This window comes from Pseudogulbenkiania sp. FW507-F1, from assembly GCF_058781125.1.
The window spans coordinates 1-109,996 of the sequence record NZ_JBYSWM010000008.1 but is presented as its reverse complement, the minus strand read 5'-3'; the positions used below and the strand labels follow the sequence as shown (position 1 = coordinate 109,996).

111 protein-coding genes, 2 other RNA genes and 2 pseudogenes (1 of these 115 cut by a window edge) are annotated in these 109,996 nt (G+C 67.2%); 30 read left to right on the top strand and 85 right to left on the bottom strand.

Going from position 1 to position 109,996, the window contains the following annotated elements:
- The 24 genes from AC3WG5_RS07325 to AC3WG5_RS07210 all read right to left on the bottom strand — a co-directional run.
- Positions 1-492 carry part of the coding region annotated (locus AC3WG5_RS07325) for a retention module-containing protein (protein ID WP_492568276.1) on the bottom strand (this coding region is incomplete at its 3' end). Its footprint begins 522 nt before the window's first position, so 492 of the 1,014 annotated nt are shown.
- An 89-nt stretch (positions 493-581) separates the two neighbouring features.
- Entirely contained in the window at positions 582-1,196 is a 615-nt protein-coding gene (locus tag AC3WG5_RS07320; RefSeq protein WP_492568274.1) for a helix-turn-helix transcriptional regulator, read from the bottom strand.
- A 4-nt stretch (positions 1,197-1,200) separates the two neighbouring features.
- A complete protein-coding gene (locus tag AC3WG5_RS07315) occupies positions 1,201-2,619 on the bottom strand; it encodes an HlyD family type I secretion periplasmic adaptor subunit (protein ID WP_492568273.1) in 1,419 nt (472 codons plus the stop codon).
- Positions 2,616-4,775: a type I secretion system permease/ATPase gene (locus tag AC3WG5_RS07310; RefSeq protein WP_008952129.1), complete on the bottom strand. Its 2,160-nt coding sequence runs from the start codon at positions 4,773-4,775 to the stop codon at positions 2,616-2,618. Before AC3WG5_RS07310 ends, AC3WG5_RS07315 begins: the two co-directional genes overlap by 4 nt.
- 91 nt (positions 4,776-4,866) lie before the next feature.
- A complete protein-coding gene (locus AC3WG5_RS07305; protein WP_008952128.1) occupies positions 4,867-5,217 on the bottom strand; it encodes a DUF2069 domain-containing protein in 351 nt (116 codons plus the stop codon).
- Positions 5,214-5,942, bottom strand: a complete 729-nt coding sequence (tatC, locus tag AC3WG5_RS07300) for a twin-arginine translocase subunit TatC (RefSeq protein WP_008952127.1) — start codon at positions 5,940-5,942, stop codon at positions 5,214-5,216. The genes AC3WG5_RS07305 and tatC overlap by 4 nt, the downstream gene beginning before the upstream one ends.
- A complete protein-coding gene (tatB, locus tag AC3WG5_RS07295; protein WP_492568272.1) occupies positions 5,939-6,457 on the bottom strand; it encodes a Sec-independent protein translocase protein TatB in 519 nt (172 codons plus the stop codon). The genes tatC and tatB overlap by 4 nt, the downstream gene beginning before the upstream one ends.
- Before the next feature lie 15 nt (positions 6,458-6,472).
- Positions 6,473-6,670 carry a Sec-independent protein translocase subunit TatA gene (gene tatA, locus AC3WG5_RS07290; protein ID WP_008952125.1) on the bottom strand — a complete coding sequence of 66 codons (198 nt, stop codon included), beginning with the start codon at positions 6,668-6,670 and terminating at the stop codon, positions 6,473-6,475.
- A 67-nt stretch (positions 6,671-6,737) separates the two neighbouring features.
- Positions 6,738-7,061, bottom strand: coding sequence for a histidine triad nucleotide-binding protein (locus AC3WG5_RS07285; RefSeq protein ID WP_008952124.1), 324 nt, complete (start codon positions 7,059-7,061; stop codon positions 6,738-6,740).
- A 19-nt stretch (positions 7,062-7,080) separates the two neighbouring features.
- Positions 7,081-7,407 carry a phosphoribosyl-ATP diphosphatase gene (locus AC3WG5_RS07280; RefSeq protein WP_008952123.1) on the bottom strand — a complete coding sequence of 109 codons (327 nt, stop codon included), beginning with the start codon at positions 7,405-7,407 and terminating at the stop codon, positions 7,081-7,083.
- A gap of 114 nt (positions 7,408-7,521) precedes the next feature.
- Positions 7,522-7,920, bottom strand: a complete 399-nt coding sequence (gene hisI / locus AC3WG5_RS07275) for a phosphoribosyl-AMP cyclohydrolase (protein WP_294865546.1) — start codon at positions 7,918-7,920, stop codon at positions 7,522-7,524.
- 14 nt (positions 7,921-7,934) lie between these two features.
- Complete coding sequence (gene hisF / locus AC3WG5_RS07270) at positions 7,935-8,702, bottom strand: imidazole glycerol phosphate synthase subunit HisF (RefSeq protein ID WP_008952121.1); 768 nt, start codon at positions 8,700-8,702, stop codon at positions 7,935-7,937.
- A 77-nt stretch (positions 8,703-8,779) separates the two neighbouring features.
- On the bottom strand, positions 8,780-9,520 hold the full coding sequence (gene hisA, locus AC3WG5_RS07265; protein ID WP_014088625.1) for a 1-(5-phosphoribosyl)-5-[(5-phosphoribosylamino)methylideneamino]imidazole-4-carboxamide isomerase: 741 nt from the start codon (positions 9,518-9,520) through the stop codon (positions 8,780-8,782).
- 24 nt (positions 9,521-9,544) lie between these two features.
- On the bottom strand, positions 9,545-10,186 hold the full coding sequence (hisH, locus tag AC3WG5_RS07260; protein ID WP_492568271.1) for an imidazole glycerol phosphate synthase subunit HisH: 642 nt from the start codon (positions 10,184-10,186) through the stop codon (positions 9,545-9,547).
- Complete coding sequence (hisB, locus tag AC3WG5_RS07255) at positions 10,183-10,776, bottom strand: imidazoleglycerol-phosphate dehydratase HisB (RefSeq protein WP_040652113.1); 594 nt, start codon at positions 10,774-10,776, stop codon at positions 10,183-10,185. The genes hisH and hisB overlap by 4 nt, the downstream gene beginning before the upstream one ends.
- 2 nt (positions 10,777-10,778) lie before the next feature.
- Entirely contained in the window at positions 10,779-11,849 is a 1,071-nt protein-coding gene (gene hisC / locus AC3WG5_RS07250; protein WP_492568270.1) for a histidinol-phosphate transaminase, read from the bottom strand.
- 131 nt (positions 11,850-11,980) lie between these two features.
- Complete coding sequence (hisD, locus tag AC3WG5_RS07245) at positions 11,981-13,273, bottom strand: histidinol dehydrogenase (protein WP_492568269.1); 1,293 nt, start codon at positions 13,271-13,273, stop codon at positions 11,981-11,983.
- Between the two features lie 18 nt (positions 13,274-13,291).
- Complete coding sequence (gene hisG / locus AC3WG5_RS07240; RefSeq protein WP_014088629.1) at positions 13,292-13,933, bottom strand: ATP phosphoribosyltransferase; 642 nt, start codon at positions 13,931-13,933, stop codon at positions 13,292-13,294.
- A gap of 39 nt (positions 13,934-13,972) precedes the next feature.
- A complete protein-coding gene (locus AC3WG5_RS07235; protein WP_232503502.1) occupies positions 13,973-14,743 on the bottom strand; it encodes a flagellar brake protein in 771 nt (256 codons plus the stop codon).
- Positions 14,744-14,780: 37 nt separating this feature from the next.
- Positions 14,781-15,368: an SCO family protein gene (locus AC3WG5_RS07230; protein WP_008952113.1), complete on the bottom strand. Its 588-nt coding sequence runs from the start codon at positions 15,366-15,368 to the stop codon at positions 14,781-14,783.
- Positions 15,368-16,267, bottom strand: coding sequence for a heme o synthase (gene cyoE, locus AC3WG5_RS07225; protein ID WP_014088632.1), 900 nt, complete (start codon positions 16,265-16,267; stop codon positions 15,368-15,370). The genes AC3WG5_RS07230 and cyoE overlap by 1 nt, the downstream gene beginning before the upstream one ends.
- Positions 16,264-17,280 (bottom strand): COX15/CtaA family protein, encoded by a 1,017-nt coding sequence (locus tag AC3WG5_RS07220; protein ID WP_492568268.1) that lies wholly within the window; start codon positions 17,278-17,280, stop codon positions 16,264-16,266. The genes cyoE and AC3WG5_RS07220 overlap by 4 nt, the downstream gene beginning before the upstream one ends.
- Positions 17,281-17,432: 152 nt before the next feature.
- Entirely contained in the window at positions 17,433-17,981 is a 549-nt protein-coding gene (locus AC3WG5_RS07215) for a hypothetical protein (RefSeq protein WP_492568267.1), read from the bottom strand.
- A complete protein-coding gene (locus tag AC3WG5_RS07210) occupies positions 17,978-18,709 on the bottom strand; it encodes an SURF1 family protein (protein WP_492568302.1) in 732 nt (243 codons plus the stop codon). Before AC3WG5_RS07210 ends, AC3WG5_RS07215 begins: the two co-directional genes overlap by 4 nt.
- On the opposite strand from AC3WG5_RS07210, the gene AC3WG5_RS07205 reads away from it, so the two are divergent.
- Complete coding sequence (locus tag AC3WG5_RS07205) at positions 18,675-18,872, top strand: DUF2909 domain-containing protein (RefSeq protein WP_008952108.1); 198 nt, start codon at positions 18,675-18,677, stop codon at positions 18,870-18,872. The genes AC3WG5_RS07210 and AC3WG5_RS07205 overlap by 35 nt on opposite strands.
- Before the next feature lie 61 nt (positions 18,873-18,933).
- Here the strand turns inward: AC3WG5_RS07205 and AC3WG5_RS07200 are convergent, their stop codons facing one another.
- The 8 genes from AC3WG5_RS07200 to pssA all read right to left on the bottom strand — a co-directional run bounded on the left by AC3WG5_RS07200 (position 18,934) and on the right by pssA (position 27,269).
- Complete coding sequence (locus AC3WG5_RS07200) at positions 18,934-19,791, bottom strand: cytochrome c oxidase subunit 3 (RefSeq protein WP_492568266.1); 858 nt, start codon at positions 19,789-19,791, stop codon at positions 18,934-18,936.
- A gap of 174 nt (positions 19,792-19,965) precedes the next feature.
- A complete protein-coding gene (locus AC3WG5_RS07195; protein WP_014088637.1) occupies positions 19,966-20,142 on the bottom strand; it encodes a DUF2970 domain-containing protein in 177 nt (58 codons plus the stop codon).
- Positions 20,139-20,690 (bottom strand): cytochrome c oxidase assembly protein, encoded by a 552-nt coding sequence (locus AC3WG5_RS07190; protein ID WP_492568265.1) that lies wholly within the window; start codon positions 20,688-20,690, stop codon positions 20,139-20,141. The genes AC3WG5_RS07195 and AC3WG5_RS07190 overlap by 4 nt, the downstream gene beginning before the upstream one ends.
- Before the next feature lie 9 nt (positions 20,691-20,699).
- Positions 20,700-22,328, bottom strand: a complete 1,629-nt coding sequence (gene ctaD, locus AC3WG5_RS07185; protein ID WP_492568264.1) for a cytochrome c oxidase subunit I — start codon at positions 22,326-22,328, stop codon at positions 20,700-20,702.
- A 43-nt stretch (positions 22,329-22,371) separates the two neighbouring features.
- On the bottom strand, positions 22,372-23,487 hold the full coding sequence (gene coxB / locus AC3WG5_RS07180) for a cytochrome c oxidase subunit II (protein ID WP_008952103.1): 1,116 nt from the start codon (positions 23,485-23,487) through the stop codon (positions 22,372-22,374).
- Positions 23,488-23,708: 221 nt separating this feature from the next.
- Positions 23,709-24,332: a dethiobiotin synthase gene (bioD, locus tag AC3WG5_RS07175; protein WP_492568263.1), complete on the bottom strand. Its 624-nt coding sequence runs from the start codon at positions 24,330-24,332 to the stop codon at positions 23,709-23,711.
- A 141-nt stretch (positions 24,333-24,473) separates the two neighbouring features.
- Positions 24,474-26,267 (bottom strand): 2-isopropylmalate synthase, encoded by a 1,794-nt coding sequence (locus tag AC3WG5_RS07170; protein WP_482583901.1) that lies wholly within the window; start codon positions 26,265-26,267, stop codon positions 24,474-24,476.
- A gap of 222 nt (positions 26,268-26,489) precedes the next feature.
- Positions 26,490-27,269: a CDP-diacylglycerol--serine O-phosphatidyltransferase gene (gene pssA / locus AC3WG5_RS07165; RefSeq protein WP_008952100.1), complete on the bottom strand. Its 780-nt coding sequence runs from the start codon at positions 27,267-27,269 to the stop codon at positions 26,490-26,492.
- A gap of 352 nt (positions 27,270-27,621) precedes the next feature.
- On the opposite strand from pssA, the gene asd reads away from it, so the two are divergent.
- Positions 27,622-28,461 carry an archaetidylserine decarboxylase gene (gene asd / locus AC3WG5_RS07160; protein ID WP_492568262.1) on the top strand — a complete coding sequence of 280 codons (840 nt, stop codon included), beginning with the start codon at positions 27,622-27,624 and terminating at the stop codon, positions 28,459-28,461.
- A 267-nt stretch (positions 28,462-28,728) separates the two neighbouring features.
- Here asd and ilvC read toward each other — a convergent pair whose 3' ends face one another.
- Genes ilvC through ilvB form a run of 3 tightly spaced genes read right to left on the bottom strand, consistent with a single transcriptional unit; the run spans position 28,729 to position 32,069 of the window.
- Positions 28,729-29,745, bottom strand: coding sequence for a ketol-acid reductoisomerase (gene ilvC / locus AC3WG5_RS07155; RefSeq protein WP_014088644.1), 1,017 nt, complete (start codon positions 29,743-29,745; stop codon positions 28,729-28,731).
- A 56-nt stretch (positions 29,746-29,801) separates the two neighbouring features.
- The gene (ilvN, locus tag AC3WG5_RS07150; RefSeq protein ID WP_008952097.1) at positions 29,802-30,293 is read right to left on the bottom strand and encodes an acetolactate synthase small subunit; all 492 of its coding nucleotides are present in this window, start codon (positions 30,291-30,293) and stop codon (positions 29,802-29,804) included.
- 15 nt (positions 30,294-30,308) lie between these two features.
- Positions 30,309-32,069 carry a biosynthetic-type acetolactate synthase large subunit gene (gene ilvB, locus AC3WG5_RS07145; protein ID WP_492568261.1) on the bottom strand — a complete coding sequence of 587 codons (1,761 nt, stop codon included), beginning with the start codon at positions 32,067-32,069 and terminating at the stop codon, positions 30,309-30,311.
- A 230-nt stretch (positions 32,070-32,299) separates the two neighbouring features.
- Between ilvB and AC3WG5_RS07140 the strand changes: the two genes are divergently transcribed.
- Positions 32,300-32,815 (top strand): RDD family protein, encoded by a 516-nt coding sequence (locus tag AC3WG5_RS07140; protein WP_492568260.1) that lies wholly within the window; start codon positions 32,300-32,302, stop codon positions 32,813-32,815.
- A gap of 104 nt (positions 32,816-32,919) precedes the next feature.
- Here AC3WG5_RS07140 and guaD read toward each other — a convergent pair whose 3' ends face one another.
- From guaD to AC3WG5_RS07125, 3 genes are all read right to left on the bottom strand, one after another.
- Entirely contained in the window at positions 32,920-34,236 is a 1,317-nt protein-coding gene (gene guaD, locus AC3WG5_RS07135) for a guanine deaminase (protein WP_482583898.1), read from the bottom strand.
- A 100-nt stretch (positions 34,237-34,336) separates the two neighbouring features.
- On the bottom strand, positions 34,337-35,080 hold the full coding sequence (locus AC3WG5_RS07130) for a lytic transglycosylase domain-containing protein (protein WP_492568259.1): 744 nt from the start codon (positions 35,078-35,080) through the stop codon (positions 34,337-34,339).
- A complete protein-coding gene (locus AC3WG5_RS07125) occupies positions 35,080-36,795 on the bottom strand; it encodes a proline--tRNA ligase (protein ID WP_492568258.1) in 1,716 nt (571 codons plus the stop codon). The genes AC3WG5_RS07130 and AC3WG5_RS07125 overlap by 1 nt, the downstream gene beginning before the upstream one ends.
- Positions 36,796-37,082: 287 nt before the next feature.
- Between AC3WG5_RS07125 and kup the strand changes: the two genes are divergently transcribed.
- Positions 37,083-38,948, top strand: a complete 1,866-nt coding sequence (gene kup / locus AC3WG5_RS07120) for a low affinity potassium transporter Kup (RefSeq protein ID WP_492568257.1) — start codon at positions 37,083-37,085, stop codon at positions 38,946-38,948.
- Positions 38,949-39,231: 283 nt separating this feature from the next.
- Here the strand turns inward: kup and ampD are convergent, their stop codons facing one another.
- Together ampD and AC3WG5_RS07110 are read right to left on the bottom strand one after the other, a co-directional pair.
- Positions 39,232-39,780, bottom strand: coding sequence for a 1,6-anhydro-N-acetylmuramyl-L-alanine amidase AmpD (gene ampD / locus AC3WG5_RS07115; RefSeq protein ID WP_492568301.1), 549 nt, complete (start codon positions 39,778-39,780; stop codon positions 39,232-39,234).
- Between the two features lie 96 nt (positions 39,781-39,876).
- Positions 39,877-40,266, bottom strand: a pseudogene (locus AC3WG5_RS07110) (GNAT family N-acetyltransferase); the annotation flags it as partial.
- Between the two features lie 176 nt (positions 40,267-40,442).
- Between AC3WG5_RS07110 and AC3WG5_RS07105 the strand changes: the two are divergent.
- Positions 40,443-40,973: a hemerythrin domain-containing protein gene (locus AC3WG5_RS07105; protein WP_492568256.1), complete on the top strand. Its 531-nt coding sequence runs from the start codon at positions 40,443-40,445 to the stop codon at positions 40,971-40,973.
- Positions 40,974-41,224: 251 nt separating this feature from the next.
- Here the strand turns inward: AC3WG5_RS07105 and tal are convergent, their stop codons facing one another.
- The 3 genes from tal to phoB form a co-directional block, all read right to left on the bottom strand.
- Positions 41,225-42,283, bottom strand: coding sequence for a transaldolase (gene tal, locus AC3WG5_RS07100; protein ID WP_492568255.1), 1,059 nt, complete (start codon positions 42,281-42,283; stop codon positions 41,225-41,227).
- Positions 42,284-42,378: 95 nt separating this feature from the next.
- A complete protein-coding gene (gene phoR, locus AC3WG5_RS07095; RefSeq protein ID WP_482583892.1) occupies positions 42,379-43,683 on the bottom strand; it encodes a phosphate regulon sensor histidine kinase PhoR in 1,305 nt (434 codons plus the stop codon).
- Positions 43,684-43,694: 11 nt separating this feature from the next.
- Positions 43,695-44,384, bottom strand: a complete 690-nt coding sequence (phoB, locus tag AC3WG5_RS07090; RefSeq protein ID WP_008952086.1) for a phosphate regulon transcriptional regulator PhoB — start codon at positions 44,382-44,384, stop codon at positions 43,695-43,697.
- 418 nt (positions 44,385-44,802) lie between these two features.
- Between phoB and AC3WG5_RS07085 the strand changes: the two genes are divergently transcribed.
- The gene (locus tag AC3WG5_RS07085; RefSeq protein ID WP_492568254.1) at positions 44,803-45,243 is read left to right on the top strand and encodes an Lrp/AsnC family transcriptional regulator; all 441 of its coding nucleotides are present in this window, start codon (positions 44,803-44,805) and stop codon (positions 45,241-45,243) included.
- Between the two features lie 9 nt (positions 45,244-45,252).
- Here the strand turns inward: AC3WG5_RS07085 and yedA are convergent, their stop codons facing one another.
- From yedA to rnpB, 10 genes and pseudogenes are all read right to left on the bottom strand, one after another.
- Positions 45,253-46,134, bottom strand: a complete 882-nt coding sequence (gene yedA, locus AC3WG5_RS07080; RefSeq protein ID WP_492568253.1) for a drug/metabolite exporter YedA — start codon at positions 46,132-46,134, stop codon at positions 45,253-45,255.
- A gap of 151 nt (positions 46,135-46,285) precedes the next feature.
- On the bottom strand, positions 46,286-46,936 hold the full coding sequence (gene tolQ / locus AC3WG5_RS07075) for a protein TolQ (RefSeq protein WP_008952083.1): 651 nt from the start codon (positions 46,934-46,936) through the stop codon (positions 46,286-46,288).
- A gap of 51 nt (positions 46,937-46,987) precedes the next feature.
- Positions 46,988-47,503, bottom strand: coding sequence for an L-threonylcarbamoyladenylate synthase type 1 TsaC (gene tsaC / locus AC3WG5_RS07070; protein WP_294865706.1), 516 nt, complete (start codon positions 47,501-47,503; stop codon positions 46,988-46,990).
- 175 nt (positions 47,504-47,678) lie between these two features.
- A complete protein-coding gene (locus AC3WG5_RS07065) occupies positions 47,679-48,407 on the bottom strand; it encodes a substrate-binding periplasmic protein (RefSeq protein ID WP_492568252.1) in 729 nt (242 codons plus the stop codon).
- 271 nt (positions 48,408-48,678) lie between these two features.
- Positions 48,679-49,959 (bottom strand): phosphoribosylamine--glycine ligase, encoded by a 1,281-nt coding sequence (gene purD, locus AC3WG5_RS07060; protein ID WP_482583888.1) that lies wholly within the window; start codon positions 49,957-49,959, stop codon positions 48,679-48,681.
- Positions 49,960-50,010: 51 nt separating this feature from the next.
- On the bottom strand, positions 50,011-50,553 hold the full coding sequence (gene pagP, locus AC3WG5_RS07055) for a lipid IV(A) palmitoyltransferase PagP (protein WP_492568251.1): 543 nt from the start codon (positions 50,551-50,553) through the stop codon (positions 50,011-50,013).
- 57 nt (positions 50,554-50,610) lie between these two features.
- Positions 50,611-52,188: a bifunctional phosphoribosylaminoimidazolecarboxamide formyltransferase/IMP cyclohydrolase gene (purH, locus tag AC3WG5_RS07050; RefSeq protein ID WP_040652105.1), complete on the bottom strand. Its 1,578-nt coding sequence runs from the start codon at positions 52,186-52,188 to the stop codon at positions 50,611-50,613.
- Between the two features lie 74 nt (positions 52,189-52,262).
- A pseudogene (fis, locus tag AC3WG5_RS07045) lies at positions 52,263-52,508 on the bottom strand (DNA-binding transcriptional regulator Fis); the annotation flags it as partial.
- A 27-nt stretch (positions 52,509-52,535) separates the two neighbouring features.
- Positions 52,536-53,564 carry a tRNA dihydrouridine synthase DusB gene (gene dusB, locus AC3WG5_RS07040; RefSeq protein WP_492568250.1) on the bottom strand — a complete coding sequence of 343 codons (1,029 nt, stop codon included), beginning with the start codon at positions 53,562-53,564 and terminating at the stop codon, positions 52,536-52,538.
- Positions 53,565-53,750: 186 nt separating this feature from the next.
- Positions 53,751-54,156, bottom strand: an RNA gene (rnpB, locus tag AC3WG5_RS07035) — RNase P RNA component class A.
- Between the two features lie 106 nt (positions 54,157-54,262).
- Between rnpB and AC3WG5_RS07030 the strand changes: the two genes are divergently transcribed.
- Positions 54,263-57,427 (top strand): bifunctional diguanylate cyclase/phosphodiesterase, encoded by a 3,165-nt coding sequence (locus AC3WG5_RS07030; RefSeq protein WP_482583884.1) that lies wholly within the window; start codon positions 54,263-54,265, stop codon positions 57,425-57,427.
- Here the strand turns inward: AC3WG5_RS07030 and AC3WG5_RS07025 are convergent.
- Both AC3WG5_RS07025 and AC3WG5_RS07020 read right to left on the bottom strand, forming a co-directional pair.
- Positions 57,413-61,237 carry a translocation/assembly module TamB domain-containing protein gene (locus AC3WG5_RS07025; RefSeq protein ID WP_492568249.1) on the bottom strand — a complete coding sequence of 1,275 codons (3,825 nt, stop codon included), beginning with the start codon at positions 61,235-61,237 and terminating at the stop codon, positions 57,413-57,415. The genes AC3WG5_RS07030 and AC3WG5_RS07025 overlap by 15 nt on opposite strands.
- A 9-nt stretch (positions 61,238-61,246) precedes the next feature.
- Entirely contained in the window at positions 61,247-63,016 is a 1,770-nt protein-coding gene (locus AC3WG5_RS07020; protein WP_492568248.1) for an autotransporter assembly complex protein TamA, read from the bottom strand.
- Positions 63,017-63,173: 157 nt separating this feature from the next.
- Here AC3WG5_RS07020 and AC3WG5_RS07015 point away from each other — a divergent pair, with 157 nt between their 5' ends.
- The gene (locus tag AC3WG5_RS07015; protein ID WP_008952072.1) at positions 63,174-63,377 is read left to right on the top strand and encodes a DUF3079 domain-containing protein; all 204 of its coding nucleotides are present in this window, start codon (positions 63,174-63,176) and stop codon (positions 63,375-63,377) included.
- Between the two features lie 429 nt (positions 63,378-63,806).
- On the opposite strand, the gene lpdA is transcribed toward AC3WG5_RS07015, so the two are convergent.
- The 8 genes from lpdA to AC3WG5_RS06975 all read right to left on the bottom strand — a co-directional run bounded on the left by lpdA (position 63,807) and on the right by AC3WG5_RS06975 (position 74,833).
- A complete protein-coding gene (lpdA, locus tag AC3WG5_RS07010) occupies positions 63,807-65,585 on the bottom strand; it encodes a dihydrolipoyl dehydrogenase (protein ID WP_492568247.1) in 1,779 nt (592 codons plus the stop codon).
- A 198-nt stretch (positions 65,586-65,783) separates the two neighbouring features.
- A complete protein-coding gene (gene aceF / locus AC3WG5_RS07005; protein ID WP_492568246.1) occupies positions 65,784-67,415 on the bottom strand; it encodes a dihydrolipoyllysine-residue acetyltransferase in 1,632 nt (543 codons plus the stop codon).
- 100 nt (positions 67,416-67,515) lie between these two features.
- Positions 67,516-70,182, bottom strand: a complete 2,667-nt coding sequence (gene aceE / locus AC3WG5_RS07000) for a pyruvate dehydrogenase (acetyl-transferring), homodimeric type (protein ID WP_014088669.1) — start codon at positions 70,180-70,182, stop codon at positions 67,516-67,518.
- A 295-nt stretch (positions 70,183-70,477) separates the two neighbouring features.
- Positions 70,478-71,917: a M48 family metallopeptidase gene (locus AC3WG5_RS06995; protein ID WP_492568245.1), complete on the bottom strand. Its 1,440-nt coding sequence runs from the start codon at positions 71,915-71,917 to the stop codon at positions 70,478-70,480.
- Positions 71,918-71,973: 56 nt separating this feature from the next.
- The gene (locus tag AC3WG5_RS06990) at positions 71,974-73,644 is read right to left on the bottom strand and encodes a SulP family inorganic anion transporter (protein ID WP_492568244.1); all 1,671 of its coding nucleotides are present in this window, start codon (positions 73,642-73,644) and stop codon (positions 71,974-71,976) included.
- Positions 73,641-74,057, bottom strand: a complete 417-nt coding sequence (locus AC3WG5_RS06985; protein ID WP_008952066.1) for a YeeE/YedE family protein — start codon at positions 74,055-74,057, stop codon at positions 73,641-73,643. The genes AC3WG5_RS06990 and AC3WG5_RS06985 overlap by 4 nt, the downstream gene beginning before the upstream one ends.
- A gap of 9 nt (positions 74,058-74,066) precedes the next feature.
- Positions 74,067-74,495 (bottom strand): YeeE/YedE family protein, encoded by a 429-nt coding sequence (locus AC3WG5_RS06980; protein WP_008952065.1) that lies wholly within the window; start codon positions 74,493-74,495, stop codon positions 74,067-74,069.
- Positions 74,492-74,833 (bottom strand): ArsR/SmtB family transcription factor, encoded by a 342-nt coding sequence (locus AC3WG5_RS06975; RefSeq protein ID WP_492568243.1) that lies wholly within the window; start codon positions 74,831-74,833, stop codon positions 74,492-74,494. The genes AC3WG5_RS06980 and AC3WG5_RS06975 overlap by 4 nt, the downstream gene beginning before the upstream one ends.
- 104 nt (positions 74,834-74,937) lie before the next feature.
- Here AC3WG5_RS06975 and AC3WG5_RS06970 point away from each other — a divergent pair, with 104 nt between their 5' ends.
- Positions 74,938-75,798 carry an MBL fold metallo-hydrolase gene (locus tag AC3WG5_RS06970; protein WP_492568242.1) on the top strand — a complete coding sequence of 287 codons (861 nt, stop codon included), beginning with the start codon at positions 74,938-74,940 and terminating at the stop codon, positions 75,796-75,798.
- A 199-nt stretch (positions 75,799-75,997) separates the two neighbouring features.
- Here the strand turns inward: AC3WG5_RS06970 and AC3WG5_RS06965 are convergent, their stop codons facing one another.
- Entirely contained in the window at positions 75,998-76,507 is a 510-nt protein-coding gene (locus tag AC3WG5_RS06965; protein WP_014088675.1) for a winged helix DNA-binding protein, read from the bottom strand.
- A 214-nt stretch (positions 76,508-76,721) separates the two neighbouring features.
- Between AC3WG5_RS06965 and pxpB the strand changes: the two genes are divergently transcribed.
- The 14 genes from pxpB (at position 76,722) to AC3WG5_RS06895 (ending at position 86,913) form a co-directional block, all read left to right on the top strand.
- Positions 76,722-77,396: a 5-oxoprolinase subunit PxpB gene (gene pxpB, locus AC3WG5_RS06960; RefSeq protein ID WP_492568241.1), complete on the top strand. Its 675-nt coding sequence runs from the start codon at positions 76,722-76,724 to the stop codon at positions 77,394-77,396.
- Positions 77,389-78,315: a 5-oxoprolinase subunit C family protein gene (locus AC3WG5_RS06955; RefSeq protein WP_492568240.1), complete on the top strand. Its 927-nt coding sequence runs from the start codon at positions 77,389-77,391 to the stop codon at positions 78,313-78,315. The genes pxpB and AC3WG5_RS06955 overlap by 8 nt, the downstream gene beginning before the upstream one ends.
- Entirely contained in the window at positions 78,305-79,045 is a 741-nt protein-coding gene (pxpA, locus tag AC3WG5_RS06950; protein WP_492568239.1) for a 5-oxoprolinase subunit PxpA, read from the top strand. The genes AC3WG5_RS06955 and pxpA overlap by 11 nt, the downstream gene beginning before the upstream one ends.
- 102 nt (positions 79,046-79,147) lie before the next feature.
- Positions 79,148-79,945 carry a putative hydro-lyase gene (locus AC3WG5_RS06945; RefSeq protein WP_492568238.1) on the top strand — a complete coding sequence of 266 codons (798 nt, stop codon included), beginning with the start codon at positions 79,148-79,150 and terminating at the stop codon, positions 79,943-79,945.
- Positions 79,946-79,979: 34 nt separating this feature from the next.
- Positions 79,980-81,206, top strand: coding sequence for an MFS transporter (locus AC3WG5_RS06940; protein ID WP_492568237.1), 1,227 nt, complete (start codon positions 79,980-79,982; stop codon positions 81,204-81,206).
- Between the two features lie 66 nt (positions 81,207-81,272).
- The gene (gene accB / locus AC3WG5_RS06935) at positions 81,273-81,722 is read left to right on the top strand and encodes an acetyl-CoA carboxylase biotin carboxyl carrier protein (RefSeq protein ID WP_492568236.1); all 450 of its coding nucleotides are present in this window, start codon (positions 81,273-81,275) and stop codon (positions 81,720-81,722) included.
- Positions 81,723-81,863: 141 nt separating this feature from the next.
- Complete coding sequence (locus tag AC3WG5_RS06930) at positions 81,864-81,995, top strand: hypothetical protein (RefSeq protein ID WP_008952055.1); 132 nt, start codon at positions 81,864-81,866, stop codon at positions 81,993-81,995.
- Positions 81,985-83,337, top strand: coding sequence for an acetyl-CoA carboxylase biotin carboxylase subunit (gene accC, locus AC3WG5_RS06925; protein ID WP_492568234.1), 1,353 nt, complete (start codon positions 81,985-81,987; stop codon positions 83,335-83,337). Before AC3WG5_RS06930 ends, accC begins: the two co-directional genes overlap by 11 nt.
- A gap of 20 nt (positions 83,338-83,357) precedes the next feature.
- Positions 83,358-83,804, top strand: a complete 447-nt coding sequence (locus AC3WG5_RS06920; RefSeq protein ID WP_492568233.1) for a GNAT family N-acetyltransferase — start codon at positions 83,358-83,360, stop codon at positions 83,802-83,804.
- 122 nt (positions 83,805-83,926) lie between these two features.
- Entirely contained in the window at positions 83,927-84,505 is a 579-nt protein-coding gene (locus tag AC3WG5_RS06915) for a beta-class carbonic anhydrase (protein WP_294865665.1), read from the top strand.
- The gene (gene nadD, locus AC3WG5_RS06910; protein ID WP_492568232.1) at positions 84,502-85,143 is read left to right on the top strand and encodes a nicotinate-nucleotide adenylyltransferase; all 642 of its coding nucleotides are present in this window, start codon (positions 84,502-84,504) and stop codon (positions 85,141-85,143) included. Before AC3WG5_RS06915 ends, nadD begins: the two co-directional genes overlap by 4 nt.
- Positions 85,144-85,221: 78 nt before the next feature.
- Positions 85,222-85,590 (top strand): ribosome silencing factor, encoded by a 369-nt coding sequence (gene rsfS, locus AC3WG5_RS06905; protein ID WP_008952050.1) that lies wholly within the window; start codon positions 85,222-85,224, stop codon positions 85,588-85,590.
- 90 nt (positions 85,591-85,680) lie between these two features.
- Positions 85,681-86,151 (top strand): 23S rRNA (pseudouridine(1915)-N(3))-methyltransferase RlmH, encoded by a 471-nt coding sequence (gene rlmH, locus AC3WG5_RS06900; RefSeq protein ID WP_008952049.1) that lies wholly within the window; start codon positions 85,681-85,683, stop codon positions 86,149-86,151.
- Between the two features lie 243 nt (positions 86,152-86,394).
- Positions 86,395-86,913, top strand: coding sequence for a YcnI family protein (locus tag AC3WG5_RS06895; protein WP_492568231.1), 519 nt, complete (start codon positions 86,395-86,397; stop codon positions 86,911-86,913).
- A gap of 215 nt (positions 86,914-87,128) precedes the next feature.
- Here AC3WG5_RS06895 and AC3WG5_RS06890 read toward each other — a convergent pair whose 3' ends face one another.
- Positions 87,129-87,521, bottom strand: a complete 393-nt coding sequence (locus AC3WG5_RS06890) for a YidB family protein (protein ID WP_014088688.1) — start codon at positions 87,519-87,521, stop codon at positions 87,129-87,131.
- Positions 87,522-87,626: 105 nt separating this feature from the next.
- On the opposite strand from AC3WG5_RS06890, the gene AC3WG5_RS06885 reads away from it, so the two are divergent.
- A complete protein-coding gene (locus AC3WG5_RS06885; RefSeq protein ID WP_492568230.1) occupies positions 87,627-88,364 on the top strand; it encodes a lytic transglycosylase domain-containing protein in 738 nt (245 codons plus the stop codon).
- Positions 88,365-88,393: 29 nt separating this feature from the next.
- Here the strand turns inward: AC3WG5_RS06885 and AC3WG5_RS06880 are convergent, their stop codons facing one another.
- The 7 genes from AC3WG5_RS06880 to AC3WG5_RS06850 form a co-directional block, all read right to left on the bottom strand.
- Positions 88,394-88,681 (bottom strand): hypothetical protein, encoded by a 288-nt coding sequence (locus AC3WG5_RS06880; RefSeq protein ID WP_014088690.1) that lies wholly within the window; start codon positions 88,679-88,681, stop codon positions 88,394-88,396.
- A 166-nt stretch (positions 88,682-88,847) separates the two neighbouring features.
- On the bottom strand, positions 88,848-89,852 hold the full coding sequence (gene holA / locus AC3WG5_RS06875) for a DNA polymerase III subunit delta (RefSeq protein ID WP_008952044.1): 1,005 nt from the start codon (positions 89,850-89,852) through the stop codon (positions 88,848-88,850).
- Positions 89,833-90,363, bottom strand: a complete 531-nt coding sequence (locus tag AC3WG5_RS06870; protein ID WP_008952043.1) for an LPS-assembly lipoprotein LptE — start codon at positions 90,361-90,363, stop codon at positions 89,833-89,835. The genes holA and AC3WG5_RS06870 overlap by 20 nt, the downstream gene beginning before the upstream one ends.
- A gap of 190 nt (positions 90,364-90,553) precedes the next feature.
- Positions 90,554-93,172 (bottom strand): leucine--tRNA ligase, encoded by a 2,619-nt coding sequence (gene leuS / locus AC3WG5_RS06865; RefSeq protein WP_492568229.1) that lies wholly within the window; start codon positions 93,170-93,172, stop codon positions 90,554-90,556.
- Positions 93,173-93,400: 228 nt separating this feature from the next.
- Complete coding sequence (gene pip, locus AC3WG5_RS06860) at positions 93,401-94,342, bottom strand: prolyl aminopeptidase (RefSeq protein ID WP_492568228.1); 942 nt, start codon at positions 94,340-94,342, stop codon at positions 93,401-93,403.
- Between the two features lie 83 nt (positions 94,343-94,425).
- The gene (locus tag AC3WG5_RS06855; protein ID WP_492568227.1) at positions 94,426-95,232 is read right to left on the bottom strand and encodes a sulfite exporter TauE/SafE family protein; all 807 of its coding nucleotides are present in this window, start codon (positions 95,230-95,232) and stop codon (positions 94,426-94,428) included.
- Positions 95,232-95,690: an EVE domain-containing protein gene (locus AC3WG5_RS06850; RefSeq protein WP_492568226.1), complete on the bottom strand. Its 459-nt coding sequence runs from the start codon at positions 95,688-95,690 to the stop codon at positions 95,232-95,234. Before AC3WG5_RS06850 ends, AC3WG5_RS06855 begins: the two co-directional genes overlap by 1 nt.
- Before the next feature lie 279 nt (positions 95,691-95,969).
- On the opposite strand from AC3WG5_RS06850, the gene AC3WG5_RS06845 reads away from it, so the two are divergent.
- The 3 genes from AC3WG5_RS06845 (at position 95,970) to AC3WG5_RS06835 (ending at position 96,761) form a co-directional block, all read left to right on the top strand.
- On the top strand, positions 95,970-96,110 hold the full coding sequence (locus AC3WG5_RS06845; protein WP_482583860.1) for a hypothetical protein: 141 nt from the start codon (positions 95,970-95,972) through the stop codon (positions 96,108-96,110).
- Between the two features lie 126 nt (positions 96,111-96,236).
- On the top strand, positions 96,237-96,434 hold the full coding sequence (locus tag AC3WG5_RS06840; protein WP_482583859.1) for a hypothetical protein: 198 nt from the start codon (positions 96,237-96,239) through the stop codon (positions 96,432-96,434).
- Positions 96,435-96,587: 153 nt separating this feature from the next.
- Positions 96,588-96,761, top strand: a complete 174-nt coding sequence (locus tag AC3WG5_RS06835) for a putative periplasmic lipoprotein (protein ID WP_014088698.1) — start codon at positions 96,588-96,590, stop codon at positions 96,759-96,761.
- 45 nt (positions 96,762-96,806) lie between these two features.
- On the opposite strand, the gene AC3WG5_RS06830 is transcribed toward AC3WG5_RS06835, so the two are convergent.
- The 5 genes from AC3WG5_RS06830 to cobU form a co-directional block, all read right to left on the bottom strand.
- Positions 96,807-97,409 carry a 5-formyltetrahydrofolate cyclo-ligase gene (locus AC3WG5_RS06830; RefSeq protein WP_492568300.1) on the bottom strand — a complete coding sequence of 201 codons (603 nt, stop codon included), beginning with the start codon at positions 97,407-97,409 and terminating at the stop codon, positions 96,807-96,809.
- Between the two features lie 34 nt (positions 97,410-97,443).
- Positions 97,444-97,627, bottom strand: a non-coding RNA gene (ssrS, locus tag AC3WG5_RS06825) — 6S RNA.
- 30 nt (positions 97,628-97,657) lie between these two features.
- Entirely contained in the window at positions 97,658-97,969 is a 312-nt protein-coding gene (locus AC3WG5_RS06820; protein WP_008952034.1) for a cell division protein ZapA, read from the bottom strand.
- Positions 97,966-98,175, bottom strand: coding sequence for a hypothetical protein (locus tag AC3WG5_RS06815; protein WP_008952033.1), 210 nt, complete (start codon positions 98,173-98,175; stop codon positions 97,966-97,968). Before AC3WG5_RS06815 ends, AC3WG5_RS06820 begins: the two co-directional genes overlap by 4 nt.
- A 32-nt stretch (positions 98,176-98,207) precedes the next feature.
- The gene (gene cobU, locus AC3WG5_RS06810) at positions 98,208-98,810 is read right to left on the bottom strand and encodes a bifunctional adenosylcobinamide kinase/adenosylcobinamide-phosphate guanylyltransferase (protein ID WP_492568225.1); all 603 of its coding nucleotides are present in this window, start codon (positions 98,808-98,810) and stop codon (positions 98,208-98,210) included.
- Positions 98,811-98,990: 180 nt separating this feature from the next.
- On the opposite strand from cobU, the gene cobT reads away from it, so the two are divergent.
- Genes cobT through cobS form a run of 3 tightly spaced genes read left to right on the top strand, consistent with a single transcriptional unit; the run spans position 98,991 to position 101,349 of the window.
- The gene (gene cobT / locus AC3WG5_RS06805; RefSeq protein ID WP_492568224.1) at positions 98,991-100,037 is read left to right on the top strand and encodes a nicotinate-nucleotide--dimethylbenzimidazole phosphoribosyltransferase; all 1,047 of its coding nucleotides are present in this window, start codon (positions 98,991-98,993) and stop codon (positions 100,035-100,037) included.
- Entirely contained in the window at positions 100,034-100,636 is a 603-nt protein-coding gene (locus tag AC3WG5_RS06800; protein ID WP_008952030.1) for a histidine phosphatase family protein, read from the top strand. Before cobT ends, AC3WG5_RS06800 begins: the two co-directional genes overlap by 4 nt.
- Positions 100,624-101,349, top strand: a complete 726-nt coding sequence (cobS, locus tag AC3WG5_RS06795; protein WP_492568223.1) for an adenosylcobinamide-GDP ribazoletransferase — start codon at positions 100,624-100,626, stop codon at positions 101,347-101,349. Before AC3WG5_RS06800 ends, cobS begins: the two co-directional genes overlap by 13 nt.
- A gap of 29 nt (positions 101,350-101,378) precedes the next feature.
- Here cobS and AC3WG5_RS06790 read toward each other — a convergent pair whose 3' ends face one another.
- The 8 genes from AC3WG5_RS06790 to rfaE2 all read right to left on the bottom strand — a co-directional run bounded on the left by AC3WG5_RS06790 (position 101,379) and on the right by rfaE2 (position 109,764).
- Complete coding sequence (locus AC3WG5_RS06790) at positions 101,379-102,518, bottom strand: hypothetical protein (protein WP_492568222.1); 1,140 nt, start codon at positions 102,516-102,518, stop codon at positions 101,379-101,381.
- A 91-nt stretch (positions 102,519-102,609) separates the two neighbouring features.
- Complete coding sequence (gene speB, locus AC3WG5_RS06785; protein WP_008952027.1) at positions 102,610-103,575, bottom strand: agmatinase; 966 nt, start codon at positions 103,573-103,575, stop codon at positions 102,610-102,612.
- A 229-nt stretch (positions 103,576-103,804) separates the two neighbouring features.
- A complete protein-coding gene (locus AC3WG5_RS06780) occupies positions 103,805-105,769 on the bottom strand; it encodes a PhoX family protein (RefSeq protein WP_492568221.1) in 1,965 nt (654 codons plus the stop codon).
- Between the two features lie 96 nt (positions 105,770-105,865).
- Entirely contained in the window at positions 105,866-106,657 is a 792-nt protein-coding gene (locus AC3WG5_RS06775) for a YoaK family protein (RefSeq protein ID WP_492568220.1), read from the bottom strand.
- Positions 106,658-106,743: 86 nt separating this feature from the next.
- Positions 106,744-107,589, bottom strand: a complete 846-nt coding sequence (locus AC3WG5_RS06770) for an SPOR domain-containing protein (protein WP_492568219.1) — start codon at positions 107,587-107,589, stop codon at positions 106,744-106,746.
- Positions 107,586-108,302: a type III pantothenate kinase gene (locus AC3WG5_RS06765; RefSeq protein ID WP_482583848.1), complete on the bottom strand. Its 717-nt coding sequence runs from the start codon at positions 108,300-108,302 to the stop codon at positions 107,586-107,588. Before AC3WG5_RS06765 ends, AC3WG5_RS06770 begins: the two co-directional genes overlap by 4 nt.
- The gene (locus AC3WG5_RS06760) at positions 108,299-109,267 is read right to left on the bottom strand and encodes a biotin--[acetyl-CoA-carboxylase] ligase (RefSeq protein ID WP_492568218.1); all 969 of its coding nucleotides are present in this window, start codon (positions 109,265-109,267) and stop codon (positions 108,299-108,301) included. Before AC3WG5_RS06760 ends, AC3WG5_RS06765 begins: the two co-directional genes overlap by 4 nt.
- Complete coding sequence (gene rfaE2, locus AC3WG5_RS06755; RefSeq protein ID WP_492568217.1) at positions 109,264-109,764, bottom strand: D-glycero-beta-D-manno-heptose 1-phosphate adenylyltransferase; 501 nt, start codon at positions 109,762-109,764, stop codon at positions 109,264-109,266. Before rfaE2 ends, AC3WG5_RS06760 begins: the two co-directional genes overlap by 4 nt.
- Positions 109,765-109,996 lie beyond the last annotated feature (232 nt).

Below are 109,996 nucleotides of genomic sequence, written 5' to 3'. Positions count from 1 at the left end.
GAAACTACCCACCAGTCCGATATCGGTCAGCCCCTCGGTGATGCGTGCCAGGCGGATGAAGGTGAGCCCGCCATCCTCGCCACCGGCCCCGCTCAAGCCGGCTGCGGCTGGCGCCAAGGCCGCGAAGGGGTCCTGGCCAGACTCGAGCGCCTGCAGAATGGCATTGGTATCCGCGGCGGCCTGCTGATCCACCGACGGCGCCTGCAGCGCCGCTTCATGGGTATCGGGAACGGCTTGGGGATTGAGGATGGACTCGTCCAGGCCGACCAGCCGCCCTCCTTCGATGACCAGAGAGTCGCCGCTGGCCGTGAGCAGAACGGCGGAACCATCGGCATCCGCCACGATCCGCTCGCCAACGTGGACGATGTCACCCGCCTTGAGCAGGCGTACTTCACCCTGGCCATTGATGACTCTGACGGAGCCGTGGACACTATCGACCTTGGCTTCGCCCGACACGGCGATTTCGCTGGAAACATGCGTCGTGATGGCCATGGTGCTTCTCCCTATACTCGATGAATGGATACCGTAAGCATAGGAGGCCGATCAACAAGTTCTTATTGTACTGAAGGGCAATCACCCGACTAACTTCGCACCTTCAGCAGCAATTGCAAACGGTCGGAAACCTCGAGCTTTTCAAACACCGCGCTCAGGTGCGCCTTGACGGTGCGCTCACTGATGCCCATTTCTCGGGCGATGAGCTTGTTGCTGGCACCGGTCAGCAGTTGCTCCACGACCTCCTGCTCCCGCACGCTGAGCGCATCGCGCCAGCCATCCACCGTCGGCTTCTCCGGGATGACACGGGACAGAGTGCCGATCATCTGCGCCATCAGCGCCGCGCCGACCCACACCCCGTCATTGAGGACGGTATCGACCATCAGCCGCAGCATGACCGCCGGCGACAGCGTATGCCCGTAGCCGCGCACGCCAAGTCCGAACAGGTGCAGGCCCTGTTGCTCCTGCGGGGCATCGGCCAGCACCAGCGGCCGGCACCGCCGGGCGAGCGCTTGCCAGTCCGCATCGCTACGCGGTGCATGCGGCCATGCCAGGTCCAGCAACAGGGGAACGGTCGGCGCCTCTCCGGCCAGTTGCCGGCCCAGGTGGTCGCCATCGTCCACTATCACCGGGTCGTCGTCGGCCAGTGCCTCCGTCCAGCGTTGGCACAAATACAGACTCGAGGTCGCGAGCAGGATCGTCACGGCCTTACCTCTCGGTCATGGCATAGCTATGGGCACGCAGCACCGGTTTGAGCAGATAGGACAGGATGCTCTTCTTGCCAGTCATGATGTCCACCTCGGCCACCATGCCCGGAATGATCGGGCGCGACGCACTCCCCAAATAAGACTTGCGCGTCCGCACCCGCACCAGATAGAAGGCGTTGCCCTTGTCGTCGGTGACGGTATCGGCACCGATCTGCTCCAGCGTGGCGTCGAGCCCGCCGTAGATCGCGAAATCATAGGCCGTGAAGCGGACGAAGGCTTTCTGCCCCGGGTGCAGGAAGGCGATGTCACGCGGCAGGATGCGCGCCTCCAGCAACAGCGTGTCTTCCGTCGGCACGATTTCGACGATGTCCTTGCCCGGCTGCACCACGCCGCCGATGGTGTTCACCAGCAGCTGTTTCACCGTGCCGTTGACCGGAGAGCGCAACTCGGCCAGCTTCACCCGGTCGTTCAGCGCCACCCGGGTTTCAGTCAGGCTGCTCAGCTTTCCCAGGGTCTCGGACAACTCGGCGCTGGCCTGGTTGCGGAACGACAGCTCCACCTCCTCGATCTTGCGCTGCGCCTCGGCGATGGCCGCCTGGATCTTGGGGATCTGTGCCGCCGCCATGTCGCGCTCACCGCGGAAGCGGCTGACATCACGCTCCAGCCGCAGCAGGTCGACATCGGACACGGCCCCGCTGTCCTTGAGCGGGCGGGTTACCTGAAGCTCCTTGGTGGTGTAGCCGAGCCCCTGCTCGGCCTGTTCCCGCCGCGCCCGCACTTCCACCAGCTCCTGGTTGCGCTGCGCCAGCTGCTCGCGGGCGATCGACACGTTGGCCTCGAGCTCGCGCCGTTTCGAGCCGTACAGCTCCAGCTCGTGCGCCCCGATGTCGGGTGCTTCGCGTTGTACCTCGGGCGGCACCACGAAGGCCCGTCCGTCGGTGATGGCGCGCAGCCGCGCCGCCTTGGCCAACAGTGACAGGTACTGTGCGCGGTTCTCGTTGAGCGATGATTCGAAACGGGTGCTGTCGATCTTCAACAACAGCTGGTTCTTCTGCACCCGATTCCCCTCGCGCACCAGGATCTCCGACACCACCCCGCCGTCCAGGCTCTGGATGCGCTGAATCTGGCTGGAGGGCACCACCTTGCCCTCGCCGCGCGCCACTTCGTCCACCTGGGCCAACGACGCCCACACCAAACCGGCAAACACGATCGCCAGCAGCAGCCAGACAAAGAAGCGCGGCCGCACCGGCTGCTGCTCCAGAATCGCCCAATCGGCATCGGCGGCAAAATCCTGCCGCTCCCGCAGATCACGCGCACTGATCCAGTCTAGCCAGCGCTCCAGCCAGGCCGGCCCCAGCCCCCCCTCCGCGCCCGACAGCCGCACCCGCAGCCAATGACGCCAACCGCGACCCTCGCTCATAGCCCTCTCCCCAGCCGCCCTTCCTTGAGCGCCTCCAGCACCTGCTGCTTCGGACCATCCGCCACCACCTGCCCCTGATCCAGCACGATGAGACGATCGACCAGATCGAGCAGCCCCGCGTGATGCGTTACCAGCACCATGGTCCGTCCCTGCGCCAGCTTGGCCAGCGACTGCTTCACCTTGGTCTCGCTGGCACTGTCCATATTGCTGGTCGGCTCATCCAGCAGCAGGATGCGCGGCGCGTTGACCAGTGCCCGCGCCAGGCACACTGCCTTGCGCTGTCCCCCGGACAGCGACTCGCCACGCTCGCCGATCAGCATGTCGTAGCCTTGCGGATGATGGTTGACGAAATCGCTCAGCCCGACCATCTCGGTGGCGGCAACCACGCTGGCATCGTGGACGAAGCTCGACCCCATGGTGATGTTCTGCCGCAGCGAGCCATAGAACAGGAGCGGATCCTGCGCCGCATAGCCGACGTGGCGCCGCAATTCGGCTGGGTCGAGCTGCTGGATATCGATGCCATCGACCCGTACCGCCCCCTCGGTCGGCGAGTACAGCCCCATCATCAACTTCTGCAGCGAACTCTTGCCCGAACCCACCCGGCCCAGCAAGGCCACCCGCTCGCCAGCCTTGATGCGGAACGACACATCCTTCAGCACCGCCTGCTGCGTGCCCGGGTAGACGAAACTGACGTTGTTGAACTCGATCTCACCGACAAACTGCACGCGATGGAAGAAAGGGGTGTCACTGTCGCGCTCCACCGGCATCTTCATCAAGCCCTCCAGCGACGTCAGGGCGTTGCGTGCGTTGTGGTATTGCGTCAAGAGCCCGGCCACCTGCCCCATCGGCGACAGCGCCCGGCTGCTGAGCATCATCGCCGCGATCAGTGCCCCCAGGCTGGCGTCCCCATTGATGATGGCGTACACCCCGACGATCAGGATGCCAACCACGATCACCTGCTGCTGAAACGAAGCAAAGTGACTCGCCAGCGACGACAGCACCTTGAGCCGGGTACCGATCTGAGCCAGGAACAACGTGGCCGCCTCCCAGCGCCGCTGCTGCTCGCCCTCGGCACACTGCGTCTTGATCGCCTCGAGCCCGACCAGAGCCTCCACCAGGTAGGCGTTGCGCTGCGCCGCCGCCTTGAAGCTGTCCTGCGTCAGCGACTGCATGCGCGGCTGAATCAACAGCGCCGCGCCGAGAATCAGCACCATCGCCAGAGACAGGGGCAGCAGGAACCACGGGGATATCCAGGCGATCACCGCCATGAACAGCAACACGAAAGGCAGATCGACGAAGGCCGTCACGGTGGCCGAAGCGATGAAATCGCGCACCTGCTCGAAGGCGCGCAGATTGGCGGCAAACGCGCCGACCGAAGCCGGCCGGGCATCGAAGCGCAGACCGACGACTTTTTCGAAGATCAGGGAAGACAGCATGACATCGACCCGCTTGCCGGCGATATCGATCAGGTAGCTGCGCGTCATGCGCAGCAGGAAGTCGAACAGCAGCACCAGCCCCAAGCCGAGCGCAAGCACCCACAGGGTATCGGTGGCCCGGTTCGGCACGACGCGGTCGTAGACGTTCATGGTCACCACCGGCGTCGCCAGCGCGAACAGATTCAGCAAGGTGGCCGCCACCAGGGCATCGCGGTACAGCGGACGGCACTCCAGCAGCGCCTGCCAGAACCAGTGGCGCGTGCGCACCCGGCCCAGTTCGGGAGCACGCGGTTCGAAGCGGAAACGGGGACGAACGAAGATGGCATAGCCGAGATACCGCCCATCGAGCTCTTCGCGCGCCATGGTCATCTCGCCGTCGCTCAAGGCACCCAGGCTGATACGGGCAGAGCCGTCATCGTTCCAGCCCCACAGCAGGCAGGCATCGTCATCCTTGAGCAGCAATACCGCTGGGAGCAGATGCTGGTCTATCGTGTCGAGCGGACGCCGGCTCACGCGCGAGGCGAGGCCGGTGCGCCGCGCGGCGCGACCGAACAAGGCCGGCGTCAGCCGATTGTTGGAGAGCGGGATGCCCGCCACCAACGCCTCGTGCGTGGTCGTCACGCCATGAATGCGCGTCAGCTGGAACAGGCATTCCAGCAGCGGATCCACATGCACGGACCTCGGGGATATCCCGATGTCCTTGATGGAAGCGCTATCCATCTCCTACCCCCTATTGGCCACATTACCTGACTGAATCGTTATTACTGTTTCAGTCAGTTATAGGACATTCCAGAAGGGTAAGGCAGGACAATTATGTATTTTTTTGGGATTGGCTGGAGCGAACGAAAAAGATGACGAAGCCGAAGAACAACACCGTCAGCATGACCTCCACGCCGGCCAGCTGTTGCGAGAGCCCGGCGTCGGCCCAGGCCCGCATCACGCCTTCGGCGAAGAAGGCGAGGATGAACATGCTCGACCACTGGTAAGTGTAGATGCGCCCCTTGAGCACCCCCATCAGCGGCGCCAGCAGCACCACGGCCTTCAAGGCCAGCAGCGAGCCGCCCGGACGCAAGGGAGCCAGCCACAGCTCCCAGCCCAGGGTCAGCAGGATCAGGGCGATCAGACTGACGATCGCCCCCCAATGAAAGAAACGTACACTCATGCGGTCTCGCGCTTGGGCTGACGCCCGAAGAAAATGGCCATGATAATGCCGAACTCGTACAGCAACCACAGAGGCAGCGCCAGCATGATCTGCGACAACACGTCGGGCGGCGTCACCACGGCGGCGACGACAAAAGCTCCGACGATGACGTAGGGGCGGCCGGCCCGCAGTTTCTCCACCGTCACGATGCCCATGCGCGTCAGGAGGATCACCACGATCGGCACCTCGAAGGTGACGCCGAAGGCGACGAACATGCCGAGTACGAAGGACAGGTACTTGTCGATGTCGGTCATCATCGCCACCCCTTGCGGGGTCACCGAAGACATGAAGCCGAACACCACCGGGAACACCAGGAAATAGGCAAAGGCCATGCCGGTGAAAAACAGCACCACGCTGGACACCACCAGCGGCAGAATCAGCCTTTTCTCGTGGGCGTACAGGCCCGGGGCGACGAAGGCCCAGATCTGATACAGGGTATTTGGCAACGAGATCAGGAACGCCACCAGCATGGTCACCTTGACCGGCACGAAGAACGGCGCAGTGACGTCGGTGGCGATCATGTTGCTGCCGCTGGGCAGCACGTCGAGCAAAGGCTTGGCCAGCAGGTGGTAAATGTCGCCGGACCAGTGGAACAGGGCCAGAAACACAATCAGCAGACCGGCGGCGGCACGCACCAGGCGCGTGCGCAGTTCGATCAGATGCGCCAGGAGAGGCTGTTCGTTCATTCGCGCGTTTCGGCAGGAGGGGTGGCGGGTTTCACCGGAGGACTGTCGAACAGATCCAGCTGGTTTTCATCGTGGACCACGGCAGGCGCGGCGCCCGGCTCAGTGCTGTCACCTTCGTGAGCGGCCGCAAACAGATCGGCTCCCAGCGCCGCATCCGGCTCGGGAGAGTGCGGAGCAATCGAGGAGTGGGCGGCATCGAGCACGGCGGTGGCCTCGTCACCGACTGCACGCACGGCCGCGACATTCTCCTGCATCACACCTTCGACCTCCTTCATCTCGGTCTCGATGCTCTGCCGGAACGAAGCAGCCGCGTTCTGTACCTCCTGCTGCAGCGAGGCGAGGCCGGTCAGGTCGGCCTGCTGGTGGATGTCGGCCTTGACGCTGGCGACGAAGCGCTGCGCCCGGCCGATCAGGGCACCCAGAGTGCGCGCCACCGTCGGCAGCTTTTCCGGCCCCAGGACGACCAGCGCTACCACGCCAATCAGCAGCAGCTCGCCAAAACTGATCTCAAACACCGCGCAGTCCGCCGCTTACTTCTTCTCGGACTCGCCGTCGATAACGCGGCCAGCCGGTTTGTCATCCTTCTCGGTCTCGCCCTTCATGCCTTCCTTGAAACCACGCACGGCGCCGCCGAGATCCTCGCCGACGTTACGCAGCTTCTTGGTGCCGAAGATCAGGACCACGACCACCAACACGATGAGCCAGTGCCAAATGCTGAAAGAACCCATGATGACTTCCCTTTACTTAATACGATCGTTCAGGCCGCGCGCCTGGACAGCGCCGCGGTCATGTTGCTCAGGCCTTGTGGCCGAACACATGAATATGCAGGTGAAACACTTCCTGACCGCCGGCGCGGCCAGTGTTGATGCCGGTCTTGAAACCGGCGGCCAGCCCCTGCTCGCGCGCCAGCTTGGGAACGTGCGCCAGCAGACGGCCCAGCATGGCCTCGTGCTCCGGGCCACACTCGGAGAGCGACGCCACGTGCTGCTTCGGAATGATCAGGAAGTGCACCGGGGCGATTGGCCGGATGTCGTGGAAGGCGAGCACGTCGTCGTCTTCGTATACCTTGTCGCAGGGAATCTCGCCGGCAGCAATCTTGCAGAAAAGGCAGTCACTCATGTCCACAAATCCTTGGATATCAGGCGGTCGGGGTACGGGAGGCTTTTTCGTCGATGCCGGAAATGCCCTCGCGGCGCTTCAACTCCATCAGCACGTCCTCGGCACGCAGGCCATGATAGGTGAGCAGCACCATCGAGTGGAACCACAGATCGGCCACTTCGCGCACCAGGTGCAGCTTGTCCTTGTCCTTCGACGCCATCAGGGTTTCGGCGGCCTCTTCGGCGACCTTCTTCAGGATGGCATCCTCGCCCTTGTGGAACAGCGAAGCCACGTAGGAGGACTGCGGACTGGCTTCGCGCCGGGCTTCCAGCGTGTCGCCGATCGTTTTCAGCACGTCAATGCTCATGGTGTCGGGGTTCCTGTGCGGTTAATCCGGCAAGTATATGTCGATTCTGTTACCGGCCGTTAACAAAGGTCGAGCAGGGTTATCCTAGGTCAAACATCGGCCGGGAAGCCCGGTTCAATGCTGGTGGTAGATGGCGTCGGGGTCTTTCAGCACCTCGTCCACCACCACCCAGCCGCCATTCTCGTAGCGGCGGTAGAAGCAGCTTTCCCTGCCGGTATGACAGGCAATGCCGCCGGCCTGCTCCACCTGCATGGTGACCACGTCGCCGTCGCAGTCGAGGCGCAGTTCCTTGACGCTTTGCAGATGGCCCGACTCCTCGCCTTTCTTCCACAGGCGCTGACGCGAGCGGCTCCAGTAATGGGCGATACCGGTATCGGCGGTGAGCTGCAGCGACTCGCGGTTCATCCACGCCACCATCAGCACACGGCCGCTGCTGGCGTCCTGAGCGATGGCCGGCACCAGGCCGTCCTCGTCCCACTTCACTTCATCAAGCCAGTTCATCTTCGCTTCCATTCTTTCGGTCTGGCTTACAGCCGCACTTCGATACCGGCGGCCTGCATCGCTTCCTTGGCCTCACGCACGGTGTATTCGCCAAAGTGGAAGATGCTGGCGGCCAGTACCGCATCGGCCTTGCCTTGCTTGATGCCGTCGACCAGATGCTGCAGGTTGCCGACACCGCCCGAGGCGATCACCGGAATGTTCACGCCCTCGGACACGGCGCGGGTCAGAGGCAGGTTGAAGCCGATCTTGGTACCGTCACGGTCCATGCTGGTGAGCAGAATCTCGCCGGCGCCCAGCTCCTGCATCTTCTGCGCCCACTCCACCGCGTCGAGCCCGGTGCGGTTGCGTCCACCGTGGGTGAACACTTCCCAGCGGTCGTTCTCAGGCGTCACCGCCTTGGCGTCGATGGCGACCACGATGCATTGGCTGCCGAACTTGTCTGCGGCCTCTTTCACCAGTTCCGGGTTGGTCACGGCGGCGGTGTTGATGCTGACCTTGTCGGCGCCGGCGTTGAGCAGGCGGCGAATGTCCTCGACCTTGCGCACGCCCCCGCCCACGGTCAGCGGGATGAACACCTGTTCGGCGACCGACTCGATCACGTGCAGGATGATGTCGCGATCGTCGGAACTGGCGGTGATGTCGAGGAAGGTCAGTTCGTCGGCACCCTGTTCGTTGTAACGACGGGCAATTTCCACCGGGTCGCCGGCGTCACGCAGGCCGACGAAGTTGACCCCTTTCACCACGCGGCCGGCAGTGACGTCGAGGCAGGGAATGAGGCGTTTGGCTAAAGGCATGGGCGAGTGCTACCACGGCAAGACGGGACACCCCGTCACCAGCCACATGACTGGTGCGGCAGTGCCCCGCAAATCAGTTAGACGCTCAACTCGTCGGCCAGGTTCTGGGCCTGGGCGAAGTCGATGCTGCCTTCGTAAATGGCGCGGCCGGTGATGGCACCTTCGATGCCTTCGCCTTCCACCGCGCACAGCTGCTTGATGTCGTCGAGGTTGGTCAGGCCGCCGGAGGCGATCACCGGAATGGTCAACGCCTGCGCCAGCTTGACGGTGGCCTCGATGTTCACGCCGTTGAGCATGCCGTCGCGACCGATGTCGGTGTAGATCACCGAGGCCACGCCGTAATCCTCGAAGCGCTTGGCCAGATCGATCACGTTGTGCTGGGTGATCTTGGCCCAGCCGTCGATGGCGACCATGCCGTCCTTGGCGTCGAGGCCGACGATCACCTGTCCGGGGAAGGCATCGCAGGCATCATGCAGGAAGCCGGGGTTCTTCACCGCGGCGGTGCCGATGATGACGTACTTGAGACCCATGCCGAGATAGGCATCGATGGTGTCGAGATCACGGATGCCGCCGCCGAGCTGTACCGGCAAATCCTCGCCTACCTCGGCGAGAATGTCGCGGATCACCGCCAGGTTCTTCGGCTTGCCGGCGAAGGCGCCGTTGAGATCCACCAGATGCAGGCGGCGGGCGCCCTGATCACGCCAGTGCACGGCCACCTGGACCGGGTCGTCCGAGAACACGGTGGCATCTTCCATCACGCCTTGCTTGAGGCGGACACACTGACCATCCTTGAGGTCGATTGCGGGTATGAGCAACATGGTGCTGAGTGATTTGTCGGTAAGTTAAACACTGCCGTCCCAGGCGAGGAAGTTCTTCATCATCTGAAGTCCCGCGCGGTGGCTCTTTTCGGTGTGAAACTGGGTCGCGAACACGTTGTCGCGCCCCACGATGCAGGAAAACCGGCCGGGGTATTCGCTCTCGGCCAGGGTCAGGCCGGGGTCGGCCGGGGCGAAATGGTAGCTGTGCACGAAGTAGAAGCGCTCGCCGTCGTCGATGCCGGCGAACAGCGGGTGCGACCGGGTTTGGAACACCCGGTTCCAGCCCATGTGCGGCACCTTGAGGCGATCGCCGTTGGCGTCGACCATACCGTCGGCAAAACGCACCACGTTGCCGGCAAACAGCCCGAGACCGGGGGTATCCCCCTCCTCGCTGTGCTCGAACAACAGCTGGGCGCCAACGCAGATGCCAAAGAACGGCTTGCTCTTGGTGGTTTCGATCACCGCTTCGGCCAAGCCGTAGCTGTTCAGTTCGCGCATGCAATCGGGCATGGCGCCCTGCCCCGGAAACACCACCTTGTCGGCCTTGACGATGGCCTCGGGATCGCGCGTCAGAAACACCTCGGCGCCGACCTCGTTGACGGCCTCGACGGATTTCAGCACGGAATGCAGGTTGCCCATGCCATAGTCGATAACGGCGACTTTCATGCTGTCAGCGTCCCTTTGGTGGACGGCGTCACGCCGGCCATGCGTTCGTCGAACTCCACTGCCATCCTGAGCGCCCGGCCGAAGGCCTTGAACACGGTCTCGGCCTGGTGGTGGCTGTTGACGCCGCGCAGGTTGTCGATGTGCAGCGTCACCATCGAGTGGTTGACGAAGCCGTGGAAGAATTCGGAGAACAGGTCGACGTCGAAGCCGCCGATGGCGGCGCGCGTGAAGTCGATGTGGTACTGCAGGCCGGGACGGCCGGACAGATCGATCACCACGCGCGAGAGCGCTTCGTCGAGCGGCACATAGGCGTGGCCGTAGCGGCGGATGCCCTTCTTGTCGCCGATGGCCTTGGCGAAGGCCTGGCCGAAGGTGATGCCGATGTCCTCGACGGTGTGATGGGCATCGATATGCAGGTCGCCCTTGGCGACGATTTCGATGTCGATCAGGCCGTGGCGGGCGATCTGGTCCAGCATGTGGTCGAGGAACGGCACGCCGGTATCGAAATGGGAGTGGCCGGTGCCGTCCAGGTTGAGGCTGACGGTGATCTGGGTTTCCAGCGTATTACGGGTAACGGTAGCGGTGCGCATGGTCATTCGAAATAGGCGTTAAGCGCGGCAAGTACCGCGGAATTCTCGTCCGGCGAGCCGACGGTGAAGCGCAGGCAATGCGCGAGCAAGGGATGGGCGCCGTGCAGGTTCTTGATCAGGATGCCCTGCTGACGCAGGTAGTCGAACAGGGCCGGGGCGTCCGGGACGCGGACCGTGAGGAAATTGGCCTCGCTCGGGAATACGGTGCAGGCTGGCCACTGTGCCAGCGCTTCGGCCAACCTGGCGCGCTCGCGGCGCAGTTCGCTGGCCTGGGCGTTGAACACGTCCATGTGCTTGAGCGCCACCTTGGCGGCCACCTGGGTCAGCACGTTGACGTTGTACGGCGGGCGCACCTTGTCGAGTTCGGCGATCCAGTCCGGGGAACCGGCGGCGTAGCCGAGGCGGATGCCGGCCAAACCGAGCTTGGACAGCGTGCGCATCACCAGCAGGTTGTCGACGCGGCCGGCGAGATCCATGAAGCTGTCGTCGGCGAAGGCCTGGTAGGCCTCGTCGACCACCACCAGCCCCGGCGCGGCGTCCAATACCGCCAACACGTCTTCACGCGGGAAGCGGTTGCCGGTCGGGTTGTTGGGGTAGGACAGGAACACCACGGCAGGCTGGTGCCGTTCGATGGCGGCCAGCATCGCCGGCAGGTCGAGGGCAAAGTCGGCTTTGAGCGGCACCCCGACGTACTCCAGCCGGGAGAACAGCGCGTTCATCTTGTACATGACGAACGACGGCTCGGCGGCCAGCATCACCGCGCCGGGCTTGGCCAAGGCCTGTGCCACCATCGTGATGATTTCATCGGAGCCGTTGCCGAGCAGCACCTCGGCCGCCGCCGGGATGGCGAAGGCGTGCTTGAGCTGCGGCTTCAAGCCGCCCCCATGCGGATCGGGATAGCGGTTGATCAGCGCGTCGGCCAGCGCCTGCCCCAGTTCCGCGCGCAGCGGTTGCGGCAGGCGGTAGGGGTTTTCCATGGCGTCGAGCTTGATCAGGCCCGAGGCATCGGCGACGTGATAGGCCCCCATCGCGGCGATTTCAGGGCGGACCAGGTGTTGTGCAGACAGTTTCATCTCGATTCCACGAACCGGCCGATCACGGCCGGGACGCTGCGGCCCGGCATGGGGCCGGCTCAGGGTGGCGACAAGTCGTCATCGTACCGCGTTCGTTCCGATTGGGCTACTCGGGGACGGTCTTGCCCGCCTCATTTATCCAGCCGGAATTCGGCGGCGCGGGCATGGGCGGTCAGGCCCTCGCCGTGAGCCAGCACGCTGGCGATCTGGCCGAGCTTCTGCGCGCCGGCGTGCGAGACGCGGATCAGGCTGGTGCGCTTCTGGAAGTCGTACACCCCGAGCGGGCTGGCAAAGCGCGCGGTGCGGCTGGTCGGCAGCACGTGGTTGGGGCCGGCGCAGTAGTCGCCCAGGCTCTCGGAGGTGAAGCGGCCCATGAAGATGGCGCCGGCGTGCTTGAGGCCGGGCAGCCAGGTTTCCGGCTCGGCCACCGACAGCTCGAGATGCTCCGGGGCGATGTAGTTGGCAATGGCGCAGGCCTCGGCCAGGTCCATCACCTCGATCAGCGCGCCGCGGTTGCCGAGGCTGGCCTCGATGATGGCGCGGCGCGGCATGGTCGGCAGCAGCTTCGCGATGCTGGCCTCGACCTGGGCGATGTAGTCCGCCGACGGACACAGCAGGATGGCCTGGGCGATTTCATCGTGTTCGGCCTGGCTGAACAGGTCCATGGCGATCCAGTCCGGATCGGTCTCGCCGTCGCAGATCACCAGGATTTCGGACGGACCGGCCACCATGTCGATGCCGACCACGCCGAACACGCGGCGCTTGGCGGCGGCAACGTAGGCGTTGCCGGGGCCGGTGATCTTGTCGACCTGCGGCACGCTCTCGGTGCCGTAGGCCAGCGCGGCGACGGCCTGCGCCCCGCCCACGGTGAACACCTTGTCGACGCCGGCGACGTAGGCCGCGGCCAGCACCAGGTCGTTCCTTTCGCCGCCCGGGGTCGGCACCACCATGATGATCTCGCCCACGCCGGCGACCTTGGCCGGCAGCGCGTTCATCAGCACCGAGCTGGGGTAGGCGGCCTTGCCGCCCGGCACGTAGATGCCGACGCGGTCGAGCGCGGTGACTTGCTGGCCCAGCAGCGTGCCGTCCTCGTCCTCGTAGCTCCACGACTGCATCAGCTGCTTCTCGTGGTAGCGCCGCACGCGCGCGGCGGCGGCTTCCAGCGCCTCGCGCACGTTGGCCGAAAGACGCTGGTAGGCGGCTTCGAGCTCGTCGCGCGACAGCGTCAGGCCGGCCATCGAGGCGGCGTCGGTGCGGTCGAAGCGGTTGGTGTACTCCACCAGCGCCGCGTCGCCGCGCGCCTTGACGTCGTCGCAGATGGCGGCCACGGCGGCATCGACCGCCGGGTCCTGCGCGGTTTCAAACGCCAGCAGCGCCTTCAGGCGCTCGGCAAAATCGGCTTGGGAGGAAGAGAGTCGCAGCATGCTGGTTCCGTTTCTGGCTCAGGCCGGCACGGCCGAGGCGAAGGCATCCAGCACCGGCTGGATGGTGTTGTATTTCAGCTTCAGCGCGGCCTGGTTCACCACCAGTCGCGAACTGATGTCGAGGATGTGCTCGACCGCCAGCAGGTTGTTGGCGCGCAGGGTGCCGCCAGTGGACACCAGGTCGACGATGGCGTCGGCCAGGCCGACCAGCGGCGCCAGTTCCATCGAGCCGTACAGCTTGATGATGTCGACGTGCACGCCCTTCTGCGCGAAGTGCTCGCGGGCGATCTTGGGGTACTTGGTGGCCACCTTGAGGCGCGCGCCGTGCTTGACGGCACCGTCGTAGTCAAAGCCGTTCTGCACCGCCACCATCATCTTGCACTTGGCGATGTTAAGGTCGAGCGGCTGGTACAGGCCGGCGCCGCCGTGCTCGATCAGCACGTCGCGCCCGGCGATGCCGAGGTCGGCGGCGCCGTACTGCACGTAGGTCGGCACATCGGAGGCACGCACGATGACCAGGCGCACGTCCGGATGGTTGGTGCCGATGATCAGCTTGCGCGAGGACTCCGGGTCTTCGGCCGGAACGATACCGGCGGCGGCCAGGAGCGGCAGGGTTTCTTCAAAAATGCGGCCCTTGGACAGGGCAATCGTCAGCGTCATGGCGAGGCTCAGGCAATCAATATTCAGTAAGGTTGGGCATCAGGGCATCAGGGCGCGGCGTTCGCGCTCGAGCTGGCCGACGTAACGCTGGATCAGGTTTTCCATGGCGGTCGGCAGCTGCTGGAAGGCGCAGCCGATGCGCAGCGCATCCTGTCCGTTGCGGCGCTGGACCGGCAGGCGGTGGCGCACTTCGAGGCGGACCTGCAGCACGCCCAGCGGCTTGAGGTCGAGCGAGCAGTCGTAGTACACCTGCCCGACGTCGAAACCCGCCGTGGACGGCGACGGCAGCCAGAACGACAGGCCGCCCAGGCTGATGTCGAACAGCGGCAGGTCGAGCGTGTGCTGCGGGTAGTCGACGATGCGGCAGATCACCGGGTTGGCGACCGGGGTCTGGATGCGGAAGAACTCGCGCCGCTGCAGCTTGATCACCTGCTCCGGCAGGTCGACCTCGAACGCCGGGCGTCCGTCCAGCTCGATGCGCCGTGGCTGGCCGGTGACGAACTGGGTTTTCACCCCGTCCGGCGAGCAGACGAAGACGTTGCGCTCGCTGGCCAGGAATTGCTCGTTGACGCCGGGTTCGGCCCCCCAGTCCAGCGTCAGGGTGCCGTTCTGGGCGTCGACGCCGAGGATACGGGTGAGGATGAAGGTGCGGCCCTTGTTGGAAAACACCGTCACCATATGCCCCTGCTGGGCAATGCTGCGCAGATGGTGGGCAATCTCGACCGGCGATGCCAGGGTGTAGTTGGCCAGGTCCAGCGTGTCACTGGGGGCGACCGGGCTATCGGAGCGGTTTTCTTCGGTCACAATCACGACTTTCGGTATCTTCGGCGGCGCATCGACGCCCATTTTAGCGTATTAGCTCTTTTATATCATGAGCCAGATCGGCCGCGGGCAAACCGTAAGGCAGATAGACGCGCAATTGTCCGCTCCGATCGAACAAATAGGCGCCGGCGCTGTGGTCCACGCTGTAGCCGCCGCCCGGCTCGGCACGCTTCTGCGCCACGATCTTGAAGCGTGCCTCGACCTCGCGCACGGCCTCCGGCGAGCCGCTCAGGCCGATGAAGCGGGGGTCGAAATGCGGCACGTAGCCGGCCAGCAGCGCCGGGGTATCGCGCTCGGGGTCGACAGTGATGAACAGCACCTGGACCTGGTCGGCCTGGGAGCCCAGCAGTTTCATCGCCGAGGCGAACTCGAGCATGGTGGTAGGGCAGACGTCGGGGCAATGGGTATAGCCGAAGAACAGCGCCACCACCTTGCCCTTGAACTCGCTGAGCGAACGGGGTTTGCCGGTGTGATCGGTCAGGGTGAAGTCGCCGCCGAACTTGACGCCGGCAATATCGGTACCCTTGAATTCCGCCTTCGGGGTGTCGGGAGAACAGGCCAGCAGCGAAGCCAGCAACAAGCACGTCAGCAGTCTGACTATGAATGCGCGCATCAGTACGGAGCAATCCACCAGTAGTGATCGATCAGCAGGGCCGCAAACAGCCAGGTCAGGTACCAGATCGACCAGGTGAAGGTGCGGCGCGAGAGGGCGTCAGCATACTGGCGATGGAGATGGGCGGCAAGCCAGATAAAACGGGCGTTGAGCATGACAACGGCGACAAGGTAGAGCAGGCCTGCCTCGCGCAATGCGACCGGGAGCAGCGTCACCCCGGCCAAGAGGCAGGCATAGAGCAGGATGGACAGGGTGGTGAAACGGATGCCGTGGGTGACCGGCAGCATCGGCAGGCCGGCGCGGGCGTAGTCGTCGCGGCGGTACAGCGCCAGCGCCCAGAAGTGCGGCGGGGTCCAGGTGTAGATGATCAGGAACAGCACCAACGGCAGCGCGCTGATGTCGCCGGTGACGGCCGCCCAACCCAGTACCGGCGGCATGGCGCCGCTGGCGCCGCCGATCACGATGTTCTGCGGGGTGTTGGGCTTGAGCAGCAGGGTATAAACGATGGCGTAACCGACGAAGGTGGCCAGCGTCAGCCAGGCGGTGAGCGCGTTGACGAAGGCCACCAGCAGCGCCATGCCGAAACCGCCGGCGCCGAGCGCCACCAGCAGCGTCTCCAGCACGCCGGCCTCGCCGCGTGCGGTGGCGCGCCAGGCGGTGCGGCGCATGCGCGCGTCGACGGTGCGCTCGACCAGGCAGTTGACCATCGCCGCCGCCCCGGCCACCAGCGCGATGCCGAGCGTGGCGGGAATCACCAGGTTGGCCGAAGGCAGCTCGGGCGTGGCGAGGAACATGCCGATCACGGCGCAGAACACGATCAGCGCCACCACGCGCGGCTTGGCCAATTGCCACAAGGCGCGCACGTGGCTCCGGGTGAGGTCGCGGCTCAGCGTCGTCATTGCAGGCTCCTTTTGTCGGTCAGGCCGTGGTGCAGCCGGACGGACAGCGTGGGCAGCGCCGGCAAGGCGCGCCAGCGGCATTGCGCGGCGAGCAGCACCGTCACCGACAGCAGCAACAATGCCCCGGCGTTGTGCGCCACGGCCAGCGGCAACGGCAGTTGCAACAGCACATTGGCGATGCCCAGCGCCACCTGCAGCAGCCAGGCCCCCAGCAACAGCAACAGCAACGGACGCAGCGCAGCCTGGCGCCAGCCCCCCAGCACCAGCGTCCACACCAGCACGGACACCAGGGCCGCGCCGGCACGATGCAACCAGTGGATGGCGATCAGGTTGGCGCTGTCGAGCGGTGTGCCGTCCGGCGCCATGCCCAGCTCCCGCCACAGATGGAAGGCGTGCTCGAAGCGCATCGCCGGCGGCAGCCAGGCGCCATTGCAGGTCGGAAAGCCCTGGCACGCCAGCGCGGCATAGTTGGACGAGACCCAGCCGCCGAGCGCGATCTGCATCAGCACCGCCAGCACCAGCAACCACGCCAGCCCGGTGACGGCATGGGGCGCCTCGACGGCCGGCCGACGCAGGCCAAACCACAGCAGCCCGGCGGCGATACTCATGCCGCCGATCAGGTGCAGCGAGACGATGGCGGGCTTGAGCAACAGGGTGACGGTCCACATGCCGAGCAGGCCCTGCACCACTACCCCGGCGAGCAACAGACTGGCCGGAAGCCGCTCGTGACGCCGCCGCCAGGCCAGCACGGCCGTGAGCAGGATGACCAGCCCCAGCGAGGCCGCCAGGTAGCGATGCAGCATTTCCTTCCACGCCTTGGGCAGGCTCACCGGGCCGTCGGGGTTGGCCACGGCGACCTGTTGGATGGTGTCGGCGGCATGGTGGGGCGAGAGCTGGCCGTAACAGCCTGGCCAGTCGGGACACCCCAGGCCGGCGTCGGACAACCGCACGTAGGCGCCGAACGGCACCACGAGACAGGCCAGCAGGATGGCGAAACCGATGAGCTTTCTCATGTCTCCCCTTTCGGACGGGTTTCCCGTCGTGGTCAGCACCGTTTGGCCCACCAGGCCGGGCAGCGCAGGCAGCGGTTCTGGCGGCTACCGGCCCGCGCCAAGCCACAGGCCGTGAGTCTTGCGCGCCCGGACCCGGCACGCGGCGCCCGCGCTCAGCCCAGACCGTTATTGGTCTTGAGCAGGCGGGTCAGTTCGCGGATGACCGGCCCCGGCTCGGCCTGATCGGGGTAGAACATCACCTGGTTGCCCAGGGGATCGATCAGGTAGTAGCCGTCGCGACGCAAGGCAGCGGCGGGGTCGAGCGGCAGCCCGAGCAGCCCCGCCGGCAGCGGGCCGGCACCTGGCGTGCGCAGCTCGACGCGCTGCATCCGCGTGAAAGCCTCCCCCTGCGCGGCATGGATCTGCCGCAGCACGAAACGCCGCTGCTTGCAGCCATCGGAACAGCGCCCGGCCTGCACTGTCAGCAGCACCCACTTGCCCCGGGGCCACCCCTCCTGCCGCGCGCTGGCTAGCGGCGCCACCTGCAGCAGCTGGCCGTAGCTCTTGCCCCCGGCCGGCGGCATCAGGTAGTACGCCAGGTAGGACCCCAGCACCGGGCTGATGCAACACAGGGCGATCAGGAACAGCTTGAGGCGGCCCCGGCGTCGCGGCACCGCGCCCCCGGCACGGGCGGGCTGGCCATCGATGGGCAATGACATCATGTGCGCCTCCACAACAGCACCGACCCTGCTATCAGGCATAGCCCAAGCAGCAGCCATTGCAAAGCATAGCCATAGTGGCGACGCGGATCGAAGGGGGGACGGGCGGGCCAGGCCCGCAACGGCGCGGTGGTCTCACCCAACACCACCACCCCGCCGCGCAAGGGCCGGCCCAAGCGCCGGGCTAATTGAACCGGATCGACGTCGTCCACCCGGCCCTGGGTGCCACGCATCGCGCCGGGTAGCGTGAAGCGCTGCGGCAAGGGCATCCAGCGCCCGTCCAGTCTGGCGGGCAATGGCGGCAGCGGCGTGCCTGCCCGTGCGTCTGCCAGCCACCCCCTATCCACCAGCACCACCGAGCCATCGGCCAGCGCCAGCGGTACCAACACCCTCACCCCCGGGCGGCCCTCCAGCAGCGAGTTGGCCAGCAGCAATGACGCTGCCATCGGCCGGCCTTGCAGCTGCACCCGGCTCATGTCCGGCACGGAGGACAGTACTCGCGTCTGCAGGGGCTCTGCCGGACGCCGTGCCGACGCATCGAACGCCGCCAGTTGGGCGGAGCGAACCTCGCCTCGCTGCCATTGCCAGACAGAGAGGAGGCCGGGCACGCCGGCCAGCAGGACCAACCCCAGCGCCTGCCAAGCCCGGGACTTTCGTCTAGGCTTACAAGAGGACACTGGTAAAGGGGGACCGGATATGAAACTGCTCGTACTCGTTCTGCTCGCCTGCATCATCCTCACCCTGTTCTGGGGCTTGAACGGCCTGTTGCGCAGTGAGCCCGGCTCGCAACGCGTAGTGCGCTCTCTGACGCTCCGGGTCGGGCTGTCGATCGGCCTGTTCTGCCTGCTGATTCTGGGCGCGCTGTTCGGCTGGTGGCGCCCCCATCACCTGTGAGTTCCGCCCGTTCGGCCAACCCTGAGGTTGGCCGAAGAATAAAGACACTGGCCGGCGCTCCCTAGAGCCAGTACACCAGGGTAAACAGCAGCAGCCACACCACGTCGACGAAGTGCCAGTACCACGCCGCCGCTTCGAAGGCGAAATGGTGCTCGGGGTTGAAATGCCCCCGCATCACCCTCAGCCAGACCACCGCCAGAATGATCGCCCCCAGCAGCACATGCATGCCATGAAAGCCGGTCAGCATGTAGAAGGTCATACCGTAGGCACCCGAGGCCAGCGTCAGGTTCAGCTCGTGCATGGCGTGGCGGTATTCGTAGGCCTGCAGGCTGAGAAACAACACCCCCAGCATGACCGTCATGCCCAGGCCGACGATCAGTGACGCGCGTTTGCCCTGGATCAGCCCCCAGTGCGCCCAGGTCAGCGTGGCGCCCGACGACAGCAGGATCAGCGTATTGATGGCCGGGAGCCCCCACGCCGCCATCGCCTGGTAAGGCTGGGTGATGCCGGGCCCGGTGGACAAGGGCCACGCGGCGGCGAAATCCGGGTAGAGCAGCTTGTGTTCGAAATTGCCGAGCTCGGGCACCGAGATCGTGCGCACGTAGAACAGCGCGCCGAAAAAAGCGGCAAAGAACATCACCTCGGAGAAAATGAACCAGCCCATCCCCCAACGGAACGAGGTGTCCTCCTTGCCGTGATACTCCCCTTTCAGGCTCTCGCGGATGACGTCGCCAAACCAGCCGAACAGCATGTAGAACAGGATGGCGAAGCCGACCCCCAGCAACACCTTGCCAAAACCGACGCCGTTGACGGCTAGTGCCGCGCCCAAGCCCAGGCAGAACAGCGCCAGCGCACCCACCACCGGCCAGCGCGAGGGTTGTGGCACGAAGTAATGCGTTTGATGCGAGACCGATTCCATGCCCGTTCTCCTGTAGATGACTCACTCCCCGCCCCAGCCGGAACGAGTACGGCCCGGCCGCGCGGAAGAGCAGCGACAGCACCCCCGCTCAGCAGCCCCGGCACCGGCAACGCGCCGAGCGCCCTACTACGCCGCAGGCCGCCGCCCGCCTTGGCGCGTCCAGACCCGTCGACGTCAGCGGGTCACCAGCGACACCAGCAGTAACAGCCCGCCGATGAAACACGCCAGCAGCAGCAGCGCGGCCACCGCGATCTGCCAGAAGCGCAGTGTGACGTCCTGCCGTGCCGCCTTGCCCTTGCGGATGCCGAGAAACGCCGACAACACCGCCGACACCCCGGCCAGCCATTTCACGGCGTCCCCTGCCCTGGCACGTCGAACACACTGTAGGCCAGCGTGATCTCGCCGATCTCGGCTGGCATGGCGCGGTCGATCACGAACACCACCGGAAAGCGCCGGGTCTCGCCGGGTTTGAAGACCTGCTGGCGGAAACAGAAACACTCCAGCTTCTTGACGTAATTACCGGCCGCCGCCGGCAGGTAGCGCGGCACCGCTTGGCCGGTGACCTCGCGGTTGCTGGCGTTGGTGATCTCGTAGTCGACCCGCACGAATTCGCCGCGCGGCGCCGCCATCTGCCCCACCAGCGGCCTGACCTGCCACGGCAGGCCCGCCTGCACCGTGGCGTCGAAGCGCAGGCGCACCGGCGCCGCCGTGACCGCCGAATCACTCGCCACTGCCGCCGGCGCCGGAGCATCGGCCTTGACCAGCTGGTTGATGCCGGTCACCTCGCAGATCACCCGGTACAGCGGGATCAGCGCCCAGGCGAAGGCGAACATTACGCAGGCGATGACGCCCAGTTTCAGCAGCAGTACCCGGTTATCCGCTCGGCTCGATTCCGCCATACTTCCCGCTCAGTGATGAGCGCCCCCCGTCATGGAATGAATCACCCCATTATCGCCCGCCTCCACGTGCGGCGCCTCGACGAAGCTGTGGTAAGGCGCCGGCGTTGGAATCTGCCACTCCAGCGTCTCGGCCCCCTCCCACGGCTTGTGCGGCGCCGCCTGGCCGTGCCGGATCGAGCGCAGCATGTTGTAGAGGAAAATCAATTGCCCCAGGCCGAAGCAGAAGGCGCCGATCGAGGCGATGCGGTTGAAATCGGTGAACTGCAGCGCGTAATCGGGAATGCGCCGCGGCATGCCGGCCAGGCCAAGGAAGTGCATCGGGAAGAAGGTGACGTTGAACCAGACCATCGACCACCAGAAGTGGAGCTTGCCGAGCGGTTCCGAGTACATCTTGCCGGTCATTTTCGGAAACCAGTAATAGATCGCCGCGAACAGGCTGAACAGGGCGCCCGCCACCAGCACGTAATGGAAGTGCGCCACCACGTAATAGGTATCCTGCAACTGGATATCCACCGCGGCCACCGACAGGGTCACGCCGGACAGGCCGCCGATGGTGAACAGACAGACGAAACCGACCGCGAACAGCATCGGCGTCTCGAAACTCATCGACCCCTGCCACATGGTGCCGATCCAGTTGAACACCTTCACCCCGGTCGGCACCGCGATCAGCATGGTGGCGTACATGAAGAACAGCTGGGCAGTGGCCGGCATGCCGGTGGTGAACATGTGGTGCGCCCACACCATGAACGACAGCACGGCGATGGAGCTGGTGGCGTACACCATCGAGGTGTAGCCGAACAGCGGCTTGCGGCTGAAGGTCGGGATGATGTGGCTGACGATGCCGAACGCCGGCAGCGCCATGATGTACACCTCGGGATGGCCGAAGAACCAGAAGATGTGCTGGTACATCACCGGGTCGCCGCCGCCGGCGGCGTTGAAGAAATGGGTGCCGAAGTGGCGGTCGGTCAGCACCATGGTCACCACCCCGGCGAGTACCGGCATCACCGCGATGATCAGGTAGGCGGTGATCAGCGACGCCCAGGCGAACATCGGCATCTTCATCATCGTCATGCCCGGCGCGCGCAGGTTGAGGATGGTGACGATGATGTTGATCGAGCCCATGATCGAGCTCACGCCGAGGATGTGGATGGCGAAGATGGTCAGGTCCATGCCCATGCCCATCTGCGTGGCCAGCGGCGCGTACAGCGTCCAGCCGGCGGCGGCGGCGCCACCGGGCACGAAGAAGGAAATCAGCAGCAGCGCCGCCGCCGGCGGCAGCAGCCAGAAACTCCAGTTGTTCATGCGCGCAAACGCCATGTCCGGCGCGCCGATCATCAGCGGCAGCAGCCAGTTGGCGAGCCCGGTGAAGGCCGGCATGATGGCACCGAACACCATCACCAGGCCGTGCAGCGTGGTGAGCTGATTGAACAGCTCCGGCTGGAAGAATTGCAGCCCCGGCTGGAACAGCTCGGCGCGGATGCACAAGGCCATCACCCCGCCCGACAGGAACATGGTGAACGAGAACCACAGGTACATCGAGCCGATGTCCTTGTGGTTGGTGGCCGCCAGCCAGCGCCAAAGGCCGGTCGGCTTGCCGTGTGCGTGGGGAGCGTGTCCCGCCGTGGTGCTGATCGCCATGCTCGTCCTCCTGATTCCCCTGCCGTCGCGGTCAGGGCGGGCTTTATGCCTTGCCACCGCGCGCCGCCTTGATGTCCTTGGGCTGCACCACATCGCCGGTATGGTTGCCCCAGGCATTGCGCTCGTAGGTGATCACCGCCGCGATGTCGGTGTCCGACAGCTGCTTGCCCCAGGCGGCCATCGCCGGGTTGCGCTTGCTGCCGTTGAGCACGATGTCGATATGAGCCGGCTTGTCCTTGGTGGCGATGGGGGAGCCGTCCAGCGCCGGGAACGCGCCCGGAATCCCCTTGCCGTTGGCCTGGTGGCAGGCCACGCAGTTCTGCTGAAACACTTTCTCGCCGCGCGCCTTGAGGTCGGCCAGCGCCCACACCTTGTTGGGGTCGTCGGCACTGGCGGCCGCCAGCTTCTTCCTGGCGGCGAGCCACACGGCGTAATCCTCCGGCGTCCGGGCGTCGACCACGATCGGCATGAAACCATGGTCCTTGCCGCACAGCTCGGCGCACTGCCCGCGGTACACCCCCGGCTTGTCGACCAGGAACCAGGCGTCGCGCACGAAGCCGGGAATGGCATCCTGCTTCACCCCCAGCGACGGCACCCACCAGGAGTGGATCACGTCGTTGGCGGTGAGCAGGAGCCGTACCTTCTTGCCGGTCGGCACCACCAGCGGCTCGTCCACCTCCAGCAGGTAATGCGTGCCCTTGGCCGAAGCACTGTGCAGCGCCTCGGTCGGCGTCGCCAGATGGCTGACGAAACCGACACCGTCGTCCAGGTAGTCGTAGCGCCACTTCCACTGGTAGCCGGTGATCTTGATGGTCATGTCCTCGGCGCGCGTGCTCTTTTGCGCCAGCACCGCCTTGGTGGCCGGCCACGCCATGCCGACCAGGATCAGGAACGGGATCACGGTCCAGATGATTTCGACGGTGGTGTTTTCATGGAACGGCCGGGCCCGGTGCCCGAGCGATTTGCGGTGGCGCAAGATGGCGTAGAACATCACGCCGAATACCACGATGAAGATGGTGACCGTGATCAGCAGCAGCAGGCTGTGCAGGTCGTAGATCTGGCGCGCCACCGGGGTCACCGGCGGCTGGAAGGTGAAGTCGGCAGCGTACACGGTACCGACCCCACCCAACATGGACAGCAGGATACGCTTGCCGGACATCGCGTCCCCCTTGTATACCTAGGCGGCCCACGTCGGACCGAAGCAGACATGCCGACCTTTTCGCGCGCCGGCTATTATCGATAGTAGGAAAAAGCACCCGGAAAACAAGAACATGTCATGACGCACTGCAATATGCAGGGCATGAAAAAGGCTTCGGCCAACCTTTCACGGTTGGCCGAAGCCTTGTTGATACGGGCAAAGCGCCGGCACGGCGCCCGCCCTCAGCCTTCGTAGGGAATCTCCAGCAGCAGCGGCGCGGCGATGTGCGCCTGTAGCGTGGCAAGGTTCTCGACGTACGCCGCCTGCTCCGGCACCACGCGGTTGGCCACCCACCCGGCCAGCGGCAGGCCGGCGGCTTCGATCGCCCGCACCGTCAGCAAGGCATGGTTGATGCAACCCAGCCGCATCCCCACCACCAGGATCACCGGTAGCCGCAGCACCTGCGCCAAGTCCTTCATGAACAAGCGCTCGGTCAGCGGCGCCAGCCAGCCGCCCGCCCCCTCCACCAGCACCACGTCCGCCGACTCGGCCAGACGCCGGTAGTGCGCGCCGATCACCTCGAGCGAGATATCCACCCCGGCCTGGCGTGCCGCGATATGCGGCGAAATCGGCGGCAGGAAACGGTAGGGGTTCATCAGCTCGAGATCGGTCTGGCCGGTCGCGGCCACCAGGCGTTCGACGTCGCTGTTGCTCCAGCGCCCGTCCGGCAACACCTCGCAACCCGACGCCACCGGCTTCATCGCCAGCACGCGCTGGCCCTCGGCCCGCCAGCGTTCGATCAGCTTGACGGCGGCATGGGTCTTGCCGATGTCGGTATCGGTTCCGGTGACGAAATAGCCTTGCATGCTGAGTCCTTGTTCGAGAAGTAGCCGTCGTGCCGATCGGCACACCCTGGACACGACAAAGGGCGACCCCTCGTGAGGGTCGCCCGGCCTGCCAATCAGGATTGCCGATTCGCGGCTAGAAATGGTGGGGACGCGGTAACGTCACACCTCGCCTTGCGGATTAACGCGCTCCAACTTGCTGGCCAGCTTGTTGAGTGCGGAAAGATAAGCCTTGGCACTGGCGACGATCACGTCGGTATCGGCACCCTGGCCGTTGACGATGCGGCCATCGCGCGCCAGACGCACCGTCACCTCGCCCAGCGACTCGGTGCCCTTGGTCACGGCGTTGACCGAGTACAGCTCCAGTTCGGAATCGCTCTTGGCCACGCTCTCGATCGCCTTGAACACCGCGTCCACCGGGCCGGAACCGCTGCTGACGGCACGCTGCTCGGCACCGCGCTCGTTGAACACGATCTCGGCCCGCGGCAGTTCGCCGGTCTCGGTGTTGACCTTGAGCGAGACGAACTTGAACTCTTCCTGGTCGATCGCCACCATCTCGTCCGACACCAGCGCCTGCAGATCCTCGTCGAAAATCTCGCGCTTCTTGTCGGCCAGTTCCTTGAAGCGGGCGAAGGCAGCGTTGAGCGCCTCCTCGCTGGACAACACGATACCCAGCTCCGCCAGCTTGGTCTTGAAGGCGTTGCGACCGGACAGCTTGCCCAGGGTCAGACGGTTGGTGGACCAGCCCACGCTCTCCGCCGACATGATTTCGTAGGTCTCGCGATGCTTCAGCACGCCGTCCTGGTGGATGCCGGACTCGTGGGCGAAGGCGTTGGCGCCGACGATAGCCTTGTTCGGCTGCACCGGGTAGCCGGTGATGGTCGACACCAGCTTGGACGACGGCACGATCTGGGTGGCATCGACACGGGTATCGACGGCAAAGATGTCCTTGCGGGTGCGCACCGCCATCACGATTTCTTCCAGCGCGGCGTTGCCGGCGCGCTCGCCCAGACCGTTGATGGTGCACTCCACCTGGCGCGCCCCGCCTAATACCGCGGCCAGGCTGTTGGCCACCGCCATGCCCAGGTCGTTGTGGCAGTGCGCCGACCAGATCACCTTGTCGCCACCCGGGGTCTTGGCGATCAGCTCGCGGAAGAACGCCTCGGTGACACGCGGCACGGCGTAACCGACGGTATCCGGCACGTTCAGCGTGGTGGCGCCGGCCTCGATCACCGCGCCGAAGATGCGGGCGAGGAAGTCGATGTCGGAACGCAACGCGTCCTCGGCCGAGAATTCGACGTCGTCGGTATACTCGCGGGCAATCTTGACCGCCTTCACCGCCGCCTCGACCACCTGGTCCGGCGTCATGCGCAGCTTCTTCTCCATGTGGATCGGGCTGGTGGCGATGAAGGTGTGGATGCGGCCCTTGGCGGCCGGCTTGATCGCCTCGCCGGCGGCGCGCACGTCGCGCTCGTTGGCCCGCGCCAGCGAACAGACGGTGGACTCCTTGATCACTTCGGCGATGGCGTGGATGGCGTCGGCGTCACCGGGGCTCGCCGCCGCGAAGCCAGCCTCGATCACGTCCACGCCCAGGCGTTCCAGCTGGCGGGCGATGCGGATTTTCTCTTCCTTGGTCATCGAGGCGCCGGGGCTCTGCTCGCCGTCGCGCAAGGTGGTGTCGAAGATGTACAAACGATCGCCCATGTTGAAACCCTTCCCTTGTCCCGGCACCACCGCGGTGCCGCTCAGATAGTCGTTGAAGTCGAATCTTCTGCCCTGGCTGGCGGCCAGTTGCGCCAGCTTGTTCAACTGGGCGAGCGGCAGACTGCCGCGCTCGCGCCACTTGTAAATCGCCGCGCGGGAGACCGGTTCGTCCGGAAACGCCGCGTTCAGCGCCTCAGCCAACTCGCTCGGTCCGCCAAAGTTGGCGATCAGACGCTCAATGTCCAATTGCATGCCCAGCTCCTGCTGCGTTATGGGTTTCACGATACTGACAGCACGACACAATGTCAAACAAAAACGTCCAATTTTTCGACAGGCAACTCATTCCAATGTGTCCAATCAGCAAATATTAGACATTTAGTCCAAACAGATTCGGCAGTGAACCGCCCACGCCTCTCCACGAACGCAAAAAAGGCGGCCAAGGCCGCCTTTTCCCCGTATCCCGCAATGGGCCGCTTACTGCTCCGGAGACGCCACGCCACTGCCCCCGCTCTTGTTGCGCGACAGGCCGAGCAGCGCCATCACGTAACCGGACAGGCCATAGCCGACGAAGAAGCCGAACAGCACCAGCGGCGGCTTCGACACCAAGAGCAGGATCACCAGCACCACCACCAGCATGGCGACGAACGGCACCTTGCGGCGCAGGTGAATCTCCTTGAAGCTCCAGAACTTGACGTTGGTCACCATGGAGATGCCGGCGAAGGCGGTAAAGCCCAGCGCCACCCACGGCAGGATCGCCAGGTCGTTGTAGCCGTACTCGTGGCAGATCCACACCAGCCCGGCCACCAGCGCCGCCGCCGCCGGGCTCGGAATACCGGTGAACCAGCGCTTGTCGGCGGTGCCAATCATGGTGTTGAAGCGCGCCAGGCGCAGCGCGGCGCCGGCACAATAGATAAAGGCCACCATCCAGCCCAGCTTGCCCAGCCCGCGTAACATCCACTCGTACGCCACCAGGGCCGGCGCCACGCCGAAGCTGACCATGTCGGAGAGGCTGTCGAACTCCGCGCCGAAGGCGCTCTGGCTGTGCGTCAGCCGCGCCACGCGGCCGTCCAGCCCGTCCAGCACCATGGCGATGAAGATCGCCATCGCGGCGTACTCGAAATTCTTGTTCATGCCCTGCACCACGGCGTAGAAACCGGCGAACAGCGCGGCCAGCGTGAACAGGTTGGGCAACAGGTAAATGCCCTGGCGCCGGAGCGTCGGCTTTTCCCGGCTGGGTGTGACAGAAGTCTGCATCTTCACTTTCCGCAGAATACAACGGCACCAAGGCACCGTTGCGGTTGGTATCAACGAATCGGCTTACGATCTTTTGATGGATGGCATCGGCCCGACACGTGGCCGGCGGCATGACAGCCAGGGCCGACCCCGCCAAGGACACGTCCGCACCGGACAAGGCGCAAAGAGATGCCCGCCTTACCCGCTCCAGCGGACCACACGAAGAGCGCTAACCGGTTCTTAGCCGGCTATTGTAACGCGAGCGGCGCGGCGGGCGTGCAACACCTTGTCAGCCTTGCCAGTCCAGCCAGCGCGGCTGGCAGGCGAATAGGCTATACTTTCCCGCTTTGACCGAACTTTTGGGAACCCGTCCTTGTCAGAGCGCCTCTTCGTCCTGCTGCAGCACCTGCTGCCCAAGCTCCTGATCACTCGCCTGTTCGGTTTCGTCGCGCGCCAGCGCGCTGGCGCCCTGACACAGTGGATGATACGCCGCTTCATTGCCCGCTACGACGTCAACATGGCAGAAGCCGCAGCACGCCAACCCGGTGCCTACGCCAGCTTCAATGATTTCTTTACCCGCGCCTTGCAGCCCGGCGTGCGCCCGCAGGCGGCGACGCGGCTGGTCTGCCCGGTGGATGGCGCCATCAGCCAGTTCGGCCACATCGAGCGCGACCAGATCTTCCAGGCCAAGGGCAAATCCTTCAGCAGCACCGCCCTGCTCGCCGGCGACGCGGCGCTGGCGCGCCAGTTCGACGACGGCCTGTTCGCCACCATCTACCTCAGCCCGCGCGACTACCACCGCATCCACATGCCGTGCGATGGCCGCCTGCTGTCGATGAGCTACGTACCGGGCGAGCTGTATTCGGTCAACCCGGCCACCGCGCGCGGCGTCGACGCGCTGTTCGCGCGTAATGAGCGCGTGGTGTGCCATTTCGACTCGCCGCACGGCCCGTTCGCGCTGGTGCTGGTCGGCGCCACCATCGTCGGCAGCATGGCCACGGTGTGGCACGGCGTGATCAACCCGCCACGTAGCGCCGACGTGCGCCACTGGGACTACCGCGACCAGGACATCACCCTGAAACAGGGCGAGGAGATGGGACGCTTCCTGCTCGGCTCCACCGTGGTGCTGCTGTTCCCGCAGGGACCGCTGCAGTTCAACGCCGACTGGGCACCCGGCCGCGCGGTGCGCATGGGCGAGGCCATGGCCGACTGAGTGCTGGCGAACGAACCGACCGACGATACTTCCTGACCAGGCGGCAGCGGCGCCCCCCCCCCCCCCCCCGCGCTCGCCCCCTCTCCTGCCACGCTCAACACGGGCTTGCCGGCCAGAGCAAGCGCAGCATCCCACCTGCAGTTCCCCTCATCACTCACGCCCGGTCGCACCTCGCTGCAACGCGCCCGCACCGAAGGCACTGCTCGGCTTCCGGGCAAGAAAAAAGGCCGGGGAAACCCCGGCCTCACTAGCCAAACTGCACGTCAATCAGTTCTTGGACTGGTCCACCAGTTTGTTCTTGGCGATCCACGGCATCATTGCACGCAGTTCGGCACCAACGGTCTCGATCGGATGCACGGCGTTCAGGCGACGGCGAGCGGTCATGCTCGGGTAGTTGGTCTTGCCTTCCAGGATGAACATCTTGGCGTATTCACCCGACTGGATGCGGTACAGCGCTTTTTTCATCGCTTCCTTGGTGGCGGAGGTCACCACTTCCGGACCGGTCACGTACTCGCCATACTCCGCGTTGTTGGAGATGGAGTAGTTCATGTTGGCGATGCCGCCTTCGTACATCAGGTCGACGATCAGCTTCAACTCGTGCAGGCACTCGAAGTAGGCCATTTCCGGAGCGTAACCGGCTTCCACCAGGGTTTCGAAACCGGCTTTCACCAGTTCAACCGCGCCACCGCACAGCACAGCCTGTTCACCGAACAGGTCGGTTTCGGTTTCTTCGCGGAAGTTGGTTTCGATCACGCCACCCTTGGTGCCGCCGTTGGCCGCAGCGTAGGACAGGGCGATGTCGCGGGCCTTGCCGGACTTGTCCTGGTACACGGCGATCAGGGTCGGCACGCCGCCGCCCTTGACGTACTCGGAGCGCACGGTGTGGCCCGGGCCTTTCGGGGCAACCATGACCACGTCCAGGTCGGCGCGCGGCACGATCTGGTTGTAGTGCACGTTGAAGCCGTGGGCGAAGGCCAGTACCGCGCCTTGCTTCAGGTTCGGCTCGATGTCCTTGCGGTACACGTCCGGCTGCGACTCGTCCGGCAGCAGGATCATGACGACGTCGGCTTCCTTCACTGCCTCGGCAACTTCCTTCACCTGATGACCGGCAGCAACGGCTTTGTTCCAGGAAGCGCCGTCCTTGCGCAGGGCCACGGTGACGTTGACACCGGAGTCCTTCAGGTTCTGGGCGTGAGCGTGGCCTTGCGAGCCGTAGCCGACGATGGTCACCTGCAGGCCCTTGATGATCGACAGATCGGCGTCCTTGTCGTAAAACACTTTCATTTTTTGTCTTTCCCTTCAGCCGGACGGAGATGACTCCGTCCGTATTGATCGATTTATCAGATTTTCAGAACCCGCTCACCGCGGCCAATGCCGGATGCGCCAGTACGAACCGTCTCCAGGATCACTGTGCGGTCGATCGCCTCGATAAAGGCATTCAGCTTGTCGCTCGTACCAGTCAGCTCGATGGTGTAAGTCTTTTCCGTCACGTCAATGATGCGACCGCGGAAGATATCCGCCATGCGCTTCATTTCTTCCCGGTCTTTGCCGGTAGCGCGCACCTTGATCAGCATCATCTCCCGTTCGATGTGCTCGGATTCGTTGAGGTCTATCACCTTGACCACCTCGATCAGCTTGTTGAGCTGCTTGGTGATCTGCTCGATAACGTCGTCGGAGCCGTGCGTGACGATCGTCATGCGCGACAGTGTCCGGTCCTCGGTCGTGGACACCGTCAGGGAGTCGATATTGTACGCCCGGGCCGAAAACAGGCCCACTACGCGGGAAAGAGCCCCCGCTTCATTCTCCAGAAGAATGGAAAGAATATGTCGCATTTGTCCGCCCTTCAATCAGCACAGGTTGCCGTAGTCGCGTTCGGCATCCGGCTCGTCGGTTTTCCTCATATGCGGCGGCAGATCCATTTCGTCCAGACCTTTGCCGTTGCCTATCATCGGGAACACGTTTTCCGACTGATCGGTACGGAAATCCAAGAACACCAGGCGTTCCTTCAGCGCCGGGCTGAAGGCTTCGCGCAGCACCGGCTCGACGTCGGCCGGATTCTCGATCTTGAAGCCGACGTGGCCGTAGGCCTCGGCGATCTTGACGAAATCCGGCAGCGCGTCCATGTACGACTCGGAGTAGCGCGTACCATAGAAGAACTCCTGCCACTGACGCACCATGCCCAGGTAACGGTTGTTCAGGCTGACGACCTTGACCGGGGTGTGGTACTGCTTGGCGGTGGACAGCTCCTGGATGTTCATTTGGATCGAGCCCTCCCCGGTGATGCAGGCGACGGCCTTGTCCGGGTTGGCCAGCTGGGCGCCGATGGCGGCCGGCAGGCCGAAGCCCATGGTGCCGAGGCCACCGGAGTTGAGCCACTGCTTGGGCCGGTCGAACTTGTAGTACTGCGCCGCCCACATCTGGTGCTGGCCGACGTCGGAGGTGATGATGGCATCGCCGCCGGTGATTTCGTACAGCTTTTCCACCACGTATTGCGGCTTGATCAGCTCGTTGGAGGGAGCATACAGCAGCGAATTGGGCGCGCGCCATTCCTCGATCTGCTTCCACCACGCCGCCAGCGCAGCCGGATCGGGCTTCTTGCCGCTTTCCTTGAGCTGGTCGAGCATGTCGCGCAGCACGTACTTGACGTCGCCGACGATAGGCACGTCGACCTTGACGCGCTTGGCGATGGAAGACGGATCGACGTCGATGTGGACGATCTTCTTCGGCTTGGACAGGAAGTGCGACGGCACGCTGATCACGCGGTCATCGAAGCGGGCACCCACGGCAATCAGCACGTCACAGTTCTGCATTGCCATGTTGGCTTCGTAGGTGCCGTGCATGCCGAGCATGCCGAGGAACTGCGGATCGCTGCCCGGATAGGCGCCCAGGCCCATCAGGGTGTTGGTACACGGCAGCCCGAGCGAGCGCACCAGTTCGGTGACTTCCTGCTCCGCCCCGCCCTGCACCGCGCCGCCGCCGACGTAGACGTAGGGGCGCTTGGCTTCCAGGAGCAGGTTGACGGCCTTGCGGATCTGGCCCGGATGGCCGCGCAGCACCGGCACGTAGGAGCGGATGCTGACGCTTTCCGGATAGTGGAACTCGGCCAGCTTCTGCGTCACATCCTTGGGGATGTCGACCACCACCGGACCGGGGCGACCGGTCTTGGCGATGTAGAACGCCTTCTTGATGGTTTCCGCCAGCTCGTTGATGTCCTTGACCAGGAAGTTGTGCTTCACGCACGGCCGGGTAATGCCGACCATGTCGACTTCCTGGAAGGCATCCAGACCGATGGCCGGCGTCGGCACCTGGCCAGACAACACGACCATCGGAATCGAGTCCATATAGGCGGTGGCAATGCCGGTCACGGCATTGGTCGCGCCCGGACCGGAAGTGACCAGTGCCACGCCGACCTTGTCGCTGGAACGCGAGTAGGCGTCGGCGGCATGCACCGCTGCCTGCTCGTGCCGCACCAGAACATGCTTGAACTGGCTCTGCTTGAAGATGGCATCATAAATTTCTAGTACCGCGCCGCCGGGGTAGCCGAAAACGAACTCGACTCCTTCTTCCTGCAGGCAGCGGACTACGATCTCCGCGCCCGAAATCTGCATCGTTGCCTCTTTTATGTGGTGGTTTTGTCCCGTTATAGCCTCTGACCTTAGCGTATCTTGGAAAGACCGGTCAAGGGCTTTTGTGCACATGCAAAATCCACGCAAATCCAATGGTTAAGGCGCCCCCGGGGGCGGGTATCCGCCTCCATCGGGCTCTGCTACCATGGCGTTCTGACAGCGTGCGGAATGATCGCGCGCACTTGCCCCGACCAACCATTCCCGTTTTCGGCATGACATCTTCCCTGACCACCCCCGGCTTGACCCGTCGCCTGTGTTGCTTGCTGTACGAACTGTTGCTGATGCTGGCGGTGCTGCTGCTCGCCTCGGCACTGTTCACCCCGCTCAAGGCCTGGCTCGGCGCCTCGTTCTGGCTCGAGCAGCTGTTCCGCCTGTTCCTGGCGGCGGCGCTGTTCGGTTATTTCGGCCTGTCTTGGGTGCGGCGCGGCCAGACGGTGGCGATGAAGACCTGGCGCATCAAGCTGGTGGGGCGCGACGGCGGAAGCGTGGGCTGGCCGCAGGCGCTGGGGCGCTACCTGGTGGCGCTGGCGCTGTTCGTCGGTCTGCCGCTGTTGAGCTACCTGGGCTGGGAACGCGCCCTCGGCCACACGCCCGAGGCGCGCTGGCTACCGCTGCTGTGGTGGCTGATTCCGTTCCTGGCGGCGTTCCACGACAAGGAGCGCCAATTCCTGCACGACCAGCTGGCCGGCACACGCCAGATTCTGCTGCCGCCGCGCCAGAAGGCGTAGCGCCGGGCAAGACCGGCCCCGCCTCACGACGCCAGGGTGCGGGCGGGGCCAGGACAAAACGCTTCGGCCAACCTTTGAAGGTTGGCCGAAGCGTTTTCGTTTCCTCACCCCGCCAAGCCGGCGTCGGGCTGCAGTAGCCGGCCCGCTACATAGGTGGCGGCGACGGCGCGGTCGTCGCCCAGGATCATCTGCACGAACAGCGCCTCCTCGATGTCCCGGACGTAGCGCATGCGAAAGTCGATCAGCGGGGTGGAACGCAGGTTGAGTACCACCAGGTCGGCCTCCAGTCCGACCTCGATCGACCCCACCTTGTCCGCGATGCCGAGCGCCTCGGCACTGCCGCGCGTGGCGAGGTAGAACGCCTGCGGCGCCGACAGCGCGACACCGTGCGTCTGCGCCGCCTCGTAGGCCGAGCGCATGGTCTGCAGCATCGAGAAGCTGGTACCGGCGCCCAGGTCAGTGGCCAGTCCGACCCGCACCGGGCGCGGCACCGCGCGGGCGCGGCGCAGGTCGAAGCTGCCGGAGCCAAGAAAGGCATTGGAGCTGGGGCAATGCGCCAGGCTGGCGCCGCTGTCGTAAAGCAGCTGCAGTTCCTCTTCCTGCAGATGGACGCCGTGACCGTACACGGCGCGTGGCCGCAACAGGCCGTAACGCTGGTAGACCGCGGTGTAGTGCGGGGAGTCCGGGTGCAGCGACTTGACCCAGGCGATCTCGCCCGGCGTCTCCGCCAGGTGCGACTGGATCGCCATGTCGGGGTATTCCGCCGCCAGCGCCCCCAGCGCCTCCAACTGCGCCACCGACGAGGTCGGCGCGAAGCGCGGGGTGATGGCGTACTCGGCGCGGCCGCGGCGGTGCCAGCGTTCGATCAGCGCCTTGGACTCGGCGTAGGCGCGCTCGGCGTTGTCGAGCAGTTCGGCCGGGGCGTACTGGTCCATGCAGACCTTGCCGGCCAGCAGCCGCATCTGGCGCCGCTCGGCCGCCTCGAACAGGGCGTCGACGGAGTCCGGGTGGACGGTGCAGAACACCGCCGAGCTGGTCACGCCGTGGCGCAGCTGCTCGGCGAGAAACACCTCGGCCACCTCGGTGGCGTGCGACTTGTCGGCGAACGCCTGCTCGGTGACGAAGGTGTAGTGGTTGAGCCAGTCGATCAGCTGCTCGCCGTAGGCGGCGATCATCTCGGTCTGCGGATAGTGCACGTGGCAATCGATGAAACCGGGCAGGATCAGGTGGTCCGGGTAGTGGGTCACGGCGACGTCGGCGCCGAGCGCGGGCAGCAGCGTCGGCGCCGGCCCGACGGCGGCGACGCTGCCCGCCTCGATCACCACCACGCCGTCCGACTCGTAGTACATGCCGGCCTCGACGCCGGCCAGCAGCGGATCGCGGCGGAAGGTGAGCAGCGCCCCCCGTATGGCGGTTTTCATGCCGGGCTCCTTAGAACATCGTCCGTGCTTCATCATGGCAGTTCGCGTCGGCAGGCGCCCATGAAAAACGCCACCGGGCGGTGGCGTGCGGGAAGACGACTCAGTCCTGGGTGGCGCCCGACTCCAGCCGGGCGGTGCGCAGCGCCGCCGGCGGCTGCCACTGCCAATGGGCGCGCCAGGCGCCCAGCACCAGGTTGGGGTACTCCGGCCGGCCGAGGCTGCCGTTGTAACGTCCCAGCGCGCGGAACAGGTTGCCCCGCTCCAGGTCGAGGTAGTGGCGCAGGATGGTGCAGCCGTAGCGCAGGTTGGTGGTGAGCTCGAACAGGTTGTGCTCGCTGTTGCCGATGTGGCGCACCCAGAACGGCATCACCTGCATCAGCCCGCGCGCACCGGCGCCGGAGATGGCGTACTTCTTGAAGCCGCTCTCGACCTGGATCAGCCCCAGCACCAACTGCGGGTCGAGGCCGGCGCGGCTGGCCTCGTACTGAATGGCGGTGAGCAGACGCTGGCGCATCCAGGCATCGGGGATGCGTTTTTCCAGGCGGCGCGACATCTCGGCGAGCCAGGCCTGGCCTTCGCGGGCGTCGTCGAACACCAGCCGGGGCGCATTGGCGTCGTTCACCGAGCGACGCATTGCCGAGGCCACGTTGGCCGACAACGCTTCCTCGCGCTGCGCGCCGGCCCAGGCCGGCACCGCCGCGCACAGGGCCAGCGCCAGGAGAACCGCCCGTCCCTCGCGCCACGCCCCTTGTCTCAGCCGACGAGCGAGCGCGCCGAACGGGCGACTCAGCGTCGTACGGCGCGGCCGGCAAGGCGAGACGGCGGAACGAGCGGCAGCAGGCATCACTTACCCAGTTTGGCTAGCACATGCTCCAGAATAGCATCGACGGCCATGCCAGTGGCTTCGCTGTCGCGGCGGTGCTGGTATTCCACCTTGCCTTCCTTCAGGCCGCGGTCGCCGATGGTGACGCGGTGCGGCACGCCGATCAGCTCCCAGTCGGCGAACATCGCGCCCGGGCGCTCGCCACGGTCGTCGAGGATGACGTCCACGCCGTTGGCGACCAGCTCGCCGTAGAGCTGGTCGGCGGCGGCCTTGACCTCGGCCGAGCGGTCGTAGCCGACCGGGCACAGCACCACGGTGAACGGGGCGATGGCGTCCGGCCAGATGATGCCCTTGGCGTCGAAGTTCTGCTCGATGGCGGCGCCCAGGATGCGGGTCACGCCGATGCCGTAACAACCCATCTCGAAGAACTTGGGCTTGCCGTCTTCATCGAGGAAGGTGGCGTTCATCGCCTGGGAGTACTTGGTGCCGAGGTAGAACACGTGGCCGACCTCGATGCCGCGCTCGATGGCCAGCACGCCCTTGCCGTCCGGGCTCGGGTCGCCGGCCACCACGTTGCGGATGTCGGCGACGATCGGTTCCGGGCAGTCGCGGCCGAAGTTGACGCCGGTGAAGTGCTGGTCGTCCTCGTTGGCGCCGGTGATCATGTCGGCCATCTTGGCCACGGTGCGGTCGGCGTAGACCTTGCCCGGGAAGTTGACCGGACCGAGCGAACCCGGGTTGGCACCGAAGGAGGCTCGGATGGCGTCCGGGCTGGCGAAGGTGAGCGGGCTCTTCACCCCATCCAGCTTGCCGGCCTTGACCTCGTTCAGTTCGTGGTCGCCGCGCACCAACAGCAGCACCGGCTGGCCGTCTTCGCCGTCGCCGTCCACCACGATGGCCTTGACGGTCTGTTTGATGTCGGCCTTGAGGAAGTCCACCAGGTCGGCGATGGTCTTGACCTTCGGCGTGTACACCTTTTCCATGGCGGCGCCGGGCGCCGGACGCTCGCCGGCCGGGGCCACGGCTTCGGCCAACTCGATGTTGGCGGCGTAGTCGGAGTCCGGGCAGTAGATGATGGCGTCTTCGCCGGTGGCGGCGATCACCTGGAATTCGTGCGAGCGGTCGCCGCCGATGGCGCCGGTGTCGGCCGCCACCGCGCGGTAGGTCAGGCCGATGCGGTCGAAGATCTTGCAGTAGGCGGCGTACATGTTGTCGTAGCTGACGCCGGCGGCGTCGGCGCTGCGGTCGAAGGAGTAGGCGTCCTTCATGGTGAACTCACGGCCGCGCATCACGCCGAAACGCGGGCGGCGCTCGTCGCGGAACTTGGTCTGGATCTGGTAGAAATTCTTCGGCAACGCGCGGTAGCTCTTCAGATCGCCGCGGATCAGGTCGGTGACGACTTCCTCGGAGGTCGGCTGGATCACGAAGTCGCGCTCGTGGCGGTCCTTGAAGCGCAGCATTTCCTCGCCCATGGTGTCCCAGCGCCCGGTTTCCTGCCACAGCCCGGCCGGCTGCACTATCGGCATGATCACCTCGATGGCGCCGGCGCGGTTCATTTCCTCGCGCACGATCGCTTCCACCTTGCGCAGGCTCTTGAGCCCCATCGGCATCCACGAGTAGATGCCGGCGGCGGCCTTGCGGATGAAGCCGGCGCGCAGCATCAGTTTCTGGCTGACGATGTCGGCGTCGGCGGGAGCTTCTTTCAGGGTGGAGATGAAAAACTGCGAGGCGCGCATGGCGGGATGTCCTTGGAAATTCCGATAAATGGCATTGATTGTAGCGGTTTGCGCCGCCCGGGGGGAAGCGGCGCGCCGCTCCCGAGCGCCGCCGGCCCTGGCGCCGTTTCCCGGCCTGTGGCAGGCTCCCGACAGAATCCCCGACATGCCGGGACAATTACCGGCCTGCTCTTTGCACTGTCACGGCACAGGAGTAAGCTTCGCGCTCGTTGACCATCTACCGCACTGCAGCAACCTTCCGCGCAACACGGCTTGCTGCCATAAAAACGGCAAAAAAACAGACCATTATGCAAGCACACAGCAAGCAGGCGCTGGCGGGCATCACACTCGCCGCTCTGGGCGTGGTGTACGGCGACATCGGCACTAGCCCGCTCTATACCCTTAAAGAATGTTTTGCCGGCCACGGCTTGCCGGTTACCCCGGGCAACGTGCTCGGCATCCTGTCGATGATTTTCTGGTCGCTGCTGTTCGTGGTGACGCTCAAGTACGTGATCTTCATTCTCAAGGCCGACAACCGCGGCGAGGGCGGTATCATGTCGCTGATGGCGCTGGCCCGCCAGGCCGCCTCGGGCAAGCGGCGCGGCCTGGTCGTGGTGCTCGGGCTGTTCGGCGCCGCGCTGTTCTACGGCGATGCCATCATCACCCCGGCAATTTCAGTGCTGTCCGCCGCCGAAGGGCTGGAAGTGATCAAGCCGGAGCTGGAAGCCTACGTGCTGCCGATGTCGATCGTGGTGCTGATGGCGCTGTTCCTGATCCAGCGCTTCGGCACCGCCAGCGTCGGCATGCTGTTCGGACCGGTCATGCTGCTGTGGTTCGGTACGCTGGGCGTGCTGGGGCTGATGCAGATCGTCGCGACGCCCCAGGTACTGGCCGCGCTCAACCCCCTGTATGCCTTCGACTTCCTGGTCAAACACGGTCACGACGCCTTCCTGGCGCTGGGCGCGGTGGTGCTGGCGCTGACCGGGGCCGAGGCGCTGTACGCCGACATGGGGCATTTCGGCAAGAAGCCGATCCGCCTGGCCTGGTTCAACCTGGTGCTGCCGGCACTGCTGCTCAACTACTTCGGCCAGGGCGCCCTGCTGATGACGGACCCGTCGGCGATCCGCAACCCGTTCTACCTGCTGGCGCCGTCCTGGGCGCTGATGCCGCTGATCATCCTCGCCACGCTGGCCACCGTGATCGCCTCGCAGGCGGTGATCTCCGGCGCCTACTCGCTGACGCGCCAGGCGATCCAGCTGGGCTACTGCCCGCGCATGGGCATCCTGCATACCTCGGCCAAGGAGATCGGCCAGATCTATATGCCGTTCGTGAACTGGGGGCTGCTGGTCGCCGTGATGGTGGTGGTGCTGGCGTTCAAGTCGTCCGGCAACCTGGCCGCCGCTTACGGCATCGCGGTGACCGGCACCATGCTGATCACCACGCTGCTGGCCTATATCGTGGCGCGCGCCAACTGGGGCTGGCCGCAGCCGCTGGCGCTGGCGGTGACCTCATTCTTCCTGGTGATCGACACCGGCTTCTTCAGCGCCAACGCGCTCAAGCTGTTCTCCGGCGGCTGGCTGCCGCTGTTGATCGGGCTCGCGGTCTTCACGCTGATGGCAACCTGGAAGCGCGGCCGCGAGATCCTGGTCGAGCGACTGACCGAACACGCCATCCCGCTCGACAGCTTCGTCGAGAACATGGAGTCGTTCCCGCCCAGCCGGGTGCAGGGCACCGCGGTGTTCCTGACCAGCACGCTGCAGGGCGTCCCTCACGCCCTGCTGCACAACCTGAAACACAACAAGGTGCTGCATGAACGCATCGTGTTGCTGACGATGCAAGGCGAGGACGTGCCCTACGTGGCACCGGCGGAGCGGGTACGCATCACCCGCCTGTCCAATTCGTTCTGGCAGGTCGAGGCGTTCTACGGCTTCCAGGAGACGCCGAACGTGCAGGAAATCCTCGACCTGTGCGCCCGGCAGGGCCTGGAATTCGAGGTGATGGACACCTCGTTCTTCCTGTCGCGCGAGACGCTGCTTTCCACCGCGCGCCCCGGCATGGCGCGCTGGCGCGAGCAGCTGTTCGTGTGGATGAGCAAGAACGCGCTGAGGGCGACCGACTTCTTCCACATCCCGACCAACCGCGTGGTGGAGCTGGGTGCGCAGATCGAGCTGTAGTGCCCCTCCTCTCCGAACACACAAAACGGCCGCTCAGCGGCCGTTTTGCATGCACCAGATTAATCAAAAATAAAACCCATAGAGCCATCCCAGTAGGCGAGCGAGCCCAGGCAGGTTGAGCGCCGGCAGCGCACAGGAACCGGAATGTACTCAAAGTACATGAGGATTCCGCATCGCTGAGCCAATCTCTGCGTGCCAATCTTCGATTGGCTCAGCGATGGATTGGCACGCAGTCTGCCGGCGCTCAAGAGGCGAAGGCGCAGCCGCCTAATGGGATAGGCGCTCACTCGGCCGGCAGGTCCACCAATCTTCTCAGCCGCGCCCAGTCGAAGAACGGGCCGGGATCGGTCTTGCGCCCCGGCGCGATGTGCTCGTGGCCGGTCATGCCGGTCAGCCCCAGTTGCTGCTTGAGCAGGCGCGCCAGCGCGATCAGGGTGCGGTACTGGGCGTCGGCGAACGGCTCGAAGTCGCAGCCCTCCAGTTCCACTCCGAGCGAGAAATCGTTGCAGCGCTCGCGCCCACGCCAGTTCGACACCCCGGCGTGCCAGGCGCGCTCGGTGACCGGGACGAACTGCACCAGCTCGCCGTCGCGGCGGATGAAGAAATGCGCCGAGACGCGCAAGTGGTGGATGGTGGCGTAGTAGGGATGCGCCGCGGGGTCGAGGCTGTTGGTGAACAGCTGTTCCACGCCCGGCCCGCCGTAACGGTACGGTGGCAGGCTGATGTTGTGCACCACCAGCAGTTCCGTCGCCACCCCGATGGCGCGCGCGTCGCGGTTGGGCGAGGGGCAGTGGCGCGCCTCGGGCACCCAGCCCGCAGCGTCGAGCGACAGCGCCGGCAGCGCCGCCTCGTCGGGCGGGCGGCAGTAGCCCAGCCGCCACAGCGCCAGCCCGCCCGGCGTGTGCCAGCGCTGCTCCGGCACGAAGCCGGCCTTGCCGTAGAGGCGCAGCGCCGCGGCGTTGCCCTCGGCGGTATCCACCGTGACGCGCGGCGCGAGCGCCAGCAGCGCGTTCACCAGGCGGTAGCCCCAGCCCTGGCCGAAATGGGCGGGATCGACCACGATGCGCTGGATATGCACGCCGTCGCCCTCCTCCTCGTACACCAGCAGGCCGCGCAGCTCGGCGCCCTCGAACGCGGCGAGCTGGCGATAGGGGCAGGCCGTCACCGCCGCCGCGCCATCCCACAGCAGCGGCAGGTCGGGCGGTTCGCCGAGCCACGCCAGTTCCACGCGGTGGGCCGCCAGTTGCAGGCGGAACGCGGCTTCCGCCAAACCAGGCTCGGCCAGATCGGGAGGGCGTACGACGAAGGGTTGGTCCATGGGAAGACTCTTGGTAACGAGCGGGAGACGCGGCGCCACCGCCGGGCGCACACCCCGTCATTGTGGTGCAGAAGCACGGCGCCGGCCAGCCTGCCCGGCGTTTCTTGAGCGCGGTCATGGCCCCGCGCAGCGGGCTCGGGCACACTGGGTGCCTGCCATCCCACCAGGACCCCGCCATGCTGCGACTCGACAACCTCGGCCAGAACGCCGCCCCCAGCTTCGACGCGCCGCTGGAGATGCTCGGCGCCTGCCATGACAAGGTGCGCCACTTCTGCAGCCTGCTCGACAAGCTGCCCGGCTATCTCGCCGCACACGGTGTCACCCCGGCGCTGCAGAGTTCGGTGGCGGGCATCCTGCGTTACTTCGACGTGGCCGGCCCGGCGCACCACGCCGACGAGGAAGACGAGCTGTTCCCGCTGCTGCGCCAGCGCCTACCGGATACCGACACGCCGCTGGCGCGACTGGCGGCCGATCACGTCATGTTCGGCCAACGTTGGCAGGTGTTGCGGCGGCAACTGCTGGCACTGCAGGACGACTCGGCGACGCGGGTCGACGCTGAAGCCATCCACGCCTTCACCACGCATTATCGCAGCCATGCCCAGCTGGAGGAGGACTGGCTGTTTCCGCTGGTCGCCGCCACCCTGAGCGAGGACGAACTGCGCCAGGCCGGGCAGCGCATGGCGGCGCGGCGGCAGCAGCCGGGCTGAGGCTTCGGCCAACCTTTTCCAACAAAAAAACGGGATGGCATGCCATCCCGTTTTTTTGTTGATTAGGCCCGCGGGCGTGGAGTCCCTCCCAGTAGGCGAGCGAGCCCAGGCAGGTTGAGCGCCGCCAGCGCACAGGAACCGGAATGTACATAGCGTACATGAGGATTCCGCATCGCTGAGCGCATCAAAGATTCGCACGCAGTCTGCCGGCGCTCAAGATGCGAAGGCGCAGCCGCCTAATGGCGAGACTCTCAGGCGGTCAGCTCCAGCAGCGCCTGGTACGACTCGACGAACAGCTTGAGGCCGTCCTGCTGCAGCTTGTCGCCGACGGCGGCCAGGTCGATGCCGGAGGCGCCGACGCGGTGCAGCGTCATCATGGCGTCTTCCAGCCCGCGCGGCAGGGTCTCGGCAGCCGCGCCATGATCGCGGAACGCCGCCAGCGTGGCGTCCGGCACGGTGTTGACGGTTTCCTGGCCGATCAGGCTCTCGACGTACAGCACGTCGGAGTAGGCGGCATTCTTGGTGCCGGTGCTGGCCCACAGCAGGTACTGCGGACGCGCCCCGGCGGCGCGCAGCGCGGCGAATTCGGCGCCGTGGAAGCGCTGCCGGTAGCGCGCGTAGGCCGCCTTGGCCAGCGCCACCGCCACCTTGCCCTGCAGTTCCGGCGCCAGCTGCGCATCGAGCAGGCTGTCGACGCGCGACAGGAAGAAGCTCGCCACCGCCTTGACCGGCTTGACGTCGTTGCCGTCCTCCAGGCGCTGCTGCAGGCCGGCGAGATAACCGTCCCACACCGCCTCGACTTGGGGCAGACTGAACAGCAGCGTGATGTTGACGTTGACGCCCTCGCGCGTCAGCGTGCGCAGCGCGTCCACCCCGGCGGCGGTGGCCGGAATCTTGATCATCAGGTTGGGTCGGGCCACCACCTGCCACAGCCGGCGCGCCGCGGCCAGGGTGCCGGCGGCATCGTTGGCCAGCAGCGGCGACACTTCCAGGCTGACGTAGCCGTCGTCGCCGGCACTGGCGTGGTACTGCGCCGCCAGCAGGTCGCAGGCGGCCTGGATGTCCGGGATCACCAGCGCCTCGTAGCACTGCTCGGCGTCCAGCGCGCGCAGTTTCAGCGCGGCCAGGTCTTCCTGATAGCGCGGATCGCTGGCGATGGCCTTGTGGAAGATGGTCGGGTTGGAGGTCACGCCGGCGATGCCGTCTTCCTCCACCAGGCGCGCCAGGGTGCCGGAGGCCAGCAGTTCACGCGACAGGTTGTCCAGCCAGATACGTTGGCCGAAGGGACGGATGGCTTGCAGGCGGTTCATGGCGTACTTCCCGGTTGGTTGAGGGGATGATCGAGACAACAGGAAGATCATCTTAGCGCGGCACGACGGCCCGCGCCAAGGACAGGATCGAGCGCTCAGACCGCTTCCGGCTCGGCCATCTGGGTGCGGTTGAACACCACGCTGAAGGTGCTGCCGCGCTCCGGCTCGCTGTGCACCTCGAGGCGCGCCTGGTGACGCGCCACCACGTGCTTGACGATGGCGAGGCCGAGCCCGGTGCCGCCGTTGCCGCGCGAGCGGCCGCGGTCGACGCGGTAGAAGCGTTCGGTGAGGCGCGGGATGTGCTCGCGCGGGATGCCGATGCCGCTGTCCTTGACCGAGAACACCAGCTTCTCGCCCTCCTCCTTCCAGCACAGCGTGACGTCGCCGCCGTCCGGGGTGTAGCGCACCGCGTTGGACACCAGGTTGCCAAACGCCGAGTGCAGCTCCTGGACATTGCCCCACAGCCACAGCGGCGTGTCGCGCTGCAGCCGGATCTGGTGGCGCCCTTGCGACAGGCCTTCGGCTTCGACCATTAGCGTGTCGAGCAATTCGCTCATGTTGACCTTCTCGTTGGCGGCGTTCTTCGGGCTGTTCTCCAGCCGCGACAGGATCAGCAGATCCTCCACCAGGCTCTGCATGCGCCGCGACTGCTCCATCATCATCGGCAGGAACTGGCGCAGCAACGCCGGGTTGTCCGGCATGTCGGAGAGCGTCTCGAGGAAGCCGCCGATCACCGTCAACGGCGTGCGCAGCTCGTGCGAGACGTTGGCGACGAAGTCGCGGTGCACCGTCTGCACCCGCTCGAGCTGGGTGATGTCGCGCGACAGGATCAGCTTGCGGGTGGAGTCGAACGGCACCAGCTGGATGCTCAGCACCCGCTCGTTGGGCTGGGAGGAGCGCAGGATCAAGGGCTGGCTGAAACTGTCCGCCTTCATGTAGGCGTTGAACGCCGGCTGGCGGATCAGGTTGAAAATCTGGTTGCCGACGTCGCGCTTGCGGTCGAGCCCGAAGTGCTCCACCGCCATCGGGTTGAGCCACTCGATGCGGTCGTGCTCGTCCAGCACCACCACGCCATCCGGCATCGCCTCGCCGGCGTTGATGAAGCGCTCCACGGTCTTGGTCAGCTTGCGCTTGCTCTGGCTTTGCATCTTGCTCTGCCGGTAGAGCGTGATGAACACCGTGTGCCAGGCACCGAAACCGTCCGGCACGCGTTCGGCCGAGGGGTGCTGCAGCCAGCGCAGCAGCAGCGCCAGGTGATAGAGATGGAAGGCCAACCAGCCGCCCAGGCCGATGCTCAGCACCAGCAGGGCGTCGAGCGCGCCGGAGGCCCACCAGAACCCCAGCCCGAGCAGCACGATGGCCACCAGCCAGAGCAGCGTACGCTGTGCAAATTCGCGCAAAAAAGCCTACCTCACTGTTGCGTGGAGAAGCGGTAGCCGGTACCGCGCACGGTCTGGATCAGGCCGTCGTGCCCGGTCGCTTCCAGCGAGCTGCGCAGGCGGCGGATGTGCACGTCGACGGTGCGCTCCTCGACGAACACGTGGTCGCCCCACACCTGGTCGAGCAGCTGCGCGCGCGAGTGCACCCGTTCCGGGTGGGTCATGAAGAAGTGCAGCAGGCGGAATTCGGTCGGGCCGAGGTCGATCGGATTGCCATCGGTACTGACGCGGTGCGTCGCCGGATCGAGCCGCAGGCCCTTGACCTCGACCGCGTCGTCGGTCATTTGCGGCGCACGGCGGCGCAGCACCGCCTTGATGCGCGCCAACAGCTCGCGCGGCGAGAACGGCTTGGTGATGTAGTCGTCGGCGCCGGTTTCCAGCCCGACGATCTTGTCCTGTTCGTCGGAGCGCGCGGTCAGCATGATGATCGGCACCTGGCGCGTGCGCTCGTCGGCACGCAGGCGCTTGGCGATGTCGATGCCGGAGCCGCCGGGCAGCATCCAGTCCAGCAGCACCAGGTCCGGCAAGGCATTCTTGACCAGCATCAGCGCGGCCTCGGCGGTGCTGGCGCGCAGCACATGGTGGCCGGCCTGGGTCAGGTTGAACGCAATCAGTTCCTGAATGGCCGGTTCGTCTTCAACGAGCAGAATGTTCGCAGGCATGATGATCCATTGGCAGAGAGTCTGCCCAGAGGATAAGAAGCGGGGATTACAGAAATATGACATTTCCCGGGAAATGCCAAGTCACGGTAACAAAGTCGGGGGAAACAGGCAAAAAAACAGGCCTGTCGCAAGACAGGCCTTGAAGGATCGTCGTCAATACTAAAGAGAAATGACTTGAGACCGGGGACAAAGAGATCACCAGAACAGCGACCGCTCCCGACGCATCGGGCACACTTCGGGGGGTCCACGTATCCAGTCCAAGGAGCGCTCCGCCATCCCGCGGGACCGCAGCGCGCTGCCTCATCACGGGACGTATTGTACGTAGGCTGAGGGGCCGAATTAATAAGAAAACCGTCGATTTACCGGGGTATAATTTTCGTTTCAACGCATATTTCCGGCTAACGCCTTCGAATCAAAAGTGGACAAATTCGATCACAAGATTCTCGCCGCACTGCACGAAAACGCCCGTCTCAGCTTCGCCGAGCTGGCGCGACGGGTGAACCTGTCGGCCCCCGCGGTGGCCGACCGCATCGACAAGCTGGAGCGCGCCGGCATCATCACCGGCTACCACGTCGGGGTCGACCTGGCACGGCTGGGCTTTCCGATCCAGTGCGTGATCGAACTGACGGTGAAACACCTGGAGTTCTACGCCGTGCTGGAGAAACTCAAGGACGTGCCGGGCATCGTGTCGTGCGAGTCGATCACCGGCAGCAGCGGCCTGCTGCTGAAGGCGGCGGTGGACACGATGGCGGCATTGCAGACGCTGATCGCCGAGCTGATGCAGTACGGCGACACCAAGACCTCGATCGTCATCGACACCCCGATCACACCGCGCCTGCCGCCGCTGCCGGTGGACTAGAGCAGCTTCTTAGACCGGGCGCGGCTCGGCCTTCTTCCAGCCGATCAGCACCACGCCCGCCACGATCACCACCAGCGCGCCCAGCTCCTGACGACCGACCTGCTCGCCGAGAAACAGCACGCCCAGCAGCACGGCGATCACCGGGTTGACGTAGGCGTAGCTGGTGGCGGTGGCCGGGCTGACGTTGGCCAGGAGGTAGAGATAGGCGCTGTAGGCGATCAGCGAGCCGAACACCACCAGGTAACCCAGCGCCAGCCAGCCTTCGAAGGTCGGCACCGCCGCCAGGCGCTCACCGCTCGCCACGCTGGCCAGCAGCAGCGCCACGCCGCCCATCAGCATCATCATGGCGCTCGCCATCAGTCCGCCCGGCTGCGGCAGGTGCTTGCTCCAGGCCGAGCCGAGCGCCCAGCCGGCGCAGGCCAGCAACAGCAGGATGCCGCCCAGCGGGCTCAGCGACAGGCTGCTGCCCATGTTGAGCAGCGCGATGCCGGCCAGGCCCAGCCCCATGCCGGCCCATTCCAGCGGGCGGGTGCGCTGCCCGAACAGCCGGGCGCACAAGGTGGTGAACAGCGGCACCGTCGCCACCATCAGCGCCGCCACGCCGGACGACACGCTCTTCTGCGCCACCGTCACCAGACCGTTGCCCATGCCCGGCATCAGCACGCCGAGCAGGGTGGAGCTGCCGAGCTGGCGCCAGTTCGGCAAGGCCTCGCCGCGCCACAGCAGAAACGACGCCAGCACGGTGCCGGCGATCACGAAGCGCACCCCGGCCATCAACAGCGGAGGCCACGAGTCGACGGCGACGTGGATGGCGAAGTAGGTCGAGCCCCAGATCAGGTAGAGCGACAGCAGGGCGGCAAGGGTAAGAGGAGGCACGCGGCGCGGGGACATGGCAGGACATCGCATCGGAAACAGGATGACATCATCCCACTGCCGGCACGAAATACAAGGCAGGTGGACGCGACAAGACTGTTCGCGCAGGCGAACAGTGGCTTCGGCCAACCTTGGCGGCCTGGCCGAAGCCGGTATCGCGGGCGGGTTCTCAGCGCGTGGCGAGACGCTGCAGGATGTTGGAGAACTCTTCCATGAAGGTATCGAAGCGCGACGCCAGGCGGTCGACGTCGGCGGCGAAGCGGTTGTACGCCACCACCGCCGGAATCGCCGCGAACAGGCCGATGGCGGTGGCCACCAGCGCCTCGGCGATGCCGGGCGCCACCGTCGACAGCGTCGCCTGGCCGGCGTTACCGAGGCCGATGAAGGCGTGCATGATGCCCCACACCGTGCCGAACAGGCCGATGTAGGGGCTCACCGAGCCGACCGTGGCGAGGAACGAGGTGTGGCTGTCGAGGCGGTCAAGCTCGCGCTGGGCGGCGGCGCGCATGGCGCGGCGTGCCCCGTCCATGATGTCGGACAGCTCGGCGCCGCTACGGCCGCGCTGCTTGAGGAACTCGGCGAAGCCGGACTGGAAGATACGCTCCATGCCGACGGTGTCGCCCTGCTGGCGTGCATCCTCGTACAGCCGGTTGAGGTCGGTGCCGCCCCAGAAATTCTGCTCGAAGCTTTCGCTGTGGCGCCGTGCCGAGCGCAGCGTGCCGAGCTTGCTGATGATCAGCGTCCACGACAGCACCGACAGCAGCGCCAGCCCCAGCATGACCAGTTGCACCACCAGGCTGGCGTTCAGGATCAGGCTCATGAAAGAAATCGGTTGCAAAGCTAGTTCCTCGTTACAAACGGCGCGTGCGCTTCAGCGGAGCACGCGGCCGGTTTCAAAATCGATGATGGTGGAGGGACGGCGGCTGCCGCCGATGCGTCCCGGCAACGTCAAGACCGCGGCACCGAAGGCGCGGCGGCAGGCTTGCGCGGTTTTCAGCGACGTCTGCCCGGCGCGGTTGGCCGAGGTCGATACCAGCGCCGTCCCCAGCGCGCGGCACAGCGCCGCCGCCTCGCCGTGCGCGGTCACCCGCACCGCGATCTTGTCGTGCCGCCCGCGCAGCAGCGGCGAGACGCGCGGCGAGGCCGGCAGCAAAAAGGTATAAGGACCAGGCCAGTAGCGGGCAAGTTCCGCTTCCTCGGCCGCCGACAACGGGCGGATCAGCGGACGCACCTGCGCCAGCGAGGCGGCGATCACGATCAGGCCCTTGTGGTTGGGGCGGGCCTTGAGCGCCAGCACGCGGCGGATCGCTGCAACATTGAACGGATCGCACCCCAGGCCGAAACAGGATTCGGTGGAATAGGCCAGCACGCCGCCCTGCTGCAGCACAGCCCTGGCCCTCCGCAACAGCGCAACGGCGGGCAGGCGCGGCAAGGCCCGGCGCCCACGCGGCGAGGTAAGAGGACGACTCATGACGATGGGGGTGACGACAAAAGCGCCATTCTAGCAGAGCCGCCGCCGCCCCCGCGGGCCCGGGCCCCCCGTCCCGCAAAACCCGGCCGCTTCAATGCAGGTAGCGGTCGACGATCTTCTGTATCACGCCTTCCTCGCGCATACCGCCGAGGCTGGCGTTGAGCTTCTGGATCAGCGCGTCGTCGGTGGACTTGTTGCAGGCGAGATAGAGCTGCACCGTCTTGAAGGTGAGCACCGGGTGGATGCCGACCTGCTTCTGCTGTGCCGCGAGATACGCGCCCTGGTACTTGCCGGTGGCCCAGTAGTCGATGCGGCCATCGGCCAGCTTGCGCATGTTGAGCATGTCGGCCGGCACCAGTTCGACGCGGTAGCCGTTGCTCATCAGGAACTGGGCGGTGGCATCGCCGACGTAGCCGCCCAAGAGGTAGGGGCGGACGTCTTCCAGCGCGCGCACCGGGCGCGTGTCGTCGTTGCGCGCGAACAGCACCCAGGGGTTGTCGACCAGCGGTCCGACCCACTTGAACTGCGCCTCGCGATCCTCGCTGCGGGTGGTGGAGTAGACGCAGGTGGCGGGATTGTCGCGCGCGTTGGTGAAGGCCCACACCCACTGCTGCAGCTCAATGGTGTAGGGCACGCGGGCGCGTTTCATCATCTCGCGCACGATATCGGTCGACAGCCCCACCACGCTGCCGTTCTTGGCGCTCATGTTGTAGGGCGGGTACGACTCGGTGAGCACGCGCAAGGGTTTGGGAGCGGCGCCGGCGTGGCCGGTCAGGGCGAACAGCGCACACAGGGCGGCGATCAGGTAGCGACGGGCCATGATAAGCTCCTGTTTCCACGGATGATTCAGTATGGCCCATGGCGCGGCGCTGCCAATGAAAAACGGCACCCGAGGGTGCCGTCTAATGCCTTGGCCAGGCATGGCTTGTGAAAGAAACCCTCCCACGGGGATTCCCTGTGCTCAGGGCCGTGGCGCCAAAGCCGGTTCGCCCCAAAGAGGCGAGTAACGATGCCGCCGTACACATGGTGCGGCGAGCATCACAGGGCCGGAATTGGAGCGTGCCGTCGCTTTATCCACAAGCGCACCGTTCTCAGCCGCGCCGGTGCAACGCCTTGCTGCCGATGTCGCGACGCAGCTGCTTGCCGGCGAAGCGGATCTGGTCGGCCACGGCGTAGGCCTTGCCCTGCGCCATGCGCACGCTGTCGCCCAGGCCCACCACGCACAGCACGCGGCCGCCGTTGGTGACCACGCGGCCTTCGGCGTCGAACGCCGTACCGGCGTGGAACACCACGGCGTCGTCGTCGCTGGCCTTGGACAGGCCGTCGATTAGGTCGCCCTTGCGCGGGCTTTCCGGGTAGCCTTCGGCCGCCAGCACCACCCCCAGCGCCACGCGCCGGTCCCACTCCGCCTCGACGCGGTCGAGCTGGCCGTTGACGCCGGCTTCCAGCAGCACGGTGAAGTCGGACTTCAGGCGCGCCATGATCGGCTGGGTTTCCGGGTCTCCGAAGCGGCAGTTGAACTCGATGGTGAACGGGTTGCCGTCCTGGTCGATCATCAGCCCGGCGTAGAGGAAGCCGGTGTACTCGTGACCGTCCTTCTTCATGCCCTGCACCGTCGGCAGGATGATCTCGCGCATCACGCGCGCGTGCACGTCCGGGGTCACCACCGGTGCCGGGCTGTAGGCGCCCATGCCGCCGGTGTTGGGGCCCTCGTCGTTGTCCTTGAGGCGCTTGTGGTCCTGGCTGGTGGCCATGGCCAGCACGTGCTCGCCGTCGACCATGACGATGAAGCTGGCTTCCTCGCCTTCCAGGAAGTCCTCGATCACCACGCGGGCGCCGGCGCTGCCCATCTTGTTGCCGACCAGCATGTCGTCGATGGCGGCGTGCGCCTCGTCCAGCGTCAGCGCCACCACCACGCCCTTGCCGGCGGCCAGTCCGTCGGCCTTGATCACGATCGGGGCGCCCTTGCCGTCGACGTAGGCGTGCGCCGCGGCGGCGTCGGTGAAGGTCTCGTAGCCGGCGGTGGGGATGCCGTGGCGCTTCATGAACGCCTTGGCGAAGTCCTTGGAGCTTTCCAGCTGCGCGGCGTACTGGGTCGGGCCGAAGATCTTCAGCCCTTCGGCGCGGAAGGCGTCGACCACGCCGGCGGCCAGCGGCGCTTCCGGACCAACCACGGTGAGCTCGATCTTCTCCTGCTTGACGAAGGCGATCAGCTCCGGAATCGCGCTGATCGCCACGTTGGTCAGGTGCGGGTCGAGTTCGGTGCCGGCGTTGCCGGGCGCGACGAATACCTTGGACACGCGCGGCGACTTGGCGATACGCCAGGCCAGGGCGTGTTCGCGCCCGCCGGAACCGATAACCATCACTTTCATCTGTGTTTCCTCAATCTTTCAATGACGGTGCCCGGACCAGGCCGGGCACACTCAAAAACCGTAACGGGCGAACAGGAAGACCACGTTGCCGTTGCCTTTGCCGCCGGGGATGTAGGTCCCCATCAACGCCAGCCGCTTGTACTGCACCGACGCCAGCGGCAGCACGCCCGGCACCGGGAAGTAATGCAGGGTGTCCGAGCGCGAGGTGAGGAAGGCGGTGAAACCGAGCCCGGCCTGCCAGTTCTCGCTGAAGTGGTGCCGGCTCTGGTAAGCGTAGCCGGCGATCGGCTCGAGATCGTTGTGCGAGTCGAGAAAGGCCATGGCGTAGAGGCCGTGCCAGTCGCCGTCGTCGTCGACCAGGCCGCGCCCCAGGCCGAAACCCCAGGCCTGTTCGTTGAACGAGTCGATCTTCTCCGGCCGGTAGGCGCTGCGCAGATGGTAGGCGTAGCCGGGCAGGTAGACCTCGCCCTGCCCTTGTTGCCACACCTGATCGACGCGGCGACAGGCAGCGTCGAGCCAGCCGTCGCCGTCACTGCAGCCCCAAGCCGGGACGGCGCTGGCCAGCAGCAGGGTGAACAGGACGGGGCGGCTCATGGCGGTCATGTGAGGCCGAAGCGCGCTTCGGCCAACCTTTCTCGTGGTCCGCCGCGCTCAGTGGCGGAAGTGGCGCACACCGGTCAGCACCATGGCGATGCCATGTTCGTCGGCGGCGGCGAACACTTCCTCGTCGCGCATCGAACCGCCCGGCTGGATGATGGCCTTGATGCCCTGCTCGGCGATGACGTCGATGCCGTCGCGGAACGGGAAGAAGGCGTCCGACGAGGCCACCGCGCCCTGCAGCGTCAGGCCGGCGTCCTGGGCCTTGCGCGCGGCGATGCGGGTGGAGTCGACACGGCTCATCTGGCCGGCGCCGATGCCGGCGGTCTGGCCATTCTTGCAGAACACGATGGCGTTGGACTTGACGTACTTGGCGACGCGCCAAGCGAACAGCAGGTCGCTCATTTCCTGCTCGGTCGGGGCGCGCTTGGTCACCACCTTGAGCTCGTCCAGGCCGACGTTGCGGATGTCCGGGGTCTGCACCAGCACGCCGCCGCCGACACGCTTCAGCTCGAAGCGGTTGGCGCCGGCTTCCAGCGGAATCTCCAGCACGCGCACGTTCTTCTTGGCGGCGATGACGGCCTTGGCCTCGTCGCTGAAGGCCGGGGCGATCAGCACTTCGAGGAACTGGCCGGTCACGGCTTCCACGGTTTCGGCGTCGACCGGGCGGTTGAAGGCGATGATGCCGCCGAAGGCCGAAGTGGTGTCGGTGGCGAAGGCCAGGCGGTAGGCGGTGAGCGGATCGGCCGCCACGGCCACGCCGCACGGGTTGGCGTGCTTGACGATGACGCAGGCCGGCTGCTCAAAGGTCTTCACCGCTTCCCACGCTGCGTCGGAATCGGCGATGTTGTTGTAGGACAGTTCCTTGCCCTGCAGCTGGCGGTAGTTGGCGATGGAGCCGGCGGCCGGGTCAAGGTCGCGGTAGAAGGCGGCGGCCTGGTGCGGGTTCTCGCCGTAGCGCATGTCCTGCACCTTGACGAACTGGGTGTTCAGGCGGTTCGGGAAGGCGGTGCGTTCCGGCACCCCGGCCAGCGAGCCGGCGGCCAGGCTGGTCAGGTAGTTGGAGATGGCGCCGTCGTAGGCCGCGGTGTGGGTGAACGCCTTCTTGGCCAGCTCGAAGCGGGTGGCCTTGGACAGCTGGCCGTCGTTGGCCTTCAGTTCGTCGGCCAAGGTGGCGTAGTCGGCCGCGTCGGTGACGATGGCGACGTGCGCCCAGTTCTTGGCGGCGGAGCGCACCATGGTCGGGCCGCCGATGTCGATGTTCTCGATGGCGTCTTCCAGCGGGCAGTCCGGATTGGCGATGGTGGCTTCGAACGGGTACAGGTTGACGCACACCAGGTCGATGTTGCCGATGCCGTGTTCGGCCATCTTGGCCACGTGCTCGGGCAGATCGCGTCGGCCGAGGATGCCGCCGTGCACTTTCGGATGCAGCGTCTTGACGCGGCCGTCCAGCATCTCGGGGAAGCCGGTGTAGTCGGACACTTCGGTCACCGGCACGCCGGCTTCGGCCAGCAGCTTGGCGGTGCCGCCGGTCGACAGGATATGCACGCCGAAGCCGGCCAGGGTCTGGGCGAATTCGAGAACGCCGGTCTTGTCGGAAACGCTGATCAGCGCACGTTCGATCTTGGTCATCGTTAATCTACCACTCAAGGAAGTCATAAAAATCCGAAAGCAGGCGCCCGGTGACGGAGGCCTGCTTTCCCATTCTAGATCAGGTCGTAACTCTTCATTTTCTTGCGCAGCGTGTTGCGGTTGAGCCCCAGCAACTCCGCCGCGCGCGTCTGGTTGCCCTGGGTGTGCGACAGCACCACCTCGAGCAGGGGCCTCTCCACGCAGGCCAGCACCATGTCGTAGATGGCCGAGGGCACCTCGCCGTCGAGATCGCGGAAGTATTGCTCCATGGCCAGCCGTACCGACTGGGAAATGTGATCGTTGTTCTGCATGGTTTTTGTTCTGTCGTCAGTTGTCTGAGCGCGGTCTCAGCCCGCCAGGGCCTGGTCCGCGCCCCCCATGGCTTCCACGTACTCGAGGCGCTCGGAGGCGCCGGCCAGCCGATCGAAGTAGTCCGCCACCGCGGCGCGCTGCCCGACGGTGTCTTCCAGCCGGTACATCGCCTGGCGGAACTCGTTGGAGCCGCGCAGGCCGCGCGTGTACCAGGCGATGTGCTTGCGCGCGATGCGGCAGCCGGAGTACTCGCCGTAAAAACCGTACAACTCGTCCAGGTGCTCCAGGAGCAGTTGGCGGATTTCCGCCACCGTCGGCGCCGACAGGGTTTCACCGGTTTCGAGGTAATGCTGGATCTCGCGGAAAATCCACGGCCGCCCCTGCGCGGCGCGGCCGATCATGATGGCGTCGGCGCCGGTGAAGTCGAGCACTTGGCGCGCCCGCTCGGGCGAGTCGATGTCGCCGTTGGCGATCAGCGGGATCGAGATCGCCTGCTTCACGGCGCGGATGGTGTCGTACTCCGCCGCGCCGTGGTACATGTCCTCGCGCGTGCGGCCGTGCAGCGCCAGCGCGGCGATGCCGCAATCTTCGGCCAAGCGCGCCACCCTGAGCGCGGTCTTGTGCTCGCGGCTCCAGCCGGTACGGGTCTTCAAGGTCACCGGCACGTCCACCGCCTGCACCACAGCCTCGAGGATGCGCCCCACCAGCGCCTCGTCGCGCAACAGCGCGGAGCCGGCGGCAACGTTGCACACCTTCTTGGCTGGGCAGCCCATGTTGATGTCGATGATCTGCGCGCCCTGCTCGACGTTGAGGCGCGCCGCCGCCGCCATCTGCGCCGGATCGGCGCCGGCGATCTGCACCGAGATCGGCTCCACCTCGCCGTCGTGGTTGGCGCGGCGCAAGGTCTTGGCGGTGGTCCACAAGGCCTTGTTGGAGGTGATCATCTCGGATACCGCCATCCCCGCCCCCAGTCGCTTGCACAGCATGCGGAACGGGCGGTCCGTCACCCCGGCCATGGGCGCGACGATGAGCCGGTTCTTCAGGGTGTACGGTCCGATGCGCATCTGTTTTATCAAGGATTTAGCGGCGAGAGGGCGGCATTGTAATGCTTTTTGCCCGGCGGGTAAAAAACATTTTGCCTACTTTTTGAGCAGGCTCGATAGCGGCGGAATTAAGGGCGCGCGTGCGGCCGGCGTGCGCGCCCAAGCGGGTCGAGCGCTGCCGCCTCATGACATGGCGCGGGGAGGGGGACGGGGAGTCAGTCGGTAAGCCGGGTTCTGTCGTGGACAGTCATTCCTCTAGGCCGACCATTGCTGGCCGGCTCAAGCAACCTACCCGGGGACAACGCGAGCCACGTTAGCGCCCCCCTATTTGGTCTTGCTCCGGATGGGGTTTAGCCTGCCGTCGCGTGTTGCCACGGACGCGGTGCGCTCTTACCGCAGGCAGGTTTCCCCGCCCGTCCGGCCCGGCTTGCGCCTGACCGGTACACCTTTTCACCCTTGCCTGATCCCTGTTGCCAAGGCCATCGGCGGTTCAGCTCTCTGTTCCACTTTCCATCGCCTCGCGGCGTCCGGTCGTTAACCGGCATCCTGCTCTGCGGAGCCCGGACTTTCCTCCCCGTGCCTGAAGGCACGCGGCGACTGTCTGGCTGACTCCCCGCGTTGCCATTTTACCTCAGAACCCGGCCAAGCCTGAGGGATATTTTCGCGGGCCAGCATCATGAAGAAGGTATAATCCGTCACCCCCCCACCGGTTTTTCTCCATGCAGCTTACCCAGGAGCGGCTGGCGCATTTGCAGCTGGCCGGCACACTGCTCATCATCTTCCTGCTGGCAGGCAGCCTGACCGGCTATTTCCTGTACAGCCAGGAGCAGGATTTCGCCCGCGCCCAGCAGCAGCAGGAGCAGGAGGTTCTGAAGGACGTCGAGGCCGACCTGCGCGCCCACGGCGAGCAGGCGGCCGCGCTGCTGGAGTCGCTGCGCCATCAGACCGAAAGCACGCTGGAACGCCGCCTGCGCCATCAGGTCGACCAGGCCTACACCCTCGCCGAGGGCCTCTGGCAACAGCAGCACGACCGACTGCCGCCCGACCAGCTGCGCGCCCTGATCCGCGAGACGCTGCGCCCGCTGCGCTTCTTCGACGGCCGCGGCTATATCTTCATCGACACCCTGGACGGCCGCTGCGTGCTGCTGCCGACGGCGCCGGAACGGGAAGGCAGCTCGCTGCTCGACAACCGCGACGACCGGGGCACCTACATCATGCAGAACCTGCTGCGCGTGGTGAAGCAGCCGTCCGGCGCCGGGTTCACGCGCTATCGCTGGTTCGCGCCGGGCAGCACCGTGATGGCCGACAAGATCGCCTACGCGCGGCGCTTCGAGCGCTTCGGCTGGCTGATCGGCGCCGGCGAATACATCGCCAGCGTGGACCAGGACATGCAACGGCAGGGCCTGACCGTGCTGGGCGGCAGCGTGCGCGACCGCAACGACCAGCTGCTGATCCTCGACGCCGCCGGCCGGGTGCTGCTGTTCCCCGGCCAGCCGCAATGGCAGGGACGCGACTACCGCCAGCTGCCCGGCGCCATCGCCCGTTCGCTGGCCCGCGTCCTGGAACACGGCCCGCGCACCGAGAACACCTCGATCCTGCTGCCGGGTACCGGCTCGGCCGCACCGCAGAGCCAGCCGGCCTACGTCCTGCAGCTACCGGGCTGGGGCTGGACGCTGATCAGCACCGCCTCGCTGTCCGAGCGCATGCAGGCCGAGCGCCTGAGCCGGCAACAGTCGCTGCGGCGCGAACTGGCCGGCAAGATCAGCGCCACCGGGCTGATCACGCTGCTGGCGCTCTTCAGCGCGGTGTTGTTCTCGTGGTGGCTGAACCGCTGGATCAAGGGGCTGATCGCGCACTATCACCGCGACCTGGAACACAGCCTGGAGGAACTGGGCGAGCGCTCGCGCGACCTATTACTGTCGCGCTTCATGGTGGACCATGCCAGCGACGTGGTGCTGCTGCTCGACGAGGACGGCGCGCCGCGCTACCTCAACGCCGCCGCGGCCGCCTTGCTGGGCGACGACCCGGCCCAGCGCGGGCCACGCCTCGCCGCGCTGCTGCCGCCGTCGAGCCAGCCGTTGCCGCTGACCTACGAAACCGTGCTGGACAACGTGCCGTTCGAAGTCAGCCTCACCAGCATGCAGTACCAGGACCACGCCTACCGTTCGCTGCGCGCGCGCGACATGAGCCGGCGCCAGCAGGCGGAGCAGCAGCAGCGGCTGGCCGCCAAGATCTTCGACACCAGCAGCCAGGCCATTGTGATCAGCGACGCCAGCAACCACATCGTCATGGTGAACCGCGCCTTCACCGACATCACCGGCTACTCGGCGCAGGAGGCGATCGGCCGGCAGCCGTCGCTGCTGTCGTCCGGGCGCCAGCCGCCCGCCTTCTACCAGAAGATGTGGCAGCAGCTGGCGCAGCGCGGCCACTGGGCCGGGGAAATCTGGAACCGGCGTAAGAACGGCACCATCTACCCGGAATGGCTGAGCATTTCGCTGCTCCGGAACGAGGCGGGACAGGTCAGCCACCACGTGGCGCTGTTCTCCGACATCAGCGAGCGCAAGGAGCAGGAAGCCCACATCCGCCACATGGCCGAGCACGACTTCCTCACCGACCTGCCCAACCGCGCGCTGATCCACGACCGGCTGGCGCAGGCCATCCGCGCCGCCGCGCGCCAGAAGAACCGGCTCGCCGTGCTGTTCCTCGACCTCGACCACTTCAAGAACATCAACGACACCTTGGGCCACGCCCACGGCGACGAGCTGCTCAAGCAGGTGGCGCAGCGCCTGCAGCACACGGTGCGCGGCAGCGACACCGTGGGCCGCAACGGCGGCGACGAGTTCGTGCTGATCGTGCCCGAGCTGGCTTCTCCGGCCGAGGCGGCACAACTGGCGCAGCGCCTGCTCGACGACCTGCGCCGGCCGTTCCAGATCGACGGCCAGGCGCTGGCGATCAGCACCAGCATCGGCATCAGCCTCTTCCCCGACAACGGCAGCGAGCTTCAGGAGCTGCTGGTCAGCGCCGACCTGGCGATGTACCACGCCAAGGCGCAGGGGCGGAATCGCTACCAGTTCTTCACCCCGGAGCTGAACGCCCAGGTGGCGGAGCGGCTGACGCTGGAAAACCACCTGCGCCAGGCCCTGGAGCGGCAACAACTGTACCTGGTGTACCAGCCGCAGTTCGCCATCGACAACCGGCGCCTGGTCGGCTGCGAAGCGCTGCTGCGCTGGCAACACCCGGAGCAGGGGCTGATCTCGCCGGCACGCTTCATCCCGCTGGCGGAAGAGACCGGCCTGATCGTGGAGATCGGACGCTGGGTGCTGGACGAGGCCTGCCGCCAGGCCGCCGCCTGGCTCGCCGCCGGCACTCCGCTGCGGGTGGCGGTGAACGTCTCGGCCCGGCAGTTGGGCCAACCGGATCTGCTCGCCGAAGTCGAGGCGGCGCTGACGCGCCACCGCCTGCCCAGCTGCTGGCTGGAGCTGGAAGTGACCGAGAGCACGCTGATGGAGGACGCCGAGCAGGCGGTACGCCACCTGCAGGCCTTCAAGGAACGGGGCATCCACCTGGCGGTGGACGATTTCGGCACCGGCTATTCCAGCCTGACCTACCTCAAGCGCTTCTCGCCCGACCTGATCAAGATCGACCGCGCCTTCGTGATGAACCTGCCCGACAACCGCGACGACGCCGCCATCGTCAGCGCCATCGTGCAGCTGGCCGAGGCGCTCGGCATGCAGACCCTGGCGGAAGGCGTGGAAAGCGAGGAACAGCTCGACTTCCTAGCCCAAGCCGGCTGCGACGTGGTGCAGGGCTACCTCACCGGGCGGCCGCAAAGCGCTGACGCGCTGACGGCGCAGCTGGCCGGGGCAAACTCAGTCGAAGCGTAGCGTGTAGCGCGTTTCCAGCGAGGTGGTGGTGCCGGCGCGCAGCACCAGCGACCAGCCCTTGGACAACTGGTAGGACATCTTGAGCGCCTGGCTGGCGCTGGCGATGCCGTATTCGTAACCGAGGTAGAGGGTGCGCGTCAGCTGCCGCCCCACCGTCACCACCTGCTCCGCCGGGCTCACCGTGCCGTCGGCCAGAGTCTTGCCTTGCTGGTTGACCAGGCCGAGGTCGTCGAACAGGCCGATGCGGTCGTTGATGGTGCCGGCCAGCAGCGCCCCGGCGGCGGCGGCCAGCGAGGCGTCGTCGCTGCCGCCCACCGAAGCGCGCCCGAGCACCAGCCAGGACAGCTTGTCGCGTTCCGACAGCGCCTCGTCGGCGATCAGGCGCACGCTCGGCGCGGCGACGCTGCCGCCCACTTCCACCCCGGCCCCGACCGGCGACAGGCGGCGCTTGGCGCGCACGTTGAGCGCCGGGTTGTCGAGCGAACCGGTGAAGGTGATGGTGCCGTATTCGATGTCGAGGTCCTGGCCGTAGGCCTTGTAACGCCCCTTCACCACGCGCACCTGGCCACGCGCCGCCGGCGCCTCGCCGGGCGCGGCGCTGACGTGCACCACCCCGCTCAATTCCACGTCCAGCCCCTGCCCGGTGAAGCGGAACCGTTCGCCCAGGTCGAGGTCGAGGCGCACCGTCACCGGCAGCGTGGCCAGCGCCGACGGCGGCGGCGCCTCGCGTCCGACCACATGCACGTCGTCGGACAGCTGCGGCGTGCCCTGCTTGGGCAACTCCACCCGCCCCTGGTCGGCGCGCAGGCGTCCCGTCAGCGTGAGCTTGTTGTCGACGAACAGGATGTCGCTGTCGCCGGAGACCACCAGCCGGCGATTGGGACGGTCGAACACACTGAAGCGCTTCAGGCTCAGCCGCACCGTGGCGTCGGGACCGCGGTCCTTGAGGTCGAGCGCGCCGCTCGCCAGCGCCTCGCCCTCGCCGCTGGCGAAACGCAGCCGGTCAAGCAGCAGGCGACGCCCGTCCAGGCGCGCCTCCAGCACGCCTTCGGCCAACCTCAGCCCGGTCTTGCGGTCGGCGAACAGCAGCCCCTTGCCGTCGAGGCGGCCGTAGGCCAGCGGCGCGGCGAGCGGGCCGCTCAGGGTGACGTTGGCGGCCAGCTGCCCGCCCAGCTCCAGGCCCGGCCCGGCCAGCCCGGCCAATGCCTTCAGCGCCGGCACCTCGAGCCGCAAGCTGGCGGCGAGCGGGGTGCGGCCGTCGATGCCGCCCGCCAGCGGCAGCGCGCCGTTGCCGCTGGCGTTGAGGTAGCGGCTTTGTAGTTGCAGCTCGAGCTGGGCGCGGTTGGCGTCGAGGCGCAGCCCGAGCCGGCTGGTGCCGAGTTCCAGCGCCAGCGGGCGGCCGTTGCTGCCGGGCAGCCAGACGTCGCCGCCGACACGTTGCAGGTTGAGCTGGCCCTGCGGCACGCCGCGCCCGGACAACGCCCAGTCGCCGGACACCACCAGCGTCTGCTGCAGCGGCAGCGCCAGCAGCGGCGCCAGCTCGGCGAGGCGGAGGCCGGCCGCCCGGCCGCGCGTGTTCAACAGGCCGCTGGCATCGCGGCGCAGTTGCTGCAGTTCGACCTGCCCCCCCAGCATGGCCAGCCGTGCCGCGCCCAGCTCCAGCCGCTGCGGTCCCACGCTCAGGCTGGCCGGGGCGAGCAGCGTCAGGCCGGGTTGGCCGGCCAGCTGCAGTGTCTGCAGCGTGCCCTGCCATTGCGTGGAGCCCGCCGCCAGGCCGCCGTTGGCGCGCAGCGCCAGGGTGTAGGGGCGCTGCTTGAGGGTGAGCCGGCCATCCAGCTCGATACGGTGGCGGTTGCGCTGGCCGACGGCGTTGAGGCGCAGCGTGCTGGCGCCGAACTCGCCCAGCCGCAGCTGCTGGGCGGCGAGCTGCACGCGGAACGGGCTGGCGGTGTCGGCCTGCAGTTCGCCCGCCAGCGTCAGCGCCTCGACGCCGACGCCGCCCGGCAGCGCCAGCCGTTCCGCCTTGAGGTTGGCCGACAGCAGCGGCAATTTGGGCGTGCCGGCGAGATCGAGCTGGCCGCCGATACGGCCGGTGAAACCGGGCCCCAACAGGCGCAGGTTGGGGGCATCGATCAGCAGTTTCAGCCGGTCGCCCGCCGCGCCGTAGGCGCCGGCGGCCTGCAGGCGGTTTTCCGCCAAGCGCAGGTCGGCGTCGAGACGCTTGAGCCGGCCCGGCTGCAGGTCCAGCTCGGCGCGGCCGGTCAGCGGTGCGCCGGAGAGCCGGCTCGGGGCGAACTGCAGCCGCAGCGTGGCGGCAAGCGGGGCCGCCAGTTGCCCGCGCGCCGTCAGCCGGGCGTTGAGGTCGCCGGCCGGCGCCCCCTTGAGGAAGCGCGCCGGGTCGGCCTTTTCCAGTGCCCCGGATAGTTCGAAGCGGCGCGCCTGCTGCAGCTCGACGCGGCCACTCAGCGCCAACCGTCCGCCGCCGGCAGTAAGTTGCAGGCGCTCCAGCCGCAGCGCCTGGGCCGTCCCCGGTTCCCGCGCCAGGCGCGCCTCCAGCGCCAGCTGCCGGCTCTGCAGCGCCGCGCTCAGCGTCGGCTGCGCCGGGGTCCCGCCCAGGGTCAGCGTGCCGCCCACGGTCTGGTCCGGCGCGCTGGCGTGCAGGGCGCGCAGCGCCACGTCCTGCAGCCGCGCCGTGAGCGCCAGCGCCTGCGCGTCGAGGGTCCCGCTCAGCGCCACCCGGCCGCCGCCGGCCAGCTGCGCGTCCAGCGCGTTCAACGTCAAGCGTTGGCCGCGGACGCGGAATTCGCCGGCGAGGAAGGCCAGCGGCAGTTGCCCGGCAGACAGCGCGCCGGCCTCGCTGTTGATCAGCGACAGCCCGCCCGCCACCGTGGCGCCGGCGGCCGGCTCGGCGTACACCGCGAAGTTGAGCCGCGCCTTGGGCCAGGATGGCTGCAGCGCCTGGGGATTGACGCCGCCGACACGCACGTCGAGGCGGCGGAAACGCTGCAGCGCCGACGCGGCGAACGGGTCGAAGCGTCCGGACACCTCGGCCAGCAGCCCGCGTCCGGCAACGGTGCCGCGTGCCTGCAGATCGGCCAGGCTGCCCGCCAGGGCGAGGTCGGCCTTGATCGCCACCTGCTCCAGCGTGCCGCGCGCCGCCAGCGTGCCGGAGAGCGCGAACGGACGGGCATCGGCCAGCGTCAGCGCCGCGCCGCCGCCGCCCCACGGCGAGTTCAGCCGCGCCAGTTGCACCTGGTGCCGCCCCCCCTGGTAACGGTAGCTGCCGGCGACGTCGTACAGGCGCACGTCGCCCGGCAGCAGCGTCAGGCTGGCGAGCGCGAAGCGGTCCAGCACCACCGTCAGCGGCAGGGCCAGCGACGCCGGCAGTTGCGGCGGCGCGGCAGGCGCGGCGGCGGCCAGGCTGGTCAGCCGCACGTGCCCCAGCTCCAGCCGCGTCAGGTGCAGCGTGCCCCGCCACAGTGCCGAGGGCTGCCAGTCGAGGCGCAGCCGCTCCACCTCGAGCCGCTGCGCCGGGTTCTGCCAGCGCAAGCGTTGCAGTTCGAAACCCTGCCACAGCGTGCCGCGCACCGCGCCCACGCCGAGCCGGCCGTGGCTGAGCTCGGCGGCCGTGCGCCAGGCCCAGGCGAAACCCTGCCCGCTGGCGGTGACCCAACCGGCGAACGCCGCCAGCGCCAGCAGCAGCGCCAACGCGCCGGCCGCCAGCCAGCGCAGCGGCCGCCAGCCACGGTGCGGCGGCGGGTTGGCCGAAGCCGGAGTGTCGTCAGGAGAATCGGGATGCGCTTGCGTCATGGCGTGCTATCAGAAGGCCAGCCCCAGGCTCAGGTACCAGCGGATGCCGCCATCTTTCTGCGCCTTGGCGATATCCAGCGCCAGCGGCGCCACCGGGCTCATCCAGCGCAGGCCGACGCCGTTGCTGTGCTGCAGCGAAAAGTCCTGCCAGCGGTCGGCGGCGTTGCCGGCGTCGTGGAACAGCGCCACGGACCAGTCGCGACTGACCGGGATCTGATATTCCAGGCTGCCCACCGCCATCACCCGCCCGCCCAGCACCGAGCCGTCCGGACCGGGCAGGCCCAGGGCGAGGTAGTCGTAGCCGCGCACACTGGTGGCGCCGCCGGTGCGGAACAGGCGCGAGGTCGGCACGCGCTCGGGGTTGTTGCTGAACACCTCGCCCAGCTCCAGCCGGCTGATCAGCGTGCCCCACTCCTTGCGCGGGGTCCAGTAATGCACCAGCTTGCCGTAGCCGCGCACGAAGGCGGCGCTCGACAGCGTATCGCCCAGCGTGGAGGAGAGCTGCAGGTCGATCAGCGTGCCGGCGCGCGGACGGCGCACGTCGTCGAGCTGGCGCCGCGTCCAGCCGTAGCTCACCAGCAGCGCCTTGTTGTCGCGGTTCAGCACGTCGGCCACGCTTTCCTGCTCCAGCAGGTACTCCAGGCCGATGCGCGATTCGATCGCACCGTTGGTGCGGATGCGCCACAGCCCGCCCTCCAGCGCGTCGGTCTTCAGCCCCTGCACGTCGCTGTGCTTGAAGGCGGCGTTGACGCTGTGCGAGTAGCCGTCGGACTGGCGCGGAAAGCTCAGGCCGAACTTGAGCGCCTGCTCGCTGGGCTTGTGCTCCAGCAGCACCGAGCCGATGTAGCCGCGCTGGAACAGGTTGTAGTGGTCGTAGCCGATGCGCGCGCCGAGTCCCTCGTCGGCCTCGTAGGTCAGGCCCAGCGTCAGCTTCTGGCGCGGCAGCTCCTCCACCGCCACGTCCACCGGCACGCGGCCGTCGGCGACGCGGCTCATGTCGGTGCTCACCACCACGCTGGAAAAGTACGGCGACTGCTCCAGCGCCGACTGGTAATCGAGCAGTCCCTGCAGGGTGTACGGGGTGCCGGGGCGGAAGCGCGCCATGCCGGTGACCACGTCCTCGGGGTAGCGCTTGAGGCCGCTCACGGCGATGGCGCCGAACGCCACCGGCGCACCGCTGTCGAGCTCCACCGTCAAGGTGGCGCGGTGCGTCGCCGGATCGACGTCGGCACGGCTGGTGGCGATCCTGGCCAGCGGGTAGCCGTCGACCTGCAACTGGCGCAACAGCACGCGCTTGCCGCTGTCCCACTCGGCCTGGCGGAAGCGCGCCGCGGTCGGCAGCGGCCACAGCTCGAGCGCGCGCGCCAGCCGCCGCGGGTAGTCTTCGGCCAACCTCACCGGCCCGGCGAGACGCAGCGTGACGTCGTCGATCAGCACCGGCTCGCCCGGTTCCACCACCAGGCGGTAGCGGCGCGGCGTGTGGCTGTCCTCGTCGAGACGCACCTTGGCCGAGAAGTAGCCCTCGGTCTCCAGCAAGGCCTGCGCCTGCCCCGGCGCCTCGCGCCGCAGCGTCTCGAGCTGCGCCTCGTCCATCTCCGGCTCGTTCTCGCCGGCCACGAAATCGAGGTGCTCGCGCAGCAAGACCGCAATCTCGTCCGGCGCGTCGATCGCCACGCTGTAGGGCAGCGCCGCCCAGGCCGGCGCGGCGCCAGCGAGCACGGCGGCCAGCAGCATGGCGCGCGCCAGTGCGGCCAGACGGAGGGGGTGGGTGAACGTCATGAGCCTCATGGTAAAGAAAGCCCGCGCAAGGGGCGAGCCCCGGCGGCGCGTCGATGGCGGGAGACCCTGTCCCAGGTCAAGGAATAACACGGAACAGGATGCGAAAATGGCGACACCGCCCCAACGGCGGCCGCCCCTTCAGTGTAGGTAGCTCATCATGGCAAAAAAGTTTCCCTTGCATCCCGCGCACCCCGAGCGCATCTGCTGGGGCTGCGACAAGTATTGCTCGGTCGACGAGTTGCGCTGCGGCAACGGCTCCGACCGCACCCAGCACCCAATCGAGCTGTTCGGCCCCGGCTGGGCCGAACCGGAGAGCGACAGCAACGACTTCACGGCGACCACGCCGCCCGCCGCGCCCTAGCCCGGTCATCCAAGGCTTCTCCGCCGCATGGCGGCGCTGGCCGTGGCCGGCAACACCGCCTGGCCGCGCGCAAAAACACGTAGGGACCAAGGCCGGCACACCGCAGGTCATGCCAGCTCCGCCGCACCGTCGCGCCCTCCTGACGTTCGCCACCAGCGCCCTGCTGGCGGTCGCACCCGCGGGCCCTCTCCCGGCACGCCACCGAGCCCGGCGGGTTCTGGCCAACGGCACACGCCACCAAAACTAAAGGCGCTGTCGGCGTGACCTGTTGCGTCTTCCGTAACGCCCGCGCTTTCAGGCTATCTGCCGAAACCCAAGAGCGGCGTGGGTTTGCCGTGTACGCCGAGCGATTCTCAACACCTCATTCCGGCAGGACCAAAACAAAAGCGGCGGGATGGCCCGCCGCTTTGTTTTTTGCTGCCGCTACGCTTACTTCTTGCGCTGCGGCGGCAGGTCGGTACACGTGCCGTGCGCCACTTCGGCGGCCATGCCGATGCTCTCGCCCAGGGTGGGGTGAGCGTGGATGGTCTTGCCGATGTCGGTGGCGTCGCAGCCCATTTCGATCGCCAGGCAGATCTCACCCAGCATGTCGCCGGCGTGGGTGCCGACGATGGCGCCGCCGATCACCTGATGCGTTTCGGCGTCGAAGATCAGCTTGGTGAAGCCTTCGTCGCGGCCGTTGGCGATGGCGCGGCCGGAGGCGGCCCACGGGAATACCGACTTCTCGATCTTGATGCCGTCGCGCTTGGCGATTTCCTCGGTCACGCCGACCCAAGCCACTTCCGGATCGGTGTAGGCCACGCCCGGAATCACGCGGGCGTCGAAGTAGGACTTGCCGCCGGCGCAGTTTTCCGCCGCCACGTGCGCCTCGTGCACCGCCTTGTGCGCCAGCATCGGCTGGCCGACGATGTCGCCGATGGCGTAGATGTGCGGCACGTTGGTGCGCTGCTGCTTGTCGACCTCGATGAAGCCGCGATCGGTCACGGCGACACCGGCGTTCTCGGCCGCGATCAGCTTGCCGTTCGGCGCGCGCCCGGCGGCCACCAGCACCAGGTCGTAGCGCTGCGGCTCGGCCGGGGCCTTGGCGCCTTCAAACGTCACGTAGATGCCGTCTTCCTTGGCCTCGACCGCCACGGTCTTGGTGCTGGTCATGATGTTGTCGAAGCGGTGGGCGTTCATCTTCTCCCACACCTTGACCAGGTCGCGGTCGGCACCCTGCATCAGGCCGTCCAGCATTTCCACCACGTCCAGGCGCGCGCCCAGCGTGGAGTACACCGTGCCCATTTCCAGGCCGATGATGCCGCCGCCGATGATCAGCATTTTCTTCGGCACGGCCTTCAGTTCCAGCGCGCCGGTGGAATCCACGATACGCGGGTCCTGCGGGATGAACGGCAGGTTCACCACGCGGCTGCCGGCGGCGATGATGGCGTTCTTGAACTTGATGGTCTGCTTGGCGCCGGTCTTGGCCTGGCCCGCGCCTTCGGTGGTTTCCACCTGCAGGTGATGCGGGTCGAGGAAGCTGCCGACACCGCGCACCACTTGCACCTTGCGCGCCTTGGCCATGCCGGCGAGGCCGCCGGTGAGCTTGCCGATGACCTTTTCCTTGTAGCCGCGCAGCATGTCGATGTCGATTTCCGGCTCGGCGAACTTGATGCCGTTGGCCGCCAGGTGCTTCACTTCATCGATCACCGCCGCGTTGTGCAGCAAGGCTTTCGACGGGATGCAGCCGACGTTGAGGCAGACGCCGCCCAGGGTAGCGTAACGCTCCACCAGCACCACGTTGAGGCCGAGGTCGGCGGCGCGGAAGGCGGCGGAGTAGCCCCCCGGGCCGGCGCCCAGCACCAGCACGTCGCATTCGATGTCGGCACCGCCGGCGTGGCTGGCGGCCTGCGGGGCTGGTGCCGCCGCTTTCGGTGCCTCGGCAGCCGGAGCCGGCGCGGCGGCCTTCGGCGCTTCGGCCGCGGCACCCACCGCCTCGACGATGGCGATCACGTCGCCTTCGCTGATCTTGCCGCCGACGGCGACCTTCAGCTCGACGATCTTGCCGGCGTGGCTGGCCGGCACTTCCATGGTGGCCTTGTCGGTTTCCAGCGTGATCAGCGAGTCTTCCACCGCGACCACGTCGCCGGCCTTGACGAACACCTCGATGATGTCCACGTTGCTGTGGCCGCCGATGTCCGGGACTTTCAGTTCGATCAGATTGCTCATGGAGTTTCTATCCCTAAGCGTGGAATGAGGAATGTGGGATGGGCCCGCCGGTGCGGCGTCCCATCGTCATGTGAACCAGGGAGCTGGCGCAGAAACCGTCACGAGCCGCCCAAGTCAGGTTCGAGACCCCCGGCCGTACAACGGTACGGCGGGCATCCGGGACGCGGCTTGGGCGGCGCGGTCGATTTGTCCGCGAACTCAGAGGATCAGACGGCGCACGTCGGACAGCAGCTTGCCCAGGTGCACGGTGAAGCGCGCTGCGGCGGCGCCGTCGATCACGCGGTGATCGAACGACAGGCTCAGCGGGCACATCAGGCGCGGCGCGAAGTCCTTGCCGTTCCACACCGGCTTGATCTGGCTCTTGCAGACGCCGAGGATGGCCACTTCCGGCGCGTTCACGATCGGCGTGAAGCTGGTGCCGCCGATGCCGCCCAGGCTGGAGATGGTGAAGGTGGCGCCCTGCATGTCGGTCGGCTTGAGCTTGCCTTCGCGTGCCAGCAGCGACAGATCGGTCAGTTCCTTGGCGATCTGCTTGATGCCCTTCTGATCGACGTTCTTGATCACCGGGACCACCAGGCCGTTCGGCGTGTCGGCGGCGAAGCCGATGTGGTAGTACTGCTTGAGCACCAGGTTGTCGCCGTCGAGCGAGCTGTTGAAGGTCGGGAACGCCTTCAGCGCCTCGGCGGCGGCCTTGATGATGAAGGCCAGCGGGCTGATCTTCAGGCCGGACTTTTCCCATTCCTTGCCGATCTGCTTGCGGAAGTCTTCCAGCTCGGTGATGTCGCACTCGTCGTTGAACGTCACGTGCGGGATCATCACCCAGTTGCGGGAAAGGTTGGCGCCGGAGATCTTCTGGATGCGGCTCAGCGGCTTGGTTTCGATCGGGCCGAACTTGGCGAAATCGACCTTCGGCCACGGCAGCAGGTCGAGACCCGTGCCACTGCCGCCAGCGGCCGGGGCGGCGGCCGGCGGGGCGCTCAGCACGCCCTTGACGAAGGCCTTGATGTCGGCCTCGACGATGCGGCCCTTGCGGCCGGAGCCCTGGACCTTGCCCAGGTCGACGCCCAGTTCGCGCGCGAAGCGGCGTGCCGACGGACCGGCGTGCGCCTTGCTGAAGGCGGCCTCGTCGATCTTGGCGCTGGCGGCCGGTGCCACGGCGGCGGCAACCGGAGCCGGAGCCGGGGCGGCGGCCGGAGCGGGTGCGGCGGCAACCGGGGCGGCAGCGGCAGCCGGAGCCGCCGCCACGTTGGCCGAAGCCGCGCCCTCCACCACCACGATCAGGTCGCCCTGGCTGACCTTGTCACCCACCTTGACCTTCACTTCCAGCACCTTGCCGGCGGCGGTGGCCGGCACTTCCATGGTGGCCTTGTCGGTTTCCAGCGTGATCAGCGAATCGTCGATGGCGATCACGTCGCCCGGCTTCACCGTCACCTCGATGACGTCGACGCCGGCGTGGCCGCCGATGTCCGGCACGGTGATCTCGACACGGCCGGTGGCAGCCGGGGCCGCGGCGGGTGCGGCGGCGGCGACCGGAGCGGGAGCCGCGGCAGGCGCCGGAGCGGCGGCCGGGGCTGCAACGGCAGCGGCGCCGGCGGCTTCCACTAGCGCGATCACGCTGCCTTCGCTGACCTTGTCGCCCACCTTGACCAGCACCTGCTTGACGACGCCGGCGGCGGCGGCCGGGACTTCCATGGTGGCCTTGTCGGTTTCCAGCGTGATCAGCGAGTCGTCCAGCGCCACGGTGGCGCCGGGCTGGATGAACAGTTCGATGACGTCGACGTTATCGTGGCCGCCGATGTCGGGTACTTTCAATTCGATGAGATTGCTCATGGTTGCTTTCTCAAGTGCGGCGGGGCGTCAGCACGACGCCCCGCGTCGATTCGGTACGCGGAGCAGGGGGAGGGCCGTGCTCTCCCCCGCATTCCCCCGGTTACACCTTCCAGGAAGGCTGCTTGTCGGCTTTCAGGCCGTACTTGGCGATCGCCTCGGCCACCTTGTCGGCGCCGATCTTGCCCTCGTCGGCCAGCGCCTTGAGTGCGGCGACGGCGACGTAGTAGCGGTTCACCTCGAAGAACTCGCGCAGCTTCTGGCGGCTGTCCGAGCGGCCGAAGCCGTCGGTGCCGAGCACCACGTAGCGGCCCGGCACGTACTCGCGCACCTGGTCGGCGTAGTTGCGGATGTAGTCGGTGGCGGCGATGGTCGGGCCGTCGAAACCTTCCAGCACTTCGGTCACGTACGGCTTCTTGGCCGCTTCGGTCGGGTGCAGCAGGTTCCAGCGGGCGGCTTCCATGCCCTCGCGGCGCAGCTGGTTGAACGAGGTGGCGCTGAAGATGTCGGAGCCGATGCCGAAATCGTTGGCCAACAGGTCGGCCGCGGCGATCACTTCGTTGAAGATGGTGCCCGAGCCCATCAGCTTGACGCGCAGCGCGCCGTCGCCGACCGACTTGAACTTGTACAGGCCCTTCAGGATGCCCGCTTCGGCGCCGGCCGGCATGTCCGGATGCGCGTAGTTCTCGTTCATCACCGTCAGGTAATAGAACACGTCCTGCTGCTCGACGTACATGCGGCGCATGCCGTCCTGCACGATCACCGCCACTTCGTAGGCGAAGGTCGGGTCGTAGGTCACGCAGTTCGGGATCAGGCCGGCCTGGATGTGGCTGTGGCCGTCTTCGTGCTGCAAGCCCTCGCCGTTCAGCGTGGTGCGTCCGGCGGTGCCGCCCAGCAGGAAGCCACGGGCGCGCAGGTCACCGGCGGCCCAGGCCAGGTCGCCGACGCGCTGGAAGCCGAACATCGAGTAGTAGATGTAGAACGGGATCATCGGCACGCCGTGGTTGGCGTACGAGGTGGCGGCGGCGATCCAGGAGCTCATCGCGCCCGGCTCGTTGATGCCTTCCTGCAGGATCTGGCCTTCCTTCGATTCCTTGTAGAACATCAGCTGGTCGTGGTCCTGCGGCACGTAGTTCTGGCCCCAGGTGTTCCAGATGCCGAGCTGGCGGAACATGCCTTCCATACCGAAGGTACGCGATTCGTCCGGCACGATCGGCACGATGTGCTTGCCGATCTGCTTGTCCTTGACCAGGGTGCCCAGCATGCGCACGAAGGCCATGGTGGTGGAGAACTCGCGGCCGCCGGAGTCCTTCAACAGCGCGTCGAAGGCGGACAGTTCCGGAATCGCCATCGGCTCCTTCACCGGATTACGCGCCGGCAGGTAGCCGCCCAGCGCCTTGCGGCGGGCGTGCAGGTACTGCATTTCGGCGCTGTCGTCGGCCGGCTTGTAGAACGGCACGCTTTCCAGCTGTTCGTCGCTGAGCGGGATGCCGTAGATGTCGCGGAAGCGGCGGATGGAGTCCATGTCCATCTTCTTGGTCTGGTGCGCGGTGTTCTGCGCCTCGCCGGAGTGCCCCATGCCCTCGCCCTTGATGGTCTTGGCGAGGATCACGGTCGGCTTACCGTTGGTGTTGTTGCAGGCGTCGTGGTAGGCGGCGTACACCTTGCGCGGATCGTGGCCGCCACGGTTCAGCGCCCAGACCTCGTCGTCGGTCATGTCGGCGACCAGCTCCAGCAGTTCCGGGTACTTGCCGAAGAAGTACTGGCGCACGTAGGCGCCGTCCTTCGACTTGAAGGTCTGGTAGTCGCCGTCCACGCATTCCATCATGCGTTTCTTCAGCAGGCCGGTCTTGTCCTTGGCCAGCAGGGCGTCCCACTTGGAGCCCCAGATCACCTTGATCACGTTCCAGCCGGCACCCTGGAATTCGCCTTCCAGTTCCTGGATGATCTTGCCGTTGCCGCGCACCGGGCCGTCCAGACGCTGCAGGTTGCAGTTGATCACGAACACCAGGTTGTCGAGGCCTTCACGCGCGGCCACGCCCATGGCGCCCAGCGATTCCGGCTCGTCCATCTCGCCGTCGCCACAGAACACCCAGATCTTGCGGTTCTTGGTGTTGGCCAGGCCACGGTCGTCCAGGTACTTCATGAAGCGCGCCTGGTAGATGGCCATCAGCGGGCCCAGGCCCATCGACACGGTCGGGAATTGCCAGAAGGTCGGCATCAGCCACGGGTGCGGGTAGGAGGACAGGCCATGGCCGTCCACTTCCTGGCGGAAGTTGAGCATCTGGTCTTCGGACAGGCGGCCTTCCAGGAAGGCGCGCGAGTAGATGCCCGGTGCCGAGTGGCCCTGCACGTACACCAAGTCGCCGCCGTGGCCGTCGCTCGGGGCGTGCCAGAAATGGTTGAAGCCGGTTTCGTACAGCGTGGAGGCGGACTGGAACGAGGCGATGTGGCCGCCCAGGCCCATGTCGTTGCCCTTGTTGGCCTTGACCACGGTGGCCAGCGCGTTCCAGCGCACGATGTTGCGCAGGCGCTCTTCCACGGCCGGGTCGCCGGCGAGCGGCGCCTGGCGGTCAAGGGATACGGTATTCACGTAGGGGGTGGTGGACCCCAGCGTCAGATCGACGCCACCGTCGCGGGAGCGTTCGACCAGATGCTCAAGCAGGTACTGGGCACGTTCGATACCTTCGTTTTCGAGTACCGATTGCAGTGCATCCAGCCACTCTTTCGTCTCCAACGGATCGATATCGTCAGGGAAGGTTGCAGCCATCTCTCATCCTCACATCTGGTTTTCTGGGTACCGGTCGGGACCGATCCCGCTGTGTCGTCACACGGCTCAGGAATGAATCGACTTCGCCGGGGTTGGTTTGAAAATGAACATTAACAGAATCGAAATTTTCATTTTCGAACAGTTTGTTCATCAGATTCGCAGTGTAAAGCTTGCCCTGTTCGGAAAGGAATAGGCAATCAGTGATTTCCTGCAAATTATGCGGATCGAGTTGAATTGCTGCGATGCACGATGTTGTTTTTTTGCGATTCCGGGCCGGCGGACGGCCGCGGCTGGCTCAACTGCGCGCCTGGCGGCGTTCTTCCTTGAGCCGGTTCTGCAGTTCGCGGATGCGCGCCTCGATCGAGGAACGCAGGTAGAAATCGTCGCCCGGGGCCTGGCTGGCGTACTGGAATTGCTCCAGCGCCGCCTCGTAGCGCTGCTCGTAATAGAACGCCTGGCCCAAGGCGGCGTGGTAGCGCAGCTTGTCCCGGTCGGCGTAGACGGCGGCCTGGCGCCGGTACAGCGCGGGTTCGGAGGGATAGCGGTTGAGTTCGCTGCGCAGCCGTGTCAGTGCAACCTCGCGCTGGCCGCTGTCGAGCAGGGTGTCGATCTCGCCGTAGCGCAGCGGGCCGTAGCCGGGGAAGGCCGCCAGGCCGCGCCGGTAGGCGTCCAGCGCTGCCGTCCAGTTGCGCTCGGCGCGCTCGATCGCGGCCTCCTGGCCGAACAGCAGCGGGCTGGCCGGCAGGCGCCGGCGCGCCTCGGCCAGCGCCTCGCGCGCCGGACCGGGCTGGGAGGCGGCGAGCCGCGCCAGCGACAGGCCGTACCACTGCGCGCCCTCGCTGAGGAACTGGCGGCTCTTCAGCCTGGCCTGGTAATAGCGCAGCGCCTCTTCGCGCCCCAGCGTCGCTAGCCGCAGTTTCTCCCGCACCAGCAGGTAGGCGGTGCTGTCGGCGTGCATCCTGAGCGGAAAGGCCAGCGCGCGGTCCTGCGCTTCGCTGATGCGCTCGCCGGTGACCGGGTGCGAACGCAGGAAGGCCAGCGCGTTGTTGTCGTTGAAGCGGTTGCTCTGCTGCATGCGCTGGAAGAAAGACGGCATGGCGCGCGCGTCGAAGCCGGCGGCGGCGAGGTACTGCATGCCGAGGCGGTCGGCCTCGCGTTCGAAATCGCGCGTGTAGGCGAGCTCGCTCGACACCGACAGGCCGATGCCGGCGTTGATGGCGCCGAAGGCGGCGTCGGAGTTGCCGGCGCGCGAGGCCAGCGCCCCGGCCAACAGCGCCGCCAGCAGCCACAGCTGGTTGGGCGCGCTGGCGGCCTTGAGGCGTGCCAGGTGGTGCTGACTGGCGTGGGCGATCTCGTGCGCCAGCACCGAGGCCAGCTCGGCCTCGCTCTGCGTCGTCAGCACCAGCCCGGAGTGCACGCCGATGTAGCCGCCGGGCATGGCGAAGGCGTTGATGCTGCGGTCGTTGACGGCGAAGAACGAGAAGTTCAGATCCGGCGCCTGCGCCGCCTGGGCCAGGCGCCCGCCCAGTTCCTGCAGGTAGGCGGAGGCGTCGGCATCGTCCAGGGTTTCGCCGGATTCGCGCAGGCGGTTCATCACGTCGCGCCCGACCGCCGCTTCCTGGCTCGGGCTGAACGAGGCGGACGAGGCGTCGCCCAGCTCGGGCAGGTCGATCTGGGCGGAGACGGTGCCGGACAGGGCCAGGGCCAGCGCGGCGGCGGTGAGGACGGTTTTCATGTCCAGCCTATGATACCCATCGCCGGCGCAAAGTTGCAGCCGGCGTGCGCCGTGTTTCAGATATGAAAATCCGGTGCCGGCGCGTAGCGGCGCCAGGCCTGGTCGGTGGAGAGGAAGTGGCGCCCGGCGAAACGCTCGAGCAGGCCGGCACGCGCCAGCACCGCGCCCACCGGTCCCTTGACCTCGGCCAGCGCCAGCGTCACGCCGCGTAGCGCCAGGCTGTCGTCGAGCCACTGCAGCATCGCCACGGCACTGGCATCGAGGCGGTTGACCGCGCTCATGATCAGCACCAGCGTGCTCAGCTGCGGCCGCTCGGCGAGGCGGTCGAGCACGGTGTCGCGCACCAGCCGGGCGTTGCCGAAGTAGAGGCTCTCGTCGACGCGCAGGAACAGCACGCCGGGTAGCGTCTCGGTGGCAAAGCGCGTGACGTTGCGGTAGTGCTGAGTGCCCGGCAGCCGCCCCACCTCGGCCATGTGCGGCCGGCTGCTGCGCCACAGCCAGGCGCCCAGCGACACCAGCACCCCGGCGACGATGCCGCTCTCGACGCCGAGCAGCAGCACCAGCGCGAAGGTCAGTACGAACGCCACGGCGTCGGCACGGTCGGCGCGCCAGGCCTGGCGCAAGGCGCCAAAACCGATGCTGGGGTAGACCGCCACGACGATGGTGGCGGCCAGCACCGCGAGCGGCAGGCTGGACAGCGCGGCCCCGGCGAACAGCAGCACCAGCGCGATGCCGCCGGCGCTGATCCACGACGCCAGCGGACTGTGCGCCCCGGCGGCGGCGTTGACCAGCGAGCGGCTCAGGCCGCCGGTGACCGGAAAGCCGCCGAACAGCCCGGCGCCGAGGTTGCACACGCCGAGCGCGAGCAGTTCGCGGTCCGGCTCCACCCGCTCGTGGCGGGGTTCGGCCAACAGCTGCGCCACCGACAGGCTCTGCACGTAGTTGATCAGCGCCATGAAGAAGGCCGGCAGCATCAGTTCGGCGAGCCGCTCCCAGGGCAGCAGCGGCAGCGACAACGCGGGCAGCCCGGCGGGCACCGCGCCCACCACCGGCAGCCGCGTGGCCCAGCCTGCCTCGCGCACCGCCACGATGCCCAGCAACACCGCCAGCACCGGCGCGGCGCGCGCCAGCGCCGGCGGCAGCAGGCGCCGTGCCCCGGCCAGCCACAGCAGGGCCAGCGCGCCCACGCCCAGCGCCAACGGGTTGAAGCGTTGCCAGCCGTCCAGCACGGCCGCCAACAGCGCCGGCAGCGCGGCACCGCCGCCGTGCAGCCCGAGCAGCGGCGCCAGTTGCGCCAGCACGATCAGCAGCGCCGAGGCCGAGGTGAACGCCGCCAGCACCGGCGTCGAGAGAAAATCGGCGAGGAAGCCGAGGCGCGCCGCCCCGAGCGCGACCAGCATCGCCCCGGACAACAGCGCCAGCCACACCGCCAGCGCCAGGTACTCCGTGCTGCCCGGCGCGGCCAGGCGCGACAGCGTCGCCGCCGCCAGCAGCGAGGTCAGCGCCATCGGCCCGACCGATTGCGCGTGGCTGCGGCCGATCAGGCCGTACAGCAGCAAGGGCGGCAGGCTGGCGTAGAGCCCGGCCTCGGCCGGCAACCCGGCCACCAAGGCGTAGGCAAGACCCTGCGGCACCAGCAGCAGCGCCACCACCACCCCGGCCACGGCGTCGCCGGGCAGCCAGGCGCGGCGGTAATGGCGCAGCCAGCCGGGCAGCCAGGCCGTCATGCCCGCTTGTGTTGCAGCAGGCGGAACAGCTCCATGCCGGCCAGCATCGCCGAGACGAACACCAGCGCCGGCCCCGACAGCGTCCCCAGCAACACCAGCGCCGGGCCCGGGCACAGCCCGGCCAGGCCCCAGCCGATGCCGAACAGCAGGCTGCCCAGCACCAGGCGCGGCGTGATCTCGCGCGTGCCCGGCAGGTGCAAAGGCTCACCCAGCCAGCTCTTCTTGCGCTGGCCGGCCAGCCGGAACGGCAGGAAGGCCGCGCCGATGGCGCCCGCCATCACCAGCGCCAGGCTCGGGTCCCAGGCGCCGGCCAGATCGAGGAAGCCCTGCACCTTGGCCGGATTGGCCATACCCGAGAGGATCAGGCCGAGGCCGAAGACCAGTCCGGCCAGCAATGCCGATAGTGTTTTCATGTCTCCCCCTCAGGCCAGAACGTGGCGCAGCACATACACCGTAACGAAGCCCGCCGCCATGAAGCTCAGCGTGGCCACCAGCGAACGCGGGCTCAGCCGCGCCAGCCCGCACACGCCGTGGCCGCTGGTGCAGCCCGAGGCGTAGCGCGTGCCGACTCCGACCAGCAGCCCGGCCAGCGCCAGCTGCGGCCACGCGGCCGTGACGTTGGCCGAAGGCAGGCCGCCCGCCAGCACGCGGTAGAGCAGCGGCGCCAGCACCAGCCCGGCGATGAAGGCGGCGCGCGGGCGCCAGTCGGCGGCGCGGTCCACCAGACCGCCCAGCAGGCCGCTGATGCCGGCGATGCGGCCGTTGGCGAGCACCAGCCAGCTCGCCGCCAGGCCGATCAGCACGCCGCCGGCGAGCGACGCCAGCGGGGTGAAGTGGTTCCAGTCGATCATGCCGTCTCCTCCTCGGTCGAATCCGCCGCCGACACCGTGGCGTCGCCGCAGAACAGCGCGTGCAGCGCGTCCAGCAGCACCATCGCCTCGTTGCTGGCGATGCGGTAATAGATCCACTTGCCCTCGCGCCGGGTGGCCACCAGCCCCTCGTTGCGCAGCACGCCGAGCTGCTGCGACAGCGTGGGCTGGCGGATGCCGGTGAGGCGCTCCAGTTCCGACACCGTCTTCTCGCCGTCCACCAGCTGGCACAGCAGCAGCAGCCGGTCCTCGTTGGCCAGGCTGCGCAGCAGCGCCGAGGCCTTGCCGGCGTTTTCACGCAGTAGCGATAAATCCATCATCCATACTCTCTTTAATGAGACTTGCGGTTGACTTCATTATATTGATTTATATATCGTTAATCAATATAGTGTCGATCAACACCACTCCTGTCACGAGGTAGACCATGTCCGCCCAGATCGAAGCGTTCTACGACCCCGCCACGCACACCATTTCCTACGTGGTGTACGACCAGCCCGGCGGCCACGCCGCCATCATCGACCCGGTGCTCGACTACGACGCCAAGGCCGGGCGCACCGGCACCGTGTCGGCCGGGCGTATCCGCGAGTTCGTGACGGCGCACCGCCTGCGCGTCGACTGGATCCTGGAAACCCACGCCCACGCCGACCACCTCTCCGCCGCCGCGCTGCTGCGCGACACGCTGGGCGGGCGCATCGCCATCGGCGCCGGCATTCCTGCGGTGCAGCGCATCTTCAAGGGTATTTTTCATCTGGGAGAGGAGTTCCGCACCGACGGCAGCCAGTTCGACGTGCTGCTGCACGACGACGAGCGCTTCATGATCGGCACGCTGGAGGCGCGCGCACTGGCCGTGCCCGGCCACACCCCGGCCGACGTCGCCTACCAGATCGGCGACGCGGTGTTCGTCGGCGACACCCTGTTCATGCCCGACGTCGGCTCGGCGCGCTGCGATTTTCCCGGCGGCGACGCCGCCACCCTGTACCGCTCGGTGCGGCGCCTGCTCGACCTGCCGGGCGAGACGCGGCTGTTCATGTGCCACGACTACCCGCCCGAGGGGCGCGCGCCGCGCTGGGAAACCACCGTGGCCGAGCAGCGCGCGCACAACATCCACCTGCACGACGGCATCGGCGAGGCCGACTTCGTCGCCATGCGCGAGGCGCGCGACGCCACGCTGGAGATGCCGGTACTGATCCTGCCGTCGGTGCAGGTCAACATCCGCGCCGGCCAGCTGCCGCCGGCCGAATCCGACGGCTACGCGTACCTGAAGATTCCGCTCAACCGGCTGTAAACGCCACAGACTAGGAAAATCGCCCCCCAGCCTGGTTCAGTAGGCGAGCGAGCCAAAACTGGTTGAGCGCCGCCAGCGCACAGGAACCGGAATGGTCACGGAGTACATGAGGAGTCCTGATCGCTGGGCGAATTGAAAATTCGCACGCAGTACTGCCGGCGCTCAAGACGTGAAGGCGCAGCCGCCTAATGAATCGGGCTCACAACGAGGCGCCGGCGCGCGAGGCTTGATCGTACAAGCCTGACAGCACGCGCAACAGCTCGGCGGTCTCGCCGATGTCGGCGTTCGGCGTGCCGCTTTCCACCAGCGCGTCGATCAGGCACTGCTCGCGCACCTCGCGGTAGCGCTCGCACAAGGCCCTGCCGGCCTCGGTAGTGGAGAAGAACACCTCCTTGCCGCTCTTCTCGCTCTCCACGTAGCCCATCCGTACCAGTTTCTTCAGCGCGTACGACACCACGTGCGTGTCCTCGATGTTCAGCACGAAGCAGATGTCCGCCAGCTTCTTCTTGCGGCCACGGTGGTTGACGTGGTGGACCAGCGACACCTCCAGCGCCGTCATGTCCTTTTCGCCTGCCGCTGTCATGCAGCGCACCATCCAGCGGTTGAAGGCGTTGTTGACCACGATCAGACCGAACTCGAACTCGGACAGCTCGACGCTGCGCTCGGACACCAAGAGGGAAGATGAAACGATGTTCAGATGCGTGCTCATGGACGGTGGCCCATAGGGATAAGGCCGCCAGTATAGCAAGCCCGCCCTTCCCTGCCGCCGTCAGCGCACCCGCACGATTACAGAAACACAACACTTCATCGTCACATCAAATACAAATTATCGATAATTTATTGACGTCATGGCGGCAAATTTTTATGTTCTCACCAACAACACCGACAACGACCCCGGTACCACCGCCGGGGCATGACTGCAAATGGAGAACGCCTTGAAGCCAGGAGAAGCCCGCTTCTACCTGCTGGGGGAGCGCGCGGCCGTGCTGGCTGTCGACGCCCCGGCCGAACTCGCCTGCCAGCGCCGCATCTGGTGGCTGGCGAACCAGCTGCGTGGCCGCACCGAGCTCACCGACGTCGTGCCGGGCATGAACAACCTGACCGTGGTGTTCGACCCACTGGCCGCCGACGGCACGACCGTGCTGGCCGAACTCGAGCGGCTCTGGAGCGGGGCCAACGAGGCCAGCTTCACCCCGCGCGAAGTGCTCATCCCGGTACGCTACGGCGGCGTCGCCGGCCCCGACCTCGACGACGTCGCGCGCCACACCGGGCTCAGCCCGGACGAAGTCATCGCCCGCCACAGCGGCGCCGACTACATCGTGTTCTTCCTCGGCTTCCAGCCCGGCTTCGCCTATCTCGGCGGCCTGCCCGAGGCGCTCGCCACACCGCGCCGCGCCGAACCGCGCCTGGCAGTTCCCGCAGGCTCGGTCGCCATCGGCGGCAGCCAGACCGGCATCTACCCCGCCGCCGCCCCCGGCGGCTGGCATCTCATCGGCCGCACCGCGCTGGCCCTGTTCGACCCGCGGCGCGATCCGCCCACGCTGCTGCTGCCGGGCGACCGCGTACGCTTCACCCCGGAGGAGGCCCACCATGCTTGAGATTCTGCGTCCCGGCGTTCAAACCACGGTGCAGGACCTGGGGCGCCACGGCCTGCGCCACCTCGGCATCGGCCAGGGCGGCGCGCTCGACGTGCCAGCACTGAGGATGGCCAACCGCCTGGTCGGCAACCCGGAAGGGGCGGCCGGGCTGGAAATCGTGCTCGGGCCGGTGCAGCTGCGCTTTTTGCGCGACGGCTGGCTGGCGCTCACCGGCGCCGACTTCGACGCCACGCTGGACGGCGCGCCGGTGTGGTGCGGCTGGCGCCAGGCGGTGCGCGCCGGACAGGTGCTGCAGCTGCGCGGCTGCCATCACGGCATGCGCGCCTATCTGGCGGTGGACGGCGGCATCGCCGTGCCCGAGGTGCTGGGGGCGCGCGCCACCGACCTCGCCGCCGGCTTCGGCGGCTTCGCGGGCCGCGCGCTGCAGGCCGGCGACCGCCTGCCGCAGGGCGAACCGGTGGCACTCGAAGGCCGGGCGGGCAGCCGCCCGCCGCAATGGACACCGGAAATCCGCGCCCTGCCCGGACCGGAATACGACGAATTCTCCGCCGCCGCACAGGACACCTTCTGGACCAAGCCCTGGAGCGTCACGCCGCAGAGCAACCGCATGGGCTACCGCCTGGCCGGCCCGGCACTGGAACGCACGGCACGCCACGAACTGCTGTCGCACGGCGTGCTGCCCGGCGTGGTGCAGGTGCCGCCCGGCGGCCAGCCCATCGTGCTGCTGGCCGACGCCCAGACCAGCGGCGGCTATCCGCGCATCGCCACGGTGATCGAGGCCGACCTGTGGAAGCTGGCGCAGGCCCGCCCCGGCGCCGAACTACACTTCGTGCCCACCACGTTGGCCGAAGCGCGCCACGCCCTGCGGCAGCAGCGCTATCACCTCAACCGTTTCAACTGGAGTGCCTATGGACATTGACCTGAACGCCGATCTCGGCGAGGGCTGCGGCGACGACGCGGCGATCCTGGATTGCGTCAGCTCGGCCAACATCGCCTGCGGCTGGCACGCCGGCGACGCCGACACCATGCGTGCCGCGGTGCAGGCCGCCAAGGCGCGCGGCGTGGCGCTGGGCGCGCACCCGAGCTTTCCCGACCGCGAGCACTTCGGCCGCCGCGCGATGCAGCTGCCGCCCGACACCGTCTACAGCGGCGTGCTGTACCAGATCGGCGCGCTGCAGGCGATCGCCCGCGGCGAAGGCGTGCGCCTGACCCACGTCAAGCCGCACGGCGCGCTCTACAACCAGGCGGCGCGCGACCCGCAGCTGGCGGCGGCCATCGTGCGCGCGGTGCGGGCGGCCGACCCGGCGCTGGCCGTGGTCGGGCTCGCCGGCAGCGAGCTGGTGCGCCAGGCGCGTGGCGCCGGGCTGCGCGCGCTGGACGAGGTGTTCGCCGACCGCGCCTACCAGGCGGACGGCAGCCTGGCGCCGCGCGGCACGCCCGGCGCGCTGATCGAGGACGAGGACGAGGCGTTGGCGCAGACGCTGCAGATGATTACCGAGGGCCGCGTCAGCGCGCTCGACGGCAGCCGCGTCGCGCTGCGTGCCGACACCGTCTGCCTGCACGGCGACGGCGCCCACGCCGTGGCCTTCGCCCGGCGGCTGCGGCGCGAGCTGCTGGCACGCGGCCTGACCCTGCGCGCGCCGGGCTGAAGCCTGTGCGCCCCGGGCGAGGTTGGCCGAAGCCCCCGCCCGGCACCGGATAACAAGAAAACGACAGGGCAAAAAGCCCGCTATCTACAACGGAGAAACCTGATGAGCATCACGCTTCAACCTGCGCTGCCCAGCGTGGCGGCACGTCTCGCCATCCGGCGCGGCGACCACACCGGGCCGACCGCCGGCCTCGCGGCGGGCTACGTGCAAGCCAACCTGGCGATCCTGCCGGCCAGCCACGCCGACGACTTCCTGAAATTCTGCGTGCGCAATCCGCAATCCTGCCCCGTGCTGGCGGTGTCCGAGCCCGGCGACACCGCCCTGCCCGCGCTCGGTCAGGGTATCGACATCCGCCGCGACGTCCCGGGCTACCGGGTATTCCGCGACGGCGAACTGATCGCCGAGCCGGACAACCTCGACGAGGTCTGGCGCGACGATCTGGTCACCTTCGCCATCGGCTGCTCGTTCTCCTTCGAAGAGGCGCTGCTTGCCAACGGCGTGCCGGTGCGCCACATCGAGCAGGGCTGCAACGTGCCGATGTACCGCACCAGCATCCCGACCCAGCCTGCCGGCCCGTTCCACGGTCCGCTGGTGGTGTCGATGCGGCCGATGCTGCCGGCCCAGGCCATCCGCGCCATCCAGGTCACCTCGCGCTTCCCCGCCGTGCACGGCGCGCCGGTGCACCTGGGCGATCCGGCGCTGATCGGCATCACCGATTTGGCCCGTCCCGACTACGGCGACGCGGTGGAGATCCGGGACCACGAGATCCCGGTGTTCTGGGCTTGCGGCGTCACCCCGCAGTCGGTCATCGCCGCCACCAAGCCACCGTTCTGCATCACCCATGCGCCCGGCAAGATGCTGATCACCGATCTGCTGAATGCCCACCTGGCCGCGCTGTGAGCGCCGGTCCTCGAGATTGAGAGGAATTGCAACGATGTGGCTGAAACATACCACCCCCACCGAGCGGATCACCCTGACCGCCTCGTTCGGCGGCTACGCCGTCGATGCCTTCGACTACATGATCTACACCATGCTGATCCCCACCCTGATGACGGCCTGGAGCATGAGCAAGGCCGAAGCCGGCCTGATCGCCACCGTCACGCTGTGGGCCTCGGCGCTCGGCGGCTGGGCAGCCGGCGTGCTGGCCGACCGCTACGGTCGGGTGCGGGTACTGCAATGGACCGTGGTCTGGTTCTCGGTGTTCACCTTCCTGTGCGGTTTCTCCCAGACCCCGGGCCAGCTGATGGCGGCGCGCGCGCTGCAGGGCTTCGGCTTCGGCGGCGAATGGTCGGTGGGCTCGGTGCTGATCGCCGAAACCATCCGCTCGCACTACCGCGGCCGCGCCGTCGGGCTGGTGCAAAGCAGCTGGGCGATCGGCTGGGGCGCCGCCGCGCTGGCCTTCGCCTGGATCTACACCGCGCTGTCGCCGGAACTGGCCTGGCGCGTGCTGTTCTGGATGGGCATCCTGCCGGCACTCTTGATCATCTATATCCGCCGCAACCTGACCGAACCGGAGGTGTACCTGCACGCCAAACGGCAGGAGCAGGAAAGCAACGAGAAAACCTCGTTCCTGGCGATCTTCTCGCCGGACATCCTCAAGACCACGCTGCTGGCGAGCCTGCTGATCATGGGGATGCAAGGCGGCTACTACACCATCACCACCTGGCTGCCGACCTTCCTCAAGACCGAGCGCCAGCTCTCGGTACTGGGCACCGGCGGCTACCTGCTGGTGATCATCAGCGGCTCGTTCGCCGGCTACCTGACCAGCGCCTGGCTGTCCGACCACCTCGGCCGCAAGAAATGCTTCATGCTGTTCGCGCTGATGTCGCTGTTGATCGTCACCACCTACATGCAGATTCCCATCACCGACGCCCAGATGATGCTGCTCGGCTTCCCGCTGGGCTTCTTCGTGTCGGGCATCTTCAGCGGCGCCGGAGCCTTCCTCAGCGAGCTGTTCCCGCACCAGCTGCGCGGCTCGGGCCAAGGCTTCTGTTACAACTTCGGGCGCGGCACCGGCTCGTTCTTCCCGGCCCTGGTCGGCATCCTCAGCGCCACCATGCCGCTCAGCAAAACCATCGGCATGCTGGCAGCCGCCGCCTACGGCCTGGTGATCGTCACCCTGCTGTTCCTGCCGGAAACCCGCGGCAAGGCGCTGCATTAACCCACTCCCTTCACGGACCGGGCCCTCGCCCGGTCATGCCCCCTTTTCCCGATCAGGACTCCATTGATGGAATTACGCAAGTTGAAACAGCTGATCCAGCTGGTGCAGGCCTCCGGCATCGCCGAACTGGAGATCAGCGCAGGCAGCGAACAGATCCGCATCACCCGCACCGTCGCCGGCACGCCCACCGTCCCCGCCCAGTTGCTGCCGGCCCCGCTAGCGGTCGCGGCCCCGGCGAGTGCCAGCACCGCACCGGCCGCCGCCCCCAGCCCTTCGGCCAACCCCAACACGGTCAAGTCGCCGATGGTGGGCAGCTTCTACCGCCGCCCCAGCCCGCAGGCCGCGGTCTTCGTCGAGGTCGGCCAGCCGGTCAAGGTCGGCGACACGCTGTGCATCATCGAGGCGATGAAGCTGATGAACGAAATCGAGGCCGACCGCGCCGGCGTGCTCAAGGCCATCCTGGTCGAAGAAGGCCAGCCGGTGGAATTCGGCGAACCGCTGTTCGTCATCGAATAGTCTAAGAAAGACGGTACGCCATGTTCGATCACATCCTCATCGCCCACCGCGGCGACCCGCTGCCGCCAGGCAGCGCCACGACGCCGTCACATTGCACCGTCGCGGCACGCGACGCGGGCGACCTCGCCACGGAGACCCGTCATGTTCGATAAGATCCTCATCGCCAATCGCGGCGACCAGCTGCCGCCAGGCGGCGCAGCGACGAAGTCACATCGCACCGTCGCGGTACGCGACGCGGGCGATCTCGCCGCGGAGACCCGTCATGTTCGATAAAATCCTCATCGCCAACCGCGGCGAGATCGCCCTGCGCATCCAGCGCGCCTGCCGCGAAATGGGCATCAAGACCGTGGTGGTGCACTCCGAGGCCGATCGCGACGCCAAGTACGTCAAGCTCGCCGACGAGTCGGTCTGCATCGGGCCGGCGCCGTCGGCCAAGAGCTACCTCAACGTGCCGGCGCTGATCGCCGCCGCCGAAGTCACCGACGCCCAGGCCATCCACCCCGGCTACGGCTTCCTGTCGGAAAACGCCGACTTCGCCGAACGCGTCGAGCAGTCCGGTTTCGCCTTCATCGGCCCGCGTCCGGACACCATCCGCCTGATGGGCGACAAGGTCTCGGCCAAGGAATCGATGATCGCCGCCGGCGTGCCCTGCGTGCCCGGCTCGGACGGCGCGCTGCCGGACGACCCCGGCGCCATTGCCGCCACGGCGCGCCGCATCGGCTACCCGGTGATCATCAAGGCCGCTGGCGGCGGCGGCGGACGCGGCATGCGCGTGGTACACCAGGAACAAGACCTGCTTACCTCGGTCGAGACCACCCGCAGCGAGGCCGGTGCCGCCTTCGGCAACCCGACGGTGTACATGGAGAAGTTCCTCGAACAGCCACGCCACATCGAAATCCAGGTGCTGGCCGACCAGCACGGCCACGCCATCTATCTGGGCGAGCGCGACTGCTCGATGCAGCGCCGCCACCAGAAGGTCATCGAGGAGGCGCCGGCTCCGGGCATCAGCGCCGAGCAGCGCCGGCAGATCGGCGAGGCCTGCGCCGACGCCTGCCGCCGCATCGGCTACCGTGGCGCCGGCACCTTCGAATTCCTGTTCGAAAACGGCGAGTTCTACTTCATCGAGATGAACACCCGCGTCCAGGTCGAGCACCCGGTGACGGAAATGATCACCGGCATCGACATCGTGCAGGAACAGATCCGCATCGCTGCGGGCGAGAAACTACGTTACAAGCAGGCGGACGTCGTGCTCAAGGGACACGCCATGGAATGCCGCCTCAACGCCGAAGACCCGTTCACCTTCGTGCCGAGCCCGGGCCGCATCGAAAGCTACCACCCGGCCGGCGGCCCGGGCATCCGCATCGACTCGCACATCTACCAGGGCTGCACCGTGCCGCCGCACTACGACTCGATGGTCGGCAAGCTGATCGCCTACGGCGACAGCCGTGCCCAGGCGATGGCGCGCATGCGCGTGGCGCTGTCGGAACTGGCCATCGGCGGCATCAAGACCAACATCCCGCTGCATCAGCAGCTGTTCACCGACCCCGGCTTCAGTCAGGGCGGGACCAGCATCCACTACCTGGAGCACTGGCTAGCCGCCCGTCGTCAACCCTAACCCGCAAGGAGCCCCGCCCCATGTCCACCACCCCCGTCCTGCTGTTGCGTCCGGCCCGCGCCGGCGACATCGACGCCCTCGCCGCGCTGTCCGGCGAACTGGGCTACCCGTGCGACCCGGCCCGGTTCGCGGCGCGCTGCGCCACGCTGCTGGCGGCACCGGAACAGCACTTCGTCGGCGTGGTCGAAGACAATGGGGCGGTGTGCGGCTGGATTCACGCTTTCGTGCTGACGCTGCTGGAAGCGGACCCCACCGTGGAAATCGGCGGGCTGGTGATCGGCGCCGACTGGCGCGGGCAGGGACTGGGGGCGATGCTGCTGGACGCCGGCGAGCAATGGGCGCGGCAACGCGGCATCGCCAGCGTCAGCCTGCGCAGCGCCGAACACCGCCACGATGCGCACCGCTTCTACCTGCGCCAGGGTTACCAGCACGTCAAGAACCAGTTGATGTTGCGCAAAACCCTCTAAATCACGGGGTTGGCATCGCCGCCAACCGTGGTAGCATTGCTGCCGACCAAAATAGAGCAATCACCCGAGATCCCGTGCAGCCACCCGCTGCCCGCGGGCAAGCATCGAAACAGGAGAACACCATGGGCCTGCTTAACAGCTTGCTGGAACACAATCGCAGCTTCGTCGACAACCGCGAATACGAGCAATTCCAGACCGACAAGTTTCCCGACAAGAGCCTCGCCGTGCTGGCCTGCATGGACGCACGCCTGGTGGAACTGCTGCCCAAGGCGATGGGCCTGAAGAACGGCGACGCCAAGCTGATCAAGAACGCCGGCGCGCTGGTCACCCACCCCTGGGGTTCGGTGATGCGCAGCCTGCTGATCGCCATCTACGAACTGCGCGCCGAGGAAATCTGCGTGGTGGCGCACCGCGACTGCGGCATGAGCGCCATCGACCCGGCGCGCATCCTCGACGCCGCCTGCCAGCGCGGCGTCAGCGCCGACACGCTGGCCACGCTACGCAGCGCCGGCATCAACCTGGAAGGCTGGCTCAAGGGCTTCGACAACGTCGAGGACAGTGTGCGCCACACCGTCAGCGTCATCCGCACCCACCCGCTGATGCCGCGCGACGTGCCGGTGCACGGCCTGGTAATCCACCCGGTGACCGGCCAGCTCGACCTGATCGTCGACGGCTACGCCACCCTGCCCAAGGCCGCATGACCCACGCCATCGGGCTGTTCGGCGGTACCTTCGACCCGATCCACAACGCCCACCTGCGCATGGCCGAGGCGTTCCGCGAGCAGTGCCGCTTGGCCGAGGTGCGGCTGATCCCGGCCGGCCAGCCCTACCACCGCGCGCAGGCGCCGCACGCCACGCCGGAGCAGCGCCTGGCGATGGTCGAGCTGGCCATCGCCGGCCGTCCCGGTCTCGTCGCCGACGACCGCGAGGTGCGCCGGCCGCGCCCGGCCTACACCGTCGAAACGCTGGAAGAGGTGCGCGCCGAACTCGGCGCACAGGTGCCGCTGTGGCTGCTGATCGGCGGCGACTCGCTCGCCACGCTGGAGAGCTGGCGGCGCTGGCACGAACTGTTCACGCTGGCGCACGTGGCGGTGGCGCTGCGCCCCGGCTTCGATCCGGCCACCCTTCCCGCCGCCGTGCGCCACGAGTGGCAGACACGCCAAGTCCCTGATTTTCCAAATCGAACGCCTTCCGGTACAATCCGCCCCTTGGCTTTGCCGCCGGTGGCGCTGTCCGCCACCGACATCCGCGCCAGACTGGCGCGCGGGGACGACGTCAGCACGCTGATCCCCGCCCCGGTACTGGCCTACCTGCGCGCGCACGGACTCTACCAGCGGTAGCCCGTCCCGGCAGGCCAGAGCCCCTCATACCGGGCGTTGCCCTCGCGGCAGCGCCCCACCCTCATTGTGGAAGGAAACATGGATATCAACGCTATCGCCAAGCTGGCCGTGGAAGCCCTGGAAGACGTCAAGGGCAAGGACATCATCGAACTCGACACCACCGACCTCACCTCGCTGTTCCAGCGCATGATTGTCTGCACCGGCGACTCCAACCGCCAGGTCAAGGCGCTCGCCAACAACGTGCAGGTGACGCTGAAGGAAGCCGGCGTCGACATCGTCGGCAGCGAAGGCCAGGAATCGGGCGAGTGGGTGCTGGTCGACGCCGGCGACGTGGTGGTCCACGTCATGCTGCCGGCGGTGCGCGACTACTACGACCTCGAAGCGCTGTGGGGCGGCCAGAAGCCGTCCTTCCTGCCCACCGGCGGCAAGCCGTGGTCGGTGGTCTGAGCGCCCGACTGACGTAACGACAAGGTTGGCCGAAGCCCCCGCGTCACGGCGCGGCACGGGCTTCGGCCAACCTTTTTGCCTGCTGACACCATGAAAATCACCATTCTCGCCGTCGGCACCAAGATGCCGCGCTGGGTCGACGAGGCCTACCAGGACTACGCCAAGCGCTTCGGCCGCGACGTCACGCTGGAGCTGAAGGAAATCAAGCCGGAGAAACGCGGCGGCGGCGTCACCGCGGAAAAGGGCATCGCCGCCGAACACGCCCGGCTCATGGCGGCCATCCCGCCGCGCAGCCGGCTGGTGGTGCTGGACGAGCGCGGCCGCAACTGGACCACGATGCAGCTGGCGCACGCGATGAAGGACTGGCTCGCCGGCGGCGACGACCTGTGCTTCGTCATCGGCGGCGCCGACGGCCTCTCGGACGAGCTCAAGGCGCGCGCCGACACCCTGCTGCAACTGTCGGCGCTGACCATGCCGCACGGCATGGTGCGCGTGCTGCTGGCCGAACAGCTCTACCGCGCGCTGTCCATCCTCAACAACCACCCCTACCACCGCGAGTGACGCCGGCGGCCAGCGCGCCGTCCCACGGCTGACAAGCTCGGCCGCGCCGGGCATCGCGCAGCCCCGGCCGAGCCGCCGCTTTCCCTCTACTTTCCTGCCGTTTACCTCCCACCATCGCGCCGGGCCAGGCCGCCCCGCGCCGGGGAAACCGCACCACGGCTGCGACAGTTTGTCGCATTCCGCCGCCCGGCCGCGGCGATTACACTGCGCCATCAAGAATCATTCTCAACCAGGAATTCACCGATGCGCCGCTCCCTCGCCCTGCTGCCGCTGCTGTTCGCCGCCGCCGCTTCCGCCCACATCACGCTGGAAACCCCGCAAGCCGACGCCGGCAGCAGCTACAAGGGCGTGCTGCGCGTCGGCCACGGCTGCGACGGCGCGCCCACCACCGCGTTGCGACTCATCGTCCCGACCGGGGTGGAAAAGCTCAAGCCGATGCCGAAAGCCGGCTGGACGCTGGCGGTGAAGAAGCACAAGCTGGCCCAGCCCTACGACTACTACGGCGAACAGGTGGACGAGGACGTCAGCGAGGTGAGCTGGAGCGGCGGCACTCTGCCCGACGACTTCTACGACGAATTCGCCTTCCGCGCCCGCCTGCCCAAGACGCCGGGCGCAACGCTGTACTTCAAGGTCGAGCAGCGCTGCGCCAAGGGTGAAACGCGCTGGGTCGACATCCCGGCCGCCGGCCAGGACGCCCACGACCTGCCCACCCCGGCCGCGGCACTGAAGCTGACCGCGCCTGGCGAAGGGCATCGCCACTAGGCGGCGCAGCGCACCGCATCCTGCCCGGCAGGATCCCGTGCGCCCGTCCCACCACCCTGGCCTGACACGGCGCCTCCTGGCATCGATAGCCGTGCCGCCTGGCCAGGACCGCCCCAAGGCCAAGAATCGTACCGGTCACGGCCGGGCCGGTGTGGCGTCAAAACAAGCGAGGCTCCCGCGGGAGCCTCGATCCGTCCTTGCGCTTCAAGCGCACATCAGCCTCGGCCGAACAGCCCCGACAGCGCCTTCAGCCCCTGCTCCGCCAGATCGCCCGACGGCAGCTCGCCGCCCGGGGTGAGCTTGTCCACCAGCTGCGGCAGTTGCTCTGCCAACTGCTGCGACAGCTGCGCGGTATCGATCCCCAGCGATTGCGCCAGCCCCGCCAGCTGCTCGTTGCCGAGCACCGCCTGGATCTGCTCCGGCGACACCGCCAGGTTGGCGCCGCTTCCCACCCAGCTGGACACGACGTCACCCAGGCCGCCCTGCTGGAACTTCTCCACCAGCCCCGCCACGCCGCCATTCTGCTCCAGCAGGCCCTGCGCCACCCCCAGCAATCCGCCGCCGGATTCGCCACCGAGCAGGCCGGTCACTTGATCGAACAGGCTCATGTTTTCACCTCGCTTACTTGGAAAGTCAATTCAATGATCCTAGTATAAATAGCAAATAAATCAATCAGTTATATTTAACAAACCGTTGCTGACAGGGCCCTCATTATGAAGCCGAGATTGATGCTGCTGTTTGCCCTGCTAGTGTCCGGTTACGCCCGGGCCGATCTTTACGGCTACGTCGACGCGCAGGGACAGGCGCATCTGGCCAACTACCCGGTCGACGAACGCTACCAGTTGTTCCAGCGCGGCAGCTCGCCGACGCCCGAGCCCGCGGAGCGTTCCGCCGTCCTGGCCGACGCCACCACCCCGGGCCTGGGCGCCACGCTCAGCAGCGACAGCCGCCCCCCCGAGCCGGTCAGCGTCAGCGAGGCCAGCCCCGCGCCCTTCGACCCGCAGCTGGCGGCCCGCTTCAGCCGGCTGATCAGCCGCACCGCGCGCGAGTTCGGGCTGGACGTCCAGCTGCTGCATTCCATCGTCACGGTGGAATCCGCCTACAACCCGCTGGCGATCTCGCCCAAGGGCGCCATCGGGCTGATGCAGGTGATGCCGGCCACCGGCAAGCGCTTCGGCATCACCGCACTCACCGACCCGCGCCAGAATCTCCTGGCCGGGGCACGCTACCTGCGCTTCCTGCTGGAGCGCTTCAACCACGACCTGCCGCTGGTGATCGCCGCCTACAATGCCGGCGAGGGCGCCGTGCAGAAATACCGCAATACCATCCCGCCGTTCCGCGAGACGCGCGACTACGTGGCCAAGGTGCTGGCGTCCTACCAGCAGCGCAAGGGGGGAGAGAGCGGGACGCGGGTGCGCGCCGTGTTCACGCCGGACGCCGCCGGGCTCTAGCCGGCCACGGAGGGGCAACGGCGCGGCGGCTAGAGACGGACGCCGAGAATATCGCCCAGCGAGTCGGCCAGGTCGCGATAGGTGGCGCGGTGGTCGAATACCCCGAGCAGGCCGGGGAAAGCATCCGGGCTCTGCAGGATTTGCGTCGCCTTGCGCGAACTCAGCTTGTGCACGCGCAGGATGCGCCCGTCCCAGTTGACCACCCGGCTATCGTCGGCGGTCAGCAGGGTATCCAGCGTTTGATAGATGTTCTCGACCACCATCATCTTGCTGCGCGTGCGGCCTTCGGCCTGCCAATTTTGTGCTGTCGCAGTCACACATGACTCCAATGTCATTTTCAAGATTCGGGATCTAGCCCATTTGAAATGACAATGGTAAACGTCATAGGTTTCCATGACAACCGTATATTTTTTGTGGAAATTGCTCCCGGCGCCGCGCCAAAAGCAGAAAACGGCACGCGGGGAGCGTGCCGTCACGGGAAAGTCAGGCCGCCAGGCGGGCGCCCAGCGCCTTCAGCGCCGCCCAGGCGTCGCCGGGCTCGACCCCCTTGATCAGGCGGTCGATGCGCGCGCAGTCGGCCAGCGCCGCCATCAGCGTGCGCGGCCCGATGCGGCGCAGCGCCGGCTCGGCCAGGCGCTGCTTGTCCCCCCACAGCTTGAGCTCGCGCGTGAGGTCGCGCACCTGGCGGCCATCCTTCAGCCCCTGGCGCAGCTTGAGCAGCATGCGCACGTCTTCGCTGAACGACCACAACACCAGCACCGGCGCCTCGCCCTCCGCCGCCAGGCCGTCGAGCATGCGCGTCACCCGCACCGTGTCGCCGCCCAGCCAGGCCGCCGACAGCTGGAACACGTCGAAACGCGCCACGTTGGCCACGGCATCCCGGATGGCGTCCAGGTCGAGGCTGGCGCCGGGGTGGAGGATGGCGAGCTTGTCGACCTCTTGGCGCGCCGCCAGCAGGTTGCCTTCGACGCGGTCGGCAAAGAAGCTCAACGCCTCCTCGCTCAGGCTCAGCCCCTGCGCCTTGAGGCGACGGCTGATCCAGCCCGGCAGCTGCTGCCGGCTCACCGCCGCGGCGTGCACCACCACCGCGGCCTTTTCCAGTGCGGCGAACCACTTGCTGGAGAGTTGCACGCGCTCGAGCTTGGGCAGGATCACCAGGGTCACGGTGTCGGCCGGCGGGGCTTCGGCCAACCTTTGCAACGCCTCGCCGCCTTCGCTGCCGGGCTTGCCGCCGGGAATACGCAGCTCCAGCAGCTTGAGCGAGGCGAACAGCGACACGCTGCCCATCGCCTCGGTCAGCTGCGACCAGTCGAAGCCGCCCTCCACCGTCAGCACCTCGCGTTCGAGGTAGCCCTGCGCCCGCGCCGCCAGACGCAAGGCGTCGGCCGCCTCCAGCGCCAGCAGCGCCTCTTCGCCGTGGATCAGGTAGAGCGGCGCCAGGCCGCGCTCCAGCGCGGCGGGCAGGGCGTCAGGGCTGAGTGCCGGCATGCTCGCCCGGAGCCTCCTTCAGATAACCGAGGCGGGTCACCAGCTGCTCGGCGGCGTCACGCCGCATGTCGTTCCACAGCAGGGATTCTTCCTGTTCCTTGCCGAGAATCGCGCTATCCGAATAGCCCAGGCTGCGGCGCACGATCACCGTCATGTCCGGGCCCCAGGCCACGCCGCGCTGGCTCAGCCGCGCCGTAACGCGGTAGATCAGCTGGTATTCGTTGACCTTGCCGGCGCTGTTGATGGTGAGGATGTCCTTCGACACTTTTTCCTCGGTGATGGTCAGCGCCGCCTCGGCGTCCTTGGCCGACACCGTCACCGTGACGTGCGGCTGGCGCCTGAGCGCGGTGCGCAGGTAGGGCTTGAGGCTGCCGTCGCCGCCGGAAAGGTAGACGCTGCCAAACGGCATCTGGTGCACGGTCGAGCCCGCCGTGCCGCGCAGCTGGAAGCCGCAGGCCGCAAGCGAGAAGGCCAGCACGGCGCAGGCCAGCCAGCGGATGAATCGGGTCATGCCATTTCCCCCAGAGAAAAAGGCCGGGAAACCCGGCCCGTCGGGCCTGAAGGCCCGCTTAAGCGGTTCAGGAGCGTGTCGCGCGCCCCGGAGCGGGGCTTGACGGCCCGGCTCGCGGAAACCGTGATGGACGTCCTGCCCACTCCGTTTTCCGCGCCGAGGCCGCGGGCGACAACGCCCGGACAGGTGCTTATACCACGATGTTGACCAGACGGCCCGGCACCACGATCACCTTCTTGGCCGGCTTGCCTTCCATGAACTTCTGCACGTTGTCGTTGGCCATGGCGGCGGCCTCGATCGCGTCCTTGGCGGCATCGGCGGCCACGGTGACGCTGCCGCGCAGCTTGCCGTTGACCTGCACCATCAGCTCGATCTCGCTCTTCACCAGCGCCGCCTCGTCGACCTTGGGCCAGGCCTGCGCCAGCAGCTCGCTGCCCGGCTGGAGCACGTTCCACAGCGCATCGGTGATGTGCGGCACGATCGGCGACAGCAGAATCACCGCCGCTTCCAGCACTTCCTGCGCCACGGCACGACCGACGTCACCGCCCTTGTCGACCTTGTCGTAGGTGTTGAGCAGTTCCATCACCGCGGCGATGGCGGTGTTGAACTGCTGGCGGCGGCCGTAGTCGTCGGCCACTTTCTGGATCGTGCTGTGCAGCTTGAAGCGCAGCTCCTTCAGGGCGGCGTCCAGCTCGCCGCCGGCGTACGGTGCCACCACGCCGCCGTCGGCATGATCCTTGACCACTTTCCACAGGCGCTTGAGGAAGCGGAACGCGCCTTCCACGCCGGCGTCGGACCACTCCAGGCTCTGCTCCGGCGGCGCCGCGAACATCATAAACAGGCGCGCGGTGTCGGCACCGTACTTCTCGATGAATTCCTGCGGGTCGACGCCGTTGTTCTTCGACTTGGACATCTTCTCGATGCCGCCGATGGCCACCGGCTGGCCGTCGACGCGGTGCGTGGCGGCGACGATCTTGCCCTTGCCGTCGCGCTCCAGCACCACGTCCTGCGGCGCGATCCAGTCCTTGGAGCCGTTCGGCAGGTCGCGGTAGAAGGTCTCGCACACCACCATGCCCTGGGTCAGTAGGCTCTTGAACGGCTCGTCGGACGACACCAGGCCCTCGTCGCGCATCAGCTTGTGGAAGAAGCGCGCGTACAGCAGGTGCAGGATGGCGTGTTCGATACCGCCCACGTACTGGTCGACCTGCAACCAGTAGTCGGCGGCGTGCTTGTCGACCATCGCGGTGTCGCACTGCGGGCTGGCGTAGCGCGCGTAGTACCACGACGACTCGACGAAGGTGTCCATGGTGTCGGTTTCGCGCTTGGCCGCGCCGCCGCACTTGGGACACGTGGTCTCGTAGAATTCCGGCATCTTGGCCAGCGGGGAGCCGGCGCCGTCCGGCACCACGTTCTCCGGCAGCACCACCGGCAGCTGATCGGCCGGCACCGGCACGTCGCCGCAGCACGGGCAGTGGATGATCGGGATCGGGCAGCCCCAGTAGCGCTGGCGGCTGATGCCCCAGTCGCGCAGGCGGTACTGGGTCTTCTTGGTGCCGTGCGCCTGGGCGGCGAGATCGGCGACGATGGCGTCGAACGCGGCCTGGTAGCCGAGGCCGTCGTACTTGCCGGAGTTCACGGTCTTGACCGAGTCGTCCTTGTCGGCGTACCACTCGCGCCACACGGTGGCGTCGAAGTCGTTGTCGCCGTCACGCTTGGCGATCACCTGCTTGATCGGCAGCGCGTACTTGTTGGCGAAGGCGAAGTCGCGCTCGTCGTGCGCCGGCACCGCCATCACCGCGCCTTCGCCGTAGCCCCACAGCACGTAGTTGGCGACCCACACCGGCAGCGTGTCGCCGGTCAGCGGATGCACCACGGACAGGCCGGTCGGCATGCCCTTCTTCTCCATGGTCGCCATGTCGGCCTCGGCCACCGAGCCGGCCTTGCATTCGGCGATGAAGGCCTGCAGTTCCGGGTGGCTGGCGGCGGCTTGCGTCGCCAGCGGGTGCTCGGCGGCGACCGCGACGTAGGTGGCGCCCATCAGGGTGTCCGGGCGGGTGGTGTAGACCTTCAGCTCGCCGCCGTGGCCGACCGAGGCCTCGTCGTACGGGAACACGATCTCGGCGCCGAAGCTCTTGCCGATCCAGTTCTTCTGCATGGTCTTGACCTGCTCGGGCCAGCCGTCGAGCGTGTCGAGGCTGGTGAGCAGTTCATCGGCGTACTGGGTGATGGCGAAGTAATACATCGGGATTTCGCGCTTTTCCACCAGCGCGCCCGAGCGCCAGCCACGGCCGTCGATCACCTGTTCGTTGGCGAGCACGGTGTGGTCGACCGGGTCCCAGTTCACCACGCCGTTCTTCTTGTAGATCACGCCCTTCTCGAACAGCTTGGTGAACAGCCACTGCTCCCAGCGGTAGTAGTCGGGCTTGCAGGTGGCGAGCTCGCGCTCCCAGTCGAGCGCGAAGCCCAGGCTGTCGAGCTGCTTCTTCATGTAGTCGATATTGGCGTAGGTCCACGCCGCCGGCGCGCCGCCGCTCTTCATCGCGGCGTTCTCGGCCGGCAGGCCGAAGGCGTCCCAACCCATCGGCTGCAGCACGTTGTAGCCCTGGAAGCGCTTGAAGCGCGCCAGCACGTCGGTGATGGTGTAGTTGCGCACATGGCCCATGTGCAGCTTGCCCGACGGATAGGGGAACATCGACAGCGCGTAGTACTTGGGGCGCGAGGTATCTTCGACGGCCTTGAAGGCGGCGGTGCGTTGCCATTTCTGTTGCGCGGCGGCTTCGATCTCGCGCGGGCTGTAATGTTCTTGCATGGTGATCTTGTCGGAATCCGGAAAAAGGCTGAGAAATCAATCGGCCAATTATAGCCGCGCCAGGGGTCGGCGCAGAAGGGCTACGCAGGAAAAGCTCGCCCCGGCCGTCAACGTTGGCCGAAGCACCGGCTCGCCCGCCTGGCCGCCGCGGCCCGCGGCGCCGCGACGTTAGCGGGGGAAACGGGCGACGGGGGCCGGGCAGTCAGCCCCGCGCCACGCCCCCGACCATTACGCCAGCCGTGCCTGGAAGCGCACCAGCGCACCCGTCACCGCCTGCAGGATGCCGGGCTCCCACAGCGAATGCCCGGCGCCCTCCACCATGGTCAGCTCGCCGCGCGGCCAGGCCTGCGCCAGTTCGTAAGCGGAGCGGGGCGGGCAGATCACGTCGTAGCGCCCCTGCACGATGATGCCGGGGATATGGCGGATGCGCTCCACGTTCTTCAACAGCTGGTTGTGCGGCAGGAACAGGCGATGGCTGAAGTAATGCGCCTCGAGCCTGGCCAGCGGCAAGGCGTTGAACTCGTTCGAGGCGCGCACCACCGCATCGGGGTTGGGCAGCAACGTGGCACAGCTGCTCTCGTACTGCGCCCATTGCCGCGCCGCCGCCAGGTGCACCATCGGCTCGGGATCGGTCAGGTGTTGGTAGTAGGCCTGCAGGAAGTCGCCGCGCACCGCCTCGGGCACCGGCGCGACAAAACGCTGTGCGGCCTCCGGAAAGAAGCGCCCCATGCCGGACAGGAACCAGTCGATCTCCTCGTCGCGACCGAGGAACACGCCGCGCAGCACCAGGCCGCTGACGCGTTGCGGATGCGCCTCGGCGTAGGCCAGCGCCAGCGTGCTGCCCCACGAGCCGCCGCACACCAGCCAGCGCTCGATGCCGAGGTGTTCGCGCAGCTGTTCGATGTCGTCGAGCAGGTGCGCGGTGGTGTTGCTGCGGATCTCGCCGCGTGGAATCGAACGACCGCAGCCGCGCTGGTCGAACAGCACGGCACGGTAGAACGACGGATCGAACAGCTGGCGACAGGCCGGGGCACAGCCGTCGCCGGGGCCGCCGTGCAGGTACAGCACCGGCACACCGTCGGGCTTGCCGCATTGCTCCCAGTACATCAGGTGCAGGTCGTCCAGCGGCAACATGCCGCAGGCGTAAGGCTCGAGCGGGGGGAACAACATAATGTCTCTCTCTTGATTCTCGGATGGTGATCGTCCGCACTCTGCCGGTGCGGTACGCAAAACGGGGTGATACCAGTGAGGTACTAGTGCAGCAGGCTGTACAGCATCTGCGACGCCATCACCGCCATCAGCACGGCAAAGGCGCGTTTCAGGCCCGCCACCGGCAAGGCGTGCGCCATGCGCGCGCCCAACGGCGCGCACAGCACGGTCATCAGCATCAGCGCCAGCGTGGCCGGCAGGTAGACGAAGCCCAGCGAGCCCCAGGGCAGGCCGGGCGCGCCCCAGCCGCTCACCAGGTAACCGATGGCGCCCGACACCGCGATCGGCCAACCCAGCGCCGCGCTGGTGGCGATGGCGGTGTGCACCGGCACGTTGCACCAGTTCATGAACGGCACGCTCATCGAGCCGCCGCCGATGCCGACCCAGCTGGAAATCATGCCGATCGCGCCGCCCGCGCCGCACTGCCCGAGCAACCCCGGCATGTCGCGGCTGCCGGCCGGCTTGGCGCCGAAAAACAGCTGCAGCCCGGCAAGATAGGCGTACACCACGAAGAACCAGCGCAACACGTGGCCGGGAATCAAGCCGGCAACCAGGCTGCCGAGGAAGGTGCCGGCGACGATGGCCGGCGCCATGCCGCGCACGATGCGCCAGTTCACCGCGCCCTTGCGATGGTGCGCCAGCACGCTGGAGAAGCTGGTGAACACCATCACCGCCAGCGAGGTGCCCACCGCCAGATGCTGCACGTGTTCGCCGCCGAGCCGGGCCGCCGACAGCACGCCCACCACCACCGGCACGATCACCAGCCCGCCCCCCACCCCGAGCAGGCCGGCGAGAAAACCGGCCAGCACACCGCAGCCCAGCAACACCAGGATCAAGGAAATCGACAGCATCAGATCAGTTGCTCCGTGATGTAGGTCCACTCGTCGGCGCTGACCGGGGTGATGGACAGGCGGTTGCCGCGCTTGAGCACGGTCATCCCGGCGAGCGGCGGGTGGCCGCGCAACTCGGCGGGGGACAGCAGGCGGGTCTTGGCCAGGAAACGCACGTCCACGCACAGCCAGCGCGGCGCGTCGGTCGTGGACTTGGGGTCGAAATAAGGGCTATCGGGGTCGAACTGCGAGGAGTCGGCATGGGCCGCCGTCACCACTTCGGCGAGGCCGGCAATGCCGGGCTCGGGGCAACTGGAATGCCAGAACAACACGCGGTCGCCCGGCTGCATGGCGTCGCGCATGAAGTTGCGCGCCTGGTAGTTGCGCACGCCGGTCCACTCGAAAGCCTGCCCCGGCCGGGCGGCGAGATGGTCGATGGAGACCTCGTCGGGCTCCGATTTCATCAGCCAGTAACGCATGGAAAACCTATGTCTGTCGTCTGTCGCCGGGAACGGCGGCCGGCAAGGGCGGAGGCGGTCGCGGGGCACGGAATCGTCACGCCGCCCGCTCGCCCGGACCGGCAAAACGCACCTTCTATCGCAACAACCACTTAATAATTGTTAGCAATTTTCGGGTATCCGGCGGGCGGAAGCTTCGATTATGCTCGAATTGCACCTTCTGCCGGCATATTAATTGTGCGCAGCGCGCCAGCTTTGCGCAACGAGCGCGCTCACCGGCAGCATAGAGGAGACTACCTCATGAAAGCCCTGATTCTCGTTCTGGTGGCCGCCACCTTGTCGGGCTGCGTGATCCGGCCCTTGTACCCCTATCATGATCGTGACTACGATCATGACTACCATCATCGCGACTACGATGGCCGGGGCGGCTGGCGCCGCTGACGGGCGGTTACCGCAGCAGACATCAAGCATCGCTCGCTCCAGAACACGCTAGCACCAGAGGGCTCCTCGACAATCTCACAACCATCGGGTGGCAGCGATCCGGACGCCATCCCCCTAGAATATGATATGAAAAACCTGTTGCTTGTCCTGATTGCCGCCAGCAGCCTGTCGGCCTGCGTTGTCGAGCCGGCCCACGTCCGGGTGCGTTCGCCCATCGTACTCGAACCGGGTGTGATCGTCGCACCGACCTATTATGGTGGCTATGGCGGCGAGGAATACCGCCATCACCGGCACGAACGCCATGATGACGACGACGATAACTAACCAAGCGGTCACGGCCGCTCCCCGGATGGCTCTTGCCGGTGCAGCCCGTCATCCGGGCCTAGCGGCGGAGCCGAACGTGTCACCCTGCATCACCACTCTGCCTCACCAACAACCCTGGGCGGTGTCGGCCACGCCGCCGCCGGAGACCATAATATGAAAACCTTGCTGTTTGCCCTGATTGCCGCCGGCAGCCTGTCGGCCTGTGTCGTCGAGCCCGCCCACGTCCGCGTGCGCGCCCCGGTCGTCCTCGAACCCGCCGTGGTCGAGCCCGCCTACGGCGGCGGTGGCTTCTGTCCGCCGGGGCAGGCCATGAAAGGCCGCTGTTGACTCCCTCCAGACGGAAAAAAGGCCGCATATGCGGCCTTTTTTCGTTTATTCGCTGACGGCCGGTCGCCGCGGGAAGCGGTGCAGTCCCGACTCGGTCACCAGGTAGTCCAGTTGTACGTCCCACGGCTCGCGCGGCACCCGCGCCACGCGCTGGCAATCGTACGCCACCCCCACCAGCAGCGGGCGGCGCCGGTGCACCTGACGGTGCCGGAACGCCAGCGTGGTGTCGTAGAAGCCGCCCCCCTGCCCCAGCCGAAAGCCCTCCTCGTCCACCCCCAGGAGCGGCACGAACAGCACGTCCAGCTTGTGGGCGCGCAGTACCGGGCCATGGTACTCGGCGATGCCGTAGCGCGGGTGGCGGCTCCAGCGGTTGGCCGTACCCAGCCGGGAAAACCACAGCCGGCGGCCGCGATCCGGAATTTGCGGCAGAAACAGCACGGCGCCACGGAACAGCGCGGCGCTCATCAGCGGCTCGAGGTCGAGTTCGGAACCGGCCGCGAGATAGCCGCCGATGCGCCGGCCGCGTGCCAGGAAGCGCCGGGCATGGCGCGCCACCGCCTCGGCAGCGGCCTGACGATAGGCGCGCGGCAAGGCCATGCGGGCACGACGGATGGCGCGGCGCAGGGCATGCTTGTCGTCGGGGGTCATGGACACGGAAGTGGTCACGATGGAATGGAAGGGGGAGCCCCCCGCGAGTGCCGTTCGGGCAAAATTCGCTTGAACCCTGTTTCCAGGGGGTCGCCTGCCTCGTGCATCGGGCACATCCGTCAGTGGGACGCGCGCACCCGCACGGTAGATGCTGGCAACCAAAGCGAACGCATTGGTTCAAAGGAATTTTTGAGCCGTCACGAACACCGCAGGGGATGAACTGATCTGTGCTGCGTCAGCTTCGCCGCTTAACCCAGCGAGTGCTGACTTTGTTGAAGCGCCGCATCGGCCGCTTCACTCATGGTTCGTATTTTACGCTGAAACTCGGCCATCTCCAAGCCACCCCCCACTTTTGTTTTCAGCAGATCGTGGGCGATATTGAGCGCGGCCATGATGGCGATCTTGTCGGCGTCGACGATGCGCCCCTGTCCCTTGATGGTGTTGATCTTGTCGGAGATCAGCTGCACCGCCTGCAGCAGGGTGTCACGCTCGGCCAGCGGCGTTCCTACGGTGAACTGCCGTCCCAGCAGTTCGATATCGACCTGAACTACCTCGCTCATGCCTCATTTTCCTCGGCTTTGGGCAGCCGCTCGATCAGCGCCGCCACCCGGGTCTTGGTTTCCTCGACGCGGAAGTGCAGTTCGGCGTTTTCCTTCAAGGCCTGCGCCAGCGCCTCGGCAAAGCGACCGTTCTGTGCTTCCAGCTCGCGGATGCGGGCGATCAGCGCCGCTACCCGGGATTCCAGATATTCAAGTTCTTTGTCCATGGCGGCGAGGATAGCCAAGCCTCGGCAGGGCGTCAAACCCCGCCGGGCGCCGCTGTCTCGGGGGCGGTACAACCGCTCGCGGCGGCCCGGAATGCGGGACTGGCAGTGCCCTCGGGCGGAGCCTTCAACACCAGCGGCAGACCGCAGGCGACCAGCGTAACGCGCTCGCAAAGGGCCGCGATATCCTGGTTGAGCCGTCCCAGCTCGTCGACGAAACGGCGTGACAGCCGCCCCAGCGGCACCACGCCCCAGCCGATCTCGTTGCTGACCAGCACGATCTCGCCGGGCAGCATGGCCAGGGCGTGCAGCAGGGCCGCCTTTTCACGCGCGAAATCGGCCTCGTCGAGGCCGTCGTCGAGGCAGAAGCGCATCAGCCACATGCCGAGGCAATCGACCAGCAACAGGGCGTCGGCGGCGGCGGTGCGCTCCAGCACGGCAGCCAGGCCGCGTTCGGCCTCGCACAGGGCCCAGTGGGCCGGACGGCGCTCCCGGTGCAGCGCGACGCGCGCCGCGAAGTCGGCGTCCGCCACCGCGGCGGTGGCGACGTAGGCGACCGGCCCCGGGTGGGCCAGCGCCAGCTGTTCGGCGAAGCGGCTCTTGCCGGAGCGTGCGCCGCCGCTGATGAGGTGGGTCATGGCGGGATGATCTGCTGATGAAAAAGGGGGCGCGGCGGGACGCTTGGCCATCCGGTGTAGATACGGACGGCGGCCGCGGCGCTATTATACCCGCCGCTACCCACGCTTTCCCGACAAACTGCCCCCGTGGCCGGTACGCCTCTGTTGCCGTGACCCCGGGCTTGGCTTAAGGTCTCGCCCATGACGACATTCCTCTCCCCCATTGCCGCTCCCGATGCGGCCTCCGCCGCCCTGGCCCGCGCCCGCCAGGACACACTGACCAAACCTGCCGGCAGCCTCGGCCAACTGGAAGCGCTGGCCTGCCGCTTTGCCGGCTGGCAAGGCAAGGTACAGCCGGCACCGCTGCGGCCGGCGATCACGCTGTTCGCCGCCGACCACGGCGTGACGGACGAAGGCGTGTCCGCCTTCCCGCAGGCGGTGACCGCCGAGATGGTGAAGAACTTCGCCGCCGGCGGCGCGGCGATCTGCGTGCTGGCGCGCCAGCACGGTGCCCGGCTCGAGGTGGTCGACGCCGGCGTGGCCGGTGATCTCAGCGGCCTGCCCATCGTGCACGCCAAGGTGCGCCGCGCTTCGGCCAACCTGCGCCGCGAGGCCGCGCTCTCCCTGGCCGAGGCGGAAGCCGCGCTGGCGGTGGGACGGGACGCCGCACGCCGCGCCGTGGAAGCGGGCGCCAACCTGCTGGTGGCCGGCGACATGGGCATCGGCAACACCACGCCGTCGGCGGCGCTGATCTGCCGCCTGTCCGGCGCCGCGCCGGAGATCGTGGTCGGCCGCGGTACCGGGGTCGACGACGCCGGCCTGGCGCTCAAACGCCAGGTGGTGGAGGACGCGCTGACGCGGCTGGCCGGGCGCGAGCTGGCGGCGCTGGAGGTGCTGGCCGAGCTGGGCGGGCTGGAAATCGCCGCCATCGCCGGCTTCTACCTGGAAGGCGCCGCGCTGGGCGTGCCGTCGCTGGTGGACGGTTTCATCACCAGCGCCGCCGCGCTGGTCGCCAAGGCGCTGCAGCCGGCGGTGGCCGACTGGCTGATCGCCAGCCACCGCTCGCAGGAGACCGGCCACGGCATCGCGCTGGAAACCCTGGGGCTGACGCCGCTGGTGGAGCTTGGCCTGCGCCTGGGCGAGGGTTCCGGCGCCGCGCTGTGCCTGCCGCTGCTGCAGTCGTCGATCCTGCTGCACAACGAGATGGCCACCTTCGCCGAGGCCGGCGTGTCGGAAAAGGCCGAGTGAACCCGTACACGCTGACCTTGCTGCGCCACGGCGACATCGACCACGAGGGGCGGCTGGTGGGCCGCCTCGACCTGGCGTTGAACGAGCGCGGCCGGCGTCAGCTCGCCGCCAGCTGGCAGCGCGTCAACGCCCTGGCGCCGGTCACCGCCATCGCCAGCTCGCCGCTCAAGCGCTGCCGCGAATTCGCCGTGCAGCAGGCGCTCGCCGGCGGCGTGCCGCTCAAGCTGGACGAGCGGCTGGCCGAGTGCGACTTCGGCGCCTGGGACGGCATGGCGCTCGCCGAGTTGGCGGCGCGCCACCCCGACTGGAGCCAAAGGTTGGCCGAAGGCTCGCTCGACGCCCCCGGCGGCGAGGACTTCGACACCTTCCGCACCCGCGTGCTGGCCGGTTTTGCCGGCTGGATGAGCGAGGCGCGCGGCAGCCACCGCGTGCTGGTGAGCCACGGCGGCGTGATCACCGTGCTCTTGGCCGAGCTGCTCGGCACCGGCTTCAACGTGGCGCGGCTGTTGACGGTACAGCGTGGCGGCTTCGCCCAGCTCTCCATTCTCGACGGCCACCCCGCCTACCTGCTGCGCCTGGAGCCGCCATGCGCGGACTGATCCTGGCGCTGCAGTTCCTCACCCGGCTGCCCACCCCGGCGCTCGAGGAGTACCGCCCGGAGTGGCTGGCCGACAGTGCGCGCTGGTTCACCGTGGTTGGCGCGCTGATCGGCGCCCTGCTGGCGGCGGCGCTGTGGCTGGGCACGCGCGTCGACCCGTGGCTCGGGGCGCTCGCCGCGCTGGGCGCGTGGGTCTGGGTCAGCGGCGGGCTGCATCTGGACGGCCTGGCGGACCTGGCCGACGGTCTGGGCGCCGCGCACCGTTCGCGCGAGCGCATGCTGGCGGTGATGAAGGAGCCGCACGTCGGCAGCTTCGGCGTGATCGCGCTGGTGCTGGCGCTGATTGCCAAGCTGGTGCTGCTGATGCTGCTCGCCAAATCCTCAGCCAACCTGTGGGGGCTGCTGCTGCTGCCGGCCTGGGCCCGCCTCGGCGCGGTCTGGTGGTCGGCCACCCTGCCGCCGCTGGCCGCCGGCAGCGCCTCGCTGTTCGCCGGCAAACCGGACTGGCGCGCCCAGGCACTGGGTGCCGCCGCACTCGCGCTGCTCTCCGCGCTACTCGCCCCGGCCCTGCTGCTGGCGCCGCTGGCGCTGTGGGGCTGGCGCCGTTTCCTGGCGCAACGCGTCGGCGGCATGAGCGGCGACTGCCTCGGCGCGGGCGTGGAGTGCAGCGAGATCGTGCTGCTGGTGCTGCTGGTCGTCGCCACCGCGTTCTGAACCCCGGTGCCGGGTGTTGCCGTCCGCCCTCAGTGCAGCGGCAGCGCCGCCTCGCCACGGTGGCGGTCCACCACTTTCCACGGCAGCACCGGCCATTCCGGGTACTCGCAGGCGCGCGCCACGCGCGGGAACGATGGCCCAAGGTACAGCCCCTGCGGCAGCAGGTACCAGGTCGGCAAGGTCCACAGCCCGCTGTCGCGGTAGTCGCAGCCGTCGTCCTTGCCCGGCGACGCCATCTGCTGCGGGTAGAGCTGGCGCAGGGTGCGTGCCAGCCACGGGCCGAGCACCTTGTTCTGGTAGTCGTAGTTCTGCAAATGACCGTCGGCATCACGCGCCAGCCGGGGCTTGCCCTGTCCCAGCCACAGCACGTCCTCCAACTGCAGTTCACGGCCGCTTTGCACCTCGAGGTTGAGCGGGTTGTCGCCGAAATCGGGGTGGGCGCCGCCGCAGTCGAAACTGGTGAACACGCTGGCGCTGAGCACGTGCTCGTTGAGCAGGCGCGGCGTGACCGTCTGCTCGTAATCGAAGCCGCGGCGGCGCGCACCGCCCAAGGCACAGTCGAAATAGCCGTTCACCTCCTGCCAGTGCCGGCTCTCCAACACGCGGTTGAGGCGCTGCTGCACCCCGGCGGGGTAGCCCTCCTCCACCCGGAAGAAGCGGATCTTGCTGACCGGTTCCTGCCACCAGCGCAGCCGGTAGCTGCCGACGCGCTGCTCCCGCCCCGGACGCAGCGTCAGGTCGGCCAGGCGCACGAACTCGTAGGGATGCTGCTGACGCAGCCGTGCCAGCGCGGCCACCTCGCTGGCGGGCAAGGCGTCGGGCGGCAGCGGGCTCAGGCTGATCGGCTTGCTGCCCTGCCAGCGCCCCTGCCAGCCACCCTTGCCGTCCGGGCGCAGCACCAGGTCGGGACGGCTCTCGTCGTAGCCCTGGTTCTCGCCCAGCGTGACGCTGCCGTCGGTGCGACGCTGGCCGTCCAGCGCGATGTCGTGGTGATACTTGCGGTAAAAGTAGCGGCCGTCGGCCTTGCCATCCTTGGCGAGGTTCAATTCCATCACCACCGCGGCGCTGCCGATCTGGCCCTGCAGCAATTGCGCTGCCGCCGGCAGCGGCGACAGCAGGCCGGCCGCACCGAGGGTGGCGAGGCCGACACGGAGCATCATGGTCTTCATACGGGTATCCGGCATCGATCTGACAGCAGCATACAAAAAACAACGCCACTGCGGTGCAGTGGCGTTGTCAGGCTGTGGACGGGAGGAACGCTTACAGCGTACCGGCCAGCTTGCGGTTGCGTAGCAGGCACAACAGGTCACAGGCGATGTGCGCGGCGGCCAGTGCTGTGATCTCGCTCTGGTCGAACGGCGGCGACACCTCCACCACGTCCATGCCGACCAGGTTCACGTCGCCCAGGTTGCGCACGATCTTCAGCGCCTGCGCCGTGGTCAGCCCGCCCGGCACCGGGGTACCGGTCCCCGGCGCGAACGCCGGGTCGAGACAGTCGATATCGAAGGTGAGGTAGGTCGGGTTGTCGCCGACGATCTCCTTGATGCGTGCGATAGCGGCATCGGTGCCGTGGTCGTGCACCCACGGCGCGTCCAGGCGCTGGATGCCCATGAAGTCGTCGTTCCAGGTGCGCAGGCCGACCTGCACCGAGGTCTGCGGGTCGATCAGGCCGTCCTTCACCGCCTTGTAGAACATGGTGCCGTGGTTGAGCGAATCGGGGCTGTCGTCCGGCCAGGTGTCGCAGTGCGCGTCGAAGTGGATGATCGACAGCGGCTTGCCGAACTTCTCGGCGTGCGCGATCAACAGCGGGTAGGTGACGTAGTGGTCGCCGCCGAAGGTCAGCATCTTGGCGCCGGAGGCCAGGATGGTGCGCGCGTGCTCGATGATGCTGTCCTTGATGGTCAGCGGGTTGTGGGCGTCGAACCAGCAGTCGCCGTAGTCGATCACCGCCAGGTCGTCGAACGGGTCGAAGCCCCACGGAAACGGCTTCAGTTCGGCCAACTGCACGCTGGCGGCGCGCACCGCCGCCGGACCGAGGCGGGCGCCGGGGCGGAAGGTCACCGCCAGGTCGAGCGGGATGCCGGAAATCGCCACGTCGACGCCGCTGAGGTCGCGCGTGTAGTTGCGGCGCATGAAGCTGAGCACGCCGGCGTAAGTGTTTTCGATCGAGGAACCGTACAGCGAGGTACGACGAATGGCACCATCGCCATGAATCGTGTGAGACATGAAACTCTCCGTCAGAGAGTACGCCGGAGCGGCACCACAGCCGGCACCGACGCTTCCCGTCCATCTTGCGAGCCGACGGGTTGAGGCTGCCGCGCCGCCTTGGCACGGAGGCCGATAGTGTGCCGCGCCGGCCCGGTACTTTCAAGCCCGCCGGGGTTGGCCGAAGCCGCCCCGGCATGAAAAAAACCGGCGGGGACGGCCGGCAGAGGCTTCAGAGGTACGACGACAATCAGGAGCCGATCACGCCGCCGTCCAGCTTGCGGATCACCACGGTGGCGGCGCGCGGCCGGCCGGCTTTCGGCCCCTCCGGCCAGCTCGAGATCGCCAGCGGCTTGTCTGGATCGGAACGCTCGCTGTCCGGCTCGCCCGGGTGCTGGATATTGATGAACAGCGTCTTGTTGTCCGGGGTGAAGGCGATGCCGGTGATCTCGCAGCCGTTCGGGCCGGTCAGGAAGCGGCGGAACTCGCCGGTCTCCGGCACCACCGCCAGCATCTGGTTGTTGCCCATACCCTGGTACTCCTTCATGTTCACCGTCGAGGTGGACACGTCGGTCTCGACCCACAGCACGCCGTTGTAGTCGAACTTCAGGCCATCCTGGCTGCCGAAATAATCGCCCTTGATGTTGCCCTTGTGCTCCGGCTTGGCCGCGTCCGGGCGGCCCGCCAGCGCGAAGATGTCCCACTTGAACGCCGTGGCGGCGGCGTCGCCGCCGTGCTCGTTCCAGCGGATGATGTGGCCAAACTTGTTGTCGGCGCGCGGGTTGGCGGCGTCCGGGCCCGGCTTGCCGTCCTTGCCGCGCTCGCTGTTGTTGGTCAGCGTGCAGTACACCTCGCCCGGCTTGTGGCTGTGCACCGCGATCCATTCCGGACGGTCCATCTTGGTCGCCCCCATCACGTCGGCCGCCATGCGCGCCTTGATCACCACGTCGCCCTGGCTGGCGAAGCCCTTGTCGGCGCTCAGGCCGTTCTGGCCGGCCACCAGCGGCAGCCACTGGCCGGAACCGTCGGCGTCGAAGCGCGCCACGTACAGCGTGCCCTCGTCCAACAGGTGCATGTTGGCCTTGCGGTTTTTCGGATCGAACGTGTTCTTGGAAACGAACTTGTAGATGTACTCGAAGCGCTGGTCGTCGCCCATGTACACCACGGCATGGCCGGACGGTGCGATCGTCGCCGTCGCGCCTTCGTGCTTGAAGCGGCCGAGCGCAGTGCGCTTGACCGGCTTGGCTTTCGGATCGAACGGATCGATCTCCACCACCCAGCCGAAGCGGTTCGGCTCGTTCGGGTTGAGCTGGGCGTCGAAGCGGAAATCTTCCCACGCCCACTTGTAGCCGGCGTCCTTGCTGGAAATGCCGTAGCGCTTCTCCAAGTCGGTCAGCCTGCCGGAATCGTTGACGAACACGCCGTCGAAGTTTTCTTCGCAGGTGAGGTAGGTGCCCCACGGCGTCGGGCCGCTGGCGCAGTTCTGGAAGGTGCCGAGCACTTCCACCCCCTTGGGGTCGGCCTCGGTCTGCATCAGCGCGTGGCCGCGCGCCGGCCCCTGGATGGCGATCGGGGTATTGGCGTGGATGCGGCGCGCGTACCTGGACGGACGCACCACCTGCCAGCCGCCCTTGCCGGTGGCCTCGACCTCGATCACCGACACCCCCACCGCCGCCTGCGCCTTCTTCACCTTGTCGGCGTTCCAGGTCTTCATGCCGTCGCGGTGCAGCAAACCGTCGTCGGTGTATTCGTGGTTGATCGCCATCAGGCCGTGCTTGGAGCCGGTAGAGCCCAGCGGCAGCGGGAAGAACGCCATGCCGTCGTGGTGCATGCCGGCCTGCAGTTCCTGCTCGGCAGCGCTGTTGGATGCATCCGGCTTGAACGCCGGCATCGCCCCCTTGATGCCCACCGGATCACCCCAGGCGTACAGCACGTCCGCCACGTAGCCTTCCGGCACCACCACCTTGTCCTCGAAACCGAACGGTACCGGTTTGAAGCCCAGCACCGGAGCCTTGCGCGCGAACGGCACCTGCGCCGCCTCGGCCAGCGTGGCCAGGCTACCGCCCAGCAGGCCGGCCAGCCCGGCCGCCCCGGTGCCTTTCAGCACGCCACGGCGCGAGAAACGCGCTGCCAGCACCTCGGACAGGGCCAGGTTGGCCGAAGGATTGGTCGGTTCGTCCACGCCGTGCTGCTTGATCCTGTAGCTCTCGCTCATTACAACGCTCCTGGAAAATCGGTCTCACCCCGCAGGGAATCGACCGCCAAGCCTAAGAGCGCGATATGACAAACAGATCACGACGTCATGTCAATTTCATGAATGGTCGCGCGCCGCCCAGCCCTGCTGCTGCCACAGGCGCAGACGTAGCCTCACGTCGTACCACACCGGGCGCAAGCCGAGCAGGAACAGTCCGCCCGCCAGCGGCAGCGAAAAGCCGAAACCGAGATGCTTGAAGCCCAGCGCCCCGACCACCCCGCCGACGAAGAACGACACCAGGATCAACAGGTAGAGCCGCAGCTTGGCATGATTGGCCTGCACCCGTTGCACCCGCGTCGGGCCGGCGCGGTCGAGGTAGAGCAGCTTGGCCAGCTCGATGCCGATGTCGGTGGCGGTGCCGGTCATGTGCGTGGTGCGCAGCAGCCCGCGCGACAGCTTGGTGACGATGGTGTTGTGCATGCCCATGATGAAGCACAGCAGCAGCACCGTCGGCGGCGTCAACAGCCCCTTGTGCGTCGACAGCCCCGCCCCCAGCAGGCCGAACAGCAGCAGCAGCAGGGCCTCCTCCATGATCGACACGCCGTAGCCGCCGCGCAGGCGGCGGCGCCGCGCCCAGATGATCAGCCAGGTGGAATGCATCGCCCCGGCCACGAAGCTCACCAGCATCAACAGCGCGGACAGGGCCAGGCGCAATTCGCCCAGCGCGAAATGGTCCGCCATGCTGGAGACGACGCCGGAAACGTGGGAGGTGTAGCGGTGTACCGCGAGGAAACCGCCGGCGTTGAGGGCGCCGGCGCTGAACGCCATCGACCAGCCGAGCTGATGGATGACCCGGTCGTTGAAAGGCCCCCGGTCCAACAACCGGGTGATATTGACGCGTCGCGACATGGCAGCAGATGGCCAAAGAAAAAGCGGCAGGAGCGCCGCTTTTCAATAATGCGCCGCCCGCTGCGCACTGGCAAGCGGGCCGACGTTCACAGACACGCCGCCAGCGGCACTCCCGGCAGCAAACGCTTCTGCAATGCCTCGAGATGCGCAACCTGCTGCGCGTTCAGCGCCCCCAGCGTGAGCCGGGTGCGGGTCACCTGCTGACCACGCGGCTCGACCTGCACCTTGGCATACCCCGCCGCCTTGGCCTTGGCCGCCAGCGCCTGGGCCGAAGCCTCGCTGCCGAACAGGCCGAGCGACACGCTGCCCTTGCGCTCGTCGTTCTGCACGATATAGCCATCGAAACCCTTGCCCTTGAGCTCGGCCAGCAAGGTCTGCGCTTCGGCCGGCGTCGCCAGCGCCGGGTGGTAGACCCAGAACTTGCCGCTGCCGCGCAGCTCGCTGCTCTGCGTCTCCTTGAGCTGGCCCGCGCCGAGCTTGAGCGATGCCAGGCGTGCCTTCACGTGAGCCAGCTGGCGCGCCTCGAACGGCCCCCACTGGTAGCACGCCAGCGCCTCGGGCTTGGCTGCCGCGACCTTCGGAGCGGCCTCGACCGGGGCCGGCGGCACCGCTGCCAGCTTGGGCGCAGGCACGGGCTTGGCCTCCACCGGATTCGGGGCTGGCACTGCTACCTTTCCTGGCACAACCGCCGGCACGGCATCGAGCGAGGCCGGCAGCGCGGTCGGGGTCGCCGCGGCGGCCGGCGCGCTCGTCACCGCCTTCGCCGTCATGGCGACGGGGGCCGACGCGGCGACCCAGCCGGCCGGCAGCAGCTTGAGCGACTCCGGGCTGACTTCCTGGGCGTGGATATCGACCGTCGGGTGCGGCTTCAGCGCCCCGTACAATGCCGCCACCAGATTCAGCCCAACCACCAAGGCTAGAAACCACTTCATGATTCGCCCGCCACTTTTAACAATCCCATAAGGACCAGATTATCCACGATCCGCAGCGGTGCCGCGAGCCAGGGTGCCAGCCGCTCGGCATCGCCCCCGGTCAGCAGCAGTTCGGCCGGTCCACGTCCGGTGGTCTCGGCCAGACGGCGCCGCATGCGCTCGATCGCGCCGCACAAGGCGTCCACCGCGCCCGACGCCAGCGCATCCTGCGTGCCTTGCGGAAATGCCACCACCTGCCCCGGCACCCGGTTGAGGTTGGCGGTACCGCGCGCCAGGCTCTCCAGCATCAAGGCATGGCCGGGCAGGATCAGCCCGCCCAGATAATCACCCTCGGCGGTCAGCGCCTCCACCGTCAACGCGGTACCGGCGCAGGCCACCACCACGTCGCCGACGCTCAGCGCACGCGCCGCCAGCACCGCCAGCCAGCGGTCTGCCCCCTGCTCGCCCGGGTCACGGTAATGGTTGCATACTCCGCCACCGTCACGTTGCGACCTTACCCACTGCACCGGCTGCGGCACCGCCGCCTCCAGCGCCGCCGTCACCGCCGCACTCGCCACCGAGGCCGCGTGCACACTGCGAATGGGATACCCCGCCCAGACCGCGGCCAGGGTCGGGATGTCGGCGTGCGACACCGCCCCCTGCGCCAGCCAGTCGCGGCCATCGTGCAGCGCCCACTTCACCCGGGTATTGCCGGCGTCGATCAGCAGCTTCACGACAACGGCCTCAGGCTCACTTCACCGACGTGGAAGCGCTGCATTCCCGCCGCTGTTTCCACTTCCAACGCGCCGTCGTCGGCCACGCCACGGGCGATACCCTCGATCGGTTCGCCGTGCGAGAACGACAGGCGCACCGGACTGTCGCGGTGCGCCGACAACGCCAGCCACTCTTCGCGTACTGCGGCGAACCCCTGCCTGGCAAAGGCGTCGAGCACCTGCTGCAGTTCGTTGAGCAGCGCCGCCAGCAGGGCATTGCGCCCCACGCGTACACCAGTCTGATCCAGCGCCGCCACCGGCTGATCGACCTCGCCCGGCGACTGCAGGTTGAGGCCAATGCCGATTACCACCGCCGCCGGCCCCATCGCCTCGCCAGAGAGCTCGATCAGGATGCCGGCCAGCTTCTTGCCGTCGAGCAGCACATCGTTCGGCCACTTCAACATCACCGGCGCCCCCAGTGCGCGCAGCGCACGTGCCAGCGCCACGCCGACCGCCAGCGACAGGCCGGCGAGCCCCGCCAGCCCCTTGTCGAAGCGCCACAGCAGGGAGAAGGTCAGCCCCGCCCCCAAGCGCGCCTGCCAGCGCCGGCCAAGACGGCCGCGCCCGGCGCTCTGCAACTCGGCGGCCAGCACCAGGCCGTGCAGATCGCTGCTGGTGGCATGCTGCATCAGCTGGGAATTGGTCGAATCGATGCGCTCCGCCACCGCCACGGTGAGAGCCTCCGCCGCCGCTGGCGAGAGTCCGGCGCGGATCGCCGCCACATCCAGCCATTCGAACCCTTCGGCCAACTTGTAGCCCTGGCCGCGCACGCTGTACACCGTCAGTCCGAAATCGTTCTCGATGACGTGCACCGCCTGCCACACCAGGGTGCGCGACACCCCCAACTGCTGCGCGATCGCCTCGCCGGAATGAAAGCGGCCGTCGGACAGCGCCCTCAGCACCGCGAACGCGTATTGCTCGCTCACGCCTTGCCTTCGCTTTCGCGGATCTTCTGCAGCGTCGCGGTGGTCGAGGTGTCGAACAGGAACGGGATAGAATGCACTTGGCCGCCGCGTGCCAGCGTTTGAGCCGCGCCGACGATGCGGTCCGGGGTCCAGTCGCCCCCCTTCACCAGCACGTCGGGCTTGACCACCTCGATCAGCTCGGCCGGGGTATCGCTATCGAACCACGTCACCAGGCTGACGCTCTCCAGCGCCGCCAACACCGCGGCGCGGTTGTCCTGGGAATTGATCGGCCGGTCGTCGCCCTTGCCCAGGCGCTTGACCGAGGCATCGGTGTTGATCGCCACCACCAAGCCTGCCCCCAGCGCCGCCGCCTGCGCCAGATAGGTCACGTGGCCGCGATGCAGGATGTCGAAGCAGCCGTTGGTGAAGACCAGCGGGCGCGGCAGCGTCGCCAGCCGTTCGGTCAGCTGCTCCGGCGGACAAATCTTGTTTTCAAACAGGGGAGAGGGATAGCTCATGGATTTCCTTCAAACTGACCGGACGCGTCTACATCTGCGCGCCACGGCCTTGCGGCTCGACAAGTCAGTCAGGATACCATCCGTCACGGCGGCCCCCAAGCACCGCCTTGCCGGTAAAACGGCGGCGACCAGGGATGCATTCCGTCGCCCCAATACAAAAAGCCCAGCTCGTATGAGCTGGGCTTTCTTGAGGGGAGTCTGGCGGTGTCCTACTTTCACACGGCAATGCCGC

Excerpts from the sequence above, each read along its gene's own strand:
- AC3WG5_RS07315 (WP_492568273.1), bottom strand. The coding sequence starts at position 2,619 with ATGAGCGAGGGTCGCGGTTGGCGTCATTGGCTGCGGGTGCGGCTGTCG.
- AC3WG5_RS07310 (WP_008952129.1), bottom strand. The coding sequence starts at position 4,775 with ATGGATAGCGCTTCCATCAAGGACATCGGGATATCCCCGAGGTCCGTG.
- AC3WG5_RS07305 (WP_008952128.1), bottom strand. The coding sequence starts at position 5,217 with ATGAGTGTACGTTTCTTTCATTGGGGGGCGATCGTCAGTCTGATCGCC.
- tatC (WP_008952127.1), bottom strand. The coding sequence starts at position 5,942 with ATGAACGAACAGCCTCTCCTGGCGCATCTGATCGAACTGCGCACGCGC.
- tatA (WP_008952125.1), bottom strand. The coding sequence starts at position 6,670 with ATGGGTTCTTTCAGCATTTGGCACTGGCTCATCGTGTTGGTGGTCGTG.
- AC3WG5_RS07285 (WP_008952124.1), bottom strand. The coding sequence starts at position 7,061 with ATGAGTGACTGCCTTTTCTGCAAGATTGCTGCCGGCGAGATTCCCTGC.
- AC3WG5_RS07280 (WP_008952123.1), bottom strand. The coding sequence starts at position 7,407 with ATGAGCATTGACGTGCTGAAAACGATCGGCGACACGCTGGAAGCCCGG.
- hisI (WP_294865546.1), bottom strand. The coding sequence starts at position 7,920 with ATGGAAGCGAAGATGAACTGGCTTGATGAAGTGAAGTGGGACGAGGAC.
- hisF (WP_008952121.1), bottom strand. The coding sequence starts at position 8,702 with ATGCCTTTAGCCAAACGCCTCATTCCCTGCCTCGACGTCACTGCCGGC.
- hisA (WP_014088625.1), bottom strand. The coding sequence starts at position 9,520 with ATGTTGCTCATACCCGCAATCGACCTCAAGGATGGTCAGTGTGTCCGC.
- hisH (WP_492568271.1), bottom strand. The coding sequence starts at position 10,186 with ATGAAAGTCGCCGTTATCGACTATGGCATGGGCAACCTGCATTCCGTG.
- hisB (WP_040652113.1), bottom strand. The coding sequence starts at position 10,776 with ATGCGCACCGCTACCGTTACCCGTAATACGCTGGAAACCCAGATCACC.
- hisC (WP_492568270.1), bottom strand. The coding sequence starts at position 11,849 with ATGAAACTGTCTGCACAACACCTGGTCCGCCCTGAAATCGCCGCGATG.
- hisD (WP_492568269.1), bottom strand. The coding sequence starts at position 13,273 with ATGCTGCGACTCTCTTCCTCCCAAGCCGATTTTGCCGAGCGCCTGAAG.
- hisG (WP_014088629.1), bottom strand. The coding sequence starts at position 13,933 with ATGACGCTGACGATTGCCCTGTCCAAGGGCCGCATTTTTGAAGAAACC.
- AC3WG5_RS07230 (WP_008952113.1), bottom strand. The coding sequence starts at position 15,368 with ATGCGCGCATTCATAGTCAGACTGCTGACGTGCTTGTTGCTGGCTTCG.
- cyoE (WP_014088632.1), bottom strand. The coding sequence starts at position 16,267 with ATGACGACGCTGAGCCGCGACCTCACCCGGAGCCACGTGCGCGCCTTG.
- AC3WG5_RS07220 (WP_492568268.1), bottom strand. The coding sequence starts at position 17,280 with ATGAGAAAGCTCATCGGTTTCGCCATCCTGCTGGCCTGTCTCGTGGTG.
- AC3WG5_RS07215 (WP_492568267.1), bottom strand. The coding sequence starts at position 17,981 with ATGATGTCATTGCCCATCGATGGCCAGCCCGCCCGTGCCGGGGGCGCG.
- AC3WG5_RS07205 (WP_008952108.1), top strand. The coding sequence starts at position 18,675 with ATGAAACTGCTCGTACTCGTTCTGCTCGCCTGCATCATCCTCACCCTG.
- AC3WG5_RS07210 (WP_492568302.1), bottom strand. The coding sequence starts at position 18,709 with ATGCAGGCGAGCAGAACGAGTACGAGCAGTTTCATATCCGGTCCCCCT.
- AC3WG5_RS07200 (WP_492568266.1), bottom strand. The coding sequence starts at position 19,791 with ATGGAATCGGTCTCGCATCAAACGCATTACTTCGTGCCACAACCCTCG.
- AC3WG5_RS07190 (WP_492568265.1), bottom strand. The coding sequence starts at position 20,690 with ATGGCGGAATCGAGCCGAGCGGATAACCGGGTACTGCTGCTGAAACTG.
- ctaD (WP_492568264.1), bottom strand. The coding sequence starts at position 22,328 with ATGGCGATCAGCACCACGGCGGGACACGCTCCCCACGCACACGGCAAG.
- coxB (WP_008952103.1), bottom strand. The coding sequence starts at position 23,487 with ATGTCCGGCAAGCGTATCCTGCTGTCCATGTTGGGTGGGGTCGGTACC.
- bioD (WP_492568263.1), bottom strand. The coding sequence starts at position 24,332 with ATGCAAGGCTATTTCGTCACCGGAACCGATACCGACATCGGCAAGACC.
- AC3WG5_RS07170 (WP_482583901.1), bottom strand. The coding sequence starts at position 26,267 with ATGCAATTGGACATTGAGCGTCTGATCGCCAACTTTGGCGGACCGAGC.
- pssA (WP_008952100.1), bottom strand. The coding sequence starts at position 27,269 with ATGCAGACTTCTGTCACACCCAGCCGGGAAAAGCCGACGCTCCGGCGC.
- ilvC (WP_014088644.1), bottom strand. The coding sequence starts at position 29,745 with ATGAAAGTGTTTTACGACAAGGACGCCGATCTGTCGATCATCAAGGGC.
- ilvN (WP_008952097.1), bottom strand. The coding sequence starts at position 30,293 with ATGCGACATATTCTTTCCATTCTTCTGGAGAATGAAGCGGGGGCTCTT.
- ilvB (WP_492568261.1), bottom strand. The coding sequence starts at position 32,069 with ATGCAGATTTCGGGCGCGGAGATCGTAGTCCGCTGCCTGCAGGAAGAA.
- AC3WG5_RS07140 (WP_492568260.1), top strand. The coding sequence starts at position 32,300 with ATGACATCTTCCCTGACCACCCCCGGCTTGACCCGTCGCCTGTGTTGC.
- guaD (WP_482583898.1), bottom strand. The coding sequence starts at position 34,236 with ATGAAAACCGCCATACGGGGGGCGCTGCTCACCTTCCGCCGCGATCCG.
- AC3WG5_RS07130 (WP_492568259.1), bottom strand. The coding sequence starts at position 35,080 with ATGCCTGCTGCCGCTCGTTCCGCCGTCTCGCCTTGCCGGCCGCGCCGT.
- AC3WG5_RS07125 (WP_492568258.1), bottom strand. The coding sequence starts at position 36,795 with ATGCGCGCCTCGCAGTTTTTCATCTCCACCCTGAAAGAAGCTCCCGCC.
- kup (WP_492568257.1), top strand. The coding sequence starts at position 37,083 with ATGCAAGCACACAGCAAGCAGGCGCTGGCGGGCATCACACTCGCCGCT.
- AC3WG5_RS07105 (WP_492568256.1), top strand. The coding sequence starts at position 40,443 with ATGCTGCGACTCGACAACCTCGGCCAGAACGCCGCCCCCAGCTTCGAC.
- tal (WP_492568255.1), bottom strand. The coding sequence starts at position 42,283 with ATGAACCGCCTGCAAGCCATCCGTCCCTTCGGCCAACGTATCTGGCTG.
- phoB (WP_008952086.1), bottom strand. The coding sequence starts at position 44,384 with ATGCCTGCGAACATTCTGCTCGTTGAAGACGAACCGGCCATTCAGGAA.
- yedA (WP_492568253.1), bottom strand. The coding sequence starts at position 46,134 with ATGTCCCCGCGCCGCGTGCCTCCTCTTACCCTTGCCGCCCTGCTGTCG.
- tolQ (WP_008952083.1), bottom strand. The coding sequence starts at position 46,936 with ATGAGCCTGATCCTGAACGCCAGCCTGGTGGTGCAACTGGTCATGCTG.
- AC3WG5_RS07065 (WP_492568252.1), bottom strand. The coding sequence starts at position 48,407 with ATGGCCCGTCGCTACCTGATCGCCGCCCTGTGTGCGCTGTTCGCCCTG.
- purD (WP_482583888.1), bottom strand. The coding sequence starts at position 49,959 with ATGAAAGTGATGGTTATCGGTTCCGGCGGGCGCGAACACGCCCTGGCC.
- pagP (WP_492568251.1), bottom strand. The coding sequence starts at position 50,553 with ATGAGCCGCCCCGTCCTGTTCACCCTGCTGCTGGCCAGCGCCGTCCCG.
- purH (WP_040652105.1), bottom strand. The coding sequence starts at position 52,188 with ATGACCAAGATCGAACGTGCGCTGATCAGCGTTTCCGACAAGACCGGC.
- dusB (WP_492568250.1), bottom strand. The coding sequence starts at position 53,564 with ATGCGCATCGGACCGTACACCCTGAAGAACCGGCTCATCGTCGCGCCC.
- AC3WG5_RS07030 (WP_482583884.1), top strand. The coding sequence starts at position 54,263 with ATGCAGCTTACCCAGGAGCGGCTGGCGCATTTGCAGCTGGCCGGCACA.
- AC3WG5_RS07025 (WP_492568249.1), bottom strand. The coding sequence starts at position 61,237 with ATGACGCAAGCGCATCCCGATTCTCCTGACGACACTCCGGCTTCGGCC.
- AC3WG5_RS07020 (WP_492568248.1), bottom strand. The coding sequence starts at position 63,016 with ATGACGTTCACCCACCCCCTCCGTCTGGCCGCACTGGCGCGCGCCATG.
- AC3WG5_RS07015 (WP_008952072.1), top strand. The coding sequence starts at position 63,174 with ATGGCAAAAAAGTTTCCCTTGCATCCCGCGCACCCCGAGCGCATCTGC.
- lpdA (WP_492568247.1), bottom strand. The coding sequence starts at position 65,585 with ATGAGCAATCTGATCGAACTGAAAGTCCCGGACATCGGCGGCCACAGC.
- aceF (WP_492568246.1), bottom strand. The coding sequence starts at position 67,415 with ATGAGCAATCTCATCGAATTGAAAGTACCCGACATCGGCGGCCACGAT.
- aceE (WP_014088669.1), bottom strand. The coding sequence starts at position 70,182 with ATGGCTGCAACCTTCCCTGACGATATCGATCCGTTGGAGACGAAAGAG.
- AC3WG5_RS06995 (WP_492568245.1), bottom strand. The coding sequence starts at position 71,917 with ATGAAAACCGTCCTCACCGCCGCCGCGCTGGCCCTGGCCCTGTCCGGC.
- AC3WG5_RS06990 (WP_492568244.1), bottom strand. The coding sequence starts at position 73,644 with ATGACGGCCTGGCTGCCCGGCTGGCTGCGCCATTACCGCCGCGCCTGG.
- AC3WG5_RS06985 (WP_008952066.1), bottom strand. The coding sequence starts at position 74,057 with ATGAAAACACTATCGGCATTGCTGGCCGGACTGGTCTTCGGCCTCGGC.
- AC3WG5_RS06980 (WP_008952065.1), bottom strand. The coding sequence starts at position 74,495 with ATGATCGACTGGAACCACTTCACCCCGCTGGCGTCGCTCGCCGGCGGC.
- AC3WG5_RS06975 (WP_492568243.1), bottom strand. The coding sequence starts at position 74,833 with ATGATGGATTTATCGCTACTGCGTGAAAACGCCGGCAAGGCCTCGGCG.
- AC3WG5_RS06970 (WP_492568242.1), top strand. The coding sequence starts at position 74,938 with ATGTCCGCCCAGATCGAAGCGTTCTACGACCCCGCCACGCACACCATT.
- AC3WG5_RS06965 (WP_014088675.1), bottom strand. The coding sequence starts at position 76,507 with ATGAGCACGCATCTGAACATCGTTTCATCTTCCCTCTTGGTGTCCGAG.
- pxpB (WP_492568241.1), top strand. The coding sequence starts at position 76,722 with ATGGAGAACGCCTTGAAGCCAGGAGAAGCCCGCTTCTACCTGCTGGGG.
- AC3WG5_RS06955 (WP_492568240.1), top strand. The coding sequence starts at position 77,389 with ATGCTTGAGATTCTGCGTCCCGGCGTTCAAACCACGGTGCAGGACCTG.
- pxpA (WP_492568239.1), top strand. The coding sequence starts at position 78,305 with ATGGACATTGACCTGAACGCCGATCTCGGCGAGGGCTGCGGCGACGAC.
- AC3WG5_RS06945 (WP_492568238.1), top strand. The coding sequence starts at position 79,148 with ATGAGCATCACGCTTCAACCTGCGCTGCCCAGCGTGGCGGCACGTCTC.
- AC3WG5_RS06940 (WP_492568237.1), top strand. The coding sequence starts at position 79,980 with ATGTGGCTGAAACATACCACCCCCACCGAGCGGATCACCCTGACCGCC.
- accB (WP_492568236.1), top strand. The coding sequence starts at position 81,273 with ATGGAATTACGCAAGTTGAAACAGCTGATCCAGCTGGTGCAGGCCTCC.
- AC3WG5_RS06930 (WP_008952055.1), top strand. The coding sequence starts at position 81,864 with ATGTTCGATAAGATCCTCATCGCCAATCGCGGCGACCAGCTGCCGCCA.
- accC (WP_492568234.1), top strand. The coding sequence starts at position 81,985 with ATGTTCGATAAAATCCTCATCGCCAACCGCGGCGAGATCGCCCTGCGC.
- AC3WG5_RS06920 (WP_492568233.1), top strand. The coding sequence starts at position 83,358 with ATGTCCACCACCCCCGTCCTGCTGTTGCGTCCGGCCCGCGCCGGCGAC.
- AC3WG5_RS06915 (WP_294865665.1), top strand. The coding sequence starts at position 83,927 with ATGGGCCTGCTTAACAGCTTGCTGGAACACAATCGCAGCTTCGTCGAC.
- nadD (WP_492568232.1), top strand. The coding sequence starts at position 84,502 with ATGACCCACGCCATCGGGCTGTTCGGCGGTACCTTCGACCCGATCCAC.
- rsfS (WP_008952050.1), top strand. The coding sequence starts at position 85,222 with ATGGATATCAACGCTATCGCCAAGCTGGCCGTGGAAGCCCTGGAAGAC.
- rlmH (WP_008952049.1), top strand. The coding sequence starts at position 85,681 with ATGAAAATCACCATTCTCGCCGTCGGCACCAAGATGCCGCGCTGGGTC.
- AC3WG5_RS06895 (WP_492568231.1), top strand. The coding sequence starts at position 86,395 with ATGCGCCGCTCCCTCGCCCTGCTGCCGCTGCTGTTCGCCGCCGCCGCT.
- AC3WG5_RS06890 (WP_014088688.1), bottom strand. The coding sequence starts at position 87,521 with ATGAGCCTGTTCGATCAAGTGACCGGCCTGCTCGGTGGCGAATCCGGC.
- AC3WG5_RS06885 (WP_492568230.1), top strand. The coding sequence starts at position 87,627 with ATGAAGCCGAGATTGATGCTGCTGTTTGCCCTGCTAGTGTCCGGTTAC.
- holA (WP_008952044.1), bottom strand. The coding sequence starts at position 89,852 with ATGCCGGCACTCAGCCCTGACGCCCTGCCCGCCGCGCTGGAGCGCGGC.
- AC3WG5_RS06870 (WP_008952043.1), bottom strand. The coding sequence starts at position 90,363 with ATGACCCGATTCATCCGCTGGCTGGCCTGCGCCGTGCTGGCCTTCTCG.
- leuS (WP_492568229.1), bottom strand. The coding sequence starts at position 93,172 with ATGCAAGAACATTACAGCCCGCGCGAGATCGAAGCCGCCGCGCAACAG.
- pip (WP_492568228.1), bottom strand. The coding sequence starts at position 94,342 with ATGTTGTTCCCCCCGCTCGAGCCTTACGCCTGCGGCATGTTGCCGCTG.
- AC3WG5_RS06855 (WP_492568227.1), bottom strand. The coding sequence starts at position 95,232 with ATGCTGTCGATTTCCTTGATCCTGGTGTTGCTGGGCTGCGGTGTGCTG.
- AC3WG5_RS06850 (WP_492568226.1), bottom strand. The coding sequence starts at position 95,690 with ATGCGTTACTGGCTGATGAAATCGGAGCCCGACGAGGTCTCCATCGAC.
- AC3WG5_RS06845 (WP_482583860.1), top strand. The coding sequence starts at position 95,970 with ATGAAAGCCCTGATTCTCGTTCTGGTGGCCGCCACCTTGTCGGGCTGC.
- AC3WG5_RS06840 (WP_482583859.1), top strand. The coding sequence starts at position 96,237 with ATGAAAAACCTGTTGCTTGTCCTGATTGCCGCCAGCAGCCTGTCGGCC.
- AC3WG5_RS06835 (WP_014088698.1), top strand. The coding sequence starts at position 96,588 with ATGAAAACCTTGCTGTTTGCCCTGATTGCCGCCGGCAGCCTGTCGGCC.
- AC3WG5_RS06830 (WP_492568300.1), bottom strand. The coding sequence starts at position 97,409 with ATGACCCCCGACGACAAGCATGCCCTGCGCCGCGCCATCCGTCGTGCC.
- AC3WG5_RS06820 (WP_008952034.1), bottom strand. The coding sequence starts at position 97,969 with ATGAGCGAGGTAGTTCAGGTCGATATCGAACTGCTGGGACGGCAGTTC.
- AC3WG5_RS06815 (WP_008952033.1), bottom strand. The coding sequence starts at position 98,175 with ATGGACAAAGAACTTGAATATCTGGAATCCCGGGTAGCGGCGCTGATC.
- cobU (WP_492568225.1), bottom strand. The coding sequence starts at position 98,810 with ATGACCCACCTCATCAGCGGCGGCGCACGCTCCGGCAAGAGCCGCTTC.
- cobT (WP_492568224.1), top strand. The coding sequence starts at position 98,991 with ATGACGACATTCCTCTCCCCCATTGCCGCTCCCGATGCGGCCTCCGCC.
- cobS (WP_492568223.1), top strand. The coding sequence starts at position 100,624 with ATGCGCGGACTGATCCTGGCGCTGCAGTTCCTCACCCGGCTGCCCACC.
- AC3WG5_RS06790 (WP_492568222.1), bottom strand. The coding sequence starts at position 102,518 with ATGAAGACCATGATGCTCCGTGTCGGCCTCGCCACCCTCGGTGCGGCC.
- speB (WP_008952027.1), bottom strand. The coding sequence starts at position 103,575 with ATGTCTCACACGATTCATGGCGATGGTGCCATTCGTCGTACCTCGCTG.
- AC3WG5_RS06780 (WP_492568221.1), bottom strand. The coding sequence starts at position 105,769 with ATGAGCGAGAGCTACAGGATCAAGCAGCACGGCGTGGACGAACCGACC.
- AC3WG5_RS06775 (WP_492568220.1), bottom strand. The coding sequence starts at position 106,657 with ATGTCGCGACGCGTCAATATCACCCGGTTGTTGGACCGGGGGCCTTTC.
- AC3WG5_RS06770 (WP_492568219.1), bottom strand. The coding sequence starts at position 107,589 with ATGAAGTGGTTTCTAGCCTTGGTGGTTGGGCTGAATCTGGTGGCGGCA.
- rfaE2 (WP_492568217.1), bottom strand. The coding sequence starts at position 109,764 with ATGAGCTATCCCTCTCCCCTGTTTGAAAACAAGATTTGTCCGCCGGAG.